Genomic DNA, 115,343 nt, shown 5'->3' with positions numbered 1-115,343 from the left:
ATCCTACTTCTAGCCGCCTTGCTGCAAGCGATGCTGCTGCCGCGCTCTTCGGCCGCCTCGAACGATATCAGCGGTCTTCAATTAAATGTAAAGTCAGCCTTCTTGATGGACGCGGATACCGGCCAAGTGCTGTACCAGAACAATGCGGACGAAGCGTTGCCGCCTGCCAGCATGACTAAGATGATGACGGAGTATCTCGTTTTTAAGGCCATTCAGGACGGCAAGATCAGCTGGGACCAGGAGATCACCGTTCAAGAGAATGCGGCCAAGCAGATCGGCAGCCGGGTGTTCCTGGCCGTAGGCGACAAGCATACGGTAAGAGAGCTGTACATCGCGATGGCCGTCGGTTCCGCGAATGACGCCACGGCGCAGCTGGCCGAGACGGTCGGCGGCTCAGAAGAAGCGTTCGCTAAGCTCATGAACGAGACGGCGAAGCAGCTTGGCATGAACGACTCGCATTTTATCAACTCGACGGGTCTTGACCGCGCGGATATGCCGGAGGCTTATCGCCCGACGTCGATCGAAGGCGAGACGGTGATGTCAGCGCACGATTCGGCGCTGTTGGCTTACCATATATTGAAGGATTACCCGGAGTTTCTGGAGTACTCCAAGATTCAATCCTACAAGTTCCGCGAGCGCGATGAGCAGCCGATGATCAACTGGGACTGGATGCTCGAATCGAACAAGAACGTGCAGAATTTCAAGAAATTCGCCTACCCTGGCGTTGACGGCCTGAAAACGGGTCATACTTCCAATGCGGGCAACTGCTTCACCGGCACGGCGCTTCAGAACGGCACGCGTCTGATCGCGGTCGTCATGGGCGTACCGGGCAATTCGAACGACGGCAAGCGATTCCTCGAGACGGCCAAGCTGTTCGACTATGGCTTCGGCAGCTTCGAGAAGAAAACGCTCGTGCAGCCCAAGACAGCGATCGCCGAGCACGAAACGCTGAAGGTTAAGAAAGGCGGCAAGAAGACGGTACAAGTCGTCACCGGACAGGATGTCACCGTCATGCTGCCGAAGACGAGCAAGGTCGAAGCGCAGCTCAAGGAAGTCGTGCCGACGAGCGATCCGCTGGTCGCGCCGTTGAAGCAAGGGGATAAGGTGGGTAAGGCCACCTACACATACAAGGATCCCGTCACGCAGGAAGACAAGTCGGTCACCGTCGATCTGGTCGCGACCGAGGACGTGAACAAGGCCGGCTGGTTCAAGCTCATGCTGCGGGCGATCGGCGCATTTTTCAGCGGTCTATTCAAGGGGATCGTCAATCTGTTTTGATCGGCAGAATCCCGACCGTACGGGTTGTCTATCCTTGGCCATTCCTGTAAAATAAATGCTTAGAATGTATTGGAGGCGTGGGTAAAATGGAGACAGGCACATCGAGAGTTAAGCGCGGCATGGCAGAGATGCAAAAGGGCGGCGTCATCATGGACGTCATGAACGCCGAGCAAGCGAAGATCGCCGAAGCGGCAGGCGCCACGGCGGTCATGGCGCTCGAGCGCGTACCGTCCGATATCCGGGCGGCCGGCGGCGTAGCCCGCATGGCGGATCCGACGATCGTAGAGGAAGTCATGAAGGTCGTCAGTATCCCGGTCATGGCGAAGGCGCGGATCGGTCACTACGTCGAAGCCAAAGTGCTTGAATCCCTCGGCGTCGACTACATCGACGAGAGCGAAGTCCTGACGCCGGCCGACGACGTATTCCATATCAGCAAGGGCGACTTCACGGTGCCGTTCGTCTGCGGCGCCAAGGACCTGGGCGAGGCGCTGCGCCGCATTCAAGAAGGCGCGTCCATGCTTCGCACGAAGGGCGAGCCGGGCACGGGCAACATCGTCGAAGCCGTACGCCATATGCGCCTGATCACGGGCCAGATCCGCAAGGTTCAGAACCTGGCGAAGGACGAGCTGTACCACGAAGCCAAGACGCTGGGCGTACCGTACGAGCTGCTGCTGGGCGTACACGAGACGGGCCGCCTTCCGGTCGTCAACTTCGCTGCCGGCGGCATCGCGACGCCTTCGGACGCCGCGCTGATGATGCACCTGGGCTCCGACGGCGTATTCGTCGGCTCCGGCATCTTCAAGTCCGACAGCCCCGAGAAGTTCGCTCGCGCGATCGTCGAAGCGACGACGCACTACGAGGACTACGAGCTGATCGCCCGCGTCTCCAAGAACCTCGGCACGCCGATGAAGGGTATCGAGATCTCCAAGCTGGAGCTGTCCCAGCGCATGCAGGACCGCGGCATCTAATCGCCGCTGCCGCCTTTTCGGGCGGCTCATCGCTTGAACCGGCGGACGCGATTCGCTGCGGCAAGCCACAGATTCGGGCGGTCTCGCCCCGGCATACCGCCGGCCGCGAGGCCGCCCCGATTGGTTTAGAAGGCTGAACACGAAGGAAGGTCGTACATCCATGAAAATCGGAGTTCTGGCGCTGCAAGGCGCGGTAGCGGAGCATATCCGCAGCATCGAGCTCGCCGGCGGCGAAGGCGTCGCGGTCAAGCGCACGGAGCAGCTGGAGGAGATCGACGGCCTCATCATCCCCGGCGGGGAGAGCACGACGATCGGCAAGCTGATGCGCAAATACGGATTCATCGAAGCGGTACGCGGCTACGCCGCCGCAGGCAAGCCCGTATTCGGCACCTGCGCCGGCCTCATCGTGTTGGCGGAGCGCCTGACGGGCGACGAGGAGCCGCATCTGCAGCTGATGGACATAACGGTCGCGCGCAATGCGTTCGGACGCCAGCGCGAGAGCTTCGAGACCGACCTGCCTGTCAAGGGCATCGAGTCTCCGCTGCGCGCGGTGTTCATTCGCGCGCCTCTCATCACAGAGGTCGGGCCGAACGTCGAGGTGCTGTCCGTCTACAAGGACGAGATCGTCACAGCCAGACAGGGGCATCTGCTCGCGGCCTCGTACCACCCCGAGTTGACGGACGATTACCGCCTGCACGGCCTGTTCATCGACATGGCGCGCGAGGCCGCGGGCCCAGGCCAAGGACAAGCATAAACGCACAAGCATAGGCTAAGGCACGCGCCTACGCCAACGCATACTTCCCTTCGCAGGGTCAGGAGGATCACCTACCGATGATCGATATCAAGTTGCTGCGCACCGACTACGGCAAGGTAGCGGACGCGCTGAAGAAGCGGGGCGCTTCGGAGGAGCTGATCGCCGCGTTTCCGGCGATCGACGCCCGACGCCGCGAGCTGCAGACCGAAAGCGACAATCTTAAAAATCGGCGCAACGTCGTCTCCCAAGAAGTGGCCAAGCTCAAAAAGAGCGGCGGCGACGCCGAGGGACTGATCGCCGAGATGAAGGACGTCGGCGACCGGATCAAGCAGATCGACGAGGAGCTTCGCGGTCTTGAGGCCGAGTCCGACGCGCTGCTGCTCGCGGTGCCGAATATCCCGCACGAGAGCGTGCCGGTCGGCGCGAGCGAAGCGGACAACGTCGAGATCCGCCGCGTCGGCGAGCAGACGAGCCTCGGCTTCGAGCCGAAGGCGCACTGGGAGATTGCCGAGGGACTCGGCATCCTCGACTTCGAGTCTGCGGCGAAGGTCACGGGCTCGCGCTTCGTTTTCTACAAGGGCCTCGGTGCACGTCTTGAGCGCGCGCTCATCAACTTCATGATGGATCTGCACGCGGATCAGCACGGCTACGAAGAGATTCTGCCGCCGTATATCGTCAATCGCGACAGCCTCGTCGGCACGGGCCAACTGCCCAAGTTCGAAGAGGACCTGTTCAAGATCGCCGGCACGGAGTATTACCTGATCCCGACGGCAGAGGTGCCCGTCACGAACCTTCACCGCGAGGAGATCTTGGCGAAGGAACAGCTGCCGCGCAAGCTCGTGGCGTTCAGCGCCTGCTTTCGCTCCGAGGCGGGAGCGGCGGGTCGCGATACGCGCGGTCTGATCCGCCAGCATCAGTTCAACAAGGTCGAGCTGGTCAAGCTCGTCGATCCCGAGACGTCGTACGACGCGCTGGAGTCGCTGACGAACGAAGCCGAACGCGTCTTGCAGCTGCTTGGCCTGCCGTACCGCGTGCTCGCGCTCTGCACGGGCGACATGGGCTTCGGTTCGGCGAAGACTTACGATCTCGAAGTGTGGCTGCCGAGCATGGCGACCTACCGCGAGATCTCGTCCTGCACGAACTTCGAGGACTTTCAGGCGCGACGCGCGGGCATCCGCTTCCGCCGCGAGACAGGCGCGAAGCCGGAGCACGTGCATACGCTGAACGGCTCGGGTCTCGCGCTCGGCCGCACCGTCGCCGCGATCCTCGAGAACTATCAGCAGGCGGACGGCACGGTCGTCGTACCCGAGGCGCTGCGCCCGTACATGGGCGGGCTCGAAGTCATCGCGCCTCGCAGGGGTTGATCGCGCTCTCGGGCGTATGATATGATTACGGAGCGGGTTGGCCGACCTCACGCGAGGAGTCCAATGCGCTCTGATCTTGGAGAGATACCGAAGCGGTCATAACGGGGCGGTCTTGAAAACCGTTAGGGTGCAAGCCCACGTGGGTTCGAATCCCACTCTCTCCGCCATACTTGTAAAATCCCCCGCCGCATAAGGCTTTGCGGCGATGATGACTGAAACGCACTTAACCGTTGAACAGCGGTCGGGTGCGTTTTTTTGTGTTCGTGACCGTTGGAGGAAAACCTAACGGGAGGAACTGAATATGAGCAAAAGTACAGGAAAAACGCCGCATAAGCGCGGGCAAAGAAAGAATCATTTGGACATTCCACAGCGGTTATTAGACCGCCTTACTCCTTCGGTCTTGGAAACGCCCCGCTCCACCCTTCAAGAAGCCGAGAAACCTTGTCTTGAGACGCTGACACTGAATAAGCTATTTAACCGCTACTATGCCGCACGGCAAGCGGCAGGGGCGGCAGAGCGGACCTTAGAAGACTACAGAAAACACATGAAATGGTTTTGTTGTTTCTTGGCATCCGAGTACAGCGGTCTTGATAACTTTGTACCTAATCGAGATGTTATTCGTACATGGATTTCATCTATGTTGACGGTTCAGAGGTTGAAGCCCTCCACAATAAACATCAGATTGAGAACAATTAAAGCAATGTTTAATTGGGCTATGAGTGAGGGAATCATTAAAGAGTCTCCGTTCGAAAATGTAGAATTGTTAAAAGTACCGGAAGAAGACTTTCAGGTTATCTCAAAGGCACAGGAACGAAAGCTATTCAATTGCTGTGAACTGACTACTTTTACTGGACTGCGTGATGCCTTATTAATGTCCTTCCTGCTTGATACAGGGGTTCGCATAGGTGAGTGCATGAGGATTTTTGTAGAAGAAGTTGACTTACAGAGTCGTTCTGCTTCTGTTCGTGCTGAATCAGCTAAAACTAGAAAAGCACGGACGGTGTATTTCGGAGCAAGGACACAAGAGCTATTGGTTATTTACCTCGCTTGGCACGAGAAGAACGGACAAGCCCCCAATTTATTTCTCAATGAATTCGGACGGGCGTTAGATATGAATTGGGCAACAAGGTGTATTAGTTTTATCGGTAAAAGAGCAAAGATTTCAGGCGTTCGCATAAGCCCCCACACTTTCCGTCATACGTTTGCGACTCGCTATATAAAGGCAACTGGTGACCCGTTTTCATTACGTCGACTGCTTGGGCATTCCTCAATGGAGATGGTCAACCGTTATGTTAATCAAGATGTTGCCGATGTTCGTGAGCAATACGAGAAGTTCATGAACGGGGGGACTGAGCAATGGTGACGACACGGAAGGTATGGTTGGCTATGGAGGATGAAGATGTTGCTCAAAGGCTTGTAGAAATCGCGAGAAGGCATTGTAAGCTTGTCTTGGAGTTCGGGCATAAGATACCACGGCAGAGCGTAAAGAAGCCATAAAAGCCAAAATTGGGCGTTTGAGAAAGGAACGATCAAGTATTCTTAGTGCGTAAGGCAGGGGACATATCACTAAATGAACGTTCAAGGGTATTTAACAATATCCGGTTCTGAACAGATGCTATCTTGTGATTGTGTCCGATTATTAATGCGGAAACTTCCTGTTTTATGTTCAAAAAGGTTAGCTTCGTTGTCCTTCCGTCTGACCAAAGAAAGAGGATTCATGAATTTCAAAGAATATCGGAAAATATCGAGATTTATCTATTGTTACAACTGAATGTTAAAAATTTATAAACCCCTTCTTATATTGGAACTGTAACGATTCCAATACAGGAAGGGGTTTGTTGCTCATGGAGCGGCTATACACAATCAAGGATGTCATGGACATTCTGCAACTATCTTACACCACAGTATATGCAATGACCCACAATGGGACATTGCCAAGCGTCAAAGTGGGCGGCTCAATTAGGATTCCACAAGAATCGCTAAGGCATTTCATACTCAATAACACGAACGGAGGTCAGTAAATCATGGAAGATATGAAGACGTACCTCGGTCGCCTTTACTCCGCTGATGATGTAGCCAAGATGTTGAACATTGAAATGGTAACTTGCTACAAGTGGCTTGGTGAGGGGCGCATTAAGGCAATGAAGTTAGCCGGGACGCTATGGCGAGTTCGAGAAGCCGATTTAAGAGCCTTCGTAGAGCAATCAATCAACGAGGGGAGACGTTAATCGTGGAAAGAATGTACACACTCGCAACTATTGCTCATAAACTGTCGGCTTCTAATCGCGGACGGTTCGTAAGTGAAGATACGGTAATGTCATGGGTGAGAAGCGGCACATTAAAAGCAGAGCGAGTACCCAACAACAAGCGAGGGTATGGTCGTTACCCTTACTTGGTTGAGGAAGCCCACCTAGTCAAAGTTCTGCAAGAAAAGGGTTACGATATTACGCTTATCGTTCCGAACGCCGAGTAGCCGCCCCGACCGGATACAAAGAAAGCCCCTGCTGAGTCATGGCAGGGGCGGAGAATAAGGACGTGTCTACATTATAGGCACATTCTCCTGCAACTGAACGATCTGTTGCAACGATTACTAAAATGGGAAGGTTATTTTTTTACCCTTCACTGTCACTAACTTAGACCAACTCCAAAGGGGGACAGGGCATGAATGAAATATTGAGTCGCAAAGAAGCCGCTAAGATTGCAGGGGTTAGCCCTAGAACGATTCTGAGGGCGATACAAGCCCGTCAGCTTGACGCTGTGAAAATTGGTGACGGCAAGACCTGCTCTTATATGATAAGCCGCTCAGCAGTTAAAGAGTACATTCACAGAAGGGGGCGGAAAATATAATGTTCAGTCAAGAGAGCGTAATGAAGAAGAGAAATGCAATGATAAACAGCATGGCTAATCACCATTCAGTTACGGAGGATGGATTTATCTTTGGGGATAGTATACTAAGCCCCAATTCATCGTATTACATCAACTTGCCGCAGGTTATCAGAAGGTGTTACTTCCTTGATAGTGATGAAATAAACATCCTTGTCGAATTATACTCTTGGATGAATACTGAGGGAATAGCACAAGTTGAACAGGGCTTGATAGCAATTAAGACAGGGATTCCTTTACGAACAGTCAAGAACAAAATGACTGGTAAGACTAACTCCCTGAAATCTAAAGGCTTCATTAGTGTGTCGAAGAAGAAGAGAAATAATGTTTACACTATTCAGAAGCTAGACTTCAACCCGTACATTATCCTCTCTGAAATGGCTCACGCATTCGCGGAACGCAATTACTATAAAGGTAATCTTCGTTCCCTCGAATGGGAAGAAGTGCAGGTAACTGAGGAAATACAAGACTGTAAAGAAATGAAGGAATCAGATTCAACCGCCCCAAACGAAATCTGCACATTGAACTGGATTATCAAAGGGGAGCAAAGTATTACTGAATGGCGGAAGAAGTTTGTTGAATGCTTCAGCAGAACGGTCGCAGACAAAGGAATTTACATGAAGTACGTGGAATCCATGTTGTCAAATCCCAACCAAGACTACAGTCAACTGTGTACGATGTTTTGGAATGACCTTTACGAGGGCGTTGTAAAATATCAGTTGGCATCAAAATAAGTGCAGTATCTGCCCCTAATAAAGTGCAGAATCTGCACTTGTTTCTTTTTCGGGTGCATTGTTTGCACTTATGGAATGACTAAAGTGCAGGGGATGAACTTGTATATATAATTAATACTTTGGGTTTATTAAAAGAACTTAAAGAACCTATAAAAAGCAAAGAATCCTCTGACACGCCTACGGCGGTCAGGGGGGCGCTTCGCTTCTTTTTGGTAAATTAATTTTGGTACGAAAACGATTATTTATGAAACGATTCCATAATAGCTTGATATGTTCCCTATTCCGCTTCAAATTCGGTACGATACCCGTATCAAAATCATATTAACGAAAAGGTACGTTTATGGTATGATAGATAAAACAATACATACGAAGGAACGGTTCAAATGAAAATCGCCTATGCGCGGGTTTCGACCGCAGACCAATCGCTTGATCTTCAGTTAGATGCATTGAAGGCTTTCGGTTTTGATAAGATTTACACTGAGAAGGCAAGCGGCGGTAAGGACGATCGCGCTGAACTTGCTAAGGCGTTGGACAATCTTCGTGAAGGCGATACGTTCATAGTCTATAAGCTCGATCGTTTGGCGCGATCGACTCAAAAGCTATTCGACATTCTATTCCAGTTGAAAAAGAACGAAGTCGAGTTCGTAAGCCTATCCGACAAGATAGACACGTCTACTGCCGCAGGAAAGGCGCTTTTCGGTATGATGGCGGTATTCGCGGAGTTTGAGCGGGACATTATCCGGGAACGTACAGTAGCGGGGCTAGAAGCTGCTAGAGCTCGGGGAAGAAACGGCGGGCGTCCTAGGACAGACGCCAAGAAGCTTGATAAGGCGATTAAGTTGTACGAAGGCAAGACTCATAGCGTCAGCGAGATCGAAGAATTAACGGGAGTTACAAAAGGCTCGTTGTATCGCGAACTTAATCGGAGGAAGCGGGACGCAACATAAGAGACAGTCTGAGAGCCGCTGCGGGCTTTTATATGAACTGATATGAGCAGAGCCCATCCACAGAGGTGTGGCTTTTTTTAATGCTCTACAGAAGCTTTTAGGGGGTTTATAAATTGACCCTACCCAGTGCCGAATGAATTGTTTTAAGTGTATGTGGCAGAGTTTACTCTCGTTTGCTCCGTAAAATTTATTTTTGAAAAGTGCTTTCCCGCACAATTCAGTAGAACAAGGAACTTGGTTATACAATAGAAATACCATATTGTAAATACCATATTTTGACAAATAAAAGGCGGTATGATACTCTTCTGACATAACTCATTTATGGGGGTAGCGAAATGGATGTTATTACAATTATCGTATCAACAATTTGTATTGTCCTAATGACTATCACCGCAGTTATTAACTATAAGACACTCAAATTACTTAAAAAGAAATAGAAAGCGAGGGGGTTGGAACAATAAATGAATAATGGTGTCAGAGATCATCTTAACAGGATTGAGGGAAAGATTGATGGTCTTACCAAACTGTTGATAGATTTTCTTTCAGATGGAAGCCCCCAACGAAACGTTCCTCTACCGAAGCCTCATAAACCGAAGAAAGAAGTGGATATAGCTGCACAGGAGGCATTATTAAAGGCACGACTAGACAAGTTGATTATAGGGCGCTCATAGGCTGATATCGACAGTTAAGAGCAAAGAGCCATCCTCAACGGGCGGCTCTTTTATTGAAGTCTACAGGGCTTATAGGATCAGTAAAGCCCCCCGGTACCGAATGATTTGGTTTTTGTTAATCCGTTGGAGTTTACCTGCATGATACCTGTACCAAATTTTTTTGAAAAGGAGTGTGCGTACAACGGCAGCATTCTCCAGTGTAGAGAGTCTATTTGCCACGCTACTTTTATGTAGCTTCCAAAGAAGCAGGGACATCTTCTTAACGATTCCATTTCGTAAAAGCGAGCTTAATAGCTGTTAAACCCCACATCCAACGTATCAGCTATCTTTGCCAAGTTAGATAGTGCAATGTTCTTTCCCCACGCTCTACTTGTCTCCAAATTCTTCTTGAGAAGTCGACTCGAAAGCTGTTGCTATAGAGTTTGCCATTGTGGTTGATTGCTTTCTGCTATTTGAAACAGAGTCTAATGTGAGCAGTTATTTCGGTTACTGATTTTTGTTTAAACTCACACTGTCAGTGCGTCGTCTTTTTTTTCATTCTTTGCATTCGCTAGTTCTTCTTGAATTTTTTGCTGAATTAAACCGATAAATAATTTTTCGTAATCTTCAGAACTTACGATTTTTTTGAATCCATTACTCAATGATGGTTCTTTATCACGACTAATAATTTGTTCAAACATATTTTCAATCAAACTTCTAGCTTCACTATAATCGGATTTTTCTGTTGCTTGTTGATTATGTAAAACTTGATAAATTAATTTAGTTTTTTTGTCATTTGAGACATCCCCGATACCAATGGCTTTTTCAAAATGAGATACTGAACAAAATAATCTTATGTTTTCGCTTTTTTTGTACTCGTAAATGTTTTTGCAATTCGTTAATTGCGCTTTAAGAGTAGTGGAGGAATGCTTATCATGATTATCTACATCATGTAGTACATCGTAAGTAGCATTGAATTGATTAAGAATCTTCATTAAAGTTACGATGGTGGCCTTACCTCTTGCACGAATTATATGAATGTTATAGCCTTTTTCTCTAGCAAGATGCTTAAAAGCAATATACTCAGTATCACCTTCCACAATTATTACTTTATCAGCAAAGAAAAATTCGTTTACATAAGAATCTACGTAATTTAAAATTTTCATATTTGCTATATCATCTTCATCGAATTGGTCACTAATAGTCTTATATAATTGAACAGCCTCTTTCTCACCAACTCGGAATACTTGAATAGAAGTATGTTGTTCGGATAAGTCTATGAGTATGGGGGAATGAGTGGAAATCATCAAAGGCATTTTTTTACCTATTTGATAAAGAGAACGACTTAATGCACGAACTGCTTCGGGATGCAAAAATGCTTCGGGTTCATCAATGAGCAATAATTTATTATCATTTTCACCTAATAGCTTTTTCTCAATCATATTTTGAATAAGATATATTAGACTCATTCTTTGGAGGCCAGTGCCTTGGTTTGCTAATGGCATTCTAGATTGTTTGCTACTATCAATATGAACGCTTGAATTTGTAGATTTTAATAAGTCAGATGAAGAGAAGCCTGTACTCTCACCGCCGATTACGCTTAATGATAAGTGATTATTAGAAAAAAGAACTCTTAAGTTATCGGAAACGTCTTTACTTACCTGTGAAAGTATACTATCAGTATTTTGCTTAATTTTTCTCAAAAATGCAGGATAAGCTTTTTTAAGGCTTGAGTATTCCTTAGCCAATTCGAGTGTAGCTTGATCTTCTTGCGAATCCCCATCGAAACTTTCGAGCTTCAAGAGGTCATTTTTAATGATTTCTGAATATATATTTTGAATCAAATCGTTAATATCATCCGGTAACATTGATGGTGTTATGTAAAAAGGTTTGTTATTTAAGATTTCCTCTAATTTCTCTGAAAGAATATGTGTTTTCTTAATTTCTTTTCCTGTATCATCCCAAAAAGTTGGAGCATTTTCTTCTTTGTATTTCTTTTTGATTATTATTCTTTCTTCCTCAGACTCAAATACTGCTTCGAGTATGATATCTGTGCCGCGTAGCGAGAAACAGTCATTTGGAATAGTCTTGGTTTTGCTTTCTCTCTGAAAGAAACAGTTTATAGCTTCTAATATAGTCGACTTACCCGTATTATTTCTTCCGGTAAGAATAACAATTGAGTTGTTTGAAAAACCGATTGTAAATTTCTCTTTAAAGACCTTATAGTTGATAACACTAAAATTGACTAGTCTCATAATTCATCCTCCTTCATTGTAAAACTTGACAGTGGTTTCCCATACTTTGCCCAAAAGTGAGTTTAAAGTCCTACTTTTGTCATCATACATCATTTTTCGGCAATTTGGAATTATCTTCATATAAACAGCGGAGGCCAAGCTAATCTTAAAATGTTCCATTTTCTTTAACCTTGACTTGCTCTTTCCATATTAATAGAATGAAGCTATTCAACGGTCACGTACCAAATTGAACATTTGACTCAGACCGCTGTGGCGGTTCAACAATAAAGTGTCATAAACTCAGTCATGACAAGGGATGGCGGGCGTTTACACCTAGGGGCGGTCTTGAAAACCGTTAGGGTGCAAGCCCACGTGGGTTCGAATCCCACTCTCTCCGCCATACGCAAAAAACAAGCCGATTCCCGCGAGGGAATCGTTTTTTGCGTATGGCGCAAGTGGGATGAGAACGGGCCGTTAAGCGAACATGCCCTAAGGCATGTTCGTAGGCCCCGGCGTGATAGTCGCTTTGGCCGTGGCTACACCGACAGGTGTGTCCACGGCTGCGACGGAGCGAATCCCACTCTCTCCGCCACAAGTAAAAAACAGGGCCGATTCCCGAAAGGGGATCGGTTTTTTGCTTGGTTATACAAAATTGGCTGGTTCGCACGACGTGCGCGCCGGCTTTGTGCATTTCCTAAGAGCTCTGGCGTCGTGGACATCATCCCACTTTTCCTGCATGAACTGCGCCATCACAGGCCAATCTAACGGGGCGGAGGTGCAACAGCCATGTCAACCGAAGATAAACTCACGATATCGCAATCCGAGCTTGTGCAGCACTGGCAAAGCGAGCTCCAGCAACATCTGCACGGCGGCGACCAGGCCGAAGTGCGCGCGGACGAAGCGAACCCGGACGGTCTGCTCGTTCAGATCCGCAGTGCCGGACGGCAAAATCTTGAGTTCGACTTCTCCGTCCGATACGTGGACAGCCGCGAGATCGAGGTCGGTCTCTCCGACGTCGAACGCGACGGCCAAGCGGTGGACGAGCGCAGCGACGTGCTGCAGGAGCTTATCGTCGACTATCGCAGACATCTGCACGAATGCGCGCAGACGCTGCAGCCTTACACGCATGCTTAGGGGTGAACGAAATGGCCAATGACAACGGGATGGCGGATAAAAACCTGAGCAACGTCGTGGAGGATCTCGCGGAGGAAAAAGTAAACGCGCACCACGCCCAGCAGCTCAATCAGCAGCATAACGATCGCCGTCACCAGGATTCGATGAACCACGACCAACCGGTCAACGACAAGACGCTGAAGCATCACGACTAACGAGCGGAGGGATCGTTTTCTATGAGCAAGCCCAAATCGCAGCCGGTGCCGGAGGCGAATCCGCAGGAAGAGCGAGACGAGCGCAGTCCGGGCCATCGCGGCGGCCAGGAGCCGTTGTCCGGCTCCAAAAAGGTCAAAAACCGCAATCATGTAAGCCACAATAATCCGCAGGGTTAACGCACTCCGTCGCGGTCGGGTACGGGTTAAAGGCGCGAAGCCATACCTGTGCGCGGCCGTAACGGCTACTTTTGCGAACATTGAGCGATTTATGCCGCCACTGGGTGGCCTGAATCGCTTATTTGCGTCTAAAACGGTCATTTTCGCTGAAAAATGCCCGAATTTTTAATACTGTGTCTTTTCTCCGCATACTTTAGACTGTTATAATAGAATCAGAAACTGTCCAGCAGGAGGTGCTTATGACCAGGTCGAAGAAATCCGAATTCAAGTCCCCCCAAGCTCAAGGCCAAGCGGCGGTCCGAGCTCCCGCCAAGAAAGCGCAGCATACGGGTCTCCCGTTCCTTGAGGTCGCCAAGCGCGTCATCGCCATCATCGTCGGCGCCGTACTCGTCGGCGCGGCGCTTGAGGTATTTCTGGTTCCGAACTCCATCATCGACGGCGGCATCACCGGCATCTCGATCATGGTCGCCTATCTTACTACGTGGCCGATCGGTATCTTCCTTTTCCTGTTCAACATTCCCTTTCTCATCATCGGCTACAAGCAAATCGGCAAGACCTTCGCGCTGTCTACGTTGCTCGGCGTCGTCACGCTGGCTATCACGACACAGGCGCTTCACCACGTAGAGCCCTTTACAGATCAAACCCTGCTGGCCGCCATCTTCGGAGGGATCTTCCTCGGCGTCGGCGTCGGCATCGTCATCCGCTTCGGCGGCACGACGGACGGGACCGAGATCGTCGCGATCCTGTTCAGCAAGCGCAGTCCTTTTTCCGTCGGCCAAATGGTCATGTTCATCAACGTATTCATCTTAGGAAGCGCAGGCCTGGTATTCGGGTGGGACAACGCCATGTTCTCCCTGATCGCCTATTATATAGCGTTCAAAGTCATCGATCTGACGATCGAAGGCTTCGACGAGTCCAAATCCGTCTGGATCATCAGCGAGAACTACCGCGACATCGGCGATGCCATCGTCAGCCGTCTCGGCCGGGGCGTCACCTATCTGAACGGAGAAGGCGGCTATTCGGGCAATGCCAAGCAAGTCATCTTCTGCGTCATCACCCGTCTGGAGGAAGCGAAGCTCAAGCTGATCGTCAACGAGCTCGACCCCGTCGCCTTCCTCGCCGTCGGCAACATCCATGACGTCAAGGGCGGACGTTTCCGCAAAAAAGATATCCATTAACCGGAAAACGGATACATTTTGCATTAATCTATTCTTTAGCAAAAATAGCTTCCATCTTGGTCCTCGATGGACTAAAATGGAGGCTGCTTCTATTTTTAGAAGCCATCATCCAGAATTCAAGGGGGCTTTCGTTATTTTGCTTAACCAAAAAAGAGTACTGGCCGCCGTCGCCGCGCTGCTCGTTCTCATCCTGCTGGCAGGCTGCACGGGTTCCAAGTCGGCCGAAGAGACGCTTCAAGACGCGCTGAAGAAATCATCCCAAATCGATTCCTATAGCATGAAGGGAAGCCTGCAAATTTCCGATCTGAAGCTGCCCGAATCTGCCGATGATGGCGGGTATACGAGCATGGCCAGCAGCTTCCTGAGCAACGCGGAGCTGTCCTGGACAGGCGGATACCGCAAGGATCCGATGCTCGCCGAGATCAACCTGCAAGTCGCCATCAAGGGCGATCTCGCGATGACCGTCACCGTGCCGATCCTCATGAACAAAGAAAAATTGTGGGTGAAGGTGCCGAACATCCCGATGCTCGGACTGCCTGCCGAGATCGTCGGCAAGTATATCGAGGTCGACCTGAAGAAGCTTGCCGAGCAGCAGGGCGAGGATCTTCAATCGCTCGACATCGGCACGACGCAGAAGCTCGTGAACGACGTGTCGGCGATCGTATTCAAGCACATCGACGAGGACACCTACCTGAAGGACGTTTCCGCTAAGGACGCGGGCATCACGGCGGACGGCGTAGACAAGGTCGTGCAGACGCATGTGACGAAGGACCAAGTCGAGCCGCTCATCCAGACGGTCGTGAACGATATCGCGCCGGAGGTCATCGACCTGCTCTCCAAGAACGAAGAATACCGCAAGCTGCTCAAAATCGAGCAATCCGACCTGGACGAAGCTAAGAAGAGCCTGGCCGAATCCAAGGACAACGATATCTCGAAGGATCTCGAGGAGTTCAAAAAGAGCGTGCAGACGCTCGATATCCTCTCCAATATCGGCATCGACGGCAAGGGCTACGCCAGCTACACCGACGCGAAGATCGCTTTCGCGGGTTCGGAGGAAGGCCAGTCGGCAAGCGGCACGATCAAGGTCGTTCAGGAGCTGACCGACATCAACGGAGACGTGAAGCTGTCGGGCGAGCCGAAGGCCGAAGACGTGCTGACCGAGGATCAATTGAGCCAGCTGGGCCTGCCAGGTCTTGGAGGCGGCAGTCTCTAATCGCATAATCGCATACGGATACGGAATTGTGCAGGCGGCCTTCGGGGCCGCCTTTTGCATGGGACGGCGCGTTTTTTGAACGCCATCGGTTGAACCGGCAGCATTCCCTGGTATAATGAGTCGATTTGAGAGAATAGAGAGAAAGTAGGTCCCGGATAGGATGAAACCACAACCTGTATCGGCAGGCGCAGCGGTGAAGACGCGCGTACCGGCCGGAGAGCACGCGGGGGCGGCACCGCATGCGGAGGCGATCGCCGCGTCGGCGGTAGACCGCCCGGCGAGCCGTTATCCGGCCGCGCTGCTGTCGCTGACCGCGGGGGCTTTCGCCATCGGCATGACGGAGTTCGTCATCATGGGTCTGCTGCCGAACGTGGCTGCGGATTTGCAGGTGTCGATCCCGAAGGCGGGCCAGCTCATCACCGGCTACGCGCTCGGGGTGGCGATCGGCGCGCCACTGCTTGCAATCTTGACCTACAGGCTGCCGCAGAAGCTGCTGCTATGCCTGCTCATGGTACTGTTTATCGTCGGCAACGGCGCGGCGGCGCTGGCACCAACCTACGAGATACTGATGGGTGCGCGCCTGTTCACCGCGCTCGCGCACGGTACGTTCTTCGGCGTCGGCGCGGTCATCGCCGCCAGCCTCGTCCCGACGGGGCGCAAGGCCGGCGCGGTCTCGGTCATGATGACCGGACTCACCGTGGCGAACATCGCGGGCGTCCCGTTCGGCACTTTTATCGGCCAGCATCTGGGCTGGCGAGCATCGTTCGGCGCGGTCGTGCTGATGGGCCTCGTCACGCTCGTCGCCATCATCCGGCTCATTCCCGCGCTTAAGCAGGAGGATGCCGTCAGCATCGTCCGGCAGGTGCGGGCGCTCGCGCAGCCGAAGCTGCTCTTGCTTCTGCTCACCGGCGCGCTAGGCTGCAGCAGCCTGTTCGGCGTGTTCACCTATATCGCGCCGCTTCTGCAGGACGTGACCGGCATCTCCGAAGCGGGCGTGCCGTGGGTGCTCGTGCTCTTCGGCTTTGGCGTGACGGCCGGCAACATTCTCGGCGGCAAGCTGGCCGACTGGAAGCTCATGCAGACGATGATCGGCAGCTTCCTGCTGCTCGCGATCATCCTCGCATTGTTGGCAGCCGACCTTCGCATACCCGTCGCCGCCGTCGTCACCGTGTTCGTCTGGGGAATCGCCTCCTTCGGCCTGCTGCCGGGGCTGCAGATCCGCATCATGACGCTGGCCAAGGACGCGCCGGCGCTCGCCTCGACCTCGAATCACTCGGCGCTCAACCTCGGCAATGCAGGAGGAGCATGGCTCGGCGGCCTGGTCATCACGCATATCGGGCTGGCGCATCTTCCTTGGTTCGGCGTGGTCATGTCGCTGGTCGGACTTGGCCTGACACTCGTGTTGTATGCGTGGGACAGGCGCTCGCCGGCGACATAGCTTATAAAACTAGACGGTCGCCTGACCGGACATCGGCGATAATAACCACAAAAAAGAGGGCTCGCGCCCTCTTTTCTTGTCTTCTTTTTATTTTCAAAATCCTATTCGCCTTACCCCTTCACCGAACCCGCCACCATGCCCTTCATGATCTGCTCCTGAAAGATCAAATAGATGACGATCGTCGGGATGACCGCGATCGACATGGCCGCCGTCGTCAGGCTGTAGTCGGTGCCGTAGCCGTCGGAGAAGACGGACAGGCTGAGCGGCAGCGTCTTGAGCGCCTGGTTGTTGATGAAGACGAGCGCGAAGGCGAAGTCGTTCCAGAACCGGAGGAACCCGAGAATGAAGATCGTCGCCATGGCCGGCACCGCGAGCGGCGCGACGACGCGGAAAAACGTTCCCCAGTATCCGTTGCCGTCGATCATCGACGCCTCTTCGAGGTCCTTCGGGACTGAAGTCAGGTAAGCCCCTACGACGAAGATGGCGACGGGCAGCTCGAACGCCGCGTAGGGCAGGATCAGCGACGCGTACGTGTCGAGGATGCCGATCTTGTTCATCATGATGAACAGCGGCACGAGCGTGCTGTGAATCGGGATCAGCATCCCGGCGACAAACAGCGACATGACGAGCCCCTTGAAGCGGAAGTTCATGCGGGAAACGACGTACGCCGTCAGCGTGCCGAGGAACAGCGTCAGCACGATGGCGCTAATGGTAACGATGACCGAGTTGAGGAAGGCGGGGCCGATGCCGGCGATCTCCCATGCCCGCTTGTAATTGTCGAAGTGCCACGTCGACGGCAGCGCGAACGGCTTGCCGAAGAACTCCTGGTTCGTCTTGAACGAGCTGAGGAACAGCCACAGGAGCGGGTATAGCGTGAGCAGCGCGTAGATCAGCAGCACGAGATTGGAGAGCCACGCCCACTTCGGCTTGAACGGCCGGGAGAGAGCGGGACGTCCGGCGTTTTGCGCCGGGCCGGCCTTGTGCGCCAGGCTGCCGTCCGTTGTCATCTTCATAGCTGTCCTCTCTTTCTAAGGCGCGAATGCGCGGCTTGAATATTACTTGCGTCTCATCAGCAGCTGGCTGCCGAGCACGAGGACCATGCTGATGAGGATGATCAATGTGGAAACCGCCGAGCCGTAGCCATAGCGGAAAACTTCGAATGTATTGTTGTACATGTACGTCGCGAGCAGCTCCGTCGATTGCGCGGGGCCCCCGCCCGTCATGATATAGATCAGGTCGAAGGCTTTGAGGCTGCCGGAGATGCACAGCACGATGGCGACCTTGATCGTATCCCAGATCATCGGCACGACGATCATGTAGAGCCACTTGGACTTCACGGCGCCGTCGATCTTGGCGGCGTCTTCGACTTCGGAGGAGATGTTCTGGATAGCGGCGATGAAGAGCACGAGATACGGTCCGATATTCGCCCAGATGACCGGCGCGCTGACGGCGTACATGTTGATGCTCGGATCGCCGAGCCAGTCGCGAATCCAGGAGCCGAGGCCGAACTGTTCAAGCAGGAAGTTCAGGATGCCGATCTGCGGGTGATAAATGTAGCCCCAGATCATGCCGATCACGACGCTGGCCACGACCATGGGCATGAACACGGCGGACCGGACGAAGCGTTGGAAAAAGGTGCTCTTGCGCAAAATAAGCGACAGGACGAGCGCGATCGGCAGCTGCCCGAAGATCGAGGCGGCTACGATGATCAGATTATTCTTGAACGCCTTCCAGAAGATCGGATCCCCGAGCGCTTCGGCGTAGTTGTCGAAGCCGATGAACTTGGACGCGCCGATGCCTTTCCAGTCGAAGAAGCCGTAATAGGCGGACCAGACGATCGGCACCAGCACGAACACCGCATAGATGAACAGGGTAGGCAGCAGCCCTACCGCGATAAAAGCTCTGAGACGGCCGGAATTCGTCATGACCGGCCTCCTTTCGTTTGACGCTTGTGCTTAAACGTGCAGCTTGGAGAAAGGGAAGGCGGGGGACGGGCTCCGTCTCCCCGGCGTTCGCCGGGAAGCGCGCGTCCGTCCCGCCGCCCGCCGCCAGATTTACTTGCCGAGCGCCTGCGCTTGCGCGTCCTGGAGCTTCTTGGCGACGGCCTCCGGCTTGCCGGTCAGCAGCAGATCCTGCAGGCCGTTGTTGATGACGTCTGCGGCAGCCGACGTCAGATAGGCGTCGTATACCGGCGTCAGCTTGACCGATTTGAACAGGGTGAACGCCTTGTAGAACAGCGGCGTCACGACGGCTTGGTCGGGCTCGACCTTGTAGTTGACGACGGAGTTGCTGTTGACGATCGCCTGCATGCCTTCCGGCCCGCCGATCGCGTAGATCAGCTCGAGCGCGGCGTCGAGCTTGGCGCCCGTGACAGTCTTACTGAGCGCCATGCCGCCGCCCGATCCGCCGGAGATGGAGTTCGGATCGCCCTTGCCGCCCGGTAAGGAGGGCAGCACGGTCACTTCGACCTGGTCGAGCTGCTCCGGCGTGCCCGTGGCCGCCATGTTCGTCAGCGCCCAGGAGCCGTCGATCATCATCGCGGCTTTGCCTTCGACGAAGTATTGCTCCATCTGCGTGTTGTCCAAGCTATTGGCGCCAGTTTGGAACGCCTTGGCTTCGGAGAGATCCTTGAACAGCTGCAGCGCCTGGACGAACTCGGGATCGGTGAACGACGCGCCGTCCTGGCTCGCCGCCTTCAGGAACCAATCCGTGCCGGTCACGCGGTCGGCCAGGGACGAGAGGATGCTGGACTGCGCCAGCCAGGCCGCCTTGTTGCCGAGCGAGATCGGCGTGATCTTGTTGTCGTTGAACGTCTTGATCGCCGTCATCAGCTCGTCCCACGTCGTCGGCACCTTGACCTGGTACTTGTCGAAGAGCGATTTATTGTAGAAGAACAGGGAGGTGGCAGATCCGCTCAGCGGCGTAGCATACGCTTGGCCGTCGAACGAGAGCCGATCGAGCGCGCCTTCCATGAAGTTGTTCTTCCATTCGGGGTACTTGTCGAGCAGCGGCGTGATCGGCTGGATCAGACCGCCGTCGTAGAATTCCTGGATCGAAGTGCCGGACTGCGTGAAGAACACGTCGGGCATCTCGCCGGCGGCCGCGACCGTCTTGAGACGCTGGCGATAGCCGTCCGGCGGGATCGCCTGGGCGTCCAGCTCGATCTCCGGATGCGCGGCCTTGAACTTGTCGATCTGCGCGCGCACGGCTTGGGCCCGCAGGTCGTCGCCGGAGAAGTTGTGCCAGATCGACAGCTTGACCTTCTCGCCGGAAGCCGGCGCGCTTGCGGATGCGCCGGACGAGCCCGAAGCGGGCGCGCTGGAAGCTGCGTTGCTCGAGGCGGCATTGTTGGATGCGTCGTTGCCGCATGCCGCGAGCAGCGTGGTCGCCGCGAGCGCCAGGGCGGTTAAGGATACAGGTTTCTTTTTCATTTGAACCCCTCCTGCGTGAATGTAAATTAAGTATAGGCGCCCGGACCGTCGGGTCGCGGGGGAGAAGTTCCGGTGTTAGGGTAGACGATTTTCAGGTTGTGAATCCGTTTTCGGAATTTCGTTCGGAAAAACGGCATGTTTATGTCAGCTAAACTGACATTTGGCGATATTCGGACGGTGTGCAGCCCATTACCTTTTTAAACTGCTGGCTGAAGTACTTGATGTCCTCGTATCCGGCTTCGCCGGCCACCTCGCTGATCTTCATGCGCGTCGTCATCAGGATGTTGGCCGCGCGCAGCATGCGCTCCCGCGTGACGTACTCCGTGAAGCTCTGTCCCGTCTCCTTCTTGAACATCTCGCTGAAATGGTTCGGATTGACGTGGACGAAGCCGGCGACCTGCTGCAGGGTCAGATGCCGGTCGAGATGATGCTGAATGAAGGCGATCGCCCGATGGATATAGGCGTAGCGTCCGGCGCTCACCCGGTCGTGGAAGGCGTTCAGGACGGACAGGAGCAGCTTGAACAGCTCGTCCGCGAGACGGATGCCTACATGAAAGGGAATGACCGGCGCGGAAGCGGGAGCCTCGGCGCCGCTGTCCCGGGCGCGATCCAGCCAACGATGGGCGGCGATGACGACCGACTGAAGATAAGCCTGCAGCGTGGCCGGCGTCGCCTGCGGGTCGCTCAGCTGTTCGTTCACAATGCCGTTGGTCCAGTTCCGCAGCTGCGTCGCATCGCTGTTCATCAGCAGCGCTGACAGCTCGTTCTCCTCCTTCGCGGAGCAGACCGTACGCCCGCCCCTGCGCGCGAGGACGTCCTTCGCTTCCACGAGGCCGTTGTCCCCTAGCAGCAGGCGATAGGCGTACGCCGCTTCCGCTTCCTCATAGGAGCGTCCAAGCTCCGCCCATGCCGTGACCGGCTCTCCGGCCGCGGCGAAAATGTCGCACTTAAGCGCCTCGCGGACACGGGCGACGGCGGCGGCGAGCCGGCTCGTATCGGACCAGCCCTCGCCGGCCTGCGAGACGACGATGATCCTGTCGCTCTTGCGCAGCGCGACGCACGGCAGCAGCTCGAGCAGCTTGCTCTCGGCAGCGCCGAGCATGAGCCCCGCGAACCGGTCGTCGTCCCAGCCCGACGCGCCGACGAGCAGGACGCGCATCGGCAGCAGGCCGCCGTCCGGCCCGGCCTTCGCCACGCCGGCTTGCTCCAGCCACCTGCGCGCCGGGTCCGCGGCCGTGCCGCCGCCCGCGGGCCTTTTGCCTCCCGCGGACAGCAGCTCCTCCAGCCCCTGATTGCGCAGCGCGGCGCCTTGGGCGGCCTCCTGCTTCATCGTCTCCCACTTGCCGAGCAGATTCTGCTTCGCCTTCATGGCCGCCATCATGATCTCTTCCGGACCGCTTGTCTTGAGCAGGTAATCGGTAACCCCCTCGCGCAGCGCCTGACGGGCGTAGCCGAAGTCGTCGTAGCCGGTCAGAATGACGATCTCCGTGTCCGGCCGCCGCGCCTTGATCTCCTTGGCCAGCTCGATGCCGTCCATGCCGGGCATGCGGATGTCGGTCAGGACGATGTCCGGCTGCTCGTCGGCCAGGCGCTCCAGCGCTTCCTCTGCGGATTCGGCCGGCGGCAGGAGCGTCATGCCGAGCCCTTCCCAGTCGATGACCGTGCACAGTCCCGTCCGGATGATGACCTCGTCGTCTACGATCAATATTTTCATGCGTTTGCCTCCTGGATCGGGATTTGGAAGGAAATGCGCGTGCGGATGCCCGGATCGCTATCGATCTGCAGGCCCGTTCCCGCGCCGTAGTGGAGCTGGAGCCGGCGATGCACGCTGCGAAGGCCGTAGCCCGATTTGCCGGCGGCCGCGCGGTCGTCCTCGGCGTCGTCCGGCGCGGCCAGATGCCGGCGCAGCTTCACCAGCTTGTCCGCCTCGATGCCGATACCCGTATCCTCCACGACGAACGTCATCGCGCCGTCGCGGCACTCGCCGAACACGAACAGGCTGCCCTTTTTCTTCTGCTTCTGAAGACCGTGCATGATGCTGTTCTCGATGAGCGGCTGCAAGAGCAGCTTCAGTATGGAATGGCTATGAAGCGCCGGATCGACGAAGAACGCGGAATCGAACTTGTCCTGGAACCGCCGGGACATGATCCGAATGTAGTTCTGGGCGTGAGAGACCTCTTGCTGGACGGTGCAGAACTCCTTGCCGTCGTTCAGGCTGAACCGCAGGAAATCGCTTAGCGCCCCGACCATCTCCGCCGTCTGGCGGTCTTTGTTCATGAGCGCGTTCCACTGGATCGAAGATAGCGTGTTGTACAAAAAATGCGGGTGAATCTGCGCCTGGAGCGCCTGGATGTCGACTTCTTTCTTTTTGGCCTCGTGCGCCTGAAGCTGGCTCTTGAGCCGCTGGATGCGGTCGCCCAGCTTGTTGTAGCTATGGAGCAGCATGCCGATCTCGTCCGAGCTCTTGACCTCGATGCGCATCACGGGCTCTTCGGGATTGATGTCCTTGAGCTTCTTGGAGATCTTGGCCAGGGGCCGGGTGACCCAGGTGATGAAATAAAGCACGAGCACGACGGCGAGCAGCGCGGCCAGTCCGATGGCGTAGGCGGTGAGCGTGAGCACGTATTTGTTCTGGGCGGTGTAGATCTGGGTGGGGATGATGCCGACGAGCTTCCAACCGAGCGCAGGCAGCGTGTAGTAGAGCAGCGTGTTGCTCTCCCGGCCGTCCTTGATATTCATCACGCCTTCGGGATGACTCAGCCGGGAAACGTTGGGAATGGACAGGTCCTGCAGCGCCGCTCCGTCCTCGCCGGAAGGCGAAGCGACGACCTGATTGTCCTGATTGACGAGCCAGAGCTGCCCGCTCGCGTTCCAGCCCGCGTCCTGCAGCATGCGCCGCACCTCGGAGATGTCGACGCTGATCGCCAGCTCGCCGATGCGCTTGAACTTGCTCATGTCGCGGATGGGGCGCACGAGGGAGAACACCTTGGCGATCCCGTCGTCGGTCGTCTTGTTCTCGTACGGCGGGGTCCACCATTTGACGTCGGCGTTGCTGCCGTTCTCGCCGGACTTCTGCAGCTCGGGAAGCCCGGAGCGCAGTACGGTCGTGTTATACAAGGCGGGATGGCCGCGGGACGAGGTGATCGTAATATTGGAAATGTACGTCTTGGAGGAAGCCAGATTCATCAGGAAAGCCACGTTTTGCGAATACAAGGCATAATCCGCATCGCTGCGGTCGAGGTACGACTGGATGTCCTTCTGCCCGATGATGAATACGGACATCGTCTCCACGTCGTTGATGAGGAAGCCCAGCTTGTCGGACACCTGGCGGAGCGTGTTCATGCCGGATTCCTTTTCGATCTTCTCCGTCAGATTGGAGGCGATGCGGTAGGAGACGACGCCCGTGGCGAGGAGCGGGGTGATCACGGCGATCAGGATCAGCAGGGACAACTTGCTCTTGAGCGATTGCTTGAACCATAGGGTCATAACTCGTGCCCCTCTCGATGTGATGATCGGTGGTGGATTGATGCATACAAACATTATAACGATATATTGTATTTTTTATTTTCTATGCTATCTTAAGGGATAGGTTTAGGCAATAGCCGCCGTTATCCAAGAATAAGCGGGTGAAGAGAATTGAGCAATGGTTACTTGCTTCGCAATCTGAAGCTTCTGGACGGCAGCCCGGTAGACATCGAGATCGCGGAGGGCCGAATAAGCCGGGTGATCGACCCATCGGGCGGGGCGGGGATCGCGGACGGACCGCTTGATCGCGAGGGGGTCCGCGAGATCGAATGCGGCGGGGCCTACGTCTCGAGCGGCTGGATCGACATGCACGTGCATGCCTTCCCGGCGTTCGATCCGTACGGGGACGAGATCGACGAGATCGGCGTCAAGCAGGGCGTGGCGACGATCGTCGACGCGGGCAGCTGCGGGGCGGACCGGATCGGGGAGCTGGCGGCGAGCGGCGGGAGCGCGAAGACGAACCTGCTGGCATTTCTGAACATCTCGCGCATCGGGCTGAGCCGGATCGACGAGCTGTCGCAGCTGGCATGGCTCGACGGGGAGCGGGTCGGCGAAGCCGTCGCCCGTTATCCCGACTTGATCGTTGGCTTGAAGGCGCGCATCAGCCGCAGCGTCGTGGGCGACAGCGGCATCGCGCCGCTGCGTATCGCCCGGGAGCTGTCGACCGCGACCGGATTGCCGTTAATGGTCCATATCGGCTCGGCGCCGCCGGCCATCGAGGAGGTGCTCGCCCACCTGAGGGAAGGGGATATCGTCACGCACTATCTCAACGGCAAACCCAACAACTTGTTCGACGCCGAAGGCCGGCCGATCCCCGCGCTGCTGGACGCGCTCGACCGCGGCGTGCGGCTGGATGTCGGGCATGGTACGGCGAGCTTCTCGTTCAAGGTCGCCGAAGCGGCGAAGCGGCACGGCATCGGGCTGCATACGATCAGCTCCGACATCTACCGGGGCAATCGTCTGAACGGTCCGGTGCACAGTCTGGCGAACGTGATGAGCAAGTTCCTTTATCTAGGCTATTCCTTGCAGGAAGTCGTCGCGGCGGTCGCGTCCACCGCGGCGCAGTGGCTTAGAAGACCCGAGCTCGGGCGGATACAAGCGGGGGACCGCGCGCATCTGACGATATTCGAAGTCTCCGAGGAGTCGGTGTCCCTCTTGGATTCCGAGGGGATCGAACGCAGAGCCAATCAACGAATCGTACCGAGGGGAGTCGTGGCAAATGGCGAATTCATGGCATGCGAAGTACGGGCTTAAGCGCGTCATCAATGCGAGCGGAAGGATGAGCATCCTCGGCGTGTCCGCGCCGACGGACACCGTCATGGAAGCGATGAAGCAAGGCGGGCAGCAGTATGTGGAGATCGCGGATCTCGTCGACAAGGCCGGCGACCGGATCGCGGGCATTTTGGGTTCGGAGGCGGCGGTCGTGGTCAATTCCGCGTCGAGCGGCATCGCGCTGTCGGTGGCCGCGATCGTCACGCAGGGCAACCGGCGCCTCAGCGAACGGCTGCACCAGGAGCCGATCGCGAAGAACGAGATCGTCATGCTGAAAGGGCACAACGTGCAGTACGGCGCGCCCGTGGAGACGATGGTGTACCTAGGCGGCGGCAAGGTCGTGGAGGCCGGCTATGCTAATGAGGGCAAGGCGGAGCACATCGAGGACGCGATCGGCGAGCGGACGGCGGCCATTTTATACGTAAAGTCTCATCATGCCGTCCAGAAAAACATGATCTCCGTCGAGGAAGCTTGGGAAATCGCCCAGCGGCGCGGGGTACCGCTCATCGTGGACGCCGCGGCCGAGGAGGATATCCGGAAGTACGTGAAGTGCGCGGACCTGGCGATCTACAGCGGCTCCAAGGCGATCGAAGGCCCCACCTCGGGCATCGTCGGCGGCAAGCGGGCGTATGTCGAATGGCTGAAAGTACAGCTGCATGGCATCGGACGCAGCATGAAGGTGGGCAAGGAGACGACGTTCGGCTTGCTTCAGGCGCTGGACGAGTATATGGTCAAGGAAGATACGAGCGAGCGGGAAAAGGAATCGCTGCAGGCGCTCGCGCCCTTGAATGATCTAGCGGGCGTGCAAGTGTCGATCGTGCAGGACGAAGCGGGCCGCGCCATCTACCGCGGACGCGTCCGGATCGATCCCGCCCTCGCAGGGACGACAGCCGTGCGACTCGCGAAGGCGCTGCAGGAGGGCGACATCGCCATCTATACCCGCGATTACGGCGTCCGCCAAGGCTACTTCGATATCGACCCGCGCCCGCTTCAGGGCGACGACATTCACATTATCGCGTCGCGCATTCGCGAGCTGGCAGGAGGGCAATGAGATGACGAGCGGTTTGACGAAGAGACTGTACAAAGAGCGGGCGGCGTTAAACGTTCTGGCGAACAGCGTGGAGAACGCGAAGGAAGTGTTCGATGCGGCCGAAGGGCATGTGCTGGTCGGCGTGCTGTCCAAGGACTATCCGACCGTTGCGGCTGCAGTGGAGGCGATGAAGGAATACGGCCGCGCGATCGACGACGCGGTATCGATCGGCCTCGGCGCCGGCGACAACCGGCAGGCCGCGGTGGTCGCGCGGATCGCGAGGCACTATCCGGGCAGCCATATCAATCAAGTGTTTCCCGCAGTCGGCGCGACGCGCGCGAACTTGGACGGCCAGGACAGCTGGATTAACAGCCTCGTCTCACCGACAGGCCGGGTCGGCTATGTCAACGTGTCGACGGGGCCCGTCAGCGCGGCTGCGGCCGAGCAAGCGATCCTGCCCGTCCGCGCGGCCATCGCGCTCGTGCGCGACATGGGCGGCAACGCGCTGAAGTATTTTCCGATGAACGGCCTGAGCCGCGAAGACGAGTACAAAGCCGTGGTGGAAGCTTGCGCCGCCGAAGGCTTCGCGCTCGAGCCGACGGGCGGCATCGACCTGGACAACTTCGAGCCGATTCTTCGCATGGCGCTCGAAGCCGGCGTGCCGCAGGTGATCCCGCATGTCTACTCCTCGATCGTCGATAAGGCCACGGGCAAAACGAAGACCGACGACGTGCGCCGCCTGCTGGCGACGATGAAGGAGCTGGTTGACCGGCATGCCTAGAAAAATCGCGGCCTTCGGCGAAGTGATGATGCGCCTGCAGGTGCCAGGCTATGAGCTGCTCACCCAGGCGGACACGCTCAAATACTCTTTTTCCGGCACCGGGGTCAACATCGTCTCGGCGCTCGCGCGATTCGGGCATGACGGCTATCTGGTCACGACGCTGCCGGCAAACCCGCTGGGCGATGCTGCGGTCGCGTATTTGCGTAAGCTGGGCGTGAACCAGGACTTCATTCGACGGGATGGGAAGTACGTCGGCCTCTACTTCCTCGAGAACGGCTTCGGCGCCAGGCCGAGTCGCGTCACGTACACGAACCGGCTGGAGAGCAGCTTCAACACGTCGCCCGCCGGCGCCTACGACTGGGAAGCGATCGCGGAGGGGCTGGACGCCGTTCACTTCTGCGGCATTACGCTCGCGATGAACGATACGGTGCGCGGCCACATGACTGAGTTGGCGCGTGCGGTCAAGCGAAAGGGCGGTCTCGTCGTCTTCGACTGCAACTACCGTCCGACGCTCTGGGGAGAGGACGGCTACGCGAAGGCGAAGCCGCACTATATCGAGATGCTGAAGTTGGCCGACCTCGCGCTGATGAACGAGAAGGACGCGATTCACATCCTCGGCATGAATACGAGCCAAGCAGTGCGCAGGGATCAGCTCGTGGAGCTTATCCCGGCCGTTGCCGACACTTACGGCATTGCCGCGATCGCGGGTACCCATCGTGCCATCATCGGAGACGGGACGCACGCCTTGCAAGGTTTTTTGTACAAAAACCGGCAATTCGCTTTTTCCAAAACGCTGACGTTCGCCGTCTATGATAGAATTGGAGCAGGCGACGCGTACGCGAGCGGCATCCTGCACGGAGAACTGACCGGGATGCCGTCCGATCGAACCGTCGATTTCGCGGCTGCCGCGGCGATGCTGGCCCATACGGTGCAAGGCGACACGCCGATGTCGTCGGAGGCGGAGATCGTCCGCGCCCTGACGGAGGCGGCAGGCGACATAGAAAGGTAGAGATCGAGACCGTGAATCTGTCCCGCAACAAGCGGCCCTTGTACGTACAGATCAAAAACATAATTAAGGACCGGATTCTGCACGGACAGTATCCGCTCGACACGAACATTCCTCCCGAGCCGCGGCTCGAGGAGGAGTTCGGCGTGAGCAAGATCACCGTCCGGGGCGCCATCAAGGAACTCGTGCAGGAAGGCTACCTGGAGCCGAGCAGCGGCCGGGGCACGCGCGTCATCCGCAACACGAAGGCGGCCAAGCGCTCCACGTGGAAGAGCTTCACCGAGCTGCTCGTCGAGGAAGGCCATGCGATGCAGAAAAAGCTGCTCGCTACGGCGGCTGTTTCGTATGAGCCGGAGACCGAGCAGCATCGGCTGTTCGGGGACGCGGGACTGCGGGTCGAACGGCTGTACCTGCTGGACGGGGCGCCGTATATTCACTACGCGCACTATCTGCCGGCGATGCTGGAGAATGCGGACTTGTCGGGGCTGGCGGAACATTCGCTGTACGGTTTCCTGGAGGAGAACGGCATCGTGCTGGCGCGGTTTCGGGATGCGTTCGCGGTATCGGCCGCGCCTGCCGGTGTCGCCGAGCAGCTGAACTTGGCGGTTGGCACGCCGCTGCTGAAGCGGCTGCGCTACGCCTACGACGAGGCGGGCGGCGTGGTCGAGTACAGCGAGGGATACTATAATACGGCGCTGCAGCATTATGTGGTGAATTACGACGGGTGAGCGGCGTTGGGCATAGGCACCGGTAGGCGCCCGCGGAGACGGCGGAGGCTGAGATAGCCGGAAAAACCGGTTAACGGCACCGGAAGTGTGGTGGGTGGAGCTGAGATAGCCGGCAAAACCGGCTAACGGCACCGGAAGTGCGGCGCGTGGAGCGGAGATAGCCGGAAAAACCGGTTAACGGCACCGGAAGTGCGGCGGGTGGAGCTGAGATAGCCGGCAAAACCGGCTAACCGCACCGCAAGTGCGTAACTTGGGGCTGAAATTTAAACGGACGATCTCCTATGAGGAGACCGTCCGTTTTTGCATTCGTCGTCCACGACCATCACGGTTGTCATAAGAGCGTTCCTGTCCGTCTGCGGCTGACTGCGTTCGTCCTTTCATCGTATCGTTTCCATTTGTACCTTATATGTACGGGGGATTACAAGTTGGCTGGGAAATAAAAAAGAAGCCCTGTAATTCAGGGCTTCTGTCATTGTATTGGATGGTCGAGACGACAGGATTTGAACCTGCGACCTCTTGCTCCCGAAGCAAGCGCTCTACCAAGCTGAGCCACGTCTCGAAGATGCCGAATTTTAGCGGCAAGAGAAAGTATAGCACAGCCTGGCTCAAAAGCAAAGAACGGATTTAGGCTTATTTTAGGTTTAAGATCTGTTATTGTCTGAGTATCTGTTATATAATGAATATAACAGAGAGTGAAGGAGGTCACGCCATGTGGATGGAGATCGATCTGCAATCGGATGTACCCATATATACGCAGCTGGTCGATCAATTGATCGAAGGCATCGCCTCGGAGCAGTTGAAGCCCGGGGACCCGCTGCCGTCCGTACGAAGCCTCGCCGCGGATCTGGGCATTAATTTGCACACGGTGAACAAGGCTTATCAGATTCTGAAGCAGGACGGGTTCCTTCAGGTGCATCGCAAGCAGGGAGTCGTCGTGCAGCCGGGCGGGATGCCCGGCGCGGACGCGGCATTCCGCGCCAAGCTGGCGAAGGGCATTCGGCCGCTTGCCGCGGAAGCGGCGGTGCGCGGGATGACGGAGGCGGAGTTCGCCGAGCAGAGCGCCGCCGTATACAGGCAATTGATGTCGAAGGGAGAGAATGCAAAGTGAACGCGACGCAGACGGAATGGCTGGTATTGGGCATATTGGACGCGCTGATCTCGCTGACGATGATCGGGGCGGTGTTCCTGGCGCCCAAGCATTTGTTGTTCGGCTTGTACGTACCCGAGGCGGATCGCGGCAGCGCGGAGGTCGGGCGGATCCGGGGCAGACACTACGGCGCGCTGGTTGCCGTTTGGATACTGGGTCTTGCGGTCGGTGTCGCCGTCGGTCTCTGGAGCGGCGGCGAATGGTCCGAAGGGAGCCCCGAGGCGGCGTTCGGCGCGGCGCTGATCATTCAGATCGGCGGCCTGATCCCGGTCTGGCGTTCGGGACGGGCGCAGGCGCTGCGTTTGAAGCAGGCCAGGAACTGGAGAGCCGAAAAGCCGTCCAAGATCGTCATCGATCTGCTGTTCCGCCAGCGTCAGCGGCTCGTGGGCAACGGGTGGTTCTTGATCCATCTGGCGATCGTCCTCCTAGGCGCCGCCTCAGCCGCGCTGCATTGGGACGTCATTCCGGACCCGGTGCCGACGCACTTCGGCATTTCCGGGGAAGCCGACGAATACTCGCCTAAGGGCTTCGGGGCCGTGTTTACGCTGAACATCGTTCAGCTCGGGTTAATCGGCGTATTTTTGCTGGTCAACATGAGCATCCGTCAAGCGCGGCAGCAGCTCGATCCCGCGCGTCCGGAGGTATCCAGAGAGAAGCAATTGCGGTTTAGAAAAGCGATCTCGGCGTTCATTTACGCGCTCTCGCTGTTCGTCGTCGTCATGCTGGGTCTGGGCCAATCCGTGACGCTATACGGCTGGCCTACCGAACGGCTTAACCTCGCGATGATTGGATTGCCCGCACTGCTCATCCTGGCGGTGTTCGGCTTTGTCTGGTACGTGGCGAGGCATGGCCTTGACGATGTCGGGAGCAGCCCGCACGTTCAAGAGGACGAAGCGTGGCGCGGCGGATTTTTCTACTACAACAAGGCGGACCCTGCCCTGATGGTGGAAAAAAGGTCCGGCGTCGGCTGGACGATCAATCTCGCCCATCCGCTTGGCGTCCTCATATTCGTGGGGATCCTGCTCGTGCCGATCGCGATCGTCGTGCTGGCGGCGATTTTCGCCTGACGGCAGTCTTCGCCTGAGGGAAGCCCCGCTCCAGCTAGCCGGCTAGACCGATGGCGATAGCCGGCGACCGCGCGGGATCGAGCGCGGCCATCAGCTTGAGCAGATTCGGCTCGGACATGGCGATGCAGCCGGCCGTCGGCTTGCCCGCATCCCGCCACAGATGAAGGAAGATGGCGCTGCCGCGGCCGGGGACGATGGGATCGTCGTTGTAGCGTACGACGATCCCGTACTTATAGAGCGGCTGGTAGAGGCGCTCGTAGGAATGCCATTTGCGGTCGGGATTGCCAGCATAGGCGACCCATCGATTGTAATCGGCGGATGTCGGGTCGTCGACCCAATAGTCCTGCTTGGTCGTCTGCTTGTATGCGAGCTTCAGCCCCTTTGGCTTGCTCGCGGTACCGAACGCTTCGCCCAGCGGGTACACGCCGGAGGGCGTGCGGCCGTCGCCTTCCTTTGTCTTCGCGATGCCGTTCTTGCCGAGCGCGACGGGAATGCCGGACAGGACGACGGTCCATCTGCCGTCCGGCTGCTTTTCGCGCAACGACAGGACACCGGTCTGCGCTCGCAGGGACTTGGCCTCGACGACCACGACCTGCTCCGCGCCGAGCAGGTTGGCTTTGTAAGGCCAGGAGGCCATGAAGCTGGCGGCGGAAGCGTGGGCGGGTACCAGGGATAGCGCAGGCAGCAGCGCGAGGACGATCCATGCAGCGATCATGGTATGGACGAGCGAGTATGTATGGCGGCTGTTCGGTCGACGCCTATTCATGGAGCGTTCCCCCTTTTCTATAAGCGTACCTCGGATTGCCGCTTGCGAATCGTGCGGACGCCTCGATAGTATGCCGCTGGGGGGGGGGGTGAAGACATCGACTTGCCGGGATCATCGCGGGCTTCTCTCGCAGTTTCGCTCAAGTGCTTTCCTGCGATGGTACTTCCGTGGTTCCGACTATTGATCTCGACCAGGTGCTTTTCCTGGACAGCACTTTTGGTGCCACCACCAGCAATCTCGCCCATGTGCTTTCCCACGACAGCACTTTGCAGCTCCGACGAGCAATCTCGCTCAAGTGCTTTCCAGCGACAGCACTTTAGGCGCTCTCACCACTATATCGCCCATGTGCTTTCCCTCGCTTGCTCTCCATGTCGGCAGCAACCGTGTTAACAATGCAGATGAAAAGCCTGCGGCATCCGCCGCAGGCTTCGTTCTGTTGCTATGATTGCGATGATACGCTCAAAGTCTATCTCCAGCCTGACCCAGGGGGATAGGGTACCGCCGCCGTTCCCTGCTGCGGCATGACGTTCTGCGGCATCACGCCAGGCATCGTGCCCGGATACATCGGGCCCGGCGACGCCGCGCCCTGCGCCGCAGCATGCGGATAGCCCGTCTGCGCGGATGCGCCCTGCACCGTGCCTGGCGCCGGCGAGCAGCCCGGAGGCGGGCCAAGGATGACCGGCTTCTGGAGCGGGGCGACGGCTTGGGCAAAGGCGGCGGGATTCACGCAGTAGGCGCGGGCGGCGACTTCGGGCGGCAGCGTCCGCAGGAAGTCGCCCGCGTAAACGATGTCGGGCGTCGGGACGTCGAAGATCGTCAGCAGGTGCGTATGGTCGGTCAGCGCCACGAGCCAGTGGAACCAGCCCAGCGGAAACTGCGAGACTTGGCCGGGCTTCAGCCGATATGTCATGAGCTCCTGGGTGAACGGATTGAAGACGGATGTCTGGATCTCGCCGCTGATCAGGAAGACGAGTTCGGTCGCGTTGGTGTGCCAATGCGGCGAGACCACGACGCCTTGGCTCATATAAATATTGAAGAACCCGGTTCTGACGGCGGGCAGTTGATCGGCGAACAGCTGCGTGATGACGTTTTGTTCGTTTTTGGCATAATTGACCTTCTGGGTCGAGTCGGCCGACAGGTTCAGGGACGGCGATTGAAGCACCGGCGTCTGAAGCGCCGACGTTTGGAGCACCGTGGATTCGGGATATGACATCTTCTATACCTCCCGCGTAGGCGATTCGGATCGCATCGCAGAAGTATATGAGGCAGCATGGCGCGTCAGTCCGACATTTTCTTCACAAAAACTCGTCCGTCTCGATAAAGTTCGAGCCTGTCCCGTTCAGTCGACCGAGCGTCATGCCTTCCCCTCCGCCATGGCCAATCCCGCCCGAACTGTCCGCAGCAGCTCTTCCTGATTGTCCGGATGGCAGGCGATCAGGTAGGGCTCCGTCTGCATGCCCGTAAACGGCCTTCCCTCGAAGTCTACGACGACGCCTCCCGCCTCTTTTACCATCAGGATGCCCGAGTATAGATCGTCGCCTTCGGAGTTGTACAGCACGATCCCGTCGATGTCGCCTTTGGCGAGCATGCACCACTGCAGCGCCGGCGCCCACAGCCGCATCATGCGCTTGAAGCTGACGTCGAGATGATGGCGCAGCCGGACCGCGCGCGGATCGTTGCGCACGGCGTGGCCCTGTATCCAACCGATATTGGCTTTGGAGAGCCGCGCGGCCGGCTTTACATGCATCGGCTTCCCGTTGACGAAGACGCCTTCGCCGGCAGCGGAGACGAAGAGCCTGTCGGTGAGCGGTTCGTAGACGACGCCGAGCACGGGCTCGCGCTTGTACATGAGCGTGATCGACGTCGTGAATACGGGCAGGCCGATCGCGAAATTGTTCGTGCCGTCCAACGGATCGATGAGCCACAGCCAGTCGCTCTCGCCGCCGAGGCTTCCCGCCTCCTCGCTATGGATGGCGTGATCCGGGAAAGCCGATTGGATGCCGGGCAGGATGATGGCTTCCGCCAAGTGGTCCACCTCGGTGACGACGTCCCCGAAGTCGTCCTTGTCCGACAGCTCCACGATATCGTCGAATCGCTCCAACGCGACGGCTCCCGCTTGCCGGATGAGCCGCTCAGCCAATGTGCGCGCTCGTTGAATGACGTCTTGATCCATGAGACACCTCGAATAGAATGGATATAGTAGAATAGAGTCATAGCTATAGTAGACTGAGCAATCAAATATGCAGGAGGTACGCGATGCAAACCTTTTTCCGATATAACTGGATCGTTCGCGAGCAATGGTACGAATGGTGCGAAGACGTGCCCCGCGAGGAGCTGCTAAAGGCGCGCACCGGGGGCGTCGGCAGCATTCTGAAGACGCTTTTCCATATCGCGGACGTAGAATACAGCTGGATCATGTTCATGCAGGACCAGCCGGACTTCCAGGATCCGTTCGAAATGTACGGCTCGCTCGATCAAGTCCGGGCGCTGGATCGCCGGCTGCGGCCCGACGTCGAGGCATTCGTGGCCGCGTGGGATCCGTCCATGGAGACGCGGCCGCTGCCAAACGTTCGTCCGGACGGTACGTCCGAGGTACATGCCTGGGGCGAGGTGATGCGCCACGTCATCGCGCATGAGATTCACCATATCGGGCAGCTGTCCGTATGGGCCAGGGAGATCGGCCGGGCACCGGTGTCGGCTAATCTGATCCGCAAGGGACTGATCGTGCCGAAGGTATGACGGGTCGCATTACTTTTTGTTCGCCTTTGCTAGATTTTTGATCAAGTAAAGCAGTAGATCGTCGTCAACGGTCACAGTCCGGCCCGGAGCGACCGCTCGGTTTTTATACATGAGACCTTGTCCGTCCAACACATAACCGCGCTTGGTATACAAAATCTGCGCCGCTCCGTAGTCCCGATAAAGTCCGACGCCTAACCCTATGTACGAGGAATCGCGGGAGGAAATATCCTCCAGTTTCTGCAGCATACGGCTCGCGATTCCTAATCTTCTGTAAGGCGGGAGCACATCGAGGGCGTTGATCTCCGGGATACCCGTCTCGGCGAATCCGGGATAATCGGACACTTGCAGCAGATGGCAGCACGCGGCCACGTTGCCGTCTACCTTGGCGATCAGCGTGATTCTCCGTCCTTGGCGGTTCTCCTCTAAGTAACGATTATCGTAGTCGCCGGGCCTATACCACGGGTACGTACGGGAAAATGCAGCATCTAACTCGCGTACTTCGGCTTCCTCAGCCAGCTGTTTGATGATGATCTCCTGAGCCATGGGCTGCCTCCTGTTTCTCTGTCACGGTATCTCGATATATTCCGATACGCTCGATCGGAGCGTCTCGATCAATTCCTCGTCCATATATCCGTATTCGTCGGGAATGCCGAGGCAGACGATCAGCTTCCCCTGCAGCATGTGCGGAAATTTGTCTTGCAGCCGCCGCACATGCTTCTTCTCCATCGCGAAGATCAAGTCCGCCCAACCGATATGGCCCTCGTTCACCTTAATCCGCGCGGCATCCTCCGTCCCTGCCGACCTAACCTGATAGCCCTCAAGCGCATTGAATAGGTGCTCGGCCGTCAGGCTCCTCCACTTGTTGCGGCTGCATACGAACAGTAGCTTCATGACGCGCTCCAAGCTCCTCATGGGTTTACTTAACTTCCTGTATTATACAAATGCAAAACTAGCATATCGCATAACCTCGTACTTGGGAACGCACCGGATTCAACTAAATCACAACGATTCCCAAAACGAACAGCCGTCCGGGCGAGCGTTTCGAACATTGTGCAGTAACGGCGCGGACGCCCTTCCCGCATGATAGAGGCGACGGCTCCCAGGAGTCCGTACATATCGCGCGAAGGAGAGGAATTGAGAGTATGAAGCTTCATCCTTCCAGAAAAAACGTGCTTGGTCTGTGCATGTCGCTGGCGATTGCGACGGCGGGCGTTCCCATGACAGCGGCGGGTGCGGCAGGTCCGGCGACGTTGTCGGTCGCAAGCTACGGGGCAAGCGGCGCGGACGCACTCGACGACCGTGCCGGCATCCAGGCGGCGGTCGACGCGGCTTCGGCCGGGGATACGGTGCTGATCCCGAACGGGACGTACTATCTTGGCGGCACGGTGCGGGGCAAGTCGGGCGTAACGATTCGCGGCCAGTCCCAGGGCGGCACGGTCGTGAAGTACGTGGACAGCGCGGATTCTTACATGTTCTATCTGAACAACGTGACGGGCGCATCTGTGAAAAACATGACGCTCGACGGCAATAACAGCACGGTCGCGATGTCGGCGGCGGTGTCCGAGGGGGGCAGCGGCAACGAGCTGAGCGGTCTCTTCGTGAAGGACTTCGCGGCGACCGACGGCTTCGGGCCGCATGCGCTCTATGCGGTCGGCTCGCCGAAGGTCCGCATCGCGGACAACAAAATCGCGAATATCGGCACCGGCTCCATCTGGGGCGCCGGCGTGCGTGCCGGTTGGGGATCGTCGGACGCCCTGATCGAGCGCAACGTCATCTCCAATACCGGCCGAGGCGGCATCTTCGTGAACGACGGCAGCCCCGGCGCAGTCATCCGCGGCAACAAGATCACGGGATCGGGGCTTAAGGAGCACGGCCTGTCTATCGAGCTGCACACGAACGTGGACAATTCGATCATCGAGGACAACCAGGTGGACTTCTGGATCAGCGCCGTCCGCTCCAAGACGATCGCCGTCCGGCGGAACGTCGTGCATCCGACCGACGGCCGCGTCGGCTCCATCGGCCTGGAGATCATGGCGGACGACGCAGTAACGACAGACAACATCGTCGACGGCGGCCAGCAGGTCGGCATCCAGCAGTCGCCGGGCACGGGGCATCAGCTGTGGGGCTACAACGTCGTCAAAAACATGGTCATGTGGGGCATGCAGCTGCAGGGCGCGGGGTCGAGCGAGACCGAGCAGTATCAATACTTTTACCGCAACAGCTTCATCGACACGCAGCTCGGCAATCCGAAGGCCGCCTATCCCGGCTACGAGGGGAACGGCGTGCGAATCCACGGCAACGCGCAAAATCTGACGTTCGACAGCAACCTGATTGCGAACAACGGCCGCAAGGGGATCGAGATCACGGACGCGCCGGGCGTCGATCGGCTTAGTTTCACGAAGAACATCATCTACGGCAACAAGGACGTGGCGATCGACCCGTATCCGGCTGCGGCTCAGCACCTGGAATGGGCGAACAACGTCGTGTACGGCAACAAGAGCAACGCGCAGCCAGCCTCGCGGGGCTTCGCGAACGCCAAGCCGACCGCCGACTTCGACAGTCCGTTGCTGGTGCGCGTTGGCGAGCCGGCGACGTTCGTCAGCAAGTCGACCGACAACGGGTCGATCGCGACTTATCTGTGGGACTTCGGCACGGGATTGCCCAGCGCTTCGTCCCGCCCGACCTTCGTGTACGATCAGCCCGGCGCGTACCGGGTGACGCTCGTTGTCTGGGACAACGAAGGGCGCGCGAGCCTGAAGGAGAAGGTCATCCTGGTCCGGCCCGGCGCGCCCGACACCAAGAAGCCGAACGTTCCCGCCAACCTGGCCGTCGCGTCCAAGACCGATGAAGCCGTCGGCCTGACCTGGAGCGCGGCCTCCGACAATGTCGGCGTCGTCGCCTACGACGTCTACCGGGACGGCACGTTGGCCGGCTCGACCGCGCCGGGCGAGACTGCCTTTACCGTGACCGGACTTGCTCCGGCCACGGCTTACAGCTTCACGGTTCGCGCGCGCGACGCCGCGGGCAACGTCTCGGACGCCAGCGCGCCGCTCGCCGTGACGACGGAGCTGCCGGACGCCGAAGCGCCGACGGCGCCGACCGGTCTCGCAGTGACGGCGGTCACCGGCACCAGCGCGAGCCTCGCTTGGACCGCGTCCACGGACAACAAAGCGGTCACGGGCTATGAGATTTACCGCGGCAGCGCGTTGATCGGCACGACCACAGGCGCGGCAGCTACCGCGTACGCCGCGGAAGGTCTCCTGCCGGGCACCTCGCAGACCTTCACCGTCAAGGCGAAGGACGCCGCGGGTAACCGCTCGGCGGCCAGCGAGCCGGCCGTCGCCACGCTGACGCCGCCCGCGTCCGCGACGGTGTACCTCAGCGACTTCGCCTGGGATTCCGGCACGGCGGGCTGGGGCAATATCCAGCGCGACAAGTCGTCCGACGGCAAGCCGATCACGCTGAACGACGTCGTGTACGCCAAGGGGCTCGGCACGCACGCCGCGTCCGAGATCGTCTACACGCTAGGCGGCGCCTACGCTCGATTCCAATCCGCGGTCGGCGTCGACGACGAGACCTACGGCAATGGCGACGTCAGCTTCGAGGTCTGGCTGGACGGGGTCAAGGCGTTCGACAGCGGCGTCATGACGGCGACCTCCGAGACGCAGCTCATCGACCTCGACATCAGCGGGGCGAGCGAGCTGAAGCTGGTCGTCACCAACGGTATCGCCGGCGGCGATTGGGATCACGCGGATTGGGGCGATGCGCGGATCGTTTATCCGGAGGCGTGACAAGCTGATATAGCCACTCGGGTTTACAACCATCGCTCCGTCGTATAAGATAGATAGTAACTGCATATCGGGATTACCGGAGGAGCCTGCCATTTGGTGGGCTTCTCTTTGCTTTTTTAGGCCTCTCCAAGTGGGATGACGGGCATATGCCGGACGGTTGCGGACATCCTATTTTCCATCAAATGTATAAGGGAGGGCCTTATGGAGCAGCAAGCGATTTGGGCAGTCGGCATCTTTCTAGTCATCTATGCGCTTATTATCTCGGAGAAGATCCATCGGACGATCGTGGCCATGATCGGGGGACTGCTCATGGTGATCCTCGGGATCGTCGATCAGGAGACGGCGGTCCATCACATCGACTTCAACACGCTGGGGCTGTTGATCGGCATGATGATCATCGTGAGCACGACGGCCGAGACGGGGGTATTCAAGTATATCGCCGTTCTGGCAGCGAAGAAAGCGAAGGGCGAGCCCGTCCGCATCCTCGTCCTGCTATCGCTGATCACCGCGGTCGGTTCCGCATTTTTGGACAACGTGACGACGGTGCTGCTCATGGTACCCGTCACCTTCAGCATTACGCGGCAGCTGCGCGTCAATCCGGTACCGTTTCTGGTGACGCAGATCATCGCCTCGAATGTCGGGGGCACGGCGACGCTGATCGGCGATCCGCCCAATATCATGATCGGCAGCGCCGTCAAGGAGCTGACGTTCATGGCGTTCATCAACAATCTGGCGCCCGTAGCCGTCGTCGTCATGGCCGCCTACGTGCCGCTTTTTATCTGGATGTTCCGCAAAAAGATCCAAACGACCGACGAACTGAAGCGCGGCGTCATGGAGATGAACGAAAAGGAGCTCATCTCCGATCCGAAGCTGCTGCGCAAGTGCTTGATCGTGCTGGGGCTGACGCTGATCGGCTTTTTCACCCATCAGCTGTTCCATCTCGAATCCGCCACGGTCGCCTTAGCCGGCGCTTTTGTCCTGCTGCTGCTCACCGGCGAGCATATGATGGAGCAGGCGTTCACGAAGGTGGAGTGGATGACCATCTTCTTCTTCGTCGGCCTGTTCGTGCTCGTGTCCGGCCTGATCGAGACGGGCGTCATCGCCGAGCTGGCGAAGCAAGCGATCGATCTGACGGGCGGCGACCTGGTCGCGACCTCGCTGCTCATCCTTTGGCTGAGCGCGATCGCCTCCGCGTTTCTCGACAATATCCCGTTCGTCGCCACGATGATCCCGATGATCCAGGAGATGGGCAGCATGGGCGTCAGCAACCTCGAGCCGCTCTGGTGGAGCCTGGCGCTTGGCGCATGCCTGGGCGGCAACGGATCGCTCATCGGCGCGAGCGCGAACCTCATCGTCGCCGGCATGTCGGGCAAGGAAGGATATCCGATCCGGTTCGTCCAATATCTCAAGATCGGCTTTCCGCTCATGCTGTTGTCCATCGTCATATCTAGCGTGTACGTGTATGTGCGTTATTTAATCTAGCGTTAAAGGGGCGAATCGCTATGTTGAATTATAGCTATGACGAAGCCGCGCTGCAGATCAGCGAGTCTGCGAACGAGAACGACATGGAGTTCCGAATCGTGCTCGCGACCGACGATCCGTCAATCCTGGCAGGCCTGAAGCAGGTCCGGCAGGAATTCGACGAGAACCGCGTGTACACGGATGTGCTGTTCTACCATTATCCCGACCGAGAATACAAGATCATCGTTCGCAAGGATTATTATGTGGACTTCGTGCTCGAGCTCATGAAGCAGCGGCTGCTGAAGAGCGTGGCGTGGGCGGAAGACTGACCTGGATCAGACAGCGCAAAGGAATAGGCCGAGGAGGCTATACGAATGAAGCGCACCGACCGGTACGTCCTATATCTGCTCTATCTCCTTTTGTTCGGCGTCCCGATCGTAGCGATGTTTTATGCGGTGGACGAGGAGGGTCATCTGTACGTGTCCATGTTTGTAATTTTGACGAGTATCGGATTCCGGTATCGACAGGATATTCGGCGCGAGGAATACGCAGCGAACAAAATATCCGGACGGATGTGGAGTAAGAGCCTGGTTTGGGAGCTGATCCTGATCCCGGTCGCCTTATGGCTGCTGTTCGGTCTGCTGGAAGGGGGAGCAATGGCGCAGCGAGGCGTGGTTCTGGGTTTGTCCATATCGGTAGGATGTCTGTTGTTCGAGATGGGGGAGCGGCTCTACCTTCGCAGGATCATGAAGCGTGCGGTCCGTTAGGGAAGCTTCTGCAGCTTATACGTAAATGTCCAAGTCGCGGTGTTGCCGGAGTAACGGCCTCTGTTTTCGGTGACGACGACGGTTAGCGCTTTGTTCGTCGTCTTCGCGATCGACGAGGCTTTGACGGAGGCCGTGGCCTCGCCGTCTTCGGGGATCTTGTCTTGCTCCTCCGCATAAGCATCCAAATGGATGGCTTCAGAGGCTTTAAGCGTCAGCGTGACGGAGGAACCTGCCGATACTTCCTTACCGTTCACCTTGGCTGCGGTCAGCCACTCGTTCCCCACGTGATTGTTCTGGACCAGTTTGACCGACACGACGGTTACTTTGATCTTGACCGACTTTTCTGCGGCATAAATGGGTTGAGCGAGCATAACGAGCATAAGGGACAGTGCCGTCATGAACTTCATAAGCTTTGGCATAGAGAGTGCTTCCCTCCATATAGAATAAATGAGTTTGGACGAATCGTTATTTCTTTGTCCGCGATAGAACAAATATCAGAACGTATGCGGTAAACGCGAAAAGGCCTAATGCGATATCTCCTGTCCATCCCATACGGTAAACGGCGAACGTCGTATCGTGATAAGCAAAGTCGCCAGTATCGTCTGCGTTCATGATTCGCGACGCGGCAGTGAGCAGCAGATGAACCAGCGCCGGGAATGCAACCGCGATTCCCGCGCCTAGGAGCCATGCGCGCGCAGTCATTCGCATTCGTTCCCTGCGATCGACCTTCGGATGAACGCGGCCAGCGCTTCCTTCTCCGCCTCGGGAATCCAATCGCACAGGCGAGCGGCGGCGACGGGAGGCATCCAGCGCTCGATCTGCTCGCGCGTCGTGCCGGTCTCCTTTGAATACGCGCGGAGATATCCGCTAAGCAACTCGACGCGCATGTCGACGAGCCACGCGACCACCTCGGCCGGCGCTTCGTTCGGGATGCTGCCGTATTGCAGCAGCAGCGCGGTCCGGGCGACATCGGCTGACGGATGGCCGGTCGTTCCCGTCATCCAGTCGATGATCCATTCTTGATCGCCAAGCAGGATGTTGTCCGGGTGAAAGTCTCCGTGGCAGAGGCGGTCGCCGTCGGGCAGATCGCTCAATAGCGATGCCAAACGTTTCTTTTCCTCATCGGTCAGCAGAGAAGTGTGCGCGATCCGTTCAATGAGGCTGCTTTTCAGGCTGGGCAAGCCCTGCACTGAAACGCGGTGGACACGGCTTTGAAGCTGAGCCATCCGTTCGGCTTCCCGCGCCACGCTGCTTTCTCCGAGCGCCAGCGCCGCGAGCATCGTGACGCCGGCGAGTTTCTCGAATACGATGCCGGGGCGACCGTCATGCCGGACAAGCTCCAGGGGTTCCGGGACCGGTAGGCCGGCGCGGCATGCTGCTTGGCAGGCGCGATATTCCATCTCGGCCTGTTCTTCTGACAATCCCGGGTGGTACAGCTTAAGGACGCGCTGCTCGCCGTATTCGTAGACCTCGGCTGTTCTACCGATGCCTATTCGTAGTTCGTCCATGAAGAGACTCCTTAATAAGCATATATTTGGATATTATTTTCAAAGGCAGGCTGTCGTCAATAGCAAAAAAACCGCACCTCCGCATGCGGTTTCGACATTCGTATGAGCTGGCGGTCATGAGATGACTCCAACGGCCTTGCCTTAAGCGACCGAGCGAGTACGATTTTTAATCGATATCGTATATTTTCCAAGCCCCGTCTTCCTTGATGAACGAATACAGTTTCGCGGTCTCCGGTCCAGAATCTAGCCGTATTTTGGTTTCTACGGATGCAAAATCGTCATTGATGGGGCCGAAGGATACAACCTCGATTGTCGTTAATCTCTTTTTGTTAAGCTGTGAAATGGGACTGTCCTGCGCAAATAACGCCATGTACTCGCGCTCATTTCTGTCGTTTAACGATTTCGTCGACTTATTGATAATTTGTACAAGCTCTAATTCTTGACCGGAGTAGTTTTTCTCATCGATGAAGGTTTGATCGTGTAGTGGGGAATGCGATTGATTTTCTGCATGCGGTGCATTTGTCGTCCGGGTATTCGCGCAACCTAATATCATTATTAACAGCAACAGAATTCCGATCATTTTCATAGCGTTCACCAACCTTTCGGAGTTAACCGCGGGGGCCGCACATTTGAAGCGACGTGATGGCAAGCATATCTATAGACGGATGGAAACATCAAAAAGCTCCGCTTTTAGTAAATTAAGCAAACAAAAAGAACCGCGTAAATACGCGGTTCTGAAAATGCTAGAAAACTGGCGGCCCCGAGATGAATCGAACATCCGACACCACGTTTAGGAAACGTGTGCTCTATCCGCTGAGCTACGGGGCCACAGTAAAATTCATTATAGCACAATCGATGCGGAGAGCCAAAACGAAATTCTACCTCGGATCGGTCGCGAACGAACCGTATTCGGATTGCCAAAAGCACTGCTACGCGATATGGTAGGGACAACGATTAAGCCCGGTTGGGCGCGGAGCAAGGCGGGATCTTACGATGACAGCTACAATACGCGATATCGCGAAGGCGGCCGGCGTGTCGGTCGCGACGGTGTCGAAGGTGCTCAACGACTATTCGACGGTCAGCCGCGCCACGCGGGAGAAGGTGCTCGCGCTTGTCGCCCAGATGCAGTTCCGCCCGAACGAGGCGGCACGATCGCTCGTCGGCAGGCGGTCGATGACGATCGGCATCCTGCTGACGTCGGGATTGTCCAACCCGTTCTTCGTGCATCTGCTCGGCGGCATCGACGAAGCGCTGAAGGAACGGGGCTACGACCTCATCTACCTCGCGCAGCTGTCCGCGCATCCGGAGTACAACTTCGTGCAGCACTGCCGCAGCCGCAACGTCGAGGGCGTGCTTGCCTTCGGCTTCCAGCTGGGCGAGCTGGACGCGGACAAGCTGGTGGCGTCGGGCATTCCGTCGTTGTTCATCGACCTGAATCTGACGGGCAAGCGGGCTGGCTACATCTCTTCGGATAACAAAGAGGCGGTGCAGGGCACTGTGCGTTATCTACACGAGCTCGGGCATCGGCGGATCGCCTACATCGCCGGCCTGCCCGGTTCGTACGTGGGCGAGCGCCGGCTCGCCGGCTACCATGAGGCGATGGCCGACGTCGGCCTGTCGCCGGACCCGGACTACCTCGTGATCGGCGACTTCACGCAGGAGACGGGTTACCGAGGGATGCAGCAGCTGCTGGCGCTGTCTAAGCGGCCGACCGCCGTTGTCTGCGGCTCGGACAAGGCGGCGATCGGCGCCCTGCAGGCTTCCCGCGAGGCGGGCGTCGCGGTGCCGGACGAGCTGTCGATCGTCGGCTTCGACGACATCGACGAGGCGCGGGTGGTGCACCCGCCGCTGACGACGGTGCGGCAGGACATGCCGACGCTCGGCCGCCTTGCGATCGAGCTGCTCGATCGGCTGATCGTCGAGCCGGACGGCCCGGCCCCGGCGGTCATCGTGCCGACGGCGCTGATCGCGCGCGGCACGACGGGACCGGCGCCGTCGGGCGGCTAGCGCCGCTGCGGCTGTTTCGTGCTTCGCTGGCCGCTAGCCGACGGGGGCTGATAGGTCGGCTTTGTCAGCGCGGCAAGTGCTGCGATCTGCAGGCTCGACAGGCTCGACAGGGCCCACTGGCCGACTCCTAAAATGCCGCACGATCTTTGCTCACCCGTTCACCGGCCACGATAAAATAGTTGCTGAAAAGCATCTATTTGCCCGATACGCGAGCGAGCTTTTTAGATAAGTGTTAAAAGGCAACTAATCGCGCCTCCCCGGCCGGAATGTCGGGAAACAAAGCTGATTAAATGCCTTTTAGCAACTAATCGCCCAAAATCGCGATAAATCGCTGGAATAACTGCCTTTTGACAGCTATCCGTCGTCATGTCAAAAGAGCGCCGCCAAGCTCACACCCGATTGGCCCTCCTGAACAAGGAAGGGCTTATTTTCATTTGCTTGGAGAAGACGCGGCTGAAGTAGAACGCGTTCTGATAGCCGCAGCGCTCGGCAACGTCGTCCAGCGTCAGGTCGGTCTCGACGAGCAGTTTGGCGGCCTTCGCCAAGCGGACGGAGGTCGCGAAGCGGATCGGCGACATGCCGTAGGCCGCGTGGAAACGCGTGCTGAGCTGCGAGGCGCGCAGGCCGCACTGTCCGGCGATGCGCTGCAGCGAGAAGTCGGGCTCGCAGGCCCCGCGCTCCATCAGCGCGGCGGCGTGATGCATGAGCGGCTCGGTCGTCTCGCGCCGCGAGGCGGCGGCGGAAGCCTGCTCCCGCCGCACGAGAAACAGCAGGTCGCGGATCAGATGGGCGACTTCCTCTTGGTCGTCGTAAGACGGCTCCACGCGCAGCCGGGCCAAGTACGCGCAGGTCGAGCCGAGCCGCTGCACGTCGCGAATGCGCACTTTGCCCGGGGGCAGCGCAAGCTCGCCCGCGCCCGACAGCTCGATAAAGTGGAAGGCGGTCGGCTCCAGCATGGACCGCTTCAGCACATAGCCGGGCGGGCAGAGCACGAGCTCGCCGAACGCCGCTTCGCCGCTGTACGCCGCAGCCGTCGTCTCAACAACCGACGCCTTGTCAGCCCTCGTCCCGCTAGCGCCAGTCCGTTCTGCATCCGCCCGTTCGGCTCTCGCCCCCGCCCCGCCAGCCCCAGTCCGTTCGGCATCCGGCCGTTCTCCCCTCGTTCCCGCCCCGCCATCTCCAGTCCGCTCGAACCCAGCCCCCTCCGCCGCAGTCCCGCCAGTCCCGCCAGTCCCGCCAGCCGCCGGACTCTCGTCAGCCTGCGCGCCGCCGTGAATGGCGAACGAGAACCGGCCGGACTGCGGAACCAGAATGGCCCATCCCGCATACGTATCCTCCGGATATCGAAACTGCGTCATCCCGCCCGCATTGTAATAATAGGCCTTGACCTCCACCGGCTCGTCTCCTCTCCAATAAAGAAAAAAAGTATATGAAATTGATAAAGCCAATGCATGGAGATGCGTCGATTCAAGGCATATCATAGCATTGTAGAAAGCGATCAGAGAATATCAAACGAGAAAAAAATGGAGGTTGTCCCGAATGAAACAGAAACTGAACTTTCTGAGCAAAACGCAGTTGGAAGACTATCATCGCCAAGGCTACCTGGTCCTGCGAAACGTATTCTCCGAAGCCGAGGCCAAGGTGATGCAGATCGAATGCGACAAACTGCTCACGCTCTCCGACTACACCGATCCGAAAAACATTCGCGCCGGCTACAAGAGCTATGCGAACGGGGAGACCAAGATCGAGCGGTTCGACCCCGTCCACGATATTTCCCCGGTATTCGCCGACCTCGTGCAGGACGACCGATTGCTGGCGCCGCTGCGGGACATCTACCTCGACGAGCCGAAGCTTTTCAAGGATAAACTGATCTTCAAGCTGCCGGGAGCGAACGGCTACTCGATGCACCAGGACGCGTCCTGGTGGCAGGGCTTCCCGATCGAGGGACTCATCTCCGTCATGGTCGCGATCGACGGCGCCACCGCGGAGAACGGCGGACTCGAGCTGTTCTCCGGCTATCACGACAGGCTGCGCTCGACGGCGGGCGAGCTGCGCAACATGAACGCGGCGGAGATCGCCGAGATCGATCCCGCCACCGGCCATATCGTCGCGACGAACCCGGGCGACGTCATCATTTTCCACTCCTTCACGCCGCATCAGAGCGGACCGAACCTGTCGGAATACAGCCGCAAGCAGCTCTTCCTGACCTACTCCCCCGCGAAGGACGGCGAGCTGTACAAGGCGCACTACCAGCACTTCCAGCGCTACTCGCTGATCGGCAAGGACGCGGGCGAATATTATCTGCTGTAAGGCTGGCGGCCTTCTCCGGACGGAGAAGGTCTTTGCGCCGTTTGGGGTGCTAAAGGAACGACATGACAAGCGGACCGGGCAGACGTTATATTATGTGGAGAGTAACGGGGAGGGGGAGCGGCCATGTACACCTGCATGATCGTCGAAGACGAAGAGGTCATCCGCGAGGGGATGAGGTTCGGCATCGACTGGGCATCCTACCGGCTGAATCTGGCGGCGGCCGCTTCGGACGGCAAGGAAGCGCTGGAGCTGGCGGGCCGGATCAGGCCGGACATCGTGATCACGGACGTCGTGATGAAGGAGATGGACGGCATCGAGCTCGCGCGCCGGCTGCAGGCCGACATCAAGGACAAAGCGATCAAGGTCATCATGATCAGCGGCCACGAGAACGTCGATTATATTCGCTCGGCGCTGAAGCTGCAGGTGGTAGACTATTTGCTCAAGCCCTTCCACGAGGAAGAGTTCGCGGAGGTCGTCCGCAAAGTCGTGGCCGATCTCGACGAGGAGCGGGGCCAACAGGAGCGTCTGCGCAGCCTGGAGCGCAGGAACGAGCTGTCGCAAGCATGGGTCCGGGATCGGCTGGTAGAAAACTTGAGCGCAGGACCGGCGAAACAAACGGGTCTGGACGCCTTCGCCGAGCTGGACGACCTGCTTGCGGGGGCCGAGATCGCCTCGCTGAGCGGCTCCGACCAACGCAAGGTTGTGCGGGCCGTGAAGGATTACATCCAATCCGCGTTCCGGGAAGAACTGACGCTGGCGCAGGTGGCCGAAGCGGTGCATCTGTCGCCCAACTATCTAGCCAACCTTTTCAAGAAAAACGCAGGCATTACTGTAAACGATTACATCACGCAAATCCGTTTGGCCGAGGCGAAGCGGCTCCTCCGGGATGAGCCGGGCTTGCTCGTGCAGCACGTGGCGGAGCGCATCGGATATAAGGACGGCAAATACTTCACGAAGCTGTTCAAGCGCGAAGTCGGCATGAATCCAAGCGAGTTCAGGGATCGGGCGTGAAGCGGATGTGGCGATGGATCGGCCGGTTCGACTCCCGCACCAGTCTCCGCAGCAAGCTGCTCGTGGCGTTCGCGCTGCTCGTGCTCCTGCCGACGGTCGCGATCGGCTTTTTTTCCTACCGCAAATCGTCCTCGATCATACAGGAGCAAACCAGCCGCGCCTATCTGGAAGCGCTGCGGCAGACGTCGATCAACCTGTCCTACCGGATGACCGAGGTGGAGAACATCTCGTATATCGTGTACACGAACGACAATCTACAGCAGATGCTGAGGCGCGCCCGCGCGTCCGAGCTGACGACCGGACAGGTCATGGACGACTACAAGGACATTAAGGAAATCCTGCATAATCTCGAGACGAGCCGCAACATCTTCCGCATCCGGCTGCTCGTGCCCAGCACGGCGCTGTACACGACCGAGAACATCAGCCTGTTCGGCCTGAGCGACAGCGAATTCGACGGTTACCGCCGGGAGCTGAGCGAGGCGAAGAACATGATGGCTTGGAAATATCTCGGCCCGACCTCCTATCTGGACGCGGGAACGAAAAGCATTATCTCGCTGCAGCGGCTGATGAAGGACTTCAACAACGTCACGACCTCGCTCGGGGTCATCGCGATCGACGTGGAGGAGCGAACGTTCACCGACGTGCTGCAAAACATGAATCTCGCGCTGCCGTACAAGGCGATGCTGATCAAGGACCAGTCCGTCATCACCGCTTACGCCCACGAGCCGGAGCGGCTCGGCATCGACAAGGCGCCGCTCTCGGACATTCTCCGTCTGGGCGGAGGGACCGATCGGGAAGCGAGGACGATCCAATACGACGGCAAGACGTATCTGTATCTGGTCCAGCAGCTGGACAACGTCGACTGGAAGATCGTCGCGCTGATCCCGACGGTGAACATCGCCGACCAGAGCGACATGCTCGGCGTCTACATCCTGCTGCTCTCGGTCGGCCTGATCGCGTTCGCCACGGCGCTCGCCTTCCTGTTGTCGGGTCGGATCACGCGGCGCTTGTCCGTTCTGGCGGACAAGATGAAGGGCATCGAGAACGGGCATTTCGGGGAAACGGTGAAGATCGAGGGCCGGGACGAGATCTCCTTGCTCCAGCGGCGGTTCAACAAGATGTCCGGGCAGATCGAGAATCTGATCGGCGAAGTGTACCGCGTCACGCAGCACAAGCAGCAGGAAGAGATGAAGGTGCTGGAGGGACGGATCAACTCCCACTTCCTCTACAATACGCTCGACTCGGTCAAGTGGATGGCGCTCAAGTCGAGCGCGCCGGATATTGCCAGGATCGTGACGGACTTGTCCAAGTTTTTTCGCATCGGCCTCAATCGCGGCAAGGACAAGATCCCGTTCGAAAAGGAGATCGAGCATGTCCGGGCGTACGTCGACATCCAAAACGTCAGGTTCGGCGGCGCCCTCCGCACGGAATTCGCATTCGACCCCGGTTTGCAGCACATCGAGATTATCAAGCTGATCCTGCAGCCGATCGTGGAGAACGCGATCATCCACGGCATCAACAAAGCGGGCGGCCGAGACGGCCAGATCGTGCTGCGCGGCCGGCTGAACGGCGACGAGATCGTCCTGTTCGTCGCGGACAACGGTGCCGGCATGGACCGGGAGACGGCTGCGGGCGTGCTGGACGGCACGGCCGGCGGGTACGGACTCAGCAACGTGCACCGGCGGCTTCAGCTGTATTACGGCCCGGATTGCGGGGTGTCCATTCGCAGCAAGCCGGGGTGCGGCACGGTCGTGCGCCTGAAGCTGAAGACCGCCCCCGTCGATCCGCTGCGCAACGGCGTAAGATCCGCCACCTAATCGTAGAGCTGTCCCGTTTATGGGGCGGCTCTCTTTTTTTATACTGAAGCTACGGATTTGAAAGCGATTCCATCAAGGAGAAGGATGTGTGCGAATGGGGAAGCGAAGCCGATTGCGCGCGGCGCTTCGGGATTACGATTTGTATTTGCTGCTATTGCCCGGTCTGGCGGCCTTGCTGATCTTCAAGTACGTCCCGATGTTCGGCGCGATTATCGCGTTCAAGGACTATCGGCTCGGAGAGGGGATCTGGGGCAGTCCTTGGGTCGGCTTGCAGAACTTCGAGGCGCTGCTGCACGACGACAAATTTTATCAGGTGCTGCGCAATACGGTGCTGATCAACTTGTACAAACTCATCTTCCAGTTTCCGCTGCCGATCATGCTGGCGCTCATGATCAGCGAGGTGCGCAACGTCGCGTTCAAGCGGGCCGCGCAGACGATCACCTACCTGCCGCATTTCCTGTCCTGGGTTATCATCAGCACGATCTTCGTCAACCTCTTGTCGCCGCAGACGGGCATTCTGAAAGATCTGTTCCACCTGCTGGGGATGCAGGACACGATGATGATCGCCGACGAGCGCTTCTTCCGCAGCGTGCTCGTCATGTCGGCGGCCTGGAAGGAGACGGGGTGGTCCTCGATCATCTATCTGTCCGCCATCCTCTCCATCGACACGCAGCAATACGAAGCCGCCCGGATGGACGGCGCCGGCCGCTTCCGGCAGATCTGGCACGTCACGCTGCCGGGCATCCGTTCGGTCATCTTCTTCGTCGTCATCCTGCGGGTCGGCAGCGCGCTCGGCAACGACGTCGAGCAGGTGCTGATGTTCTACAATCCGCTCGTCGCCAATGTCGGCGAGGTCATCGGCACGTTCGTCTACCGCATGGGCCTGGGCAACCTGCAGTACAGCTACACGACGGCGATCGGGTTGTTCCAGTCGGTCGTGGGCATGGGGCTGATCTTCACGGCGAATTACTTCAGCAAAAAGTACGGGGAACGAAGCCTCTGGTAGGCAGAAAGGAAGTGGCCGCGTGAGGCTCAGAACCAAAGGGGAAGTCGTCTACGAAGTTTGTGTCTATACGGGTCTTGTCTTAGGCATTCTCGTCTGTCTCATTCCCGTGCTCAATATCGTCGCCAAGTCGCTTAGCGGCGAGAGTTACGTCGTGGCCGGCGACGTCGGCATCTGGCCGGTACACTTTACGACGGATGCGTACAACATCGTGCTCGGCAGTCCGAAGTTCCTCAGCTCGTTCCGCAACTCGGTCTTGATCACGGTCGTCGGCACGCTGATCAACGTCACGCTGACCGTCTTCACCGGCTACGCCTTATCCCGCAGCCGATTGGCGGGGCAGAAGCTCATCATGATGCTGTTCGTCTTCACGATGCTGTTCCAGGCGGGCATCATGCCCACTTATCTAGTGATCAAGAATCTGGGGCTTATCAATTCGCTCTGGTCGCTCATGCTGCCGGGGCTGGTCAGTCCGTTCAATATGATCATCGTGCGTCTGTACTTCTACAACATCCCCGACAGTCTGGAGGAATCGGGGAAAATGGACGGCGCGAGCAACATCCGGATTCTGTTCAGCATCATGATGCCGATGGCCGCGCCCGTCATCGCGACCACCGCCCTATTCTGCGCGGTCGAGTATTGGAACAGCTATTTCGACGCGCTGATGTACATCAGCGACGCGAAGCGGCTTCCGCTGCAAGTGTTCTTGCGGGAAGTCATCATGAGCGTGTCGGACGCGAGCAACAACATCGAGATGATGGCCCAGACGCAGGTGGCGCAGGAATCCATCCGCGGCGCGGTCGTCGTGGCGGCTACGCTGCCGATCGTGCTCGTGTATCCGTTCCTCCAGCGTTTTTTTGTCAAAGGCATCGTGCTTGGCGCCGTAAAAGGCTAATATAGCAACTATAAGCAAAAGGGGAGACAGGAACATGAAATTCAACCGTGTCATGCGTTCGGCAATCGGGCTTGCGGCAATACCGTTAATGGCTTCGGCGCTTGCCGCCTGCGGAGGAAACAACGCCAACTCGGAATCGTCCGCCAGCGAGGCAGCCTCGTCCTCGGCTGCTTCCTCCTCGGGCGCTTCGTCCTCGGCGGCCTCCGGCAGCCCGACGGCAAGCGGGCAGAAGGTCACGCTCAAGATTCTGGTGCCGAACAATATCGCCGAGTTCCCGAGCGGGAAGGACGTCAACCACAATGAGATCGCGGACGGCATCCGCGAGAAGACCGGCTTCGACGTCCAATGGGAGCTCCTGCCGAAGGATGCGGAAGCGCTTCACCAGAAGCTGAACGTGCTCATGGCCTCCGGCGATACGCCGGATCTGATCATCATGGGCAACTCGGAGAAGGCGCAATTCGGCAACTTCGCGCAGCAAGGGCTGCTCACGCCGCTCGACGCGCTGCTCGACGAGGACGGTCCAAATATCAAGTCGCTGCTCTCGCCGGAGCAGTGGAAGTCGGCGATGTGGGACGGCCAGATCTATGCCATCCGGACGTTCAGCTACAGCAACGCGTCCTATGGCTTGACGGCGCGCAAGGACGTGCTGACGGAGCTGGGGCTTGGCTTGCCGAAGACGCAGGATGAATTCTACAATGCGCTGAAGACGATCAAAGAGAAAAAGCCGGATATGGCGCCGTATACGGCCAATCTGTCGGAAGGATTAACCGGGCTCGAGGCGATCGCGAGCATGTTCTATCCGCCCGTCGACTACGTGCAGAAGGACGGCAAGGTCGTCTACACGGCTGCGCAGCCGGAAGCGAAGGACTTCCTTGCGTTTGCCTCCAAGCTGTTCGCGGAAGGCTTGATCGACAAGGAGTCCGTCGTCAACAAGACGGATAACGTGAAGGAGAAGCTGTCGAATGGAAAAGCGGCGCTGGCTACGCTCGGCTGGTGGGAAGGCCCGGCGATCGTCACGGCGTCGAAGGAGAAGAACGCGAACAGCGACCTGGCGTACATCGATCCGCCGACGGGCAGCAACGGCTCGTTCGGCATGGGTGCATCGTCCACCATCTCCAAGTACTTCATCATCCCCAAAGCAAGCAAGCACGCGAAGGAAGTCGTTCAGTTCCTGAACAAGGCTTCGGATCCGGCCATCATCGACTTTATTTCCTTCGGGATTGAAGGCACGCACTTTAAAAAGGAAAACGGAAAGAACGTGGCGCTTCCGGAGATGAGCAACATCGCCTACAAGGTGTATTACAACATGTTCGATACCGTCGACCTGGGCTTGCAGCGGATGGAAAACGCCGGCCTTAGCCCATACTTCACCCCGGTCTCCAAAGTCGCCAAGTACGTAAACGTCGTCGATCTCGTCGCGCCGATTCCGCTCGTCGATCAGAAGAGTACGGAGCTGAAGGATCTGCGCGATCAGTACTTCCTGAAGATCATCACCGGCGCGCTGCCGCTGACCGCCTATGACCAGTTCCTCGAGAAGTGGAAGCAAGCGGGCGGAGAAGACGTCGAGAAGGCGTTGAACGACGCTTACAACAACGCGAAATAAAGGCTGCGATCCCGGTTGTCCTCCAAGCGAGGGGGCCGGGATTTTTTTATTCGGCCTTGAGGCGGACGGCTGGGGCGGTGGATGCGGAGAGTTAGCCGGAAAAACCGCGTAACTGGGGCTAGGACGATAACTTTCGCCACCTAATCGTAGCTTTATCCCGTTTTCGCAGGTTCCTCCGTTGCTTATAGTGGGAGTGTCCAAATGGAAGCGATTACATAAAACATCCATGCGGGCAACACATCCGAACGAAGCGGAGGAAAATGACGATGGAGAAAAAAGGTTTGCGGCCGGCAAAAGGCAGGGGTAAAATCGCACGGTTGGCGGTCTGCCTGCTTCTGCTGCTGGCGATCGCCTCGCCGGCGACGAGAGCGCTCAAGGAGGTTTCGGCAGCAGCGCCCGCGTTTACCACGAGCGTCCCAAACGCATCAACCTACTTTATCCCCAACGAGACCTGGTACCGAGACTTTGCGCCGGGCATCCTCAACCCGAACGAAGGCACGATCGAGATGACGGTGCGGCTCGACAAGCCGTATGAGGAATTCGGCAACTGGTACGACTTCCTGTTCCGCGCCATCCCGGAGCAGGGCGGACCCGGCAATACGCTGATCAACGCGCACATCCCCCCGCCGACCAGCAAGCCGACGGGTACGAATTACGCGCAGCCGCTGACTTTTTTCGTCAAGAACGGTTCCGGCACGACGGGGGCATTCGCCTACGCGCAGCCTGCCAGCTTGAACTATACGGTCGGCCAGTCCTTTAATCTCGCGTTCGCGTGGAAGCTGGGTCCGGGAGGTCACGTTGCCATCTACAAGGATGGGATCGCTCTCGTTAACCAGCCGACTTCCATCGATCCCGTCCAGGAGAAATTCATGCCCTACGAGTTCATGGTCGAACGGGGCTCTCCGTTCAACGTGAGCAACCTGAAGATCTCGACAAGGGCGCTGGCGGCCAATGAACTTGAGACAAGCACCGCCTCGTTCAGCCAGGGCACGGACACCTCTCTGCTCGGCAACATTACGCTGGATCAGCCCGTGCAAACGGAGAAATTCGAGACGCCCTGGCATGCTTCGTCCGGGTATAGCGTCGCCAAGCCGGCATTCCGCAACGACAAGCAAGTGTTCGCGAAGCAGGCAGAGGCAGTCTATCCCGTCATGACGGTCAATTACGGCGCCGCGGCTCGTACGTACGATGTCACCGTCAAGGCGACCGATCCAGAAGGCGCTGTGGCGTTTACCCATACGCAGTCCGTGACCGTGCCGGCGGACGGACAGTATAGAATCGAGGAGCTTCCGCTGCCCGAGCTGTCCGGCAAGGTCGGATTCTGGAATCTGGAGACGAACGTCAGCTCTGGTGCAGGCGACGCCATCGTCTATAGGAGCGCGATCTCCAAGCTGCCGGACAACGAGATTTCGGTTGCCGACGGCGTGTATGCGGACTACTACGGTACGCACTCGGACTACAAGGACAGCATGTCGCCTTGGTCGCAAATTAACACGAGCGCGACCCGCGCCTGGGAGGAGTCGCGGGTATTCCTGTGGTATGCTGTCGAGCCGGAGCAGGGGCAATACACCTGGGAGCATGCGGACCAGTATGTGAACGCCGCGAGCGAAGCGGACATGGACGTGCTGGCCGTGCTCGGCAATCCGCCGAACTGGGCATCGACGCGGCCGCCCGTCAGCGCGATCCCGGCACAAGGTTACCCGTCCTCCTATCAATACATCGCCGACCGCTACGTTTCCCAGGACATTCTGTCCCAGAACGGCGTTCCCGGCGCGGGCGACGATTGGGCGGATTACGTCTACCAGACGATGAAGCGCTACGCGGGCAAGGTCAAATACTATGAGATCGGCAACGAAGCCAATTTCCATCCGCCCTTTCTCGCGGCCAGCTTCTCGGGCACGGAGGCCGAGTATTTCCGGATGCTGGAGATCGCCCATGAGCAGGCGCAACGGGTGAAGGCGGAGTATCTAACGGAAACAGGACACGAACTGGAGCTTTACGTCTCGACAAGCGGCTTTTCGCCTGTCGCGGGAACGTCCGCCGATCGCCAGATGGCGGTCGATGCGCTGCAAGAGCCGTATGCCGGGTACTACGACATCTTCAACATTCACGGCTATGCGGGCACGGGAGATATCAAGAACGACGTGCTGGCTGCTTACCGAAATGCCAAGGCAAATCATCCAAACCTGCAGCTGTGGCAGGGGGAGTACTACCCTTTGACGGCACCGACCACCGCGAAGAAGCTGTACGACACGGTCGACAAGTACCTGGACTTTCTGAGCAATGGCTTCGACAAATACTTCACGATGGGCCATCCGGCAGACAATATGTTCGTCAACCGCTTTACATTGTCCCCGACGGAAGTGTTCCAGACGACCGCGGTGCTGCAAAACGAGATGCGCAAGGTCGCCGCTTACGGCGGTTCTTATGGCAACTTCCCCAAAGAAGCGCAGCTTCCCGTCAAGCATTACATGCGCCGGACGGACGGGAATTACCTGAGCGTGCTGTCGGCGGACAGCCAGCCGATGGGCATCATGATCGGCAACGCGAGCAAGATCCTCCGGGTAGTCGATAACTACGGGAACGCCGTGCCGGTTCAGGCGGGCGGTTCGGTGTTCAAGAAGGATACGCTGTTCATCGTCAGCAGCGAGCGGCTGCAGATTACCGGCCTCGATGTTCCGGAGACGCCATTGATCCGCAACGGCGGCTTCGAGCAGTTGTCGGGCGATCCGACGGGCGGTCCGGCGGCGGTCACGGCCGACCAATGGCAAATGGGACCGGGTGCGGGCGCGTATGGGACGAACGCCTATGTAAACCGTACGGCGACCGGCGCGCATGAAGGCGCGAATGCCATGACTTTCGATTCTACGGGCGTTTCGTCGGGCCATGTGTTCATGTACCAATCGTTCAATGTGGAGGAAAAGGGCACCTATATGCTGTCCGCGTACATCCGGAAGACGGCCGGCGGGACGGACCTGCAGCCGGAGCTGAACGCGTGGGACGGGACGAGCGATCATCAGGTGGCGGCGGTAACGCTGACGGGCCAATATGCGTACTATTCCGAGCCGCTCACGGTCCAGGGACCGACGAGTCTGACGGTCAAGATCGGCATCTTGTCCGGTACGGGGAAGCTCGACATCGACGGCGTATCGTTCAAGCGCGTGGAAGTGTCGATGGACAACTCGGACCCGACGGGCGTGACGTTCGCCGGCACCGTGCCCGGCAGCGCATGGGACAACACGAAGACGAATGCCGGCGCGAACCTGAAAAACTTTGCCGTAAATACGAGCCATGACGGCACTGCCAGCGTCACGTATACGCCGAATATCCCGCTTACGGGCATGTACGACGTGTACGAATGGCATCACGCGACGAGCGGCTCGACTGCCGCCCCCTTCACGATTCACCATGCGAGCGGAACGGCGCAGGTTGGCGTGAATCAAACCGCCGCTACCGGCGGCAAGTGGAACCTCGTCGGCAGTTATCCTTTTGAAGGGGGAACCGCGGGCAGCGTCGTCATTACGAATAACTTTGCGGTCTCGACTGGCAATTTCATACTGGCGGACGGCATCAAGTTTGTCAGGATCGGAGATATGCCTGCGGCGTTCGCCAACGGAGACTTCGAGTCTCTCTCGGGCGATCCCGCGGGGAACCCCGCCTCCGTCCTCTTGAGCGGCTGGCAAATGGGCGAAGGCGCCTATGGCACGAACGCATACGTGAACGCGACCAACCCATTCCAGGGCGCATATGCGCTGACGTTCGACTCGGCGGGGGCGCCGGGCGGAAGGTCCGACATGACGCAGTCGTTCACCACGCTCGAACCGGGCACTTACGCGCTGTCCGCCTACGTAAAACAGTTGGACGGCGGCACGGGCGTTCGTCCCGCGCTGGACGTGACGGATGGGAACGGCTTGCACCTGCTCCCTTCGGTGACGCTGACCGGCCAATACGGGTATTACGCGCAGACCGTCGTCGTGCCGGCGAAGACGGACGTCTCCGTCCGCATCGGGATTCGGGCCGGCAGCGGAAAAGTATCGTTCGACAACGTCTCCTTCGTGCGCGTACCGGATAACGTAGCGATCGAGATGGACAACAAAGACGCCTCCGGCGTCGTATTCTCGGATGGCTCCTGGCGGAACACCGGCGTTAATGCAGGGGCGTTCAAAGGGGACTTCGCGGTGAATTCGACAAGAGGCGGAGGCGCGACGGCTACGTATACGCCGCCTATTCCGGAAGCGGGCATGTACGATGTGTACGAATGGCATCATACGACCGCCGGCCCAACGGACGCGCCGTTCACGATACGCGACGCGGAGGGGACGACCGATATCCTCGTGGATCAATCGAAGAACGGGGGGAAGTGGAACAAGATCGGCACCTGCTCGTTCCTGCCGGGCGCTACGGGCAGCGTGTCCATCGCGAACGGTCATCTCACCAGCAACTTTATATTGGCGGACGGCATAAAATTCGTGCGAACGGGGCCGTATACGCCGGCTGCGCTGGCGAGCGCGAAGCCCGGAAAGCCGGTACTCTCCGATACCAGCGGCTATAGCGGCCTGAGCGACGGCAATTATGCCGTCACCATGAATATGTGGTGGGGCGCCAACGGCACGCAGTATAAGCTGTTCGAAAACGGCGTCCCGATTGACACCACCACGCTCAAGGACGCATCGCCCGCCGCTCAGCAGGCGACGATCGAGCTGACGGGAAGGAAGAACGGCACCTATGTCTATACCTGCGAGCTGACCAATGCCCTTGGCTCTACCGCCTGCGAGCCGCATACGGTCGTCGTCAGCGACGCCGATCCGGGCAAGCCGGTGCTGTCGAACGACAATTGGGACCGCGACGGCGCGTACAAGGTCACGATGAATATGTGGTGGGGAACCAACGGGACCAAGTACAAGCTTTACGAGAACGGACAGTTGATCGACGAGCAAGCGCTAAGCAGCCATACGCCGGAAGCCCAGACGGCTTCGACCGCCGTGTCCGGAAGGGCGCCGGGCGTCTATCATTACCGCGCGGAGCTGACGAATGCGGCGGGCAAGACGGAGAGCGCGGTCATGGACGTAACGGTCGTTTAAGTTGAAAGACGGCTTCCGGGTTTGTTTTTGAATCCGGTGGCCGTCCCTTACTTTTTGATAAAAGATCAGGGTTTATCTTAAAGACTTCCCTGTCCGAAATCGTTACATTGAAAGAAACGCAATCTAAAGTAAACTAAAGGGTGTGGCAACCATGATCAACCAAAGCGTCGTGTTCGCGAAGCCATGGCAAGTCGAGGTCCAAGAGGGAACATTCGCAGCGCCGGCCTTGGCGGCCGACGAGGTCGTCGTCAAGAAGCTGTATACGCTCATCAGCCCGGGCACGGAGCTGGCCTGCCTGTCCGGCAACGAGAGCTGGTTCGGGATGCCGGGGACGCCGGGTTACGCGTCGGTCAGCGAGATTGTCGAGACGGGCGCGGACGAGCAGCGGTGGCGCAAAGGGGATATTGTCTTCCATTACGGGGACCATTCCCGCTACCAGGTCGTCTCGACGCGCGGCACGTTTCTGGAGGTTCCTGCGGGCTTGGACCTGCGGTGGGCGCCGTTCACGCGCATGGCGACGGTAGCCTTCACCGCAGTCCGCGTATCTAATATAGAGCTCGGCGATGCGGTCAGCGTCACCGGGCTCGGACTGATCGGCAACATGGCGGCGCAGCTGGCCCAATTGCAAGGCGCGGACGTCATCGGGATGGACTTGTCCGCCGAGCGCCGTCGCATCGCCGAGATCTGCGGCTTGTTCGAGACCTATGACAGCAGCTTGGGCGAGGGTAAGGCGCGGGTGGCCGAATTGACGGGCGGTGTCGGCGTCTCGACGCATATCGAGGCGACGGGGCTGTCCAAGGTCGCTGCGGAAAGTCTGGGCTGGATCGCCAAGTCGGGAGAGCTGATCCTGCTCGGGAGCCCGCGAGGCGAGTACAACGCGGATCTGACGGACGTGCTCAACTATTGCCACCTGAACGATCGCGGCTGCATCACGTTCAAGGGAGCGCACGAATGGCGTTTCCCGGTCGAGCCGGACCCGTTCGTCAAGCATTCCATGGTGCGCAATTCCCGGATCGTATACGGCCTTATGCAGCGCGGCAAGCTGAAGATCGAGCCGTTGATCAGCCACGTGCTGAAGCCGGCGGAAGCGCCGTCCGCGTATGAAGGTTTGCGGTTCGACAAAGATCGTTATCACGGCGTCCTGTTCGATTGGCGCGAATAGCGTACGAGACAGGATAGGGCCGTTCAATGGAGGAGGGGCGGGCCATAGAAGCTTGGATGCACACCGTCTCTCCGTTCGTACGGACGGTCAAAGTGTCGGAGTCCGGCTCCTTGTACGGGGAATGGATCGACTACGACCATGTATTTACGTATGTCGAGCAAGGGGAGGCCGACTTCATCTTAAGCGGGGTGAGGTACGCGGTCAAGGAGGGGGACCTCCTGCTGATGCCGTCCTTCATGCCCCATATAATTCGCACGACCTCCGCGATTCCTTTGATCCAGTGGGTCTGCCACTTCGATCTCTACTACGACGAGGAACGGAGTACGTGGAGAGAGCTCGGCACGATGACGAGCAGGCAGCGGACGATAGCGGAAAAAGAGACGGCGCTGGCGTCGATCGTGCCGATCGCCCATGTGCGGCCGCAGGACCGGATCGAGCTGAAGCGCAAGCTCATGACGATGCTTCAGGTTCATGCCGAAGGCGGCCCGCACGGGTCGCTTTTGCTGAAGGCGCTATGTACGGAGCTGTTGTACGCGTTCTTCAAGTGCCAGGCCGAAGGGCAAGGTCGCGAGGGGAAGATGACCAGGAGCTGGGTGTCTATCGAAAAAAGCCTTGCCTACATCAACAAGCGCTACGGGGACCCGCAGTTGGACAATGCCGGCATCGGCGACCAAGCGGGCATCTCGGCCAACCATTTAAGCGCGCTGTTCAAGGACCAATTAAAGACGACCGTCCACAAATACGTGACGCACGTCCGAATCGAGCAGGCGAAGCTGCGGATGCTGGAGAGCAATACGACGCTGACCCAAATCGCCGAAGACGTTGGATTTACCGGCATTCATCCGTTCAGCCGGGCCTTCAAAGCCAGCGTAGGCGTGACGCCCAGCGAGTTCCGGGCTTCCGGCGCGAAGCGTCGGGGCGCCGATATCGCTTCCTCGCATTTCGGGGCCAAGCATAGCGAAGCGTGAAGTCCGTGCTTGCGAGCATAGCGCAATTTTGCGCTAAGTTGAGTATCGCGTTACGTGGCGGCAACGAGATACAAATGCGCCATTATCGGCATGCAAGCTGTATAGACTTAAAACGCAAACGGTACGAAGCAGGGAATCCTCCGCTTCGTACCGTTTGGCTATTTTGGCTTTTGCTTCGTCATCGGGGGGCCTTTGAGACAGCCCCTTATTTTGCGATAATACGATTATGCCTCTTCCCGCAGCTCCTCCACGACGCTCGCTTTCGCAATCTTGCGAAGCGGACCCTGTACGGACAGCAGACCGACCCCGAGCGCAAAGACGCAGGAGATGATCGCGCCCGTCACCGGGAAGGAGAACGCCATGCCCTCCATGTTATTCAGCTGGTAATACAGCAAGTAGCTGATGCCGATTCCGAGCAGCAGGCCCCAGAAGGCGCCGATGACGCCGAACCAGACGCCTTCAAGCGTCGCCATGCGGCGCAGCTGGCCCATAGTCATGCCCACCGCCTGCAGCAGGCCGAATTCGCGGCGTCGCAGCATGAGATTCGTCTGCACCGTGTTGACGATGTTCAAGCTGCCGATCAGGGCGATGACGCCGAGGAAGCCATAGATGAAAATTCTCATCTGGAGATTGAACTGGCGCACCTGCCGCTGTTCTTCCAAAAAGTCGACGAGGCGAATCGACGGATCCTTGTCGGCCATCGCTTGCAGCGCCTGCTTGACCGGCGCTCCGTCCGCGCCGTCGGCCAGCGCGATATCGAGACCCCGCAGGGCCGTGCCGTTCGGCGCCGTCTCGGCCGGAACGCCTTTCAGCAGGGCGGCGTACGTCGTCTTCGTCCCGATCACGTAAAGCTGGGTGCCGAGGGTCGTCGGACTGAACGGCGCTTGGCTCAGGATGCCGCCGACGCGCACCTCGCGCATCAACGGCTGCTCCTGCGTCCCGAAGTTCAGCGAGAGCTTGTCGCCCACCGCCAGGCTGGCCAGCTCCATATTGTATTTCTTGTTGTCCGCTTCGACGTACGGCTTCACCTTCTGCACGATGAGGACGCTGTTCGTCTCGGACAGCTTGGCCGGATCCGCCGTACCGGCGATGAGATACGGCTCGGCCTGCTTCATCCGTTCCTCGTCATACAGGGTCGTGTACGCGGGCACGATTCGAATCTCTTCGCCGCCGAGCGTCGACTTGGCGAAAACGTCCTCTTCCATCCTTGAGAGATAATCGCGATTAAGCACCGCGCTTGGCAGGTAGACTTGCGCGTCCGGCATATGATAGCGCTCGTAGACATGCGCGACGCCGGGGAGCGCCTCGATGTCCGCGATCGTCTTTGCGTCCAACAGATCCTGCGCCGGGCTCCCTAGGCGTACGTCTTCCGCCTGCGTGAAGGCGGACAGCAGCTGGTAAGCGACCTGGTCGTCTCTGGAGTCGTCCACGGCGACCTTGAACGCTTCCTGCGCGAAGTAGTGGAAGACGATGAACAGCGTGATGCTGACAACGATCGAAAAGGCCGTGATGCGGAACTTGGACCGGTTGCGCCTGATGTTCTTGGACGCCATGTCGCCTTCGATGCCGAGCAGGCGGAGGACGGAAGGCAGCCTCACGCGCTTGTAGCTGTCGCGGACGATATTGCCGGTGCCTCTGACGGCGTCGACCGGCGATACGCGGCTCGCTTTAAGAGCGGGCAGCCAGGCCGCGAGCATCACCGCGAGCAGGCCGACGATCGCGCTGCCGACGAGGATCCAGGCGTGCAGCGTGAGCTTGAAGCCGTCGAAAGTGAGGATGTTGAAGCCCGCCGCGGACATCGCCTCGAGCACGAGCCAGAGCCCGCCGCAGCCGACGAGGAGCCCGGCCGGGATGCCGTACAGCGCGAGCAGCCCCGCCTCGCGGAAGACGATGCCGCGCAGCTGCGACGGCGTCGCGCCGATCGTGCGGAGCAGACCGAAGTGCCGCATCCGCTCGAGCACGGCGATGTTGAAGGCGTTGTAGATGACCGCGATCGTCGAGAGGACGACGAGGCCGATGAGCACGCTGAAAATGATGATGAGCGACAGGTTCAGGCTCCTGTCGGAGGTCTCGCCCTTGAGCGCGAGCAGCTGCGCGTTCGTGCCGAACGTCTTCGGGCTCAGCTTCTCGAACTCGGGCAAGTGCGAGCTGATGTCGACGCCCCGCTTGAAGACGGCGGCGACGGATAGGTTCGTGCCGGGTACTACGTCGGCCAGCGCGGCCGCGTCGTCCATCCAGGCATAGGCGGCGCCAGTGCCATAGGTCATATTGGTGCGTTGGTTGTTCAGCACGCCGACAATCGTATACGTCTGCTTCGAGCCGTCGGGCTTCACCAGCTCGGCGCGGCCGTCAAGGCCCGGCGCGCCCGGCAGCTGGGTCAGCGCCCACTCCTCGACGACGGCTTCTCCCGCCGCAGAGGGGAAACGGCCCTTCAGCAGATGGATCGGCGCCAACTCGAACCCGGCGGTCGTCGATTCGGCGAGCTGCAGTTCGTAGCCCTTCGCGAGCGGCGTAACCTCGCCCTTTCGTATCGCGCCGGCCTTCTTGATGAGCGCATGATGCTGCAGCGTCTCCAGCAGCTCCGGCGTAGCGTCTCCGTAGCCGATATGGAAGGCGCCGTAGTCGTAGACCGTTTTGTCGACCAAGTTGTCCTTCATGCTCTGGCCCATCGTGCCGAGCGCGCTGATGAGCGCGACGGAGAGCAGGATGCCGACGATCGTCAGCACGGTGCGTCTTTTCTGCTGCTTCAGGTACTTGCCCGCGAGTGCGCCGTAGCCGTTCATTGGACCACGCCTCCGCGGCTGTCGCTGACGAGCTTCCCGTCCTGCATGCGCAGCACGCGGTCGGCTTCGGCGGCGACGTTCATGTCGTGCGAAATGATCACGACCGTCTGGTGGAATTGGCGTACGGCCAGCTTCAGCAGCTCAAGCACCTCGCGCCCGTTCGCGCTGTCGAGGTTGCCGGTCGGCTCGTCCGCGAGCACGATGGCCGGACGGTAGGCGAGCGCGCGGCCGATCGCCACGCGCTGCTGCTGGCCGCCGGACAGCTCGGAGGGCAGATGCTTGCGGCGTTCGCCGAGACCGAGCGTGTCGATCAGCTCGCGGACGTAGGCTTTGTCCGGCTGCCTGTGGTCGAGCAGGAGCGGGAGCGTGATGTTCTCTTCGACGTTCAGGACGGGAATCAGGTTGTACGATTGGAAAATGAAGCCGATCTTGCGCCGGCGGAAAACCGCGCGCTGCGACTCCTTCAAGGCGTAGAGATCCTCGCCGTCGATGCGGACGGCGCCGCCGGTCGGCCGGTCGAGGCCGCCGAGCAGGTGCAGCAGCGTGCTCTTGCCGGAGCCGCTGGCGCCGACGATGGCGACGAACTCGCCTTGGGGGATGGAGAACGATACGTTTTTTAGCGCTTCGACGAGCGTGCTGTCTTTGCCGTAAGACTTGGAGAGTCCGGCAGCTTCAATGACGTTCATAGGGGCGGATCATCCTTTCCTCGCGATTGCGGTCTTTCCGTTCACGAGGTTCAGTATAGAGGCTCAACCTTACAGGGGAAGGCGCGGCCGCTTACAGATCTGTAAGGAAGCTAAGATGCGGGAAGCTGCGCGAGCGGCAGCGTCAGGGTGAATACCGTGCCGCCTTCTTCGGTCCTGCCGGCAGCCAGCATCCCGCCGTGGCGCTCCGCGATCGTCTTGGCGAGCGGGAGGCCGAGCCCGACGCCGCTGCCGCCTGTCTTGCCGGATGAGGCGCGGTAGAATTTCTTGAAAATATGCGGTTCGTCCCGCGCATCGATCCCCGCCCCTTGGTCGGTCACGCGGAGACGGACGAAAATCGGCGTCGTCTCCCAGGCGATCTTAACGATGCCGTGCGGCGGGCTGTGCTCGACCGCGTTCTTGACGAGATTGGCGAGCGCCTCCGCCAGCCATCTCGGGTCGTGCGGCACGCTGATCGGCTCCGCCGGCCCCTCGAAGCGGATCTCGATCTGCCGTTCCTCGGCGAGGCGCCCGATCGTATGGGTCGCCGCTCTTACCGTCTCGGCGATCGGCGCCCGCTCGAGCTGCATCGGGAGGCTGCCCGCCTCCAGCCTGGCAAGCTTCAGCAGCATCTGAATGAGCCATTCCATGCGTTCCAATTCGCGCGCGCACGTCCGCAGGAATTCATCCTGCTCCGCCGGGCCGACCCCGCCGCCCTGCAGCAGCTCGACATAGACGGTGAGCGAGGCGAGCGGCGTCTTGAGCTGGTGGGAGATGTCCGCGATCGTGTCGCGGAGGAAGTCTTTGTCCCGGTTCAGCTGCGCGATCGTCTCCTGCAGGCGCAGCGACAGCTCCTGGACCTGATGCGCCAGGAGCCCCAGCTCGCCTTCGGCGTAGATGCGGAACTTCATTGGCCGATTCTCCTTGACGGCCGACTCCAGCGAGCCGGCGAGGCCGCGCACTTCGGCCAGCTGCAGCCGCGATTCGCGCAGCAGGGCGAGCAGCAGCGCGGCGAGCAGCCCGAAGACGCCGGCCGCGAGCAGCGGCCACTCGCGCGAGCGCCGCCGCTCGGCCAGCGGGACCAGCGCGGCGTCCAGCTCGCCGTCGATGCCGTAGCGGGCGGCGAGCTCGCGCCCGAGCGCGGCATCCGCGAGCGTCGCGTCTCCCGCGGCAAGCTGCTGGGCCCACGCTTCCGCGAGCGCCGGATCGCGCGCCGCGAGCGCGCCCAGGGCGACGGTCTCCCGGGCGATCCAATCCTTGCTCAGCCGGTCGGCGCTGTACGCCGAGTACGCCCACAGCAGCGTCGCGGCCGTCCCGAATGCGAGCAGAAAGATCACGGCTAGCCGCCGAACGCCCGCGCTGCGCCACATGCGCCGCCATCCAGGCTTGAACGAGCGGTGGGGCTTGTCCTGCGATAGCGCGGCGCTTTCTCCCGCCTCGCGTCCGCCGTCTCCGCGGCTGTCCGCTAACCGTTCCATTTGTACCCCGCGCCGCGCACGGTCACGATTTTTTGCGGCTGCTGGGGGTCGTCTTCGATTTTCTCCCGGAGCCTGCGGACGTTGACGGCGACCGTATTGTCGTCGATAAACGCCCCGTCGTGCTGCCACAGCTGCCGCAGGATCTGCTCCTTGGACAGGACGGCGCGCGGGTGGGTCATCAGCAGCGACAGCAGCCTGAACTCCGTCACGCTGAGCGCCACCTCGATGCCCTCCTTGAGCAGCCGCATCTCGGCTGCGTGAAGCCGCAAGTTGCCCGACGCCAGCGCAGGTTCGTCCGCAGCTGCAGCGGGGCTCGGGCTGGGGCCCCTCCTTCTGAGCACCGCATGAATCCGCGACAGAAACTCGCGCAGCCTGAACGGCTTCGTAATATAGTCGTCTCCGCCCAGATCGAGTCCCCGCACGACGTCCAGCTCCGTATCGCTCGCGGTCAGGAACACGATCGGCGTCGCGTCACGCCCCGCGCGAAGCTCCGCGCAGAAGTCGAAGCCGCTCCCGTCCGGCAGCTGGACATCCAGCACGATCAGGTCGAAGGCTTGCTCGCGTCCGGCCGCCGCAGACCTGGCATCTGCCAGATTATAGACGCCGGTCACGCCGAACCCCTCCTGACGCAGCGTGAATTCGATGCCGCGATGCAAGGAAGCGTCGTCTTCGACCAGCAGAAGATGTCGACTCATGCTCGCGCTCCTTTCTCCGTGTCTACAGCAGATGTAACATTTTGCAAAAATATGGATGTCAAAAAATGAGAGAAATTAACTCGATTTGCTCGACATTATTCAACATTAATCGAAAACTTCTTCCTTTATAATAAGTATACTCATTCGCACGGCTGCAAGGCTGCTATGCATCTTAGCGATTCCCACAGAAAGGGGCGGAGCCGCATTGGATCCCCACCCATTAATCTATCGTCTCGAGCAGCTTCAGCGCAGGCTGTGCGAGATGGCCGCCCAGATGGACAAGCTGACCGACCCGGAGATCGTCGCCGTCAGCGAAGAGGCGGATCGCCTCATCGTCCAGCTGCAGCGCATGCATATGGAAGAGCAGAGCCTGAGGAAGTCCGAGGCCAAGTCCGACGAAGAGACGCCGCCTTCACTTTCTTGACCGAAGCCGCCTGAAAAAATGCCTGAGCAAGTCCGAGCACGGCTCCTGAAGGACGCCGGAGGTCCATTCGGCCCGATGATTGAAGCGCGCGTCCTGCAGCAGATCCATCAGCGTGCCGACGCAGCCCGCCTTCGGATCAGGGGCGCCGTACACGACCCGCTCGACGCGGGACTGGAGAATCGCGCCGGCGCACATCGGGCAGGGCTCGAGCGTCACGTACAGCGTGCAACCCAGCAAGCGCCACGCCTCCAGCGAGTCGCTGGCTTGCCGTATGGCGACCATCTCCGCATGAGAAGTCGGATCCAGGCTCGTCTCCCGCAAGTTGTATCCCGCGCCTACGATTCGCCCCTCTTTGACGACGACCGCGCCGATCGGCACCTCGCCCAGTTTTTCCGCCATCTCCGCCTGCTTGATCGCTTCCAGCATCCATCTCTCGTCTTCCGTCACGTACCTTGTTCTCCTCTCGCTCATCCCGCGAACATGCATTCGTTGTTAACATGGTGTGTATAGTTTTGTGGATAACTTCAGGCTTTTCCACAGAGTTATTCACATATTGTGCAAGGGTGTGGGTATAACTGATTTTTATTGTAACAGAGTGCAAAAGAAGTTCAAATGAGAGGCTGAACGCGAATATACATAGCATGTAGACGAGCCGCCCTGGCTGGGAGCGGAGGAGGAGGCATGCGGATTGAGAAAAAGGGGATGGACGGAACGGTTCCGGCAGGCGACCGATCTGACGCCGGCGGGCAAGACGCCAATACTCGGCGCTGCGCGCTGCACGGCCGACGAGATGCGAGGGTATGTCGCGAGGCGCAATCCCGAAGCGCCGGATCTGGCCGAGCGCTATCTCGCGGCGGGCGAGCGGCATGGATTGCGCGGGGACCTGGCGTTCTGCCACGCCGTGCACGAGACGAACGCTTGGCGAGGCAGGGGCGAGGAAGGCCTGAACTGGGCAGCTACAGGCGGGTCTGGCCTAGCGGTGGGATGGGGCGGTACGGGCTTTCAGGGGGACGCGATCGAGCAGGCGGTGGAGGCGCATCTCGTGCGGCTTGCGAGGTATGTTTTTCCCGAGCGGTTCGTGCAAGCGAGCGAGCCGGCGACGGGCGCTCCGGGGCGGCCGGCGATCTATCGGAAGTGGACCTATTGGGAGGACCTGGACGGCGTCATTCACCCGGCGCGCAGGGACGGCAGCGGTACGGTCGCGATTTGGCGGCGGATGCTGGAGTGGGCAGGCAAAGGAGGAGAGAGCCGAATGAACAGCAGCGTATATGGCGTAGGCGGTACGGAAAAGAGGGCTGACGGCGAAGCGCAGCAGGATGCGTCGCGCACGGGAGAGGTAGCGGCGGACGGGGCTGAGCTGCAATGGCTGCTCGCGCGCGGATTGGTGCAAGGGCCGGCGCCGGCGGCAGGCAGGGCGGTGACCTGGGCGGAGCTGGCGGGCCTGCTGCGGAGATGGGAGGAAGGCGCGGGGCTGCAGCACCCGGAGCAGGCGGCGCCCGGGGCGGAGGCGAAGGCGGAGTCGGACTGAGCGGCTCTAGGGAGCTGGGGTCTTGGGAGGGGCCATCGCCTTCACCAGGAGAGGCGATGGCTCCTGCGCGGCCCTGGAAAGACGCATCGCCTTCACTAGAAGAGGCGATGGCTCCCGCGAGGCCCGGAAAAGTCGCATCGCCTTCACTAGGAGAGGCGATGGCTCCTGCGCGGCCCTGGAAAGACGCATGGCCTTCACTAGAAGAGGCGATGGCTCCCACGAGGCCCGGAAAAGTCGCATCGCCTTCACTAGGAGAGGCGATGGCTCTCACGCAGCCGGGAAAAGTCGCATCGCCTTCTCTATAGCAGTGGATGGCGCCCGAGCGGCTCTGTTCCGCCTCATCGCCTTCTCTACAGCAGTGGATGGCGCCCGAGCGGCTCTGTTCCGCCTCATCGCCTTCTCTACAGCAGGCGATGCGCTCGAGCGGCTCCGTTCCGCCTCATCGCCTTCTCTACAACAGGCGATGGCCAACGCGCCACCGCCGAAGCCGCCTCATGCACTCCACATACATAAAAATCCCCTTCTGTCCGAAGACTGAAGGGGTATTTTGCATTTAGTTCACGTTGATGGCGGAGGCCTCGTGCGCGATCGCGTCCAGCTGCATGCTCTCCGTCGTATTGTCCGTGTATTTGCGGAGGATCGAGACTTCGACGCGGCGGTTCTTGGATCGGCCGGCATCGGTGTCGTTCGAGTCGAGCGGGCGGTATTCGCCGTAGCCGATCGCGCTGAAGTTGCGCGGGTCGAACGCTTGGTTCTCCAGCAGAATCTTCATGAAGTTGATCGCGCGCTTGGAGCTCAGCTCCCAGTTCGAAGCGAACTCGAACGTGCTGATCGGCTGGTTGTCCGTATGCCCGGAGACGATAATCTCGTAATCGGGATAGGCCTTGAGCATGTTGCCGATCGCGACGGCAAGCTTGCGGGCTTCGGGCTTCACGTCGGCGGTGCCGGACGGGAAGAGCGCGTTGTCCCGGATCGTGATCATGAGCTGGGACTGGTTCAGGTTCGTCTCGAGCTGGCTCGACAGGCCGCCCTTCTTGATGTACTGGTCGAGCTGCTTTTTCAACTTCTCGAGATTCTCCTGCTCTTGCTTGGCGAGCGTCTGGCGGTTGCTCTGCTCCGTCCGCGTCATCGAATCTTTATCCTTGTTCGTGTCGGCTCGCTCTTCGCGCTGCCGCTTGCCCAGGTCGTTCGCCTCGCTCTGAACGGCGGCGGACTTGTCGAGGATGCTGATGCCGGAGGAGAAAGCGGTCTTGAACGCCTGGCTGAGCTCCTCAAGCTTGGAGACGTTGACCGAGCTCGCCGCGTAAAGCACGATGAACAGAGAGAGCAGCAACGTCATGAGGTCGGAGTAGGGGAGCAGCCAGGATTCGTCCGGGTGCTCCTCGTGTTCTTCATGCCGATGCTTTTTGCTCACGGTCCGAATCTCCCTTCTCGGCCATGGCCAGGCGCTCGGTCGGCGTCAGGAAGACGGACAGCTTCTGCTGGATCGCCGTCGTGGATACGCCGGACTGGATGGAGAGCAGTCCTTCGACCATCATCAACTTCAGCTGCACTTCGCGCTTGGACATGCGCTTCAGCTTGTTGGCGATCGGGTGCCAGAGGACGTAACCCGTGAAAATACCGAGGAGCGTCGCGACGAAAGCGCCCGCGACGGCGTGGGCGAGCTCGCCCATGTCCTCAAGGTGTCCGAGCGCGGCGATGAGGCCGACGACGGCCCCGAGCACGCCGAGCGTCGGCGCGTACATGCCTGCCTGCGAGAAGATCAAGGCGCCGGATTTATGCCGGTCCTCGGTCGCCGAGATATCCTCGAGCAGCACGTCGTGCACGAAGTCCTGGTCGTTGCCGTCGATGATCATGCGCATCCCGCTTTTCAGGAAGGGATCCTCGATCTCTTCGACGCGGGCTTCAAGCGCCAGCAGGCCTTCGCGGCGCGTGATCGACGCCCAGTCGACGAACATGCCGATGACTTCCTGGCGGGAGAGGAGCTTCGGCTCGGAGAAGATGAGCTTGAACAGCTTCGGGACCTTCGCGAGATCGCGCATCGGGAAGGCCATGCAGACGGACGCGATCGTGCCGACCACGATGATGACGTAAGCGGCTGGATTGCTGATTAATGAGCCTAGCGGCGCGCCCTTAAGGATCATCCCTACGATCAATGAGACGAAACCAAGGACCAGGCCGATCACAGTTGTGTTTTTCATGCAGTTCGCACCCCGAATATCTAATAGATTCTTGTAGAAGCGGAAGAGGGCCCTTCCAGCGACACGGTAATACGTTTATCGACATCTTCCAATCAAAGTGTTAGAGGCCGCGCGATGTTTTTATGAAGAAAAAGTGCGCCGCGCCGCGATTTGCAACCGGCAGCGCATTCATCCGTAGTAGAGGAAAACAGGCAAAGGAGGCAGATCAAGTTGAATTGTCCGATTTGCGCGGATTCGCGCATGCGCGAAGTGGAGAAAAACGGCATTCTGATCGACGTTTGTCCGAGCTGCAAAGGCGTCTGGCTGGACCGCGGGGAGCTCGATAAGCTGATGAGCGACGTTCGCGAGGTACGCGCGGAGTATAATGAATGGCACTACAGGGACGACGATGATGACGACCGCAGGCGCTACGCGCAACAGCCGAACTACCCGCCTCAGCAGTCCTACGACTCGCACCAGCAGCCTTATGGCAAGCACAATAACGATTATTATAAGAAAAAGAAGAAAAAAAGCGTGCTGGACGTGTTCGGCGATTTGTTCGACTAGGAAATCGAGAGAGACCCGTTGCATTGTGGATGCAGCGGGTCTTTTTGTGGACAAGTTGTGGATAAAATCCGGATAAACTCAAGTTATCCACAGAACACCATGCAGTAGACGTCTACCTCCCCGTGGGCCGCCTGACGCGAATATTGGTCCGCGACTTTGAAGCCCGCCTTTTCATAGGCCCGGACCGCCCTCGTATTCCAGGTCTCGACTTCCAGGTCGATCTGTGTCCCCGGATAGCGAGAGCCGGCCTCCAACGCGATCGCACGGGCAAACGCGGCGCCGCCGCCTTGTCCGCACCGGTCCGGACGCATGCCCATGCCGAGACGCACGACGCCCTCCAACGGAAAAAATTGCGCATAACCCACCAGCGCGCTGTTCTCGTCGCACACGGAAACGTACTGCCGCCTGCGGATCTCGGGATCCCCGAATTCCTTGCCGTCGCGGGTCATCGCCCGCCAGGACGGCCAGCGGAACTGCTCGTAAGGCGCCGGGTAGCGCCATTCGCATACGGCCGCGGCGTCCGATTCGGACATCGGCCAGATATGGAACTGCGGCTTGCTCATCGCGGCGGGCCTCCTAGCTGTCTGATCGTTGTGCTCCGTGAAGCTGTCCGGTATCTATTATAAGGGGGAACGCCCGGACGGGACAGGGTTTGAAGACGCATCGGAGGTCAAAATCGGCGACAGGAACGGCTAAATGCGCGATGACCTTCGCGCGGACGCCGTGCTATGATGGAGGGGCTGGACGGAAAGGATCCGCCGGACGGCGGGTCGGAAGGAGTTCGCTTTTCATGATTCGGCTTATTTGGTTAGGATGTCTGGCCTATCTGACGGTCGGTCTCGGACAGCTCGTGGTCGGCGCGGTGATGGAGCCGATGGTCGGCGCATACGGCGTGCAGTACGGAGACGGCGGTCAGCTCGTCATGAATCAATTTCTCGGAGGCCTCGCGGGGACGCTCTTCGCGCCCTGGCTGATGCGAACGCTCGGCAGGCGCGCGCTGCTGCTCGGCGCGATGACGGTGATGGCCGCGGCAGAGATCGTATATACGCTGGCGCCGCCTTGGGGCGCGATGCTCGTCCTGGGGCCGGTCGCGGGCTTCGGATTCGGAATTACGGAAACGGTCGTCGGCTCGTTCATCATCGGCTCCGCGGGCGAGCGGGGAAACGTGGCGATGAGCCGCGTGGAGGTATCGTTCGGCGTCGGCGCGCTGCTGATGCCGTTCGTCGGCGCGCTCCTCATCGATATCGACCGGTGGCGGCTCGCGTTCGGCGTCGTCGGCGTCCTGGCCGTGATCACAGTCGTGCTGTGGGCATCGTTGTGGCCGACGATTCTCAACGCCGCGCCGGTCGGCGCCACGCAGGTTGGTGCGGACGGCAACAAGCGGCACGCGTCCGTACGCCTTCCGCTGCTCGGCACGGGCCCGGCGCGCTGGGTGCTGATCGCCTGCGCCGTTTTCTTCTTTCTCTACGTCGGCTTCGAGATGAGCTACGCCCACTACCTGCCGACGCTGCTCGTGCAGGAGGGCAGCATCACGGAAGCGACCGCGGCGCTGGCGCTCGGCGTGTATTGGGGCGCCATGACGATCGGCCGGCTGTACGCGGGCCACCTGGCCGACCGGATCGGCAGCACGTCTTATCTGCTGTCAATGTGCGGGATCGCGGCGCTTGCTTTTATTTTGATGGGTTTCTTCGGCAGCGCGGCGCCGATGTTTGTACTGGCGGCGGTCGCCGGTCTTGCGATGAGCGGCATGTTCGCGATCGCGCTCGTCTTCGCGAACCGCTACGCGCCTGGCATGACGGAGCGCACGACGAGCCTGCTCATCGCGTGCGGCCTGTTCGGCGGCGCGGTACTGCCGAAGCTCGCCGGCTGGAGCCTGGACGCGCTGGGCGGCGACGTGACAAGGTGGCTGCTGGCCGGCTTCGCGCTGCTTCTGCTCGCGGTCGCGGCCGCCGCGTCGGCGGCGAGCCGGAAAGCGGCCCGTGCGGCGGCGCGGCTCGCGGCGTAGGCTGCACGCTCAGAGGGCTCGCCCTTCCGGCGGCGATGCCCGATCCGGTATAATGCCTGTATACCCCTATCGGAAAGAAGGCGTTGTTCCTTGAATCATATCGTATCGCTTAAGTGGCTGCTGGCCCGTCTCTACGAATCGGACCTCGTCATCGTCGACTGCCGCTTCCAGATGGGCAAGGGCCAGGAGAATGCGGGCCGCGAGGCTTATGAAGCATCCCATATCCCGGGTGCCGTCTATCTCGATCTTGAAAAGGATCTGTCCGCTCCGGTCGAGCCCGACGGTCACGGCGGACGCCACCCGCTGCCGGACGCCGCGCAGCTCACCGGCACGTTTAGCCGCGCGGGCATCGGCAATGCGTCGCGCGTCGTCGCCTACGACGATCAAGGAGGCGCCATGGCTTCGCGGCTGTGGTGGCTATTGAAGTATCTGGGACACGACCAGGTCTTCGTGCTGGATCAAGGCTTCACGGCCTGGCGCGAGGCCGGCTATCCGGTGAACGCGGAGCAGCAGGTGCGTATCCCTGCGCCGTATCTGGCCGAGGTGCAGCACAGCATGCTTGCCGAGGTCGATGACGTGCGCGAGCTGCTCGGCACGGACCAGGCGACGCTCATCGACTCGCGGGAGCCGGCGCGCTATCGCGGCGAAGTCGAGCCGCTCGACAAGGCGGCCGGGCATATCCCGGGCGCGATCAACCGCTTCTGGAAGGACGCGCTGAACGAGCAAGGCAGCTGGCGCGACGAGACAGCGCAGGCCGCGCGCTTTGAGGGACTGGCCAAGGACGCGCCGCTTATCGTGTACTGCGGCTCGGGCGTCACCGCTACGCCGAACGTGCTGGCGCTGCAGGAGGCGGGCTACACGAACGTGAGATTGTATGCAGGGAGTTGGAGCGATTGGATTTCCTTTAAAGATAATCCAATAGCCGTCGGGGATGAAGAAAACTGACGCAAGACATAATAGTATGTAGACTTCGAATACATCGCCATGTGGACCTAAAGCCCAGGCGGTGTATTTTTTATTGTCCGAAGTCAAAGTCAACAAGCGGCTTATGAAAATACTTACAACATATTTCTCTTATCCCTTTGTTAGTTATAAGAGTGTAGAAACTCCTCGAATCCGAGGACTCCGGCCCTGAGTATCATGTAAGTCAAATCAACATGGAGTCAACAAGACCTGTAGAACCGTAGATGTTCCTTGATTGCGCGAGTCGTTGAACTAAAGGCAGGATAATGCCATGTCTCACAGGAATATCATCAAAAACGAAATTATTTTCTTGAGCGATTATAGATATCCGCTTGCATTGGCATCGAATATATAGGCGGAAAGGGGTGCTTGTTTGCGAACAACCGACGAACTTCGGGGGCGAGTCGAAATGGCTTCGCACAAGAGTGCGTATACTCGGAAGACTGATCCGCCGCTCCATCCGGAGGATGCAGGATCGGACGGAGATACGCATTCGCTAAGCGACGAAGAACTGACCAAACAAGCTAAATCAGGCGATTCTGCCGCTTTCGGAGAGTTGATCCGAAGACACCGCACCAAAGCCTACCGCTTGGCGAGATCGATTGCTCAAGATGAGTTCCTGGCCGAGGATATCGTGCAGGAGGCGCTGGTAAGAGCCTTTCTGCATGTGGCATCTCTGGCCGATCCGCAGCGGTTCTTACCATGGCTCCATCGAATCGTGCGCAATCAGGCTTTGATGAAGGTAAGGCGAGGCGGTATCTATGCCAAAGAGTTGCCTCTTACAAGTTGGGAGGGGCACATTCACGCCTCTGTCTCGTCTTCCGGCGAGGATGAATGGCGGGACATCGAGCGAATTTTGTATCGAATAAGTCAATCGGCGGCTAGGCGGGACAATGACAACGATCCGTCCGAATATTGGTCGAGAAAAGAAACGATTGAGAGCATCCGCGGCTTGCTGCTGTGTTTAGGCCCGAAAGAGAGGGAGATCTTCGACGCCTTCTTCTTTCGGCAGTTGAATCCAAACGAAATAGCGGCACTGTTCCATACTTCGACGGCCAACGTATATAATCATCTCGCTAACGCCAAACGCAAAGTCAAGCAAGAGCGATTGCGCGTTCACATCAGCCTATACGTTGGTAATCGCAGACACAACGGGCTCCCCCGGGCTCGCACGCTTGCTCCTCCGCCATATTGAATGAGGGAGTGTTTCTTCTGACTGCTGACGAAAAAAAGTATTATACGGGAACCTGGACTACGGCTGCGCAAGCGATGGCCAATATGATTCATTACACAGATAAGAAGTTGGATTTAGTCGATATTATGGGGTATTCCGGTCTTGCGTTCATGATCAATATACATGAGGAGACGGTGGATATCACCGGCCCCACTGCGTCGTTCGACTGGGGAAGTACGTTCGCCAGAGGAATGAATAATTTGGGCTTTAAGTGCAAATACGTCGGGACGATCACTTCTCCTCCCGTTGCCCCAACGCTTGAAGAAATTGAAGCAGGTTTGGCGTTAGCCCAAAAAAGCATTGATCGCGGTATTCCGGTTATGGCATGGGACTTGTTCGTCCCCGAATTCGGCGTCATCTACGGATACGACGACGATGCCCAGACGCTGCGCTGCAAGGACGTCGTGAAGGATGACGACTTGCCTTATACCAAACTGGGGCATGGGCAGATTGGAGAATTGTTCGTATTCGGCATCGAGAGCAGTTTTGAAGCGAATAAGAACGATTCGTTGCGCGATGCGCTCGAGATGATCATTGATCATGCTCGAGTTCCTATTACCCGCTTGGACGGTAAACCGTTCCGCAATGGAATTGCCGGATATCATGCTTGGAGGAAGGCTTTTGAAGCTCAAACGGTCGAAGACCTTGGAAACTCGTATAATTCAGGAGTTGTCAGCGATGCTAGAGAATATGCCGCAGAGTTCCTGAGAAGAGTTTCGGCTGATTGGAAAGAAGTGCCGGTTTTCGGAAGCGAACTTTCCGAGCTATCGCTTGCCGCCTCGGAACATTACCAAAAAGCTGCTGATGCACTTGTGAAAATGCGAGAAATGTTCCCGATGTGGCAGGGTGGAGAACCCAATAAACCGGAGCATGCGGAGATCGCGATCTCTCTGCTTGAGACTGCGCAAGTTGAAGAGGAGCAAGGGGTTCAAAAGTTGGAGCAAATGTTGGCTATTATGGAGGTGTCATCTGGGCAAATGATAAAGAAGCGATAACACGATTGCCGTAGGCGTTGAGGAAAAGCCAAGCTAAGCATATCAGTATTTATACGGCAACAAGCCGCCATGTAGCCCGAGGGCCTTGGCGGCTTATTGTACGTGCATTAATGTTCCTTCGCCACTCGCTTGATCAGATCGATGACATTCGCAAGCGCGTCCGTGTGTGGTGCTCCTGCCTCCATTTGCTTGATGTATGTTTGCCGATTGTCGTACAGCCGGTCGATCCGGGATACCAGCTCTTTCGCCGTCAAATTCTCTTCCGGAAGCACGTCGCTGTAGCCGGCTTTGCGGAACGATTCTGCGTTCAGAATTTGGTCGCCTCGGCTCTGCGCCTTCGTGAGGGGGATGAGCAGCATGGGCTTGCGGAGATGCAAAAATTCGAAAATCGAGTTTGCTCCCGCCCGAGAAACGACGAGGTCGGTCATCGTCAAAACGTCCGGCAGCTCGTCTTGAATGTACTCTACCTGCATGTAACCCGGAGCTCTCACGGTGTCGTCAGTTTGACTTTTGCCGCAAAGGTGCAAAACCTGATAACGTTCCAATAAGCTCGGTAACGCCTCTCTTACCGCAAGGTTTATTTTACGAGAGCCCAGACTTCCCCCCATAACGAGAAGCACCGGCTTATCGTTCGTGAAACCGGTCCATGCCCTTCCGTGCGCCAAGCTACCCCGATTAAGCGCCTCGCGGATGATGGGACCGACGTAGTGAGCTTTGCCCGCGGGCAGATGCCGGTCCGTATCGGAGAACGTCGTACACACCTTCGTCGCGAATGGAATCGCAATCCGGTTTGCCAGTCCCGGCGTTATATCCGATTCGTGAATAATTACAGGCACTCGGTTCAACTTCGCACCTAAAACGACAGGTACGGAGACGAATCCGCCTTTGGAGAAAATCACGTCAGGCTTGCTGCGCTTGATCGTGCGAGATGCCTGAAAAACACCCTTTACGACCCTGAACGGGTCTTTAACGTTGTTCCAGTCCAGATATCTTCGCAGTTTACCCGTTGCAATGCCGAAATATTTAACGCCCGGCACGTTCGCAACCAGTTGCTTCTCAATTCCCGTATGCGAACCGATGTATTCGACTGTCCAACCCTCAGCCTGAAACCTCGGAATTAAAGCGAGGTTTACCGAGACGTGGCCAGCAGAGCCGCCGCCCGTGAACATGATTTTTTTGGCCATATTTCACCCGCATGTTAGTTGTCATTATCAGCTATTATTAACCTTCACCATTATATGATGAATTGTCTAATCGATAGCTATCTTATTTTGGCGCAATTCTCCTGCAGGCCGTCTGGTTTCTGTTCGTTCATTCGGCGGGTAATAGAGCCAAAAGGAGGAGCTGCCATGCCGCATGCGAAGTTTTTTCGAATCATTATCAGCGTTATTTTCGTGCTGCTGGCGATCTTTCTTCTCTTCCTTGATCGCTTCATGTTCGCGCCGATCGTTCGGATGTTCGAGATTTTGATCCTGCCGATTACGCTGTCCGGCTTTTTTTATTACCTTCTCCGCCCGATCGTCGGTTTTCTACATAACCGGGGGATGAAGCGTTGGCTTGCCGTCACGCTGCTTTATCTGGTGTTTGCAGGTTTAATCGCCTTGTTTGTCTGGCTGGTGTGGCCGACGCTGCGCGATCAGATGAACACTTTTATCAACAACGCGCCCGAAGTCGTGGAGGACCTGAGCGATCAGGTTCAGGATCAGACCGAAGACGGGAGCGTGGTCTCCTCCGTCCTGCCGGAGTCGGTCGATATAGAAACTAAAATTTCGGAATACGCCCAAAAGGCGGCCGCTTGGGCCTCTACGTACCTGACGAACATCATTTCCGTCGTTTCCCGTGCCGTCTTGCTGATCGGGGTCGTGCCGGTCATTCTCTTCTTTATGCTCAAGGACGGGCGCAAGCTCGAGGATTCCCTTTTGTATCTGGTGCCGCGCAAATACAAGGCCGAAGGGCATGCAGCCCTGTCGGAGATTGACGAAGCACTCGGTTCGTTTATCGTAAGCCGGGTCGTGCTGAACATCATTCTCGGCGGTCTCATGTACGTCGGCTTCCTGATTATCGGGCTTCCGTATGCGCTGATGCTTGTGCTAGTAGCCGTCGTGCTGAACTTTATTCCGTACATCGGCGCCATTCTATCGGCTGTTCCGGTGCTCGTTGTCGCTTTTATGCAATCTCCCATGATGGCGCTCTGGTCGCTGATCATTATTCTGGTTGCGCAGCAGATTCAGGACCATATTCTGACGCCGATCATTTTCGGGCGGACGATGGCGATTCATCCCGTGACCATCATCGTGCTCCTGCTGCTTGGCGGCGATCTCGCCGGCGTGCTGGGCATGCTGCTGAGTATCCCGTTCTATATTGTCGTTAAAATTTTGTTTACGCACATTTACAAACTGTTCTTCCAGGAGAAGGTGGAAGAGATTGTGGAATAGCGGCGATCTAAGAAGCAGGAATATTCGCCTGAACGCCAAAAAGCCCTCCGCCTGAACGGCAGAGGGCCGAGTTCGAGATGGGGCGCGTTCGCTGCGGTTACAGCTTCGCCTTGATGTCCTTCAAGTACTTGATGACGACGGCGACAGCCCCTATATAATAAGCCGTTTTGACGATCCAACCCGTCTCGTCCATCGAAGCGATACCCGCCAGAATGAAGAGCGGCAGCACATAGACGACGATCTCCCTCAAGTAGACGAGAACCGCTTCATTCGCGTTAACAAGCTTGTTGCCTTGGAGCGACTGGAAGAGTCCGACCAGGAAGTCGACCGCCATCGAGCCAAGAACAACCCACAGGGCGACCTCCATCCAATGCGTCAGTGAACCAACCATCCCGAATCATCCTTCCTGCATAGAGTAAGATTCCATTAGCAGGATATTCCGGAGGGGACAGGCGTGTGCGGGCACGGTTGAAAAGCAGGCTTTTGAGATCGTTCGGGGCGGTCCCTTACTGACCTTTAATCCCGATCATCCTTTTAAGCCGGAAAGCCATCCGGATTCCACACCGCCAAATTGCCTATCAAGATATTTCCGAAGGCGTACAGCTCTAGAATTGAATAAAAATCGAATTTTGTCGAATTCTATGAAAATTGAATTGACAAATCCCCAGTGATCTTCTAGGATATAAACAAGTCTAATTAAATGCACTTATTTTCGGGGGAGAGAGACAGTTGAAAAAAACATTATCGCTCGTTCTCATGTTCGTCCTGATCGCAGGCGTGCTGGCGGCATGCGGATCGAATAAGAACAACAGCAACAATGCTGGCAGCAGTGCCAGCAGCAGTGCGCCGGCCAGCGGGAGCGCGTCCGCGCCGGCTGCATCGAACGGCAAGCCGAAGAAGATCGCGCTCATCACGCCCGAGCCGATCGGCGTCAATGCGTTTTTCGTGCTGATGGACGAAGGTTTGCATAAAGCCGGCAAAGACTTCGGCGTAGAAGTGAAGACGCTCGAGTCTACGGACCCGGCTTCGATCGAGCAAAACATCCGTACGGCGGCGGCCGGCGACTACGACCTGATCATCACCGCGACGTATCAAGTCGAAGACGCCCTGAAGAAGATCGCGCCGGAATACCCGGACAAGGCGTTCGCCGTCATCGATACGGTCGTCGATCTGCCTAACGTTCGCTCCATTGCGTTCCGCGAATACGAAGCGTCGTACCTGCTCGGCGCCGCTGCAGCTCTCGTATCCAAGTCCGGCACGGTCGGCAACGTCGTCGCCATGGACATCCCGCTCCTCTCCAAGTACACGAGCGGATTCGAGCAAGGCGCCAAGTCGATCAACCCGAACATCAAGATCCTGGTCGGCTACGTAGGCGGCTATACCGACCCTGCGAAAGCGAAGGAACTGGCCCTGCAGCAAAATGGCCAAGGCGCGGACTTCATCGCCGGCATGTCGGCTGCAGGCGACCTCGGCGTCTTCGAAGCCGCAGGCGAAAAGGGCTTTTACACGTCCGGTCAAGATACGGACAACACCGACGGCAAGCAAGTCATCCTGGCGCAGCTCAAAGGCACGGACGCCGTCGCCTACGAGACGGTCAAGGACTTCGTCGAAGGCAACTTCTCGTACGGCGTTCGCGACTACGGCCTGAAGGAAGGCGGCGTCGGCCTGACGAACGTCACCAAGGAAGGCAAGTTCCCGGTTAGCGACGCCATCGGCCAAGAAAACATTGACAAGCTCAAGAAGATTTCCGATGATATTATTGCAGGCACGACCGTCGTCAAAAATCCGTTGCAACCATAATCGTCGCGTTAACCTATAATTATCCATAACCGGCTGCCTCGAGCAGCCGGTTTCCTATGCTTATAAGGACCGCAGACAGGAGGGCTCGCATGCTGCTCGAGATGGAGCGAATCACGAAGAGCTACGGCAGCGTCATCGCGAACAAGGGAATCGACTTTAACTTGAAGGCCGGAGAAGTGCATGCCGTCGTCGGGGAGAACGGCGCGGGCAAAACGACGCTCATGCGCATTTTGTACGGCATGGAGCAGGCGTCTTCCGGTACGATCAAGCTGAACGGGCGCGACATGCGCTTCGCCGATCCGAAGGACGCGATCGGCGTCGGCATCGGCATGGTGCACCAGCACTTCATGCTGTTCCCGGACTTCACGGTGGCGGAAAACATCGTGATCGGCCGCGAGCCCGGCGCCGTCCGGTTCGATCGAAAAACCGCGGTTGCGCAGGTAGAGGCGCTTACCGATACGTACGGCATCCGCGTCGACCCGCGGGCCAAGGTCGGCGACTGCCCGCTCGGCGTGCAGCAGCGCGTGGAGATCCTGAAGGTTCTTCATCAAGGCGCGGAAATTATCATTCTCGACGAGCCGACCGGCGTGCTGACCCCGCTGGAGGTCGGCGAGCTGCTCGAAGCGATCAAAAAGCTGGCGGGCATGGGAAAAAGCTTTATTCTGATCACGCACAAGCTGAACGAAGTGATGAGCGTCGCCGACCGGATCACGGTGCTGCGCGACGGCGAAGTGACGGGCACGCTGAACGCTTCCGATACGAACGTGGAGGAGCTGTCTAGGCTGATGGTGGGCCGCGAGCTTGCCCCTTCGACGAAGAAGCCCGCGAACCCGAAAGCGAACGTGCTGGAGCTCAGAGACGTCTCCCTCGCCGGAAACGGGCCCAAACCGGCGCTCAGCGGGATTAACCTGACCGTGCGCGAAGGCGAGATCGTCGGCGTCGCAGGCATTTCCGGCAACGGTCAATCCGAGCTGATCCAGTCGATCGCGGGCATCATGAAGCCGGACGCGGGAACGATCTCGCTGCTCGGCAAGGACGTGACGGGCAGCAGCGCGCGGGCGCTGCGGGATGCCGGGCTGGCGCATATTCCCGAGGACCGGTATATCTGGGGCGCCAACAAAGCCGCGACCGTCGCCGAGACGGGCATCATGGGCCACCAGAATCGGCTGGGGCGTTATGGCATGCTGCGCGGCAAAGCGATGAAGACGCTCGTATCCGACTGGGTCAAGCGCTTTTCGATCAAAGCCGGTTCGCTCGACAACAAGACGCAAAACTTGTCCGGCGGCAACCTGCAGAAGCTGATCGTCGCCCGCGAGCTCGCGCAGAATACGCCCTTTCTGATCGCGGCGGAGCCGACGCGCGGCGTGGACATCGGCGCGATGGAGACGATTCACGAGGAGCTGCTGCAGAGACGCGCCGAGGGCGGGGCGATCCTGCTCGTCTCGTCGGAGCTGTCGGAGATCCTGAAGCTGTCGGACCGGATCGTCGTCATGTACGAAGGAAGCATCGCGGGAGAGCTGCGCGTCGACGAGGCGAGCGAGGACAAGCTCAGCTTGCTGATGGCGGGAGGAGGGATGAGGCATGCATAAAATCGGAGCGTGGCTGCTGTCGCTTCGCGGGCCGTTGATCGCGATCGTGATCGGTTTGCTGGCGGGCTCGATCGCCATTCTCGTCGCCGGCGGCTCGATCGCGGAGACGTATACGGAGATGTGGAAGGGCGCATTCGGCAGCTTTTACTTTTTCACGAGCACGCTATCCCGCGCGACGCCGCTCATCCTCGTCGCCATGGGAGCCGCGGTCGCTTTCCGCTCGGGCTTTTTCAACCTCGGCGCGGAGGGGCAGATGGCGTTCGGCGGCTTGAGCGCGGCGCTCATCGGCCTGCACGTGCCGGGGCCCGGCTGGTTCGTCTGCATCGTCGCGATGCTTGGCGGCATCGTCGCGGGCGGGCTTTGGTCGGCGATGGCCGGGTACTTCGACGTTCGCTTCCGCGTGAATCTGCTCATCACGACGATGCTGCTCAATTACATCGCGTCGTTGTTCGCTGGCTATCTGGTTACCTATCCGTTCAAAGACAAGACGGGAGCGGGCGCGATGGCCCAGACGCAAATGCTCGATCACGCGGTCTGGCTGCCGAAGCTGTTCAAAGGCATGACGGTGCACGCCGGGTTCGTCATCGCGATCGCGGCCGTCGTCATCCTGTACGTCTACTTGGCCAGATCGGTCAAAGGATACGAGGCGCGCATGCTGGGCGGCAACCCGCTGTTCGCCGTCTACGGCGGGGTTCGACGGACGTCGCTCATGCTGACGACGATGTTCGCGAGCGGCGGACTCGCCGGCCTTGCGGGCGCGGCCGAAGTGCTCGGCTCGCAATATCGCTATATCGACGGCTCGTTCGCTTCGGCGGACTACGCCTGGACGGGCATTATGGCGGCGCTGCTCGCGAACGGGAATCCGATCGGCTCGGCCGTCGGCGCCTTTTTCCTCGCGGCGCTTCAGACGGGCGGCATGGGCGTAGAGCTCAATACCGACGTGCCGCTCGAGATCGGCTCGGTCATTCAAGCCGTGCTCATCTTGTTCATTACCGTCAAATTCAGCTGGCGCTTTATGCGGCGCAAAAAAGGAGCGATCGTCGATGGATCAGCTGTTTGACCTGGCCCTGTTCAATTCGGCGCTTCGCATCCTGACGCCGATCCTGCTCGCGGCGCTCGGCGGCGCGCTGTGCGCGCGCGTCGGCCTGTTCAACGTCGGCCTCGAAGGGCTGATGCTGATCGGCGCGTTCACCGCCATCGTCGGCAACCATTACTTTGAGAATACGTTTCTGGCCATCCTGTTCGCGATCGTGTGCGTATGCGCGTTCTCGCTGCTCTTCGCGTTTCTCAGCATTCATCTGCAGGCGAACGTGATCGTCGTCGGCATCGCGATGAACTTCCTGGCGCTCGGATTGACGACGTTCAGCTTGCGGACGATCTTCCATGTAAAGGGCGCATACTACGATAAGGAAATGGTCGGCCTGCCGAAATGGAACATTCCGCTCATCAAGGACATTCCAGTCGTGGGCGACATTTTCTCCGGGCACTCTCCGCTGGTCTACTTGTCGATCGTGCTGGCGGGATTGCTGTGGTACTACTTCTATCGCACGGTAAACGGGTTCCGGTTCCTGGCCGCGGGCAGCAACCCGCTCGCCGCGAGGACGATCGGCATCCACGTTCGCCGTTACCAATACGGCGCGATGATCGCCTGCGGCGTGCTGTGCGCGCTCGCCGGCGCGCAGCTGTCGCTCGGGCAGGTGACGATGTTCACCGAAGGGATGACGTCGGGCCGCGGCTTCATCGCGCTCGTCGCGACGATGCTCGGCCAATCGGGGCCGCTCGGCGTCCTCGGCGCCAGCGCGCTGTTCGGCTTCATGGACGCGTTCAGCATCCGGCTGCAGGGCGTGTCGTGGCCGTCTCATTTTACGCAAATGGTTCCTTACGTCGTTACGATTATCGCGATGTTCTTTTTCCGGGACAAAGGGTTCATCAAAGACGCGCAAAACGCCGGCTCCAGCACCAGATAAAGCCGCGGACGCTAGAGGAGGTTGCAAACGAAGATGCACAACAAAGCGGACCGTCTCAAAAAAGCAAAAGTGCCTGCCGCGGCGGCCAAGGTCGATCCATCGCTTGGCCATCGGGTGCCCCCGGGGCAGACCGTCACGGAGAAGTTTCCGATCCTGCACGAAGGCGACGTGCCTGTCTACGATATGAACGAGTGGCGGCTGACGGTGTGCGGCGAGGTGGAGGCGGAGCGCGCCTTCACGTTCGATGAGATTATGCAGCTGCCCGCGACCAAGGTCGTGCGGGATATCCACTGCGTGACGCGTTGGTCGAAGCTCGACACCGAGTGGGAGGGCGTGCTGTTCAAGGACTTGCTGCCGCTGCTCGGCGTGAAGCCGGAAGCGAAGTACGTCATGTTCCACGCCGATCCGGACTACGAGACGAACGTGCCGCTCGAGGATCTGCTGAAGGACGACGTTATGCTCGCTTACCGCTTTGCGGGGGAGCCGCTCTCCGACAAACACGGCTGGCCGCTGCGCACGCTCGTTCCCCATCGCTACTTCTGGAAAAGCGCGAAGTGGATCCGCCGCATCGAGTTCATGCGCGAGGACCGGCCGGGCTTCTGGGAGCGCAACGGATTCCATAACGAAGCCGATCCGTTCGCGGAAGAGCGGTTTTCCGGCCAGGCGCTGCCGATTCCCGAAGACGAATGGACGAAGAAGGAGTTCGATTAACGATGTACTTGCCGATCTTGCAAATTAACTCCGAAGACATTCCCGAATATGCACTCGTCTGCGGCGACCCGCGCCGTGCCGAGGTCATCTCGCGTAAGCTGGAAGGCGCCCGCGAGCTGGCGTTCGCCCGCGAGTACCGTACGTTCGTCGGCGACTACCAGGGCGTTCGCCTCGCGGTCGTCAGCCATGGCGTCGGCTCCCCGGGCGCGGCCATCTGCTTCGAGGAGCTGATCCGCGCGGGCGTGAAGACGCTGATCCGCGTCGGCACCGCCGGCTCCTACTCGGAGCAGACGCCGGCCGGCAGCCTGATCGTCAGCACTGCGGCCGTTCGGGCCGACGGGCTGACCCGGTCGATCGTGCCGGACGGGTTCCCGGCCGTCGCCGACAGCCGCATCGTCGAGGCGCTTGACGCGTCGGCGCGGGAGCTTGGCGGCGGCGTCGGCCGAGGCATTACCGTGACGGTCGACGCCTTTTTCGAAGGCGCGTTGGACATTCCGCACAAGACGTACAAAAAGGCGGGCGCCATCGGCGTCGAGATGGAGATCGCCGCGCTGTACGTCGTCGCAAGCTTGCGCGGCGCGCGGGCGGGCGCCATCCTGGCGGTGGACGGCTACGCGGACGCCGATCTCGCGGCCGAGTACGACCCGCACACCGATGCCGTCGCGCAGGCGGTCGAGCGGGAGATCGAGGCGGCGCTCCGCGCCGTCGCGAAGCTCGCGGATCAAGACGCGAAGTCATCGGCATCATAGCATTGCAGGGCACTCCGGGCGGGACTCGGGGCGCTTTTTTTTATTTATTAGCATTTACACTTTCGGGGGTGACGGCAGGCTTGAACCGCTGTAAGCGAGGAAAGCAACGTTACAGGAACGACGAGGGCACCGAAGCGTGCCGTAAGCGAGGAAAGCACGGTTACAAAAGCGCGCCGCCGCTGTAAGCGAGAAAAGCAACGTTACAGGAGCCACGAGGACGCCGGAGCGTGCTGTAAGCGAGGAAAGCGCGGTTACAGAGCGCGCCGCCGCCCGTTTTTAAAAATCAGCATGATGGCTGTTGACAACACGAGCTACTACGTGTTACTTTATAGCAGTAGTCAGTAACACTGCATACCAGTCGTACAGAATAGTGAAGGGTGATAGCAATGGAAAACTTAACGGAGATGCTCAAAGGCGTGCTTGAGGGCTGTGTCCTTGAAATTATTAGCCGCAAAGAAACGTACGGCTACGAAATCACGCGGCAGCTGAACGCCCTCGGCTTCGCAGACGTTGTGGAGGGGACGGTGTATACCATCCTCATCCGGCTTGAAAAGAACAAGCTTGTGGAAATCACCAAGAAGCCCTCCGAGTTGGGGCCGCCGCGAAAGTTTTTCGCCATCAACGACGCCGGCCGCGCGGAGCTTCGGAAGTTCTGGGAGAAGTGGGAGTTCGTATCATCCAAAATGAACGAGTTAAAGGAGAAAACACAATGAACCTTTGGGAAAAAATCACCGGAAGCGACATGACGAAAGAAATGAAAGCATTTGATGCCCGAGCTAAAAAGCTGCCGGCCGATTATCAAGCGGCATGGGGAGAATTGAACGCCAATCTGTGGTCGTACTCGAGCTTCAGCGGTCGCAACCTGATGCCCATTCTCGACGGCGTGCTCGGCCTGCTCGAAGAATCGGCGGCGGACGGCCAACGCGTCCAAGAGGTGCTGGGCGACGACATTAAAGGCTTCTGCGCGGCGCTGGCCGGCGAAGAAGGCGCAAAGTCTTATCGCGACAAGTGGCGCGAGCAGCTCAACCAGAACGTAGCCAAAAAATTAGGCAAATAGGAGGAAAATAAAATGAACATTCGCGATATCATCGAGGGCAAAAAAGAGTGGAAAGCGCACGTGGCGCGCGTTAAGGCGCTCCCGCAGGATTACCAGATCGTTTACAAGGAGATTCAAAAATATCTCTTTAAGGTCGGCCCCGTCGAACTGACCGAGGGGACGGGGCTGCTGTCGGGAATCGTCGACCTCTTTGAAGAAGGCGCGGCGTCGGGCAAGGGCGTGCTCGAAGTGACGGGCAGCGACGTGGCGGCCTTCTCCGACGAGCTGATCAAGGATTCGAAAACGTACGCCGACATCGCTCAGGAATCCGCGAACCAGGCTGTCAACAAGGCCATGAAAAAAGTGACGGACAAGAAAAAATAAAGGAGGAGACCGGCATGGAAAAAGCGATCGAAGTGAAAGGCCTTAAAAAGGCATTCAAGGGCAAGGAAGTGCTGAAGGGCGTCGATCTGGAAGTGAAGCGGGGCGAGATCTTCGCCCTGCTCGGCTCCAACGGCGCGGGCAAGACGACAATGGTCCGAATCCTCGCCACGCTGCTCAAGCTGGACGGAGGCCATGCCGCCGTGAACGGCTTCGACGTCGCGTCCAAACCCGAGCAGGTGCGGCATGCGATCAGCCTGACCGGGCAGTTCGCGGCGGTGGACGAGGTGCTCACCGGGCGGGAGAACCTGATCATGATCGCCAAGCTGCGGCATCTCGCTCAGCCTCGCCAAGTGGCGGACGATTTGCTCAAGCGGTTCGGCCTGACGGACGCCGCCGACCGGAAGCCGTCCACGTATTCGGGCGGCATGCGCCGCCGGCTCGACATCGCCTTGAGCCTGGTCGGCAAGCCGAAGATCATTTTCCTCGACGAGCCGACCACGGGGCTTGATCCCGAGGCGCGCATCGAGGTGTGGAAGATCGTCAAGGAGCTTGCCGACGGCGGCACGACGGTATTCCTGACCACGCAGTATCTGGAGGAAGCGGAGCAGCTGGCCGACCGAATCGCCATTTTGCACGAGGGCCGGATCATTGCCGGCGGCACGCTGGCGGAGCTGAAAAAGCGGTTCCCGCAAGCGAAGGTCGAGTATGTGGAAAAACAGCCGACGCTGGAGGAAATCTTCCTCGCGATCATCGGCAAAAAGGAGGCCATCTAAATGGAAACGGCAAAAAGCCACTTTTTCAGCGATATGGGCGTCATGCTTGGACGTTCCATGCGCCATATTTTCCGCAGCGTGGACACGATCTTCACGGTCTGCGTCACGCCGATCGCGATGATGCTGCTGTTCGTGTACGTGTTCGGCGGCGCCATCGAGACCGGTACGGATAACTACGTGAACTACCTGTTGCCCGGCATCCTGCTGATGGCGATCGCCAGCGGGGTCGCCTATGTCGCCTACCGCCTGTTCTTGGATAAGCAACGGGGCATCATCGAGCGGTTCAACTCCATGCCGATCGCGCGTTCGACGATGCTGTGGGGACATGTGCTGACCTCGGTCGTCTCCAACGTCATTTCGATTGCCGTCATCATTCTCGTAGCGCTCGCGATGGGCTTTCGCTCCTCGGCAGGGATCCTGTCCTGGCTCGCCGTAGCAGGCATCCTCGTGCTGTTCACGCTGGCGCTCACTTGGATCGCGGCCATTGCCGGACTGTCCGCCAAGTCGGTGGAAGGCGCAAGCGCCTTTTCCTACCCGCTGATCTTCCTCCCGTTTATCAGCTCGGCGTTCGTGCCGACCGAGTCTATGCCGAGAGTCGTTCGCGCCTTCGCCGAGAACCAGCCGGTGACCTCCATCGTAGAAACCATCCGCGCGCTATTGTCGAATCAACCGGTAGGCCAAGATATTTGGGTTGCGCTGGCGTGGTGCTTAGGGATACTGATCGTCGCCTACGCATTCGCGGTGCGCGCCTACAATCGGAATGCCGCTTAATGTCGGCACTAAGGGAATAAGCATAACCAGGGAGCGGCTGCTGCGGGCGGGCCGTTCTCTTTTTTTTATTATTACTAAAGCATTTACTTTATAAATAAAATGATTTAATATGAACTCAACAACCCAATCGCCGAACGCCATGAAGGAGGGGGAAGGAACAAACTGCATGCCTAACGATATCTTTTCCGCATTGGCAGATCCGACGCGTCGCCGCATCTTGGAGATGCTTGCCGACCATGAAGAGCTCTCCGCATCCCAGATCCACGAACAATTCCAAGTCAGCCCGCAGGCCATCTCCCAACATTTAAAAAATTTACTTGAGTCGAAATTAATCCGGGTGGAAAAAAGGGCGCAGCAACGCATTTACCGGATCGACACGGATGCAATGGCCGAATTCGAAGACTGGTCCCGGAGCATGAGACGTCGATGGAGCCGGCGCTTGGATGCATTCGAGGCCGTCATCAAGGCAGAAATGGCGCAGGCCGCCAAAACCACAAATGATCCGGAGGAATCCTGATGAGCCAACATTCGAACAAGCAAGATCTCGTGATCACCCGCGTATTCGATATCCCGGTCGAATGGGTCTGGAAAGGCTGGACGGATCCGAAGCTTGTACCGCTCTGGTGGGGGCCGGCACACTATACCTCGCCGCGAAGCGAAATCGATCTGCGTGTTGGCGGCAAGTACATCTTTTGCATGCAGGCGCCGCCAGCGCAAGGGAGCCATATTTACTACAACACGGGCGTCTATACGAAAATCGTGCCTTATGAACGTCTTGAATTTACGCAGAGCCTGTCCGATGCGCATGGGAACGTGCTCGATCCCGCAGACGTAGGCATGCCCCCGGATTTTCCGCGCGAGGTTGAATTCGTCATTGCATTCAAAGCTTTGGGAGACGCTCGGACGGAGCTGACGATCACCGAACACGAATGGGCGCCAGGCCAAATGGCCAAATTCGCCGAGCTCGGCATGGAGCAGTCACTCGACAAGTTCGCAGCAAGTATCGGACAGCTTATAAAAACGGCAGATAGCTACGGAGATGATAAGCATGCAAAATAACAAAATCACCCCTTTCTTGTGGTTCAATGACAATGCAGAGGAAGCCATCGACTTTTACAGCTCGGTGTTCAAAAACGGAAAAACGCTGAGCATTACCCGTTATGGTGACGGAGCGCCGTTTCCGAAGGGAACATTGATGTCCGCCACCTTTGAACTGGAGGGGCAGCGGTTCATGGCGTTAAACGCAGGCCCGCACTTCAAGTTCAACGAGGCCGTGTCGTTTTTCGTTAACAGCGACTCGCAGGAGGAAGTCGACGATCTGTGGGAGAAGCTCACCGCCGACGGAGGGAAACCCGGCCGGTGCGGCTGGCTGAAGGACAAGTTCGGCTTGTCATGGCAGATCGTTCCGACGATCCTCGGCCAGCTGATGGGAGACAAGGATGGCCGAAAAGCAGGCAATGTGTCGCAAGCGCTGATGGGAATGGGTAAAATCGATATCCAGGCATTGCAGCAAGCTTACGAGAAATAATCGGCAGCCTATAAGTCGTAAATACATCGTCGCGGCCGTCCTGGCCCCGTCGATGTATTTTTTATTAGGTCAACAAAGGCAGTTACCAATTGGGAACTAAGGTACCCTTTCGTGACTTCCGCACGAAAAAGTACATACTATTTTCATCGGAATTAATGTGATAGGCTGATCAAAACAGAAGGGCAGGTGCAACATGTCACATTACCGTTTGGATGCAGGAAATCAGCGTATCGTGTGGGGCGTTCGGCTGGAGCCGGGGGAGTTCAAGACAAATAGCAAGAGTGAAGCAGAGGTGAAGCCCTCCGCCGAGCAAGGGTTGTGGGAATGGGACATTCCGGACGGGGTGTACACGGCTCGGGAAGTCGTGAAGGCGTTAGGGGTGCTGCTCGAAGCGATTCATGTTCAATTGGCCGAAGCTGCCAATCGCGAAGCGCTGCTGACGAATATCGAGAATAGCCTCGCCATCGCCGGACGGGAAACGACCCTTCCCCTGGGCGTTCTCCCCTTGCACGACCCTGCTAGGTCCGAGTTGTCCGCGCAGGCTGGTCGGATCGGCGAGGCGCTGTCGAAATGGGCACGCGAATTCGACGGCGAATCGCGCGGCTTGGGAGAGCTGGGCGCGGAAGTGCTGGGCCGCCTTATATTCAGGAGCCGGTGCGATCACCATCTCTGGACCCACGAAGTCACGGATATCCTTCAGGGACCTGCGGGCGGTCCGCCTGTCATGCAGCTCTTCAACGAGTACCTGCATCAGATCGTTCTCCTGCGGGACGCGCTTCTTCCTTTCGAAAATTGGGAAGAGGTGCCGATTGAGCTGAAAGCGCGGAATGCGCGAGGACTGCGCTATACCGAGCAAGCGCATTCCGAATTTCTCTCCCTATTCCTGGCGAGACCGCTTGACCACAAGTCGTTGGTTCACTATGCGAAGAGCTTGCTGGCACCGGAACTGTCCGCTGCCGGATACGGATTCCAGTATCGGCTGGGGACGATTTTGCCGGCAAGCTTGGGGTCCGAGTTGGCGCGCGCGCCCCGGTACCTCCTCCGGTGGTATCCGGTGAAGACGGCCGAGTCGGTCGATGGACGGGATTCGATCGCTTTTGAATACGAATATCCGGACTATTATGCGGCACCGCGATCGTTGCTCGGGCCTGGTTCGCCGGAGGGTCAAGAGGCCGATGAGCGGCTGAACGGAATTACAGAGGCGTATTTGCAGGCGGCCGTGCAGGCTAGCGGTCAGGCAGCGATCCAGTTCTGCTTAAGTACGGATGACGGCGCGTATGCCGTCGACCTGGGCCAAATCTTCAGGGGGCATCGCTTCCATTATCGTTCGAATCCTGCAAACGACCAGGCAGGCAGCCAGTCCTCGGACCAAGAGAGGCCCGTAATCGAGCGTCATGCTGCGGACCGTGTCCTCTCCCTCTCCGGGCTTGTGACGAATGAAGCGGGGGTACATGAGGTGGCGACGGAGGGAAATGAGCTCGTCATAAGGGCGCTGCTAGGGAAGCTCTATCCCGAAAATGTCGTCCTTCTTGAGCGTGGCGATTCGGAGGAACGCAAGGCGGCGCTAGGCGCAGGCAAACGATTCGGCGCGAAGTTTCTCCTCAACTGATCGCATCCTCAGGCCTGCTCCTCTTCCATGACCGGGGATTGCGCGGGAAAGCTGTCGATATAGTCCGCCCCGAAATCGCACAGCGCCTCTAGAATCGGCACCAGTCTCATGCCGCGATCGGTCAATTCGTACTCTACTTTAGGCGGGATCACGGGATACACGCTGCGAATGATAAGCCCGTCGCATTCCAGATCCCGAAGCTGCTCGGCAAGCATCTTGTGGGTGGCGCCGGGCATGAGCTTCAGCAGCTCGCCGAACCGGAACGTATGCTCCGACAAGTGGCTCAGGATGAGCACTTTCCATTTGCCGCTTACTAATTCCATCGCGACTTCGGAGGCACACCGGTATTTCTTATCCCTGAATTCGATCATAGGCACATCCCTACTTTCAATGCCTAGTAAATTAATGTACTTAGTAAGTATTTTAGCAAAGCGGCTCTATCGCTTCAATGATTATCTTCAGGCAATCGCACTTCCGAGGTGACGCTCATGGCCCAAGAACGGTTCGACCGCATTCTGGAGATTATCTCCATGTCTTTGATGCCCTTGTTGAAGGGGACGATCCTCTATACCATTCCGATCTCCCTGCTCTCCTTCGCGCTGGGGCTTCTGGCTGCACTATTCATCGCTCTTGCGGGCCTGTCGGCCAAATCGTATGTCCGGCTCCCCGCCAGGGTGTACGTGTGGATCATACGCTGTACCCCGATTCTCGTGCAGCTGTTTATTATTTTCTACGGCCTTCCCGGCATGGGCATTCTGCTCTCGCCGTTCGCCAGCATCGTGATCAGCCTCACGATCTCGGAAGCGGCCTATTCGTCGGAGATCATGCGAGCGGCCATCCTCTCGATCCCGGGAGGCCAGTGGAAGGCCGGATATGCGCTAGGCATGACGCGAAGCCAGAACCTGGTCCGAGTGATTTTGCCACAATCCGTCCGTATCTGCATTCCGAGCTTCGGGAACCAGTTCATTACGCTCATTAAGACGTCTTCGCTTGCCGCACTCGTGACGCTCCCCGATCTATTCGGTGCGGCCAAACTGATCGCTGCCTCCACTTTCGAGCCGATGCTGCTCTACCTCATCGCCGGCGCGTACTATCTCGTCCTCTGCTCCGTGCTCACGATCTGGCAGACCCGGCTGGAGAAAAGACTCGGGGGCTACCAAACCTAAGGGAGGAGGGAATGGCCGATGTTATTGTCCCTTCAAGGCTTAACGAAACATTTCGGCGATCTGCCGGTTCTCCACGCCATTGACCTTGAGGTGCAGCAAGGGACGACGACGGTCGTCATCGGCCCGTCAGGATCCGGCAAATCGACGCTGCTGAGCTGCATCAATTTATTGGAGATCCCGACTAGCGGCAGCATCCGTCTCGGCGAGCGCCAGCTCCGCTTTTCGCCGGCGGGGAAGCCGAACCCGAAAGCCATTCAGGCTTTTCGCAGGGAGACGGGAACGGTCTTTCAAGGCAACCACCTGTTTCCCCACTTGACCGCATTGGAAAACGTCATGGTCGGCCCTATTGCCGTCCGCCGGATAAACCGTGCCGACGCGCAGGCCAAAGCCATCGCCTTGCTGGAGCAAGTCGGGCTCGGCGCCTTCCGGGACCGCTACCCGTACCAGCTGTCGGGCGGACAGCAGCAGCGGGTCGGCATCGCCAGGGCGATGTCGATGGAGCCGCAAATTCTCCTGTTCGACGAACCGACCTCCGCGCTTGATCCCGAGCTCGTCGGAGAGGTGCTGGAGGTGATGCGATCCTTGATTCGCTCCGGCATTACGTTGATCGTCGTCACGCACGAACTGGAATTCGCCAGTCGCGCCGCCGACCGCGTTCTCTTCATGGACCAGGGAGCGATTCTGGAGAACGGCACGCCCGAGGCTGTCTTCGCCCATTCCCGCCATGAACGCGTTCGGCAATTCGTAAGCCGTCTTGCGCCTGGATTTGCTTCGCCTACGCCTTCCTATTCCATTTAACCGCGCCATTATCGGAGGAGAATGATCATGAGCAGAAAATTATTGTCGATCTTACTTTGTGCAGGCATCGTCCTGACCGCTTGCAGCTCCAACAAAAGCCAGACAGGCAGCTCGCTTGAGCAGTTGAAGAAAAAGGGGGAGATCGTGGTCGCGACCACCGGTACGTACCCTCCGTATTCGTTTCACGATGCCGACGGTTTGACCGGGTTCGACATTGATATCTCCAATGAAGTCGGCAAACGCATCGGTCTCCAAGTGAAATTCGCCGAGGTCGAGTTTGCGGGCATGTTCTCGGGTCTTGACGGCGGGCGGTTCGACACCATCCCGCAATTGTCCATCACCGAAGAACGAAAGAAGAAGTACGACTTCTCCGATCCCTATCAATTCTCCAACCTGACCCTGATCGTGCTCGAGGAGAATAAGGACATCAACGGCTTCAAGGATTTAAAGGGGAAGAAGACGAACGGCCTGGCGGAGTCCGTACAAGGCGCGCTGGCGTTGAAATACGGCGCCACGCTCGTACCGGAAAACGGCGACTCCGTCGAACTGCTGCGTTCGAAGCGGGTCGACGCCCTGATTTATAACAACTTATATTTTCTGGATTTGCGCAAAAAACGGCCCGATCTGAAAATCAAAGTGGTCGATCAGTCCAGCGAGATCGAAACCGCCGCATTCCTGTTCGGAAAAGGCAAAGAGGACACGGTGCAAGCCGTTAATCAGGCGCTGAAGGCTATGCATGAGGACGGTACGTACGCCAAAATCTCGACGAAATACTTCGGGAAAGATATCTCCGAAGGCGTAAAACTTTAAGACAAGCTAATCCACCTTCGACAATTCGAGGACGAACGCCCTCATCGCCGCGTTATCCGACGCTGCCATCCAGTCCTCGATGCGTGCCTGATCTCCGTTGAAGCCAACCCGCAGCGCTTCTTGCAGCTTCAAGAAGTAGGATTCATCGTTCGCGTCCCGGCTTTCTTCCGCCAATTCGTGCACGAGTTTGCTCCAATCCGGATTGGCTTTATCGTAATAGGAGCGTTCAGGATACTGACGCGCGAGCTCCTCGGCCTGATCCAAGTCGCCGGACAAATACAGGACGCACGCGATATAACTGCCGATAAATTGATTCGAGGGATCGTTCTTCTGGGCTTGCCGAAGCTGCGCCTCGCCCTCCTGAACTCTACCTTGCTTAAGCAACAGCGTACCATAGTAGGCCTGCGTGTAGCTTTCCACCTTTCCTTGCCGAGCGTCCTTGAGCATGCCGTAGTACTGGTCCACCAAAGGCCAGTTCCCCACACTTCCGTAATGGTCAATTAAGGAAGCCAAGACGTTTCCGCTATCGTCAACGCTTGCAAGCTTCTCCAGGTACGTCAATGAGCCCGCGTCGAACGGCTGCTTTTTGTCCGTGGCGTTAATCCCGAGAAGTTTAACGATCATCCGCAGACTGTGATGGTCCTGATCATTCCGCGCATAATCCGCTTTGTACGCGATCAACGCTTCGTCCATGCGGCCCTCCAGCAGCAGCCGATCCGCGTCGGTGAGCGTGCGCGCCTTCAGGTAGAAGAATGGGAGATGACCCATCGTCTTCTCGTTCAACCGGTATCCGTTGCTTCGCGTCAACAATTTTCCGCCGGCGTCGTAGGCCTCCACGCTCCAGGAAAACCGGCTGGACGAATCGGCGAATCCGAGCAGATTGGAGGGATCCGGCAACTCCTTGTCTCCGAACTTTTTGTAGGAATAGCCCGTTGCGACGCCGTAGAGCGTTTCGAGGGGCAATTCGATGGAATTGGGCTCGATATGGTCCTTGATTTGGAATCCTACCGAGCCATTTTCGACGGGGAAGGTTCCGTTCAGCTTGTAGTATGCGGCTCCCTCGAAGGGCTCCCATTCGAATCGGACCGTCTCGCCTGTAATGACCTGCTGGTCCACGGGCGCGCGCAGCTGGATTAACCTTTGCAAAGTAATGTCGCGGGTCAGCTGCTCGCCTCCCCGAACGTCGATCCACTCCTCGTTATTGTTCGCGGGTCGCGTCCAGCCATCGATTTGCTCGAAGTTCAGGCCGATGTAGATCACGTAGCTGCCGGGAGCGACGCCTTTAAACGTAAAGTTGCCCTCCGAGTCGGTCAGGGTCAGGTAGGGCTCGCTGTCGAGCAGGCTGTGGTAGATATCCCTGCTGCTTCGCAAGTACACGCCGACGCCCGGCATCAGGGTACCGTCGCTTTTTTTAATGGTTCCGGATACGCTTGAAGCCGTATCGTCGCGCTGTTCCACGATCCGGGCTTTGAGCTTCGCGATCTTGTCGGTCAGGTACGTATCCTGCCGGTTGGAGCGCTCGCTCAGTTCGTTCAACAGGCGATCGGCCGTCTCGGGTTCATTGGTATCCGCATAGATATTCGCGCGGGTAAACTTAAGCTCTCTTTTCTGATTATCGTAACTGCCGGATAGCCTTTGCTCCGTCCGATCTAAAGCGCGAGTCGCGTCTTCAGTCCTGCCGAGCATTAAATACTCGAACGCCAATTGCTTTGCCGCCCGATCCAAATAGCCATTGACCGGACCGCCTTCCACATAGGCTTCCAAGTATTTGATCTTCTCCTCGCCTGTCCAGCGCGGCGCATCCGGAAACAACGTTACCGTACCGGTTTGAAAAGTGCCGTCTCCCGCAATGACGTCAAAACTCGTCATGCTCATGTCCCGGCCATTCTCGATCATATAGCGACGGATCAGCGCCCATTTGTCGTCGCCGGACGAGGCATCGATCGCGCGAAGCAGTTCTTCCTTTCCGCCGACCGTCCCTTGCTCAAAGTGCTTTTTGGCCATCGAGACCTCAATCCTGGGCATCACGAAGAGCTGGAGTAAGATCAAAGCGGCGCACAAGATGCTGACTAGCGCGAAGAGATGCTTAACTTTGATCTTTAACTTCAACGCTTTTCACCGCCTTCTCGTAATCGTCTTTCCAGTACGTATTGCCTCCCGCCTCCACGAGCTGTCTGTCCGCGCGCGGCGTATCCCCCGCCAAGTCTCCCTGATCCGTGTGCTCTTCGAACTGCGCCGCGAACAAGATCACCAGCAGTACGGCGAAGCTGGCGCCAACCGGGATCAACGGCAGTTCAATCTCGTAATTCCACAATGCGCGCAGCTTGGCCGGCAAAGAACGAGGATGGGTGCGATTCAACACTTCCGCGCCTTTAAGAAAACGCAGCTCCTCAAGCTCCTCATCAAGCTTTGCTCTCATGGACGTTTGCGCCTGCTCCGGTTTCATTCCCATCCTCCTGTTCCTCCAGCATGTCTTTTAGCTTCGCCCGGCCCCTCGCCAGCCTGGCCTTCACCGTATTTTCGTTGCTGCTCGTTTGCTCCGCGATCTCGGCCACGCTGAATCCGTTGTAATAAAATAAAACGATCGTCTCGCGATATTTGTAATCAAGCTTCAGCAGCGCTTCGCTTAGCTTCTCGTTGCGCCACGCATCCATCAAGAGCGCCTCGGGGCCGGGTTCTTCTTCAATGATCATTTGCTCAACGTGGGGTAGAGGAAAGATTCGGCTCCAGCTCCAAGCGCGCATCTTCATCCGGCAGCGGTTCACCGCTATGCGCAGGAGCCAGCTTTTCAGCCGGTCGGGATCCTGGAGCTGGTCGATCTTCCGATAGGCCTGTATGAACGTGTCCATGACCGCTTCTTCCGCGGCTTGCTTATCTTTGACCAACAAGTAAGCCGTTCGCATCAATTCGTCCCCGTACCGCTCCATTAACGCCCTAAGCGCGGCTTCATCCTTTTCCCTCAAGCCTTGCACGATATCCAGAGAACTTCCTCCTCCCCCTATGTAGATGCGCCTCGCATGCATCCGGTTGCGCGGTTTGGATACTTCCGGAAAAAAGGCGCAGGATCGCCATTATTTATATTCTCGTTCTTGCCCGTTTCTTTTTATGGATTTTTAACGTTATTAGAGTGAAAATCAGGTTAAGGAGAGTGACGTTGGAGGAGTGGATGAGGTTGTTGGAAGGGATGCAGCAGCAATACGATTGGATCAGAGCCGTTCGAGAAAACCTGTTTGCGTTCCTGGAGGACCAGTCTCCTCGGCTATTACACGAAACGGTACCCGGTTTTGGGCGCGGGACGATCCTGCGGACCCATCTTCATGTCGTTGACAGTTATAACTTCTGGATGGGCGCTTTTGCGTTTAAGAAAATAAACGAGCATAGGGATATTCCCGTACACGAGATCGAACGCGCCGAAGTAAAGTACGTCCGTGAAAAATTCGCGGAAGTGGATGAACTCGTGCAACGGTTCTTATCCGAATATGGCGATCGCTGGTCCGAGCCGATCGAGCAGGACGAGAGCTGGCAAGGATACCCGAAAACGGCTACGCCATTGCTTCTGTTAACGCATACGGCGACGCATGAATTCCACCACAAGGGTCAAATCGTATCGATGGCAAGACAATTGGGCTGCCCCCCTCCGGCAGACGATCGTTTAGGCGGGCTTTTCACTTAATTTGAAAATCGACTGGCTCCGCTACATATCGGTAAACGCATCGCAGGCATCGCGAAGCGCTCATGCGGATGCCATCGTCCGGTTCCGGCCGGATCGCTTCGCTTCGTAGAGCGCCTCGTCCGCCCGCTGGAACGTCGCTTCGAAGTCCTCGCCGTGCTCGGGAAAGCTGGCGATGCCGATCGATACCGTAATGGGACGACCGGTCGGGCTGATGGTGTTCTCCACGCATCCGCGGATGCGTTCCGCCAACAATGACCCTCGTTCAAGCGTTTCTCCCGGCAGCACCGCCACGAACTCTTCGCCGCCGAACCGGCAGACAAGATCCGTCGCCCTGCATTCGGTCTTCAGGATGCGTGCCAGGTGTACGAGCGTGTCGTCGCCCGTCTGATGCCCGTAACCATCGTTAATTTTTTTGAAATGGTCGATATCGATCACCAGGAGCGAGTATCCGATACCGGTGACTCCGGCTTCGCGCGCCTTCAGCCACTCGTCCAGGCCCGTACGGTTCAACAGCCCGGTCAGATGGTCGGTGCGCGCCTGCACGCTGAATTCGTCGGCTTGTCTCTGCAGCCCATGCATCGCGGTTACCATCGCCCGGGCTAAATGATGCGCCTCATAGTTCCAGTGGCTCTCGAACGGAGGCCGGCCTAGCCGGTTGCCCGCCGCGATGCTGCGAGCTGCATCAGTCAGCTTCGCGAACGGTGCGGCCAGCAAGCGCGACGCCCCTAGGCTGAGCAGCAAAAACGCCGCAATGAGCGGCACGCTCCATTTTAACTGCGTCATCAGCAGCTCATGCTTCGCTTCGTTAACGATGGAGACCGGAGATTGGACGACCATTCCCCAGTCAAGATCGCCGACATGAAGGTAGCCTACGAAGCTCCGAATGCCATGGCCGTCGGCCAAGACGGCCGAGCGGGGCGCGAGCCCTTCCTTGCCGGCCGGCGCAGGCTCAGGCCCAGGCCCTGCGGCCGCCTCGGCGCGTGGTCCCGGCGCAGCGGGTGCAGGACGTTCCGGCCGCGGCCCATTTCGCTCAGGCGCTTGCTGAGCTCCATTCGCATGCCCCGCATTGAATGTGGCGAGCAGCGAGGCCGCAGGCACGATCTCACCTGCGCGGTCCTCTTGGGCATTCATCATCGGCTCGCCGGAGCCGTCGACCAGATACGCGTATGTGCCCGGATCGCTCTTGATCGTATGCGCGAATAAATCCGACAACACATTGCTGCGCTGCAGATCGAGCAGTCCTGCGATATAGACGGGCGACTGCCCGTTCCCTGCCTTTATCGGATGCGCTGCGAGCACGACTCGGTGCCCGCCGGGCGCGGAGAAGGGCGCCGACATCGAGGGCCCTGTCTCGCGCCCCGTAAACGTTAGCTTCGATGCGGCATCCACCCGGTCGCCGGCTTCGAAGCCCGATCCAGGCGTAGAAGCCAGCACTTCGCCTTCACCGCCGATCAGCAGGGCTCCGTTAAAAATGCCGCCGCCTAGCAGCAAGCCAAGGAGGCGCGAGCTTTCCGCTTCGACCGGCACGCGCTCGTCGTTCATGTACTGCGCGGTTCCGCCGAGCCCCTTGAACATCAGATTTTTGATCGTATTGGCGGAGATCGCGAGGTTGCGCGCCGCTTCGAAGTTTTTCTGCAAGGTCGTCTTCGTTAACGTCTCGTTCTGGCGATGTATCGATACCATCGTTAAAATCGCCGTCGATCCGATCAGCGTAAAAGCGAGCAGCCCCAGGAGCAAAATCTGTATTTTAAACTTTCCATGGCGCACGATAGGCTCCGATTGGCTTCTCATCCGGCACTTCCTTCTGTCGTTTCTCAATCGAACAAAACTGATATCAAGCCTGCGTTCCTTTTTATTATCGGATTTTACAAGACGACTTTAAGAGAGGAACCCGCGATAACGCCCCTTTAACACGAGTGTGATAAGATGGGGGGCGGAGGTGGTATTCTGGTGAAGTTTATACGCTTGAAAGGGAATCTCGAGCAGAGCAACCTCGACAATCGGCTTTCTTACGACCCGGATATTATCGAATTTTACCTGACCGAACGGGACCTGGGCGATCAAGAGCGCATCCGAGACCGAATCCGTCAGCTTCACGACCGAGGCGTCAAGCCGTTTTTGCATCATCCGCCGACGTACCGCGGAGAGTACCTGGACATCTTAAGCGACAATCCGGAAGTGCGGCGATTTTACCATGAATCCTGCGAAGCGCTCGCCCGCATCTGCGTGGAGGAACGGGCCAAGTGCGTCGTGCATGCCCACTACGTCCATACGGCCAGCTGCGGCGACGTCACGCGGGAGCGAACCGCGCTCCTGCGCGAAGAGATTCGCAAAGTGATGGCCTATTCGCGGGACGCGTTCGTCTGGGAGGATTCAACCGAGGGGTTGTTCTCCTACGGCTGCAATCCGTATCTCATCGAAGATTTGATCGAGCCGCTGGAGCTCCCGCTGACGGTCGACGTGAGCCATACGTTTATTTCCTATCGCGGGGACAACGAGCGGCTGCGGGACATCCTCGAACGCACCGCGCCTTACGCGCAATATTACCATCTCGTCGACAGCATGGGGCTTGTGCACGATTCGCTGCAGCTGGGCCGAGGGAAGATCGACTGGCGAATGGTGAAGCCGCTCGTGCTGGGCAAGGACTTTATTTTCGAGATTACGCTCAGCGGAGATCACTCTGACTGCACGCCGATGGTGGACAGCGCGCGTTATTTTGCGGATATCGTGGCTGAGGAACGTGTCGAGGTTAAATAGAAAAAGCATACATCGCCGAGCAACGTTTTTGCTCTGGCGATGTATTTTTTATGAATCAGAACTTGATCGGCACGCATAGCTCGCATTGATCGTTATGAATCATTTCGCCGGTGTACCTTTCCAGAACCGGCTTGTCGTCCAATTGGTATCCGTCGACTTGCAAAGCCGGGAATAGCTCCGCCCAGGCGCGTCGAACATCCTCCGAGGTATGCTTCACGGTGCAAACGGCATATTTTCCGCCCGGGAACTCAGCTTCGCAGACCGAATCATCGATCGGTTCATCCTGAGAAACGACGATGCAGGCATCGTATCTGCAGTTTTGCGGAAGCGTCGTTGCGGGGTTATCCTGCGGAATGCCAAGCAGAACGGCCGACTCATGAAGCCAATTTTTTCCCTTCGCCCACATCTTCAACTTTTCCATCGCTTGCGAGTTAGCCGGCCCGTATGGGCCTATTTGGCGTACGTACGCCAAACGATACTTGGGCAGCGTTTGAACGGTAAAATGCATTTTTCCTCTTCCCTTCTGTGTGATGTGTTCTGAATCAATCCATATATTAGATGATTATAAAATTATTTACCAATATTTATTTGAAGTTAATGTATGGAAAACATTCTCTGAACATGGAGGAAACGCTGAATTAATAGACTTGGAGGATGTGCGAATAGCAACTAGAGAAGGAGAATCGACTGCATGACGATGAAAATGAAGATGGGGAAATGGGTGAATGGGGTCGTGCTGGGCGCGATGGCGTTCGGATTGTTCCCGTATTCGCCGGCAGTTGCGGCAACGATTGATTACACGCAGGTGCCGAAGCTGTTGATTACGGAATTGGTGCCGGATACGAATAATGTCGGGGGCTCGGATGCTTACGAAGCGATCGAGATTTATAACAATACCAGTCAGCCGATCGATTACAGTCAATACACATTAAACTACAACGGTACCAACTGGGCGCTCAAGTCGCCGGGTGAGGCGATGATTCCCGCCCGTCAAGCAATCGTACTATGGGTTACGAACGCCGCCAATGGTAATGAAACGCAAGACAAGTTCAACGCGAACTATGGACTCACCGGCGGTTCCCAGCTTGTCGAGGGCACGAATCTATTCCGGACTGCGGAGGTAGGCGGGATGTCCAACACGGGCAGCCGCGCCTTGACGCTTAAAGCGCCGGACGGCTCTGTCGTCGTGAAGGCGGCATACAACGTGGGCACCTCGGCCGTCAACAAAGGCATCGTCTACAACTATCCGGTCGGCAGCACGGATATGGTGCTCTCCACGCTCGAGACGACGGCAGCTACGCCGGGAACGGTGCTCCCGACGCAGGTCCCCGACCGGCCGTACGACTATGTGGCGCCGCCCGCCGTGGATCTGAAGATTGACCATGCGCCGGTCGCATCCGTTCAGTTAGGGCTGGACCTGCCGATCTCCGCCGCGATTACGGAAAACAAGCACTCGGTGACGGCGGCCGTCTACTACCAGACGAATCTGGCGAAGAGCTATGCCTCATTGGCGATGAACGCTACGAAGGACGGCGTCTATGAAACGGCGATCCCGGGTCTATCCATGGCCGGCGCTTCATCGCTTCAGTACTATATCGAAGCGGCCGACGGTACGGACGGCTCGGTCGCGTCCGCCGTCTATCGTGTTAGCATCTTGAACGAGCCGCCGGAGATCGCGCATACGCCGGTGACACAGGTAGGCAAAGGCTCCGATCTCGTACTGACGGCGAATGTGACGAACGCGGAGAGCGCCGACGTCGACCCGATGACGGTCACGATTCATTACAAGACGACTTCTCAGGAGTTTTTCGCTTCCGTCGACATGAAGGCGAGCGGAAGCACCTATCAAGGCTCTATCCCCAAGAGCGCGCTGGTGGAGTCCGGTCTTCAGTACTACATCGAAGCCAAAGACGCTGCTAACACGGTGCCGACAGACACTTATGAAGCCGAAGTCGACTTCGTACCGGATCTGACCAAAGCGCCACCAATCTTGATTACCGAGGTGCTCCCCGACAGCAACAACGTCAAGTCTTCGGACGACGGGGAGTTTATCGAGCTTTACAACAATACGGACAAGCCGTTTGCATTCAAGGATTACAAGCTGTACTACCGCTACCCGGACTCGGCCACGGAAGACGTCATCTGGCCGTCCAGCAAGGAAGACATCGTCATTCAGCCCGGCAAGACGCTGGTCCTCTGGGTGATCAACAGCGGGAACTCGACGCAGACGGTCGCCGACTTTAATGCAGCCTTCGAGACCTCGCTCGTCGAGAACGTAGACATCATCAAGTTATACAGCGACGGCATGTCGAATTCGGCCAAGCGGGGCCTCGTCATCGGCACCAACAGGCACGAAGATATCGTGACCGCCTACTACGACGGCTCGGTGAAGGGCGAAGTCGCTGCGAACAAAGGCATTCAGTATTTGTATCCGTACGACGGCTCTTCGAACATGCTTAAGTACAGCGTCGGCTCCAAGACGGCGACGCCGGGTAAGCTTGAAGAGAAGCAGCTTCCGGCGCAGCCGGTCCACGTCGAGGATGACGACGTCAAGCCGACGATCGCCGATCGGACCGGCAAGACGGAGACGAGCCAGAAGGTCGATCTCGACCTGGTCGCGGACGTGGCGGACGACAGGCATCTGCTGTCCGTAGCCGTTTATTTCAAGTCGAATCTCGATACCGCCTATACAAAGAAATACCTGACCCAGGATTATAACGATATGATGTACCATCAATTGCTGACTTCGCCGGATCTGCTCGGCAGAAAGTACATCGAGTATTACTTCGAAGCGTCCGACGGTCCCAATACGGTGACCTCGACGGTTACGCGCGTGAACGTGAAAGAAGGACAGGAGCGCGCGCCGCTGCGTCTGAACATGGAGGATGGGGACTTCATCTCCGGCACGAATGCGCTAAAGGGAACGTCGGAGACCGCCGGCCCCGACACGCTGCAGCTGAAGGTCGACGGCCAGACGGTCGAAGGCGCGTACCACGCGCTTGAAGACGACGCCGTCTTCGCGTTCGATGCGAAAGACGTCAATTATTATTTCAAAAACGCCGTCACGATGGGCCAAGAAATTTTGTATACGTTCCTGGATCCGATCACGACCTATACGACGCTCTCCTACCCGATCGAGGCGACGCGTATGAAGGAAGGCTCGAACCTCATCGCGATCCGGGCAGGCACCAAGTCCGGTCCGTTCGACGACCGGCCCGAGGAGAACAAGGACGACTTCGTCATTCGCAACGTAAGGCTGGTCTTGCCGGACGGCACCGTGCTCTACGACCCTGCCTATGCCCTGCCGGAGAAGGACTTGAAGATGGGGGATTCGGCGGGCAAGTCGCCGGCGATCGAATTCAACTTCGCCCTCCCGGCCGAGCAGCTTCGCTCCAAGGCGTACGATTGGGATACGACGGCGCTGGCCGACGGCGAGCACACGGTCGAGGTTATCGGCGCGGACGATGCCAAGGCGACCGCGACGATCAAGGTCGACAATACGGCGCCTGTCATTGAACCGAGCGTGGCGGACGGCCAAACCTACCGCGGCGTATTCACGCTGAACGCCCCGATCACGGACGCGCTGGCCGGCGTTGCATCGACGGAGACGACGCTGGACGGCAGCGCGATCTCGCTGCCGCTTGAAACGTCATCCGGCCTGTTGGCCGCAGGCGAGCACGTCCTTGTCATCAAGGCGACGGACAAGGTCGGCAACGTAGCGGAGAAGACGATTCGCTTCAGCGTACCGAACGAGAATCCGGCGCAGCCGGAGCTGGTGTCGCCGCTGAACGGCAGCTCCCTGACGTCTTCGAGCGCCAAGCTCACGGTCAAAGTCACGGATCCGACGGACGATCCGATGCGGGTTTCTTTCTACAAGGGCTTCAAGTATGATGCAGGCAACAAGACCGGGTTTACCGGCTATCAGGGCGCAGCCGATGTCGAGCCGCCGAAGATGGTTAAGCCAGCCGGCGAGACGGCGATGACGGCGGACGAGTACGCCAAGATCGGCGCGGCGGACGGTCAGTACCTAACGAATGATTCGACGGACGCTTTCCCATACCACCGCTTCAACATCAAGCTGGACGAATCGGCGAAGGCGACGGACCGGGTCGACATCAACTGGCAGGGCAAGTCGCTGGAGGGCCGCAAGGTCAGCCTATACGCATGGCAGCCGGTCAAGCAGCAGTGGATTATGCTCGACACCAAGGTCGCGGGCACTGCCGACTTTGCGCTGAGCGCAACCGTGCAGGCGGGCGAGTACAATGACGGCGGCAACATCGCGGTCATGGTACAGGACGAGATCCCGTTGAAGCCGGAATCGTACGATTTCTCCTTTGTCTGGATGTCGGACACGCAATACTACTCGGCGAGCTATCCGTGGATATACGAAGGCAATACGCAGTGGATCGTCGATCATCAGCAGGACATGAACATTAAATACGTCATCCACACCGGCGATATCGTCGACAACGCCGAGCAGGCGTACCAGTGGGACAACGCGGAAAAAGCGATGAAGACGCTCGACGACGCCAAAATTCCTTACGGCGTGCTGGCAGGCAACCACGACGTCAGCCATCAGAGCGGCGACTACTCGCACTACTACGCGCACTACGGCGAAGACCGCTTCGCGGTTCAACCGACGTACGGCGGCTCCTACAAGAACAACCGGGGCCACTACGACCTGATCTCCGCCGGCGGCGTAGACTTCATCATCGTGTACATGGGATGGGGCGTCACGGACGAGGACATCGACTGGGTGAACCAGGTCGTGGCCGATCATCCGGACCGCAAGGCGATTCTGGCCTTCCACGAATACATGCTCGTGTCGAACAACCGGGCGCCGATCGCGGACAAAATTTTCGAACGCGTCGTCGTACCGAACAAGAACGTCATCATGACGCTGAGCGGGCACTATCACGATGCCGAGACGCTGATCGACAAGCTCGACGACGACGGCGACGGCGTGGCGGACCGCGAGGTGTACCAGATCCTCGCCGACTATCAAGGCGCCGAGGAGGGCGGCTTGGGCTATATCCGGTTGATGCAGTTCGATATGCAGAACAACCAGGTTCATATGAAGACTTACTCGCCTTACCGGAATGATTACAATTACTACGATGATCAGCCGGCCAAGGACGAGTACGACATGAACGTAGATCTAGGCGCGATGAACAAAGAAGTCGCCACCGACTACTTCGGCGTTAAGGTGTATAGCGATCAACTGATCGGCACGGTCGACAATGCGGCAAGCGGGAAAACGACTTCCGTCGTCTGGAACGGTCTTGCTTCCGACCGCTATTACCAGTGGTATGTGAAGGCCGAGGATGCGAACAGCGGCAGCGTGCTGTCCGATATTTGGGGCTTCGCGACGGGCACGGTCGATTCCGGAACGTCGAATCAAGGCACGACCAATTCGGGGGGGTCGACCGGCCAGAACGGCAGCGTGCTGACCGTCACTGCCGGTAAGGACGGCACGTTCGCGCTTGGCGGCGACGACTTGAAGGCGGCGATCGCGAAGGCATCGGGCGGCGTCGTTGAAATCAAGCTGGACACCGCTTCTGGCGACCGTAGCTCGTATACGTTGAAGCTGGACGGAGCGGGCATCAGGCAAGGGAAGCAGGAAGGCGTCACGCTGAAAATCTCGACGCCGCAGGGCACGATCGAAGTGCCGGCCGGGGCGATTCCGGCCAACGCATTGCAAGGTGCAGCTTCCGTCACGCTGAGCTTTGAGCTGAAGAGCGACCGCCAAGGACAAGGCGCGCTCCTGCAGACGATGGGCGCCGATTCAGCCTTCCAAGCGACGGGCCAGACGTTCGAGCTGAATCTGACGGCCACGACCGGCAACGACTCGACGGCGATCCATGTCTTCGAGCAGCCGATCACCGTGCGCAGAACGCTGACGGCCGATCAATTGGCCGGCGTCGATAAAGAGCTCGCAGGCGTCTACTACGTGAACGGCAACAAGCTCGAATATGTCGGCGGCGAGATCAAAGGCAATGAGCTGGTCTTCACGACCAAGCATTTCTCTTCCTTCGCGCTGCTCGAGTATCGCAAGCAATTCGCCGACATGAACGGCAACTGGGCAAACGACTACGTGCAGAAGCTGGCGGCCAAGCACATCGTGACCGGCGTCACCGACACGTCGTACGCGCCAAGCTTGTCTGTTACGCGCGCCGACTTCGCGACGATGATCGTCCGGGCGCTGGGCTACGACCAGCCGCAGGGCACTTCTAAGTTCACGGACGTTGCAGCTAACGCGTACTACGCCGGCTATGTCTCCAAGGCAGCCGAACTGGGCCTGATCCAGGGCGACGGAGCTCGCTTCCGTCCGCAGGACAAGATCAGCCGCGAAGAAGCGATCGTCATCCTCGTGCGCGCCTACGAGAGCGCGTCGAAGACAACCGTCACGCCGTCCGCGGGTACCCAGCCGTTCGCCGACCTGAACAAAGCCGCCTCGTGGTCGGCCGCGTCCATCGGCAAGGGCCAAGCCCTCGGCCTGATCGGCGGCAAGAGCGGGAATCTCTTCGATCCGAAGGGCCAGCTCACGCGCGCCGAGATTGCGAAGATGGTGTATCAATTGTTGAACACGAAGCTTGAGGCGTAAGGGCAGCTAGCTTCTTGCGCAGTCGAAAACCTCCGGTGCCGCGTCGATCGCGGCCCCGGAGGTTTTTATATACCCGCAAATTGGATTATTCAGGTAAAATGAACGGAGTGCATGAACGGATGGAGGTCTTACAAAAATGATCCATATTGTCGTCTCTGCCTTGATGAAATATCCTTTATATCGTATACCTGAATCGCAATTTTCGCCGGAGGAAGTAGACTGTTACGAAAAAATCTACTCGGACGCTCTTTTGAACGATAAGGAAGTCATATATACATGCCAATTTCCCAAGCATCGTTTTATCGAATACATATCCTTGTCGAAACCTGTGCTGCTGCACGGATCCAATCATAAGGAGATCGATGAATTCCAGCCCAGAAAACAGACCCTATATAGCGGAGAATACGTCGACGCCGTTTTTGCTACAAAGGATGCGATCTGGTCGCTATTCTACGCTGTATTTGACCGCGGCAAGTTAGTGCACCATTTTCGAAACGCTTGTCTCAGGGTGATGAGGGATAAGAACAAATACTACTTTTTCTCGCTAACCCGGGGCACACTTCAAAAAGATCCATGGACCACGGGAATGGTCTATTTTCTTCCCCAGGATTCGTTTAACAAAGCGAGCAACGCTATTGTTTCTTTTGATGAATGGATAAGTTTGAAGCCGATGAAGCCTATAACCAAGCTTGAAGTGGGTCCTCGAGATTTTATTTTTCTCGACAGGGTGTCATGTCATAAGGAAACAGAATCGATCTTCGTATCGTGGTTTCTCTACAAGCATAGAACCAAACGAAGGAACCTAATTCAAATTCAGTAGTTCTCCCCGCGATAATAACGCTCCAGCTTTTCCTCCAGACGAACGAGCTGCGCCTGTTTCTCCTCGATATCCTGCAGCAGCTTGAGCTTTTGCGCTTGAATCATATCGATCCGCTCCGGCAGGGTGGAGGTGCCTTCCTTCACCTTGTCGTAATACGTCTTGATGTCTTCCACGCTCATCCCCGTCTCGCGGAGACACTTGATGAAGAGCAGCCAGTTCCGATCATGCTCCGTGTAAAGACGGTTATTCTGCTCGCTGCGGGCGGCAGGCTCCAGCAGTCCCTTTCTCTCGTAAAAACGAATAGCTCCGATATTGATCCCGACGTCCTTCGCGACTTCTCCGATCGTTAGCATACGCATCCTCGCTTATATAAAATTCGTGGTTGACCTACACTAAGTGTAGCATAGTAACTTAACAATCATGAAAGGCAATCAACTTACGAAAGAGGGATTCGCATGAAAAAGACCGCATTCGTCACCGGCGCAAATAAAGGAATCGGATTCGAGATCGTGAAGCAGTTGGGCGAGGCAGGCTGGAAAGTTCTCCTTGGCGCGCGTAGCGCAGAGTTGGGCGAAACGGCTGTCGCCGAGCTGGCTGCCAAAGGGCTGGACGTCGAGTTTATAGCGATCGACATGAACGATTTGAAGTCCATCGAACAGGCCGCCGATACGATCAACGGGAACCATTCGGAGCTGAAGCTGCTGATCAACAACGCCGGCATGCCTGGCGCGTTCTCCCGCTCCTTTACCGATACCAAAGAGGAAGACCTGCGCAACGCCTTTGAAGTCAACTTCTTCGGCACCTTCCGCCTGAACCAACGCCTTTTCCCGCTCATCAAAGCGAACGAAGGCACCGTCGTCAACGTTTCGACCGACATGGCTTCCCTGGACCATATGCAAAATGCAGCGTTCACGTTAAACGCCTTCGACTACAACTCGTCCAAGACGGCCAACAACGCCATGACGCTGTCGATGGCTTATGAAGTCCGCGACAGCGGCGCACAGGTGTTTGCGGTGACGCCTGGATTCACGACAACCGATCTGAACGGCAATGCCGTCGGCGGGAAGTCGAAGGAAGCTGCCGCTGCGATTATTGTGGGCTATGCGACAGATGGGCAGCGCCATAATGGTGAGTTTTTGGATGAGAAGGGCGTATTTGCTTGGTGAGGATGATTAGACCCTAAGCGGCTTACGGATTAAGCCTCTCTTTTTGATTTATGCAAGGAGGAAAAAATGGTATACTAATCCAGTACAACTCGCCTAGCCGGGGTAGTCCGCCTCCAGATCGGAGGTGAGGCTATGACATTTTCTTTTCAGGAAGTAATGATGCTTGGTATGTTTATCCTGGCGTTGCTTACTTACCTGAATAAAAGAAAATGACCCGCCCTAGGTTGCTCGCCACGGGTTAACGGGTCATTTCTTCGGTCGATCGACTGGAGGCACCCCGCCGAAGCGGTTGTGCAGGAAGTCAGTGCTGGCGGCACTGGCTTCTTATTTTATCTTATACTTATTATACACGTATTATACTGTTATGCCACCTGGAATATCGTCATTCCCACATCACGTTGGATCCCTCCAAACATTTTCCTTTTATTTTATCATCTCTAGTTTTAAAGCTTCCAGCTTGCCAGATATGTGGCCGGCAGTGTGGCGACGAGGAGTTCAATCGATATCCAAGTCATGTGGCTTCATAATACATAGCCAACCTGCTCAAAGTTATTGCTTATCTTTCAGGAACCTTTCAGACTCATTTAAGCTCAAATTTAGGTTGGAGGTCCATGCATCGGATTTGCCATTCCGGCCTCGGTTATCCGGGGTGCGTTGACCGATCTGATGGCGGGAACGGCGGTGACGAGCCTCTAACGGGGCGTTAATGTAAGGTGCGCGGTACAGAAAAAATAAGGGGCGGGTCCGTTCACGATAAGTGAACGCCCGCCCTTGGTTTTTTAAAATACAGTGCGTGCCCGCTATCTCTTTATCTCTCCAAAGGCATAGTCCCGCCCACCGCTTAACGGTCGTTTTTTCGACAAAGCGAGATCCTTTTTTTGAAAGAATGGCTGCTTAATAACCACGCTGCCTGCGATATAATCATGCAAAGCTTTCTTCCTGCGATTAAACAAAACAACCAAATCCGATAATATCGTTACGACTCCTATGAGCTGGGCGATGACGTCAAATGGAGCGTTTATAGGTTTAAAGTTCGAGCTGCTGAATGCAAAAATCATGGTTACCGCATATAAAATATAAAATATACTTCTGAGTAGCGATTTATAAAACGAGAGTCTATTCCCTGAATGATCTACGACTTTGGCCTTCAAGATTAACTTTCCAGGGGTTCCTCCAAAGATTGAAATGGTCAGGACATAATATGCGGATGTAACGAGCCACATAAGGATATACGGTACAATAGAATTCATTTGAACGGATACATGAACTGCAGAACGGTATAAGAGACCAATCGGAATAAAGATGATTCCAAAATCGATTATTCTCATTAATACGCGTTTCCAGAAACCAAAGTAAATAAATTCGTTTTCCTGGGTTGTTTCCATCGGATGTTCCTCGCTAATTGGTTTTTCATCATTTTGAATCGTTTTTATTTTTTGTCCATTCAAGTAAATATCCAGGAATATCCAGTAAACAGACAATTGATTGGAACTAGGATCGAAGTCAAAATCCATCCAACCGTCTGCAACGAATTCATTGTTTTCATCATAAATACTGATTCCTGAATATCTATCTAAAGAGCCGTCTAAAAAATGTAACGACTTTCCTTCTATACAACTCTCGGACCAGTCAAAATACAATCTATGCTCAAACTTATGGTGAAGAAGCAATTCCCTCAACAACTGACGTTCTACTTCACTTCGGAGCTGGGTGCCCATTGTAATAGACAGACCAGGATCATCATAATTAGGTTTGATTGATTCCCACCTCTTTGAGACTAACACTATTCTACGAGGATCAGACCTCTCTCTTCCAAATCATCGTCACTGCTTATATAGTCTGCCGATAGCCATTCATAGTGAACCAATCCGATTTTTTCTGCTAGTTGATAGGCTGGTGAATGCTCGAAATCAAATTCATGGATATCAAAAATTTCTTCTAAGTCACTCGCTTCATGGCCTTGAGACGAGATCATTTCTTTAATCACATCTAAATTGAACCTATTTTTTTCGATATGGATCTCATCCGTCCAATCGCAGGTGTACTCAAAAACGACGCGATCCTTTTCAAACACTCTAAACTCCCATCCATGATCCTCTGCGTAAGTATAATGAACGAGCAGTCCGGGATTATGCTGAATGACGGACTCACTGATATCAAAAACCTGCCCTTTTATGAGGAAAGTAACCCATCCATTCATTTCGTTAAATACAAATCCCTGATGGCCAGAGTCCTTAATGAGCTTTATCGCTTGTTCCCTATCCTTAGCTTTTAAATGATAGCTTGCACTAAACTCACTCATCTGGAGCACCTCATCATATTATATATACTGGATTTCATGTAAAGCAGAAGGAAGCCCTTCATCTTGGTCATTGTGATCTGACTTCCAGCCAAAGGAGAGCGATAATATAGATTGAAGACGATAAATACGATTGCATTCGTAATCCAGCTAAATAAGAGAACAAAGATTTGACCTACTAATACGCCGAGATTTATTGAGTTCGTATGTAATTTATACATGATGGCTTCAAAAGATAAAGCTATGATGACTAAAACGAGGGTTTCTGCAAGTGCAAGGATCACCTTGAATTTAGATGCTACTTTTAAATTTCGCAAGAGATAGAAGAAATGGAAATAAAGATGATGATCGCTAAAACAATAAAAATTTGAATAAGTGTTTTATCTTAATAGCTCCTTTAGATGTTTAATAAGTTGGCTTAGGTCTTATTTACACACTTCTAAAAAGTATCAATATTTTACATATTCGTTGAGTGCGGAAACAATCCTGTCTGCAATGAATCTACGTGATAACTATTCTGCATCTTTTAAACTTGTCGCTGATTCCTTTTTTGCCATACTTTCATCGTTTCCGTGATCTGTTGATTGACTGCGCGGTCAACAACAAAACCCGCCCCAGCCCCACAGCCCGGGCGGGTTTTCCGCCCTCTACAAGCCCCGCCGATAAGCACTCGGCGCCACCCCATACCTTCTCTTGAACAACCGCGAAAAATGAAACTCATCATAGAAGCGCAACGATGCGGCAATCTCCTTGACTGTCGCGTTGGTGGTCTCCAGCGTTGCCTTTGCCGAGGCAAGCTTCAGCTCCTGCACGTACTGCGTGGGCGACATGCCGGTCCGCTCGCGGAAGCGCATATAGAAGGCCGTGCGCGACAAGCCGCTCAGCCGGACGTAGTCGTCCACCGGCACCGACGCACCGATCTGCTTGTGCATCCGGTACAGAATATCGTCGAGCTCCGGATGGCGGCTGCGGCCGTAGGCGGAGCGCTCCTGCGCGAACAGATGCAGCAGCTCCTGCGCGGTCAGATGCACGGCCATGCCGTAGCCCGCAGGCTGGAGGATCAGGCTGTCAATCAAGCGCTCGCACAACCGGACAGCGTCCGAGATGCGCCCGGTTGATACCGGCCGCCAGGCAACGAGTCCGAGCTGGGCGGCCACGTCCAGCGGATCGAAGTGAATGAAGTAGAATTTCCAATCGCCGTCCAGGCAGCGATACGAGCACGGGATGTCGCCCGAGACGAGGAGGTAGGTACCCGCCTCCATCACTGCGCTTGTATCCCCGTACATGATGCTCCCCTTTCCTTCGTAGGTGACGAAGAGGCCCGCGCTCAGGAAGCCGTGCGGCTTGGACACCTGGTAGGCATCGTTCGCGGCGACCTTCCAGATGGACTGGAAGCGGAAAGCCGGAGCGACAAAGCCCTCGTCCATTTCGTAAGGAATATCCGTCGTGACCATCGTCCCGCCGCCTCTCTTCCACATAAACATTTGTACGATTATACATGCATTCGCGACGACCTTCAATGGAAGGATGCGCGGTCTCTCCCTATACTGAAGCTACAATCGACGATTGGAGTGAGACACGCGTGCTGGTAAAAGTAGGGAGCCGGGAGCTGGAGCTCGGCGGGGAGCATCTGACGGAGCTGAGGGATTCGAACGATATTAGGCATGACTTCGACGCCCTGCGCGCGAGGATTGCGGAGGACGGCTATTTGCTGCTGCGCGACTTCCACGATCGCGAGGAGGTGCTGAACGCCAGGCGCGCGGTGCTGCGCAAAATGGAGAAGATGGGTAAGCTCGACAGGGACACCCTGCTCGAGGACGGGGTCATGGCGGACGGCAGCCGAACGCTGTTTTTCGGCGGTACGAACGAGGATCTGCCGGAGCTGCTGGACGTGCTGAACGGCCCGCGCATTATGGGTTTTTTCGATCAGTTGTTCGGCGAGAAGTCGCTGACCTATAATTACAAATGGCTGCGCGCGGTCGGCAAGGGCGACTACACGGGCGCGCACTATGACATCGTATACATGGGACGCGGCACGCACAACCTGTACACCGTCTGGTCCCCGATCGGCAACATCAGCTACGCGATGGGCGGTCTGACGATGTGCCTGGGCTCGCACCGGTTCGAGGATCTCAAGCGCACCTACGGCACGAAGGATTCGGACTGGGACAAAGTGAACAACTATACGGACGATCCGCTCGTCATCACGAGCAAATACGGCGGCAAGTGGGCGACGACCGAGTACCGGGCAGGCGACGTGATGATCTTCGGGATGTTTCTCATGCATTGCTCGCTGGAGAACACGACGAACCAGTACCGGCTGAGCGTGGACACCCGCTATCAATCCTCCTTGGAGAAGGTCGACGAACGCTGGGCCGGGAAAAAACCGCGCGGGCACTTTTAGGATCATGGTAGGCTCCGGCTGCCAGGAGGTGTTTGATGAAGGTTAGGCTCAGCGATTATAGCGGCGACTGGGTGCGGCTTTATGAGGACGAAGCTGCGTTTCTAAGTGCGATCTTCGGGGATGAGATCCTGCGCTTCGAGCACTTCGGCAGCACGTCGGTACCGGGTATGAAGGCCAAGCCCGTCATCGATATGATGGGCATCGTGCGGGATATCGGCCGGATCGATCTTCATAACGATCGGATGCGCCTACTCGGGTACGATGTCGCGGGAGAATGGGGCATTCCCGGCAGGCGGCTGCTGCGCAAAGGCGGCGAGGCGCGGACGCATCACATTCATTTTTATCAGACGGATAACCCCCAGATCGAACGGCATCTTATCTTTAGAGATTACTTGCGGTGCCATCCGGCAGAGGCTGCGAGGTACAGCCGGTTCAAGGAAAAGCTGGCTGAAAGCTATGAGCGCACGAGCGACTACAGTCCGGCCAAGAAGGCGTTCGTCAGCGAAATGGAGCAACTCGCGCTGGCATGGTATGCCGAGCGATAAGGGAGCTAGTACCATCCTGCAAAAGTACATCATTCAGGTCCGGTATAACTGGTTTCGGCGATCTATCGCGCAAAAGTGCACGTTAGCCCGCTTCTCTGAACAGAATTCCGCCTTACTGAGGCGAAAATCCTGCACTTTTGCGAGATAGGCGAGCCGAAGTGCGGAAGCCGATCTCGATCGTGTATCTTTGCACGATAGACGGTCCGGGTTGCGGCTCGACAGTTACTTAGAGAAAAAATAGAATGTTTGCAGGCTCAGCGTGTTGTTGCATTCAATAAGCTCTGCAACCGCGCAGCCGTATCCGCCGACGCCGTAAAGAGGATGACCTTTAAATCCGGATGGGTCGGCGGCTGCAGGGTTAAATGCTCGAACGCCATCTCACCGATGCGGGGATCGTACTTCTGCTTGCGGTGATCGGTCGCCGTCTCGACATCGTGCATCGGCCAGAGTTCGCGGAACAGCGGGCTTATCTCCATAAATTCCTCGATTAACGCCTTAAACCTCGCATCGTTCGGGAAGCGCGCGTAATCCGCGCGAAATTGCGCGATCAAGACGCGCTCTCTGGACGCTCCGTCCATAACGTCGGGCCCCAGCTTGTCACTCGTCAACAGATGCCGCATCCAATTGAAGCTTGGCATCGTGTCTTCGGAGAAGGACGGTACATGAAAAACGAGCTCAGCCGCCCTGTTCCACAGCAGCAAATCCCAACATCTGCCGAGCACGAACGCCGGATGCGGGTCCATCGCCTGTATCATTCGTTTCAAACCGATGGCGATATCCCGGTCTTCTTCCTCCGGCTCCTGCTGATCCGATCTGGCAAGCAGGTGAAGATGGCGACGCTCATCCTCGGTCAGCCGCAGAGCCTTGGCGATATTGTTCAGCACATCCTCGGATGGGTTGACGCTTCGGCCCTGCTCCAGGGAGGTGTACCAGGAGGTGCCGATATGGGCAAGCTGCGCGACCTCTTCTCTTCGAAGACCCGAGGTCCGCCGCCGTCCATAGGAGATCAACCCTACCTCTTCCGGTGTCAGACGTTCCCGGCGTATGCGCAAAAACCAGCTAATGTTTGTCAACCCTATGTGGTTGGATTGCGGCATCGTTATTGCTATACTGTTTTTGAACTAACACAAAGAAGCCTCCGTTGGCGCGGATGCTTCTGGGTGAATATGGAATTTAGGCTTTGTAGGGCTCGCCTTTTACGAGGATGGCATGGACGTGATGCAAAAGCTTGTTGGCGCAAGCGATCACGACTACCTTGTAGGGCTTGCCCTCTTTCCTTTTCTTGTCGTAATAGGCTTTTAGCCGTTCGTTTACACCCTTTCTAAGCCCGCACTGCACAGCGACATACAGCGCTCTGCGTAAGCGTTTGGAACCCCTTTTCGAAATACGGCT

The 115,343-nt window shown here is 57.6% G+C and carries 108 protein-coding genes and 3 tRNA genes (1 of these 111 running past the window's edge); 72 read left to right on the top strand and 39 right to left on the bottom strand.

The features are described from left to right. The 11 genes from BM235_RS29150 to BM235_RS29100 form a co-directional block, all read left to right on the top strand. On the top strand, positions 1–1,278 hold the 3' portion of the coding sequence (locus BM235_RS29150; protein WP_369803570.1) for a D-alanyl-D-alanine carboxypeptidase family protein. It extends 66 nt beyond the left edge of the window; the window shows 1,278 of its 1,344 coding nt (coding positions 67–1,344); the start codon falls outside the window, past its left edge; its stop codon occupies positions 1,276–1,278. An 86-nt stretch (positions 1,279–1,364) separates the two neighbouring features. Continuing rightward, positions 1,365–2,246 (top strand): pyridoxal 5'-phosphate synthase lyase subunit PdxS, encoded by an 882-nt coding sequence (pdxS, locus tag BM235_RS29145; RefSeq protein ID WP_090117777.1) that lies wholly within the window; start codon positions 1,365–1,367, stop codon positions 2,244–2,246. Positions 2,247–2,406: 160 nt separating this feature from the next. Beyond that, on the top strand, positions 2,407–3,000 hold the full coding sequence (pdxT, locus tag BM235_RS29140; RefSeq protein ID WP_090117776.1) for a pyridoxal 5'-phosphate synthase glutaminase subunit PdxT: 594 nt from the start codon (positions 2,407–2,409) through the stop codon (positions 2,998–3,000). A 77-nt stretch (positions 3,001–3,077) separates the two neighbouring features. Then, positions 3,078–4,364, top strand: coding sequence for a serine--tRNA ligase (gene serS, locus BM235_RS29135; protein ID WP_090117775.1), 1,287 nt, complete (start codon positions 3,078–3,080; stop codon positions 4,362–4,364). A 78-nt stretch (positions 4,365–4,442) separates the two neighbouring features. Continuing rightward, positions 4,443–4,531 (top strand) — tRNA-Ser (locus tag BM235_RS29130). Between the two features lie 134 nt (positions 4,532–4,665). After that, positions 4,666–5,727: a tyrosine-type recombinase/integrase gene (locus BM235_RS29125; RefSeq protein WP_090117774.1), complete on the top strand. Its 1,062-nt coding sequence runs from the start codon at positions 4,666–4,668 to the stop codon at positions 5,725–5,727. Positions 5,728–6,208: 481 nt separating this feature from the next. Further along, positions 6,209–6,385 (top strand): helix-turn-helix domain-containing protein, encoded by a 177-nt coding sequence (locus tag BM235_RS33030; protein ID WP_143106752.1) that lies wholly within the window; start codon positions 6,209–6,211, stop codon positions 6,383–6,385. Between the two features lie 3 nt (positions 6,386–6,388). Further along, positions 6,389–6,592: a helix-turn-helix domain-containing protein gene (locus tag BM235_RS29115; protein WP_255374651.1), complete on the top strand. Its 204-nt coding sequence runs from the start codon at positions 6,389–6,391 to the stop codon at positions 6,590–6,592. Positions 6,593–7,025: 433 nt separating this feature from the next. After that, on the top strand, positions 7,026–7,211 hold the full coding sequence (locus BM235_RS29110) for a helix-turn-helix domain-containing protein (RefSeq protein ID WP_090117772.1): 186 nt from the start codon (positions 7,026–7,028) through the stop codon (positions 7,209–7,211). Then, a complete protein-coding gene (locus BM235_RS29105; RefSeq protein ID WP_090117771.1) occupies positions 7,211–7,981 on the top strand; it encodes a hypothetical protein in 771 nt (256 codons plus the stop codon). Before BM235_RS29110 ends, BM235_RS29105 begins: the two co-directional genes overlap by 1 nt. A 383-nt stretch (positions 7,982–8,364) precedes the next feature. Then, entirely contained in the window at positions 8,365–8,928 is a 564-nt protein-coding gene (locus BM235_RS29100) for a recombinase family protein (RefSeq protein ID WP_090117770.1), read from the top strand. 1,177 nt (positions 8,929–10,105) lie between these two features. Here the strand turns inward: BM235_RS29100 and BM235_RS29095 are convergent. Further along, complete coding sequence (locus BM235_RS29095; protein WP_090117769.1) at positions 10,106–11,833, bottom strand: ATP-dependent nuclease; 1,728 nt, start codon at positions 11,831–11,833, stop codon at positions 10,106–10,108. Positions 11,834–12,598: 765 nt separating this feature from the next. Here BM235_RS29095 and BM235_RS29090 point away from each other — a divergent pair. From BM235_RS29090 to BM235_RS29065, 6 genes are all read left to right on the top strand, one after another. Then, a complete protein-coding gene (locus BM235_RS29090; protein ID WP_090117768.1) occupies positions 12,599–12,946 on the top strand; it encodes a hypothetical protein in 348 nt (115 codons plus the stop codon). An 11-nt stretch (positions 12,947–12,957) separates the two neighbouring features. Further along, entirely contained in the window at positions 12,958–13,140 is a 183-nt protein-coding gene (locus BM235_RS29085; protein ID WP_090117767.1) for a hypothetical protein, read from the top strand. A gap of 21 nt (positions 13,141–13,161) precedes the next feature. Next, positions 13,162–13,317 carry a small acid-soluble spore protein P gene (locus tag BM235_RS29080; RefSeq protein ID WP_090117766.1) on the top strand — a complete coding sequence of 52 codons (156 nt, stop codon included), beginning with the start codon at positions 13,162–13,164 and terminating at the stop codon, positions 13,315–13,317. A 239-nt stretch (positions 13,318–13,556) separates the two neighbouring features. Next, entirely contained in the window at positions 13,557–14,495 is a 939-nt protein-coding gene (locus BM235_RS29075; protein WP_090117765.1) for a YitT family protein, read from the top strand. Positions 14,496–14,631: 136 nt separating this feature from the next. Continuing rightward, on the top strand, positions 14,632–15,708 hold the full coding sequence (locus tag BM235_RS29070) for a hypothetical protein (protein ID WP_090117764.1): 1,077 nt from the start codon (positions 14,632–14,634) through the stop codon (positions 15,706–15,708). Positions 15,709–15,868: 160 nt separating this feature from the next. Then, positions 15,869–17,146 carry an MFS transporter gene (locus BM235_RS29065; protein ID WP_090117763.1) on the top strand — a complete coding sequence of 426 codons (1,278 nt, stop codon included), beginning with the start codon at positions 15,869–15,871 and terminating at the stop codon, positions 17,144–17,146. Between the two features lie 110 nt (positions 17,147–17,256). Here the strand turns inward: BM235_RS29065 and BM235_RS29060 are convergent, their stop codons facing one another. The 5 genes from BM235_RS29060 to BM235_RS29040 all read right to left on the bottom strand — a co-directional run bounded on the left by BM235_RS29060 (position 17,257) and on the right by BM235_RS29040 (position 24,063). Further along, the gene (locus BM235_RS29060; RefSeq protein ID WP_090117788.1) at positions 17,257–18,153 is read right to left on the bottom strand and encodes a carbohydrate ABC transporter permease; all 897 of its coding nucleotides are present in this window, start codon (positions 18,151–18,153) and stop codon (positions 17,257–17,259) included. A 48-nt stretch (positions 18,154–18,201) separates the two neighbouring features. Continuing rightward, entirely contained in the window at positions 18,202–19,071 is an 870-nt protein-coding gene (locus tag BM235_RS29055; protein ID WP_090117762.1) for a carbohydrate ABC transporter permease, read from the bottom strand. A 129-nt stretch (positions 19,072–19,200) separates the two neighbouring features. Beyond that, positions 19,201–20,577, bottom strand: coding sequence for an extracellular solute-binding protein (locus BM235_RS29050; RefSeq protein WP_090117761.1), 1,377 nt, complete (start codon positions 20,575–20,577; stop codon positions 19,201–19,203). Between the two features lie 148 nt (positions 20,578–20,725). Continuing rightward, on the bottom strand, positions 20,726–22,291 hold the full coding sequence (locus tag BM235_RS29045; RefSeq protein WP_090117760.1) for a response regulator transcription factor: 1,566 nt from the start codon (positions 22,289–22,291) through the stop codon (positions 20,726–20,728). Further along, the gene (locus BM235_RS29040; protein ID WP_090117759.1) at positions 22,288–24,063 is read right to left on the bottom strand and encodes a cache domain-containing sensor histidine kinase; all 1,776 of its coding nucleotides are present in this window, start codon (positions 24,061–24,063) and stop codon (positions 22,288–22,290) included. The genes BM235_RS29045 and BM235_RS29040 overlap by 4 nt, the downstream gene beginning before the upstream one ends. Before the next feature lie 150 nt (positions 24,064–24,213). Between BM235_RS29040 and BM235_RS29035 the strand changes: the two genes are divergently transcribed. The 5 genes from BM235_RS29035 to BM235_RS29015 are packed head-to-tail and all read left to right on the top strand — an operon-like array spanning position 24,214 to position 28,919. Beyond that, complete coding sequence (locus BM235_RS29035; RefSeq protein ID WP_090117758.1) at positions 24,214–25,356, top strand: amidohydrolase/deacetylase family metallohydrolase; 1,143 nt, start codon at positions 24,214–24,216, stop codon at positions 25,354–25,356. Then, complete coding sequence (locus tag BM235_RS29030) at positions 25,322–26,425, top strand: DgaE family pyridoxal phosphate-dependent ammonia lyase (RefSeq protein WP_090117757.1); 1,104 nt, start codon at positions 25,322–25,324, stop codon at positions 26,423–26,425. Before BM235_RS29035 ends, BM235_RS29030 begins: the two co-directional genes overlap by 35 nt. Position 26,426: 1 nt before the next feature. After that, complete coding sequence (locus tag BM235_RS29025) at positions 26,427–27,185, top strand: 2-dehydro-3-deoxy-phosphogluconate aldolase (RefSeq protein ID WP_090117756.1); 759 nt, start codon at positions 26,427–26,429, stop codon at positions 27,183–27,185. Continuing rightward, positions 27,178–28,194, top strand: coding sequence for a sugar kinase (locus BM235_RS29020; protein WP_090117755.1), 1,017 nt, complete (start codon positions 27,178–27,180; stop codon positions 28,192–28,194). The genes BM235_RS29025 and BM235_RS29020 overlap by 8 nt, the downstream gene beginning before the upstream one ends. A 2-nt stretch (positions 28,195–28,196) precedes the next feature. Continuing rightward, positions 28,197–28,919 carry a GntR family transcriptional regulator gene (locus BM235_RS29015; RefSeq protein ID WP_255374654.1) on the top strand — a complete coding sequence of 241 codons (723 nt, stop codon included), beginning with the start codon at positions 28,197–28,199 and terminating at the stop codon, positions 28,917–28,919. 482 nt (positions 28,920–29,401) lie between these two features. On the opposite strand, the gene BM235_RS29010 is transcribed toward BM235_RS29015, so the two are convergent. Continuing rightward, positions 29,402–29,478: transfer RNA gene (locus tag BM235_RS29010), tRNA-Pro, on the bottom strand. 150 nt (positions 29,479–29,628) lie between these two features. On the opposite strand from BM235_RS29010, the gene BM235_RS29005 reads away from it, so the two are divergent. After that, positions 29,629–30,027, top strand: a complete 399-nt coding sequence (locus BM235_RS29005; RefSeq protein ID WP_090117753.1) for a GntR family transcriptional regulator — start codon at positions 29,629–29,631, stop codon at positions 30,025–30,027. After that, complete coding sequence (locus BM235_RS29000; RefSeq protein ID WP_090117752.1) at positions 30,024–31,133, top strand: DUF1648 domain-containing protein; 1,110 nt, start codon at positions 30,024–30,026, stop codon at positions 31,131–31,133. Before BM235_RS29005 ends, BM235_RS29000 begins: the two co-directional genes overlap by 4 nt. A gap of 34 nt (positions 31,134–31,167) precedes the next feature. Here BM235_RS29000 and BM235_RS28995 read toward each other — a convergent pair whose 3' ends face one another. The 3 genes from BM235_RS28995 to BM235_RS28985 all read right to left on the bottom strand — a co-directional run bounded on the left by BM235_RS28995 (position 31,168) and on the right by BM235_RS28985 (position 34,072). Further along, the gene (locus BM235_RS28995; protein ID WP_255374649.1) at positions 31,168–31,899 is read right to left on the bottom strand and encodes a L,D-transpeptidase family protein; all 732 of its coding nucleotides are present in this window, start codon (positions 31,897–31,899) and stop codon (positions 31,168–31,170) included. A 466-nt stretch (positions 31,900–32,365) separates the two neighbouring features. Further along, on the bottom strand, positions 32,366–33,112 hold the full coding sequence (locus BM235_RS28990; protein WP_090117751.1) for a cupin domain-containing protein: 747 nt from the start codon (positions 33,110–33,112) through the stop codon (positions 32,366–32,368). A gap of 141 nt (positions 33,113–33,253) precedes the next feature. Next, complete coding sequence (locus tag BM235_RS28985) at positions 33,254–34,072, bottom strand: inositol monophosphatase family protein (RefSeq protein ID WP_090117750.1); 819 nt, start codon at positions 34,070–34,072, stop codon at positions 33,254–33,256. A gap of 83 nt (positions 34,073–34,155) precedes the next feature. Here BM235_RS28985 and BM235_RS28980 point away from each other — a divergent pair, with 83 nt between their 5' ends. After that, complete coding sequence (locus BM235_RS28980; RefSeq protein ID WP_090117749.1) at positions 34,156–34,638, top strand: DinB family protein; 483 nt, start codon at positions 34,156–34,158, stop codon at positions 34,636–34,638. A 9-nt stretch (positions 34,639–34,647) separates the two neighbouring features. Here the strand turns inward: BM235_RS28980 and BM235_RS28975 are convergent, their stop codons facing one another. Together BM235_RS28975 and BM235_RS28970 are read right to left on the bottom strand one after the other, a co-directional pair. Beyond that, complete coding sequence (locus BM235_RS28975) at positions 34,648–35,181, bottom strand: GNAT family N-acetyltransferase (RefSeq protein ID WP_090117748.1); 534 nt, start codon at positions 35,179–35,181, stop codon at positions 34,648–34,650. A 21-nt stretch (positions 35,182–35,202) separates the two neighbouring features. Then, positions 35,203–35,529, bottom strand: a complete 327-nt coding sequence (locus tag BM235_RS28970) for a low molecular weight protein tyrosine phosphatase family protein (protein ID WP_090117786.1) — start codon at positions 35,527–35,529, stop codon at positions 35,203–35,205. A gap of 251 nt (positions 35,530–35,780) precedes the next feature. Here BM235_RS28970 and BM235_RS28965 point away from each other — a divergent pair, with 251 nt between their 5' ends. From BM235_RS28965 to BM235_RS28950, 4 genes are all read left to right on the top strand, one after another. Continuing rightward, a complete protein-coding gene (locus tag BM235_RS28965) occupies positions 35,781–38,429 on the top strand; it encodes an NPCBM/NEW2 domain-containing protein (protein WP_090117747.1) in 2,649 nt (882 codons plus the stop codon). 201 nt (positions 38,430–38,630) lie between these two features. Then, the gene (locus BM235_RS28960) at positions 38,631–39,911 is read left to right on the top strand and encodes an ArsB/NhaD family transporter (protein ID WP_090117746.1); all 1,281 of its coding nucleotides are present in this window, start codon (positions 38,631–38,633) and stop codon (positions 39,909–39,911) included. A gap of 20 nt (positions 39,912–39,931) precedes the next feature. Then, positions 39,932–40,219 carry a hypothetical protein gene (locus BM235_RS28955; protein WP_090117745.1) on the top strand — a complete coding sequence of 96 codons (288 nt, stop codon included), beginning with the start codon at positions 39,932–39,934 and terminating at the stop codon, positions 40,217–40,219. 45 nt (positions 40,220–40,264) lie between these two features. Beyond that, the gene (locus tag BM235_RS28950) at positions 40,265–40,657 is read left to right on the top strand and encodes a hypothetical protein (protein WP_090117744.1); all 393 of its coding nucleotides are present in this window, start codon (positions 40,265–40,267) and stop codon (positions 40,655–40,657) included. Here the strand turns inward: BM235_RS28950 and BM235_RS28945 are convergent. The 4 genes from BM235_RS28945 to BM235_RS28925 form a co-directional block, all read right to left on the bottom strand. Continuing rightward, the gene (locus tag BM235_RS28945; RefSeq protein WP_090117743.1) at positions 40,654–41,076 is read right to left on the bottom strand and encodes a hypothetical protein; all 423 of its coding nucleotides are present in this window, start codon (positions 41,074–41,076) and stop codon (positions 40,654–40,656) included. The genes BM235_RS28950 and BM235_RS28945 overlap by 4 nt on opposite strands. 279 nt (positions 41,077–41,355) lie before the next feature. After that, entirely contained in the window at positions 41,356–42,165 is an 810-nt protein-coding gene (locus BM235_RS28935; RefSeq protein WP_090117741.1) for a phosphotransferase family protein, read from the bottom strand. Between the two features lie 166 nt (positions 42,166–42,331). After that, a complete protein-coding gene (locus BM235_RS28930; protein WP_090117740.1) occupies positions 42,332–42,751 on the bottom strand; it encodes a hypothetical protein in 420 nt (139 codons plus the stop codon). Positions 42,752–42,917: 166 nt separating this feature from the next. Beyond that, a tRNA-Arg gene (locus BM235_RS28925) sits at positions 42,918–42,993 on the bottom strand. A 165-nt stretch (positions 42,994–43,158) separates the two neighbouring features. Here BM235_RS28925 and BM235_RS28920 point away from each other — a divergent pair. Further along, positions 43,159–44,172, top strand: coding sequence for a LacI family DNA-binding transcriptional regulator (locus BM235_RS28920; RefSeq protein WP_090117739.1), 1,014 nt, complete (start codon positions 43,159–43,161; stop codon positions 44,170–44,172). A 389-nt stretch (positions 44,173–44,561) separates the two neighbouring features. Here the strand turns inward: BM235_RS28920 and BM235_RS28915 are convergent, their stop codons facing one another. After that, a complete protein-coding gene (locus tag BM235_RS28915) occupies positions 44,562–45,566 on the bottom strand; it encodes a helix-turn-helix transcriptional regulator (RefSeq protein WP_143106751.1) in 1,005 nt (334 codons plus the stop codon). Positions 45,567–45,711: 145 nt separating this feature from the next. On the opposite strand from BM235_RS28915, the gene BM235_RS28910 reads away from it, so the two are divergent. From BM235_RS28910 to BM235_RS28870, 9 genes are all read left to right on the top strand, one after another. Continuing rightward, the gene (locus BM235_RS28910; RefSeq protein WP_090117737.1) at positions 45,712–46,482 is read left to right on the top strand and encodes a phytanoyl-CoA dioxygenase family protein; all 771 of its coding nucleotides are present in this window, start codon (positions 45,712–45,714) and stop codon (positions 46,480–46,482) included. Between the two features lie 123 nt (positions 46,483–46,605). After that, the gene (locus BM235_RS28905; protein ID WP_090117736.1) at positions 46,606–47,493 is read left to right on the top strand and encodes a response regulator transcription factor; all 888 of its coding nucleotides are present in this window, start codon (positions 46,606–46,608) and stop codon (positions 47,491–47,493) included. Positions 47,494–47,498: 5 nt separating this feature from the next. Continuing rightward, a complete protein-coding gene (locus BM235_RS28900; RefSeq protein ID WP_090117735.1) occupies positions 47,499–49,310 on the top strand; it encodes a cache domain-containing sensor histidine kinase in 1,812 nt (603 codons plus the stop codon). Between the two features lie 94 nt (positions 49,311–49,404). Further along, positions 49,405–50,316 (top strand): ABC transporter permease, encoded by a 912-nt coding sequence (locus BM235_RS28895; RefSeq protein ID WP_090117734.1) that lies wholly within the window; start codon positions 49,405–49,407, stop codon positions 50,314–50,316. A 19-nt stretch (positions 50,317–50,335) separates the two neighbouring features. Continuing rightward, entirely contained in the window at positions 50,336–51,208 is an 873-nt protein-coding gene (locus tag BM235_RS28890) for a carbohydrate ABC transporter permease (RefSeq protein ID WP_158544125.1), read from the top strand. A 34-nt stretch (positions 51,209–51,242) separates the two neighbouring features. Next, positions 51,243–52,811 carry an extracellular solute-binding protein gene (locus BM235_RS28885; protein ID WP_090117732.1) on the top strand — a complete coding sequence of 523 codons (1,569 nt, stop codon included), beginning with the start codon at positions 51,243–51,245 and terminating at the stop codon, positions 52,809–52,811. Between the two features lie 266 nt (positions 52,812–53,077). Further along, complete coding sequence (locus BM235_RS32785; RefSeq protein ID WP_255374648.1) at positions 53,078–57,892, top strand: golvesin C-terminal-like domain-containing protein; 4,815 nt, start codon at positions 53,078–53,080, stop codon at positions 57,890–57,892. 151 nt (positions 57,893–58,043) lie between these two features. After that, positions 58,044–59,054 (top strand): zinc-dependent alcohol dehydrogenase, encoded by a 1,011-nt coding sequence (locus tag BM235_RS28875; protein WP_090117731.1) that lies wholly within the window; start codon positions 58,044–58,046, stop codon positions 59,052–59,054. A gap of 26 nt (positions 59,055–59,080) precedes the next feature. Then, positions 59,081–60,022 carry an AraC family transcriptional regulator gene (locus BM235_RS28870; RefSeq protein WP_090117730.1) on the top strand — a complete coding sequence of 314 codons (942 nt, stop codon included), beginning with the start codon at positions 59,081–59,083 and terminating at the stop codon, positions 60,020–60,022. Between the two features lie 224 nt (positions 60,023–60,246). On the opposite strand, the gene BM235_RS28865 is transcribed toward BM235_RS28870, so the two are convergent. The 4 genes from BM235_RS28865 to BM235_RS28850 form a co-directional block, all read right to left on the bottom strand. Next, positions 60,247–62,805 (bottom strand): ABC transporter permease, encoded by a 2,559-nt coding sequence (locus BM235_RS28865; RefSeq protein WP_090117729.1) that lies wholly within the window; start codon positions 62,803–62,805, stop codon positions 60,247–60,249. Continuing rightward, positions 62,802–63,491 carry an ABC transporter ATP-binding protein gene (locus tag BM235_RS28860; protein WP_090117728.1) on the bottom strand — a complete coding sequence of 230 codons (690 nt, stop codon included), beginning with the start codon at positions 63,489–63,491 and terminating at the stop codon, positions 62,802–62,804. Before BM235_RS28860 ends, BM235_RS28865 begins: the two co-directional genes overlap by 4 nt. 110 nt (positions 63,492–63,601) lie before the next feature. Further along, positions 63,602–64,966, bottom strand: coding sequence for a sensor histidine kinase (locus BM235_RS28855; protein ID WP_090117727.1), 1,365 nt, complete (start codon positions 64,964–64,966; stop codon positions 63,602–63,604). Further along, entirely contained in the window at positions 64,954–65,661 is a 708-nt protein-coding gene (locus tag BM235_RS28850; RefSeq protein ID WP_090117726.1) for a response regulator transcription factor, read from the bottom strand. The genes BM235_RS28855 and BM235_RS28850 overlap by 13 nt, the downstream gene beginning before the upstream one ends. Positions 65,662–65,866: 205 nt before the next feature. On the opposite strand from BM235_RS28850, the gene BM235_RS28845 reads away from it, so the two are divergent. After that, positions 65,867–66,085 (top strand): aspartyl-phosphate phosphatase Spo0E family protein, encoded by a 219-nt coding sequence (locus BM235_RS28845; protein ID WP_143106750.1) that lies wholly within the window; start codon positions 65,867–65,869, stop codon positions 66,083–66,085. Here BM235_RS28845 and tadA read toward each other — a convergent pair. Next, positions 66,074–66,556, bottom strand: coding sequence for a tRNA adenosine(34) deaminase TadA (tadA, locus tag BM235_RS28840; RefSeq protein ID WP_090117724.1), 483 nt, complete (start codon positions 66,554–66,556; stop codon positions 66,074–66,076). The genes BM235_RS28845 and tadA overlap by 12 nt on opposite strands. A 217-nt stretch (positions 66,557–66,773) precedes the next feature. Between tadA and BM235_RS28835 the strand changes: the two genes are divergently transcribed. Beyond that, complete coding sequence (locus BM235_RS28835; RefSeq protein WP_090117723.1) at positions 66,774–67,613, top strand: hypothetical protein; 840 nt, start codon at positions 66,774–66,776, stop codon at positions 67,611–67,613. A 553-nt stretch (positions 67,614–68,166) separates the two neighbouring features. On the opposite strand, the gene BM235_RS28825 is transcribed toward BM235_RS28835, so the two are convergent. Continuing rightward, on the bottom strand, positions 68,167–69,027 hold the full coding sequence (locus BM235_RS28825; RefSeq protein WP_090117721.1) for a flagellar motor protein MotB: 861 nt from the start codon (positions 69,025–69,027) through the stop codon (positions 68,167–68,169). Continuing rightward, a complete protein-coding gene (gene motA / locus BM235_RS28820; protein ID WP_090117720.1) occupies positions 69,005–69,814 on the bottom strand; it encodes a flagellar motor stator protein MotA in 810 nt (269 codons plus the stop codon). The genes BM235_RS28825 and motA overlap by 23 nt, the downstream gene beginning before the upstream one ends. A 210-nt stretch (positions 69,815–70,024) precedes the next feature. Between motA and BM235_RS28815 the strand changes: the two genes are divergently transcribed. Continuing rightward, positions 70,025–70,360: a TFIIB-type zinc ribbon-containing protein gene (locus tag BM235_RS28815; protein WP_090117719.1), complete on the top strand. Its 336-nt coding sequence runs from the start codon at positions 70,025–70,027 to the stop codon at positions 70,358–70,360. Positions 70,361–70,443: 83 nt separating this feature from the next. Here the strand turns inward: BM235_RS28815 and BM235_RS28810 are convergent, their stop codons facing one another. Further along, the gene (locus tag BM235_RS28810; RefSeq protein ID WP_090117718.1) at positions 70,444–70,923 is read right to left on the bottom strand and encodes a GNAT family N-acetyltransferase; all 480 of its coding nucleotides are present in this window, start codon (positions 70,921–70,923) and stop codon (positions 70,444–70,446) included. A 227-nt stretch (positions 70,924–71,150) separates the two neighbouring features. Between BM235_RS28810 and BM235_RS28805 the strand changes: the two genes are divergently transcribed. From BM235_RS28805 to BM235_RS28790, 4 genes are all read left to right on the top strand, one after another. Then, the gene (locus BM235_RS28805; protein ID WP_255374647.1) at positions 71,151–72,365 is read left to right on the top strand and encodes an MFS transporter; all 1,215 of its coding nucleotides are present in this window, start codon (positions 71,151–71,153) and stop codon (positions 72,363–72,365) included. A 90-nt stretch (positions 72,366–72,455) separates the two neighbouring features. Next, positions 72,456–73,310 carry a sulfurtransferase gene (locus BM235_RS28800; RefSeq protein WP_090117717.1) on the top strand — a complete coding sequence of 285 codons (855 nt, stop codon included), beginning with the start codon at positions 72,456–72,458 and terminating at the stop codon, positions 73,308–73,310. 427 nt (positions 73,311–73,737) lie between these two features. Further along, complete coding sequence (locus tag BM235_RS28795; protein ID WP_090117716.1) at positions 73,738–74,523, top strand: RNA polymerase sigma factor; 786 nt, start codon at positions 73,738–73,740, stop codon at positions 74,521–74,523. A 74-nt stretch (positions 74,524–74,597) separates the two neighbouring features. Beyond that, the gene (locus BM235_RS28790) at positions 74,598–75,557 is read left to right on the top strand and encodes a hypothetical protein (RefSeq protein WP_143106749.1); all 960 of its coding nucleotides are present in this window, start codon (positions 74,598–74,600) and stop codon (positions 75,555–75,557) included. 107 nt (positions 75,558–75,664) lie between these two features. Here the strand turns inward: BM235_RS28790 and BM235_RS28785 are convergent, their stop codons facing one another. Further along, positions 75,665–76,741, bottom strand: a complete 1,077-nt coding sequence (locus BM235_RS28785) for an undecaprenyldiphospho-muramoylpentapeptide beta-N-acetylglucosaminyltransferase (RefSeq protein ID WP_090117714.1) — start codon at positions 76,739–76,741, stop codon at positions 75,665–75,667. 165 nt (positions 76,742–76,906) lie between these two features. On the opposite strand from BM235_RS28785, the gene BM235_RS28780 reads away from it, so the two are divergent. Beyond that, positions 76,907–77,992: an AI-2E family transporter gene (locus BM235_RS28780; RefSeq protein ID WP_158544123.1), complete on the top strand. Its 1,086-nt coding sequence runs from the start codon at positions 76,907–76,909 to the stop codon at positions 77,990–77,992. Between the two features lie 97 nt (positions 77,993–78,089). Here the strand turns inward: BM235_RS28780 and BM235_RS28775 are convergent, their stop codons facing one another. After that, a complete protein-coding gene (locus tag BM235_RS28775) occupies positions 78,090–78,383 on the bottom strand; it encodes a hypothetical protein (RefSeq protein WP_090117712.1) in 294 nt (97 codons plus the stop codon). A gap of 338 nt (positions 78,384–78,721) precedes the next feature. On the opposite strand from BM235_RS28775, the gene BM235_RS28770 reads away from it, so the two are divergent. The 15 genes from BM235_RS28770 (at position 78,722) to BM235_RS28700 (ending at position 90,909) form a co-directional block, all read left to right on the top strand. Further along, complete coding sequence (locus BM235_RS28770; protein ID WP_090117711.1) at positions 78,722–79,792, top strand: BMP family lipoprotein; 1,071 nt, start codon at positions 78,722–78,724, stop codon at positions 79,790–79,792. 89 nt (positions 79,793–79,881) lie between these two features. Beyond that, positions 79,882–81,381 (top strand): ABC transporter ATP-binding protein, encoded by a 1,500-nt coding sequence (locus tag BM235_RS28765; RefSeq protein WP_090117710.1) that lies wholly within the window; start codon positions 79,882–79,884, stop codon positions 81,379–81,381. Next, entirely contained in the window at positions 81,374–82,441 is a 1,068-nt protein-coding gene (locus tag BM235_RS28760) for an ABC transporter permease (RefSeq protein WP_090117709.1), read from the top strand. Before BM235_RS28765 ends, BM235_RS28760 begins: the two co-directional genes overlap by 8 nt. Further along, positions 82,425–83,348: an ABC transporter permease gene (locus tag BM235_RS28755; RefSeq protein WP_090117708.1), complete on the top strand. Its 924-nt coding sequence runs from the start codon at positions 82,425–82,427 to the stop codon at positions 83,346–83,348. Before BM235_RS28760 ends, BM235_RS28755 begins: the two co-directional genes overlap by 17 nt. A gap of 33 nt (positions 83,349–83,381) precedes the next feature. Continuing rightward, positions 83,382–84,059, top strand: a complete 678-nt coding sequence (locus BM235_RS28750; protein ID WP_090117707.1) for a sulfite oxidase-like oxidoreductase — start codon at positions 83,382–83,384, stop codon at positions 84,057–84,059. A gap of 2 nt (positions 84,060–84,061) precedes the next feature. Next, entirely contained in the window at positions 84,062–84,808 is a 747-nt protein-coding gene (locus BM235_RS28745) for a nucleoside phosphorylase (protein ID WP_090117706.1), read from the top strand. Positions 84,809–85,212: 404 nt separating this feature from the next. Next, entirely contained in the window at positions 85,213–85,521 is a 309-nt protein-coding gene (locus BM235_RS28740) for a PadR family transcriptional regulator (protein WP_304441424.1), read from the top strand. Continuing rightward, positions 85,518–85,865 carry a DUF1048 domain-containing protein gene (locus BM235_RS28735; protein WP_090117704.1) on the top strand — a complete coding sequence of 116 codons (348 nt, stop codon included), beginning with the start codon at positions 85,518–85,520 and terminating at the stop codon, positions 85,863–85,865. Before BM235_RS28740 ends, BM235_RS28735 begins: the two co-directional genes overlap by 4 nt. Before the next feature lie 12 nt (positions 85,866–85,877). Next, positions 85,878–86,228 (top strand): DUF1048 domain-containing protein, encoded by a 351-nt coding sequence (locus tag BM235_RS28730; protein WP_090117703.1) that lies wholly within the window; start codon positions 85,878–85,880, stop codon positions 86,226–86,228. A gap of 14 nt (positions 86,229–86,242) precedes the next feature. Next, positions 86,243–87,001 carry an ABC transporter ATP-binding protein gene (locus tag BM235_RS28725; RefSeq protein WP_090117702.1) on the top strand — a complete coding sequence of 253 codons (759 nt, stop codon included), beginning with the start codon at positions 86,243–86,245 and terminating at the stop codon, positions 86,999–87,001. Beyond that, positions 87,002–87,772: an ABC transporter permease gene (locus BM235_RS28720; protein ID WP_090117701.1), complete on the top strand. Its 771-nt coding sequence runs from the start codon at positions 87,002–87,004 to the stop codon at positions 87,770–87,772. Positions 87,773–87,938: 166 nt separating this feature from the next. Next, entirely contained in the window at positions 87,939–88,289 is a 351-nt protein-coding gene (locus tag BM235_RS28715) for an ArsR/SmtB family transcription factor (RefSeq protein WP_090117700.1), read from the top strand. Continuing rightward, on the top strand, positions 88,289–88,831 hold the full coding sequence (locus BM235_RS28710; RefSeq protein WP_090117699.1) for an SRPBCC family protein: 543 nt from the start codon (positions 88,289–88,291) through the stop codon (positions 88,829–88,831). The genes BM235_RS28715 and BM235_RS28710 overlap by 1 nt, the downstream gene beginning before the upstream one ends. Further along, positions 88,821–89,300, top strand: a complete 480-nt coding sequence (locus tag BM235_RS28705) for a VOC family protein (protein ID WP_199408966.1) — start codon at positions 88,821–88,823, stop codon at positions 89,298–89,300. Before BM235_RS28710 ends, BM235_RS28705 begins: the two co-directional genes overlap by 11 nt. 193 nt (positions 89,301–89,493) lie before the next feature. After that, the gene (locus BM235_RS28700) at positions 89,494–90,909 is read left to right on the top strand and encodes a hypothetical protein (RefSeq protein ID WP_090117697.1); all 1,416 of its coding nucleotides are present in this window, start codon (positions 89,494–89,496) and stop codon (positions 90,907–90,909) included. 8 nt (positions 90,910–90,917) lie between these two features. Here the strand turns inward: BM235_RS28700 and BM235_RS28695 are convergent, their stop codons facing one another. Then, entirely contained in the window at positions 90,918–91,280 is a 363-nt protein-coding gene (locus BM235_RS28695; protein ID WP_090117696.1) for a winged helix-turn-helix transcriptional regulator, read from the bottom strand. A 117-nt stretch (positions 91,281–91,397) separates the two neighbouring features. Between BM235_RS28695 and BM235_RS28690 the strand changes: the two genes are divergently transcribed. Genes BM235_RS28690 through BM235_RS28680 form a run of 3 tightly spaced genes read left to right on the top strand, consistent with a single transcriptional unit; the run spans position 91,398 to position 93,683 of the window. Next, positions 91,398–92,075 carry an amino acid ABC transporter permease gene (locus BM235_RS28690; RefSeq protein ID WP_090117695.1) on the top strand — a complete coding sequence of 226 codons (678 nt, stop codon included), beginning with the start codon at positions 91,398–91,400 and terminating at the stop codon, positions 92,073–92,075. A gap of 18 nt (positions 92,076–92,093) precedes the next feature. Continuing rightward, on the top strand, positions 92,094–92,873 hold the full coding sequence (locus BM235_RS28685) for an amino acid ABC transporter ATP-binding protein (RefSeq protein WP_090117694.1): 780 nt from the start codon (positions 92,094–92,096) through the stop codon (positions 92,871–92,873). Between the two features lie 27 nt (positions 92,874–92,900). Continuing rightward, the gene (locus BM235_RS28680; RefSeq protein ID WP_090117693.1) at positions 92,901–93,683 is read left to right on the top strand and encodes a transporter substrate-binding domain-containing protein; all 783 of its coding nucleotides are present in this window, start codon (positions 92,901–92,903) and stop codon (positions 93,681–93,683) included. A gap of 6 nt (positions 93,684–93,689) precedes the next feature. Here the strand turns inward: BM235_RS28680 and BM235_RS28675 are convergent, their stop codons facing one another. The 3 genes from BM235_RS28675 to BM235_RS28665 all read right to left on the bottom strand — a co-directional run bounded on the left by BM235_RS28675 (position 93,690) and on the right by BM235_RS28665 (position 96,655). Next, positions 93,690–95,687 (bottom strand): carboxypeptidase-like regulatory domain-containing protein, encoded by a 1,998-nt coding sequence (locus tag BM235_RS28675; protein WP_158544121.1) that lies wholly within the window; start codon positions 95,685–95,687, stop codon positions 93,690–93,692. A gap of 82 nt (positions 95,688–95,769) precedes the next feature. Next, complete coding sequence (locus BM235_RS28670; protein ID WP_090117691.1) at positions 95,770–96,102, bottom strand: hypothetical protein; 333 nt, start codon at positions 96,100–96,102, stop codon at positions 95,770–95,772. Next, entirely contained in the window at positions 96,086–96,655 is a 570-nt protein-coding gene (locus BM235_RS28665; protein ID WP_369803569.1) for a sigma-70 family RNA polymerase sigma factor, read from the bottom strand. Before BM235_RS28665 ends, BM235_RS28670 begins: the two co-directional genes overlap by 17 nt. 200 nt (positions 96,656–96,855) lie before the next feature. Between BM235_RS28665 and BM235_RS28660 the strand changes: the two genes are divergently transcribed. After that, on the top strand, positions 96,856–97,356 hold the full coding sequence (locus BM235_RS28660) for a DinB family protein (protein WP_090117782.1): 501 nt from the start codon (positions 96,856–96,858) through the stop codon (positions 97,354–97,356). A gap of 60 nt (positions 97,357–97,416) precedes the next feature. Here the strand turns inward: BM235_RS28660 and BM235_RS28655 are convergent, their stop codons facing one another. Then, a complete protein-coding gene (locus tag BM235_RS28655; RefSeq protein ID WP_255374645.1) occupies positions 97,417–99,147 on the bottom strand; it encodes a sensor domain-containing diguanylate cyclase in 1,731 nt (576 codons plus the stop codon). A 159-nt stretch (positions 99,148–99,306) separates the two neighbouring features. Between BM235_RS28655 and BM235_RS28650 the strand changes: the two genes are divergently transcribed. Beyond that, positions 99,307–100,113, top strand: a complete 807-nt coding sequence (locus BM235_RS28650; RefSeq protein ID WP_255374644.1) for a TIM barrel protein — start codon at positions 99,307–99,309, stop codon at positions 100,111–100,113. A 55-nt stretch (positions 100,114–100,168) separates the two neighbouring features. Here BM235_RS28650 and BM235_RS28645 read toward each other — a convergent pair whose 3' ends face one another. Next, on the bottom strand, positions 100,169–100,621 hold the full coding sequence (locus BM235_RS28645) for an AraC family transcriptional regulator (protein ID WP_090117690.1): 453 nt from the start codon (positions 100,619–100,621) through the stop codon (positions 100,169–100,171). A gap of 183 nt (positions 100,622–100,804) precedes the next feature. Here BM235_RS28645 and BM235_RS28640 point away from each other — a divergent pair, with 183 nt between their 5' ends. Together BM235_RS28640 and BM235_RS28635 are read left to right on the top strand one after the other, a co-directional pair. Next, the gene (locus BM235_RS28640; RefSeq protein ID WP_090117689.1) at positions 100,805–106,717 is read left to right on the top strand and encodes an S-layer homology domain-containing protein; all 5,913 of its coding nucleotides are present in this window, start codon (positions 100,805–100,807) and stop codon (positions 106,715–106,717) included. Positions 106,718–106,853: 136 nt separating this feature from the next. Next, entirely contained in the window at positions 106,854–107,537 is a 684-nt protein-coding gene (locus BM235_RS28635; protein WP_090117688.1) for a hypothetical protein, read from the top strand. Here the strand turns inward: BM235_RS28635 and BM235_RS28630 are convergent. Continuing rightward, entirely contained in the window at positions 107,531–107,890 is a 360-nt protein-coding gene (locus tag BM235_RS28630) for a MerR family transcriptional regulator (protein ID WP_090117687.1), read from the bottom strand. The two genes, BM235_RS28635 and BM235_RS28630, sit on opposite strands and share 7 nt — an antisense overlap. Before the next feature lie 102 nt (positions 107,891–107,992). On the opposite strand from BM235_RS28630, the gene BM235_RS28625 reads away from it, so the two are divergent. Continuing rightward, a complete protein-coding gene (locus BM235_RS28625; protein WP_090117686.1) occupies positions 107,993–108,703 on the top strand; it encodes an SDR family NAD(P)-dependent oxidoreductase in 711 nt (236 codons plus the stop codon). Positions 108,704–109,503: 800 nt separating this feature from the next. Here BM235_RS28625 and BM235_RS28620 read toward each other — a convergent pair. From BM235_RS28620 to BM235_RS28610, 3 genes are all read right to left on the bottom strand, one after another. Then, positions 109,504–110,385 (bottom strand): RDD family protein, encoded by an 882-nt coding sequence (locus BM235_RS28620; RefSeq protein ID WP_218161363.1) that lies wholly within the window; start codon positions 110,383–110,385, stop codon positions 109,504–109,506. A 101-nt stretch (positions 110,386–110,486) separates the two neighbouring features. Next, a complete protein-coding gene (locus tag BM235_RS28615; RefSeq protein ID WP_090117684.1) occupies positions 110,487–111,005 on the bottom strand; it encodes a hypothetical protein in 519 nt (172 codons plus the stop codon). Positions 111,006–111,649: 644 nt separating this feature from the next. Further along, on the bottom strand, positions 111,650–112,456 hold the full coding sequence (locus BM235_RS28610; RefSeq protein ID WP_158544117.1) for a helix-turn-helix domain-containing protein: 807 nt from the start codon (positions 112,454–112,456) through the stop codon (positions 111,650–111,652). A gap of 128 nt (positions 112,457–112,584) precedes the next feature. Here BM235_RS28610 and BM235_RS28605 point away from each other — a divergent pair, with 128 nt between their 5' ends. Then, a complete protein-coding gene (locus BM235_RS28605; protein ID WP_090117682.1) occupies positions 112,585–113,406 on the top strand; it encodes a phytanoyl-CoA dioxygenase family protein in 822 nt (273 codons plus the stop codon). Between the two features lie 35 nt (positions 113,407–113,441). After that, positions 113,442–113,951, top strand: coding sequence for a GrpB family protein (locus tag BM235_RS28600; protein WP_090117681.1), 510 nt, complete (start codon positions 113,442–113,444; stop codon positions 113,949–113,951). A gap of 254 nt (positions 113,952–114,205) precedes the next feature. Here the strand turns inward: BM235_RS28600 and BM235_RS28595 are convergent, their stop codons facing one another. After that, positions 114,206–115,048: a helix-turn-helix transcriptional regulator gene (locus BM235_RS28595; RefSeq protein ID WP_090117680.1), complete on the bottom strand. Its 843-nt coding sequence runs from the start codon at positions 115,046–115,048 to the stop codon at positions 114,206–114,208. A gap of 76 nt (positions 115,049–115,124) precedes the next feature. After that, positions 115,125–115,343: transposase (locus BM235_RS28590; protein ID WP_143106747.1), on the bottom strand; the 219-nt coding region annotated here is incomplete at its 5' end.

Source organism: Cohnella sp. OV330, assembly GCF_900112065.1.
GTDB lineage: Bacteria > Bacillota > Bacilli > Paenibacillales > Paenibacillaceae > Cohnella.
The sequence above is the reverse complement of the archived record's forward strand: the minus strand, read 5'-3'. Positions and strand labels throughout refer to the sequence as shown.

What these genes read in the sequence shown, in the direction of transcription:
- pdxS (WP_090117777.1), top strand. Translation starts at nt 1,365, where the DNA reads ATGGAGACAGGCACATCGAGAGTTAAGCGCGGCATGGCAGAGATGCAA.
- pdxT (WP_090117776.1), top strand. Translation starts at nt 2,407, where the DNA reads ATGAAAATCGGAGTTCTGGCGCTGCAAGGCGCGGTAGCGGAGCATATC.
- serS (WP_090117775.1), top strand. Translation starts at nt 3,078, where the DNA reads ATGATCGATATCAAGTTGCTGCGCACCGACTACGGCAAGGTAGCGGAC.
- BM235_RS29125 (WP_090117774.1), top strand. Translation starts at nt 4,666, where the DNA reads ATGAGCAAAAGTACAGGAAAAACGCCGCATAAGCGCGGGCAAAGAAAG.
- BM235_RS33030 (WP_143106752.1), top strand. Translation starts at nt 6,209, where the DNA reads ATGGAGCGGCTATACACAATCAAGGATGTCATGGACATTCTGCAACTA.
- BM235_RS29115 (WP_255374651.1), top strand. Translation starts at nt 6,389, where the DNA reads ATGGAAGATATGAAGACGTACCTCGGTCGCCTTTACTCCGCTGATGAT.
- BM235_RS29110 (WP_090117772.1), top strand. Translation starts at nt 7,026, where the DNA reads ATGAATGAAATATTGAGTCGCAAAGAAGCCGCTAAGATTGCAGGGGTT.
- BM235_RS29105 (WP_090117771.1), top strand. Translation starts at nt 7,211, where the DNA reads ATGTTCAGTCAAGAGAGCGTAATGAAGAAGAGAAATGCAATGATAAAC.
- BM235_RS29100 (WP_090117770.1), top strand. Translation starts at nt 8,365, where the DNA reads ATGAAAATCGCCTATGCGCGGGTTTCGACCGCAGACCAATCGCTTGAT.
- BM235_RS29095 (WP_090117769.1), bottom strand. Translation starts at nt 11,833, where the DNA reads ATGAGACTAGTCAATTTTAGTGTTATCAACTATAAGGTCTTTAAAGAG.
- BM235_RS29090 (WP_090117768.1), top strand. Translation starts at nt 12,599, where the DNA reads ATGTCAACCGAAGATAAACTCACGATATCGCAATCCGAGCTTGTGCAG.
- BM235_RS29085 (WP_090117767.1), top strand. Translation starts at nt 12,958, where the DNA reads ATGGCCAATGACAACGGGATGGCGGATAAAAACCTGAGCAACGTCGTG.
- BM235_RS29080 (WP_090117766.1), top strand. Translation starts at nt 13,162, where the DNA reads ATGAGCAAGCCCAAATCGCAGCCGGTGCCGGAGGCGAATCCGCAGGAA.
- BM235_RS29075 (WP_090117765.1), top strand. Translation starts at nt 13,557, where the DNA reads ATGACCAGGTCGAAGAAATCCGAATTCAAGTCCCCCCAAGCTCAAGGC.
- BM235_RS29065 (WP_090117763.1), top strand. Translation starts at nt 15,869, where the DNA reads ATGAAACCACAACCTGTATCGGCAGGCGCAGCGGTGAAGACGCGCGTA.
- BM235_RS29060 (WP_090117788.1), bottom strand. Translation starts at nt 18,153, where the DNA reads ATGACAACGGACGGCAGCCTGGCGCACAAGGCCGGCCCGGCGCAAAAC.
- BM235_RS29055 (WP_090117762.1), bottom strand. Translation starts at nt 19,071, where the DNA reads ATGACGAATTCCGGCCGTCTCAGAGCTTTTATCGCGGTAGGGCTGCTG.
- BM235_RS29050 (WP_090117761.1), bottom strand. Translation starts at nt 20,577, where the DNA reads ATGAAAAAGAAACCTGTATCCTTAACCGCCCTGGCGCTCGCGGCGACC.
- BM235_RS29045 (WP_090117760.1), bottom strand. Translation starts at nt 22,291, where the DNA reads ATGAAAATATTGATCGTAGACGACGAGGTCATCATCCGGACGGGACTG.
- BM235_RS29040 (WP_090117759.1), bottom strand. Translation starts at nt 24,063, where the DNA reads ATGACCCTATGGTTCAAGCAATCGCTCAAGAGCAAGTTGTCCCTGCTG.
- BM235_RS29030 (WP_090117757.1), top strand. Translation starts at nt 25,322, where the DNA reads ATGGCGAATTCATGGCATGCGAAGTACGGGCTTAAGCGCGTCATCAAT.
- BM235_RS29025 (WP_090117756.1), top strand. Translation starts at nt 26,427, where the DNA reads ATGACGAGCGGTTTGACGAAGAGACTGTACAAAGAGCGGGCGGCGTTA.
- BM235_RS29020 (WP_090117755.1), top strand. Translation starts at nt 27,178, where the DNA reads ATGCCTAGAAAAATCGCGGCCTTCGGCGAAGTGATGATGCGCCTGCAG.
- BM235_RS29005 (WP_090117753.1), top strand. Translation starts at nt 29,629, where the DNA reads ATGTGGATGGAGATCGATCTGCAATCGGATGTACCCATATATACGCAG.
- BM235_RS28995 (WP_255374649.1), bottom strand. Translation starts at nt 31,899, where the DNA reads ATGAATAGGCGTCGACCGAACAGCCGCCATACATACTCGCTCGTCCAT.
- BM235_RS28990 (WP_090117751.1), bottom strand. Translation starts at nt 33,112, where the DNA reads ATGTCATATCCCGAATCCACGGTGCTCCAAACGTCGGCGCTTCAGACG.
- BM235_RS28985 (WP_090117750.1), bottom strand. Translation starts at nt 34,072, where the DNA reads ATGGATCAAGACGTCATTCAACGAGCGCGCACATTGGCTGAGCGGCTC.
- BM235_RS28980 (WP_090117749.1), top strand. Translation starts at nt 34,156, where the DNA reads ATGCAAACCTTTTTCCGATATAACTGGATCGTTCGCGAGCAATGGTAC.
- BM235_RS28975 (WP_090117748.1), bottom strand. Translation starts at nt 35,181, where the DNA reads ATGGCTCAGGAGATCATCATCAAACAGCTGGCTGAGGAAGCCGAAGTA.
- BM235_RS28970 (WP_090117786.1), bottom strand. Translation starts at nt 35,529, where the DNA reads ATGAAGCTACTGTTCGTATGCAGCCGCAACAAGTGGAGGAGCCTGACG.
- BM235_RS28965 (WP_090117747.1), top strand. Translation starts at nt 35,781, where the DNA reads ATGAAGCTTCATCCTTCCAGAAAAAACGTGCTTGGTCTGTGCATGTCG.
- BM235_RS28960 (WP_090117746.1), top strand. Translation starts at nt 38,631, where the DNA reads ATGGAGCAGCAAGCGATTTGGGCAGTCGGCATCTTTCTAGTCATCTAT.
- BM235_RS28955 (WP_090117745.1), top strand. Translation starts at nt 39,932, where the DNA reads ATGTTGAATTATAGCTATGACGAAGCCGCGCTGCAGATCAGCGAGTCT.
- BM235_RS28950 (WP_090117744.1), top strand. Translation starts at nt 40,265, where the DNA reads ATGAAGCGCACCGACCGGTACGTCCTATATCTGCTCTATCTCCTTTTG.
- BM235_RS28945 (WP_090117743.1), bottom strand. Translation starts at nt 41,076, where the DNA reads ATGCCAAAGCTTATGAAGTTCATGACGGCACTGTCCCTTATGCTCGTT.
- BM235_RS28935 (WP_090117741.1), bottom strand. Translation starts at nt 42,165, where the DNA reads ATGGACGAACTACGAATAGGCATCGGTAGAACAGCCGAGGTCTACGAA.
- BM235_RS28930 (WP_090117740.1), bottom strand. Translation starts at nt 42,751, where the DNA reads ATGAAAATGATCGGAATTCTGTTGCTGTTAATAATGATATTAGGTTGC.
- BM235_RS28920 (WP_090117739.1), top strand. Translation starts at nt 43,159, where the DNA reads ATGACAGCTACAATACGCGATATCGCGAAGGCGGCCGGCGTGTCGGTC.
- BM235_RS28910 (WP_090117737.1), top strand. Translation starts at nt 45,712, where the DNA reads ATGAAACAGAAACTGAACTTTCTGAGCAAAACGCAGTTGGAAGACTAT.
- BM235_RS28905 (WP_090117736.1), top strand. Translation starts at nt 46,606, where the DNA reads ATGTACACCTGCATGATCGTCGAAGACGAAGAGGTCATCCGCGAGGGG.
- BM235_RS28900 (WP_090117735.1), top strand. Translation starts at nt 47,499, where the DNA reads ATGTGGCGATGGATCGGCCGGTTCGACTCCCGCACCAGTCTCCGCAGC.
- BM235_RS28895 (WP_090117734.1), top strand. Translation starts at nt 49,405, where the DNA reads ATGGGGAAGCGAAGCCGATTGCGCGCGGCGCTTCGGGATTACGATTTG.
- BM235_RS28885 (WP_090117732.1), top strand. Translation starts at nt 51,243, where the DNA reads ATGAAATTCAACCGTGTCATGCGTTCGGCAATCGGGCTTGCGGCAATA.
- BM235_RS32785 (WP_255374648.1), top strand. Translation starts at nt 53,078, where the DNA reads ATGGAGAAAAAAGGTTTGCGGCCGGCAAAAGGCAGGGGTAAAATCGCA.
- BM235_RS28875 (WP_090117731.1), top strand. Translation starts at nt 58,044, where the DNA reads ATGATCAACCAAAGCGTCGTGTTCGCGAAGCCATGGCAAGTCGAGGTC.
- BM235_RS28870 (WP_090117730.1), top strand. Translation starts at nt 59,081, where the DNA reads ATGGAGGAGGGGCGGGCCATAGAAGCTTGGATGCACACCGTCTCTCCG.
- BM235_RS28865 (WP_090117729.1), bottom strand. Translation starts at nt 62,805, where the DNA reads ATGAACGGCTACGGCGCACTCGCGGGCAAGTACCTGAAGCAGCAGAAA.
- BM235_RS28860 (WP_090117728.1), bottom strand. Translation starts at nt 63,491, where the DNA reads ATGAACGTCATTGAAGCTGCCGGACTCTCCAAGTCTTACGGCAAAGAC.
- BM235_RS28855 (WP_090117727.1), bottom strand. Translation starts at nt 64,966, where the DNA reads ATGGAACGGTTAGCGGACAGCCGCGGAGACGGCGGACGCGAGGCGGGA.
- BM235_RS28850 (WP_090117726.1), bottom strand. Translation starts at nt 65,661, where the DNA reads ATGAGTCGACATCTTCTGCTGGTCGAAGACGACGCTTCCTTGCATCGC.
- tadA (WP_090117724.1), bottom strand. Translation starts at nt 66,556, where the DNA reads ATGAGCGAGAGGAGAACAAGGTACGTGACGGAAGACGAGAGATGGATG.
- motA (WP_090117720.1), bottom strand. Translation starts at nt 69,814, where the DNA reads ATGAAAAACACAACTGTGATCGGCCTGGTCCTTGGTTTCGTCTCATTG.
- BM235_RS28810 (WP_090117718.1), bottom strand. Translation starts at nt 70,923, where the DNA reads ATGAGCAAGCCGCAGTTCCATATCTGGCCGATGTCCGAATCGGACGCC.
- BM235_RS28805 (WP_255374647.1), top strand. Translation starts at nt 71,151, where the DNA reads ATGATTCGGCTTATTTGGTTAGGATGTCTGGCCTATCTGACGGTCGGT.
- BM235_RS28795 (WP_090117716.1), top strand. Translation starts at nt 73,738, where the DNA reads ATGGCTTCGCACAAGAGTGCGTATACTCGGAAGACTGATCCGCCGCTC.
- BM235_RS28790 (WP_143106749.1), top strand. Translation starts at nt 74,598, where the DNA reads ATGGCCAATATGATTCATTACACAGATAAGAAGTTGGATTTAGTCGAT.
- BM235_RS28785 (WP_090117714.1), bottom strand. Translation starts at nt 76,741, where the DNA reads ATGGCCAAAAAAATCATGTTCACGGGCGGCGGCTCTGCTGGCCACGTC.
- BM235_RS28780 (WP_158544123.1), top strand. Translation starts at nt 76,907, where the DNA reads ATGCCGCATGCGAAGTTTTTTCGAATCATTATCAGCGTTATTTTCGTG.
- BM235_RS28775 (WP_090117712.1), bottom strand. Translation starts at nt 78,383, where the DNA reads ATGGTTGGTTCACTGACGCATTGGATGGAGGTCGCCCTGTGGGTTGTT.
- BM235_RS28765 (WP_090117710.1), top strand. Translation starts at nt 79,882, where the DNA reads ATGCTGCTCGAGATGGAGCGAATCACGAAGAGCTACGGCAGCGTCATC.
- BM235_RS28760 (WP_090117709.1), top strand. Translation starts at nt 81,374, where the DNA reads ATGCATAAAATCGGAGCGTGGCTGCTGTCGCTTCGCGGGCCGTTGATC.
- BM235_RS28755 (WP_090117708.1), top strand. Translation starts at nt 82,425, where the DNA reads ATGGATCAGCTGTTTGACCTGGCCCTGTTCAATTCGGCGCTTCGCATC.
- BM235_RS28750 (WP_090117707.1), top strand. Translation starts at nt 83,382, where the DNA reads ATGCACAACAAAGCGGACCGTCTCAAAAAAGCAAAAGTGCCTGCCGCG.
- BM235_RS28745 (WP_090117706.1), top strand. Translation starts at nt 84,062, where the DNA reads ATGTACTTGCCGATCTTGCAAATTAACTCCGAAGACATTCCCGAATAT.
- BM235_RS28740 (WP_304441424.1), top strand. Translation starts at nt 85,213, where the DNA reads ATGCTCAAAGGCGTGCTTGAGGGCTGTGTCCTTGAAATTATTAGCCGC.
- BM235_RS28735 (WP_090117704.1), top strand. Translation starts at nt 85,518, where the DNA reads ATGAACCTTTGGGAAAAAATCACCGGAAGCGACATGACGAAAGAAATG.
- BM235_RS28730 (WP_090117703.1), top strand. Translation starts at nt 85,878, where the DNA reads ATGAACATTCGCGATATCATCGAGGGCAAAAAAGAGTGGAAAGCGCAC.
- BM235_RS28725 (WP_090117702.1), top strand. Translation starts at nt 86,243, where the DNA reads ATGGAAAAAGCGATCGAAGTGAAAGGCCTTAAAAAGGCATTCAAGGGC.
- BM235_RS28720 (WP_090117701.1), top strand. Translation starts at nt 87,002, where the DNA reads ATGGAAACGGCAAAAAGCCACTTTTTCAGCGATATGGGCGTCATGCTT.
- BM235_RS28715 (WP_090117700.1), top strand. Translation starts at nt 87,939, where the DNA reads ATGCCTAACGATATCTTTTCCGCATTGGCAGATCCGACGCGTCGCCGC.
- BM235_RS28710 (WP_090117699.1), top strand. Translation starts at nt 88,289, where the DNA reads ATGAGCCAACATTCGAACAAGCAAGATCTCGTGATCACCCGCGTATTC.
- BM235_RS28705 (WP_199408966.1), top strand. Translation starts at nt 88,821, where the DNA reads ATGCAAAATAACAAAATCACCCCTTTCTTGTGGTTCAATGACAATGCA.
- BM235_RS28700 (WP_090117697.1), top strand. Translation starts at nt 89,494, where the DNA reads ATGTCACATTACCGTTTGGATGCAGGAAATCAGCGTATCGTGTGGGGC.
- BM235_RS28695 (WP_090117696.1), bottom strand. Translation starts at nt 91,280, where the DNA reads ATGATCGAATTCAGGGATAAGAAATACCGGTGTGCCTCCGAAGTCGCG.
- BM235_RS28690 (WP_090117695.1), top strand. Translation starts at nt 91,398, where the DNA reads ATGGCCCAAGAACGGTTCGACCGCATTCTGGAGATTATCTCCATGTCT.
- BM235_RS28685 (WP_090117694.1), top strand. Translation starts at nt 92,094, where the DNA reads ATGTTATTGTCCCTTCAAGGCTTAACGAAACATTTCGGCGATCTGCCG.
- BM235_RS28680 (WP_090117693.1), top strand. Translation starts at nt 92,901, where the DNA reads ATGAGCAGAAAATTATTGTCGATCTTACTTTGTGCAGGCATCGTCCTG.
- BM235_RS28675 (WP_158544121.1), bottom strand. Translation starts at nt 95,687, where the DNA reads ATGGCCAAAAAGCACTTTGAGCAAGGGACGGTCGGCGGAAAGGAAGAA.
- BM235_RS28670 (WP_090117691.1), bottom strand. Translation starts at nt 96,102, where the DNA reads ATGAGAGCAAAGCTTGATGAGGAGCTTGAGGAGCTGCGTTTTCTTAAA.
- BM235_RS28655 (WP_255374645.1), bottom strand. Translation starts at nt 99,147, where the DNA reads ATGAGAAGCCAATCGGAGCCTATCGTGCGCCATGGAAAGTTTAAAATA.
- BM235_RS28645 (WP_090117690.1), bottom strand. Translation starts at nt 100,621, where the DNA reads ATGCATTTTACCGTTCAAACGCTGCCCAAGTATCGTTTGGCGTACGTA.
- BM235_RS28640 (WP_090117689.1), top strand. Translation starts at nt 100,805, where the DNA reads ATGACGATGAAAATGAAGATGGGGAAATGGGTGAATGGGGTCGTGCTG.
- BM235_RS28635 (WP_090117688.1), top strand. Translation starts at nt 106,854, where the DNA reads ATGATCCATATTGTCGTCTCTGCCTTGATGAAATATCCTTTATATCGT.
- BM235_RS28630 (WP_090117687.1), bottom strand. Translation starts at nt 107,890, where the DNA reads ATGCTAACGATCGGAGAAGTCGCGAAGGACGTCGGGATCAATATCGGA.
- BM235_RS28625 (WP_090117686.1), top strand. Translation starts at nt 107,993, where the DNA reads ATGAAAAAGACCGCATTCGTCACCGGCGCAAATAAAGGAATCGGATTC.
- BM235_RS28615 (WP_090117684.1), bottom strand. Translation starts at nt 111,005, where the DNA reads ATGAGTGAGTTTAGTGCAAGCTATCATTTAAAAGCTAAGGATAGGGAA.
- BM235_RS28610 (WP_158544117.1), bottom strand. Translation starts at nt 112,456, where the DNA reads ATGGTCACGACGGATATTCCTTACGAAATGGACGAGGGCTTTGTCGCT.
- BM235_RS28600 (WP_090117681.1), top strand. Translation starts at nt 113,442, where the DNA reads ATGAAGGTTAGGCTCAGCGATTATAGCGGCGACTGGGTGCGGCTTTAT.
- BM235_RS28595 (WP_090117680.1), bottom strand. Translation starts at nt 115,048, where the DNA reads ATGCCGCAATCCAACCACATAGGGTTGACAAACATTAGCTGGTTTTTG.